Annotated in this window: 89 protein-coding genes and 1 riboswitch (1 of these 90 running past the window's edge); of the genes, 44 read left to right on the top strand and 45 right to left on the bottom strand. The window is 57.7% G+C overall.

Annotation, left to right across the window (positions count from 1 at the left end):
• Positions 1-378, top strand: the 3' portion of a protein-coding gene (gene lptE, locus MSL71_RS14585; RefSeq protein ID WP_180141610.1) for an LPS assembly lipoprotein LptE. The gene continues 141 nt to the left of window position 1, outside the view; 378 of the gene's 519 nt are visible here — the last part of the coding sequence; its start codon lies off the left edge, out of view; the stop codon is at positions 376-378.
• A gap of 225 nt (positions 379-603) precedes the next feature.
• Here the strand turns inward: lptE and rpsT are convergent, their stop codons facing one another.
• A complete protein-coding gene (gene rpsT / locus MSL71_RS14580) occupies positions 604-867 on the bottom strand; it encodes a 30S ribosomal protein S20 (protein ID WP_180141608.1) in 264 nt (87 codons plus the stop codon).
• Positions 868-1,360: 493 nt separating this feature from the next.
• On the opposite strand from rpsT, the gene murJ reads away from it, so the two are divergent.
• From murJ to MSL71_RS14555, 5 genes are read left to right on the top strand one after another with little or no spacing between them, the layout of a single operon-like run.
• Positions 1,361-2,938 (top strand): murein biosynthesis integral membrane protein MurJ, encoded by a 1,578-nt coding sequence (gene murJ / locus MSL71_RS14575; RefSeq protein ID WP_180141606.1) that lies wholly within the window; start codon positions 1,361-1,363, stop codon positions 2,936-2,938.
• Positions 2,938-3,234: an FtsB family cell division protein gene (locus tag MSL71_RS14570; protein WP_180141604.1), complete on the top strand. Its 297-nt coding sequence runs from the start codon at positions 2,938-2,940 to the stop codon at positions 3,232-3,234. Before murJ ends, MSL71_RS14570 begins: the two co-directional genes overlap by 1 nt.
• Positions 3,231-3,470 (top strand): tetratricopeptide repeat protein, encoded by a 240-nt coding sequence (locus MSL71_RS14565; RefSeq protein ID WP_180141602.1) that lies wholly within the window; start codon positions 3,231-3,233, stop codon positions 3,468-3,470. The genes MSL71_RS14570 and MSL71_RS14565 overlap by 4 nt, the downstream gene beginning before the upstream one ends.
• On the top strand, positions 3,467-3,952 hold the full coding sequence (locus MSL71_RS14560) for a rhodanese-like domain-containing protein (protein ID WP_180141600.1): 486 nt from the start codon (positions 3,467-3,469) through the stop codon (positions 3,950-3,952). Before MSL71_RS14565 ends, MSL71_RS14560 begins: the two co-directional genes overlap by 4 nt.
• Positions 3,949-4,425, top strand: a complete 477-nt coding sequence (locus tag MSL71_RS14555; protein ID WP_180141598.1) for a MauE/DoxX family redox-associated membrane protein — start codon at positions 3,949-3,951, stop codon at positions 4,423-4,425. The genes MSL71_RS14560 and MSL71_RS14555 overlap by 4 nt, the downstream gene beginning before the upstream one ends.
• Before the next feature lie 69 nt (positions 4,426-4,494).
• Here the strand turns inward: MSL71_RS14555 and MSL71_RS14550 are convergent, their stop codons facing one another.
• Both MSL71_RS14550 and yjgA read right to left on the bottom strand, forming a co-directional pair.
• Positions 4,495-4,695, bottom strand: coding sequence for a cold-shock protein (locus MSL71_RS14550; protein ID WP_180141596.1), 201 nt, complete (start codon positions 4,693-4,695; stop codon positions 4,495-4,497).
• Between the two features lie 317 nt (positions 4,696-5,012).
• Positions 5,013-5,522 (bottom strand): ribosome biogenesis factor YjgA, encoded by a 510-nt coding sequence (gene yjgA / locus MSL71_RS14545; protein WP_180141594.1) that lies wholly within the window; start codon positions 5,520-5,522, stop codon positions 5,013-5,015.
• Positions 5,523-5,777: 255 nt separating this feature from the next.
• Here yjgA and MSL71_RS14540 point away from each other — a divergent pair, with 255 nt between their 5' ends.
• From MSL71_RS14540 to MSL71_RS14515, 6 genes are all read left to right on the top strand, one after another.
• Positions 5,778-6,560, top strand: a complete 783-nt coding sequence (locus tag MSL71_RS14540) for a PP2C family protein-serine/threonine phosphatase (RefSeq protein ID WP_180141592.1) — start codon at positions 5,778-5,780, stop codon at positions 6,558-6,560.
• Positions 6,561-6,620: 60 nt separating this feature from the next.
• Positions 6,621-8,246: an SUMF1/EgtB/PvdO family nonheme iron enzyme gene (locus tag MSL71_RS14535; protein WP_180141590.1), complete on the top strand. Its 1,626-nt coding sequence runs from the start codon at positions 6,621-6,623 to the stop codon at positions 8,244-8,246.
• The gene (locus MSL71_RS14530; RefSeq protein ID WP_180141588.1) at positions 8,246-8,419 is read left to right on the top strand and encodes a hypothetical protein; all 174 of its coding nucleotides are present in this window, start codon (positions 8,246-8,248) and stop codon (positions 8,417-8,419) included. The genes MSL71_RS14535 and MSL71_RS14530 overlap by 1 nt, the downstream gene beginning before the upstream one ends.
• Before the next feature lie 73 nt (positions 8,420-8,492).
• On the top strand, positions 8,493-11,795 hold the full coding sequence (locus MSL71_RS14525; RefSeq protein ID WP_180141587.1) for a hybrid sensor histidine kinase/response regulator: 3,303 nt from the start codon (positions 8,493-8,495) through the stop codon (positions 11,793-11,795).
• Positions 11,788-12,873: an HD-GYP domain-containing protein gene (locus tag MSL71_RS14520; RefSeq protein ID WP_218951043.1), complete on the top strand. Its 1,086-nt coding sequence runs from the start codon at positions 11,788-11,790 to the stop codon at positions 12,871-12,873. The genes MSL71_RS14525 and MSL71_RS14520 overlap by 8 nt, the downstream gene beginning before the upstream one ends.
• Before the next feature lie 363 nt (positions 12,874-13,236).
• On the top strand, positions 13,237-14,655 hold the full coding sequence (locus MSL71_RS14515) for an exodeoxyribonuclease I (RefSeq protein ID WP_180141585.1): 1,419 nt from the start codon (positions 13,237-13,239) through the stop codon (positions 14,653-14,655).
• A gap of 232 nt (positions 14,656-14,887) precedes the next feature.
• On the opposite strand, the gene MSL71_RS14510 is transcribed toward MSL71_RS14515, so the two are convergent.
• The 9 genes from MSL71_RS14510 to MSL71_RS14470 form a co-directional block, all read right to left on the bottom strand.
• Entirely contained in the window at positions 14,888-18,130 is a 3,243-nt protein-coding gene (locus MSL71_RS14510; RefSeq protein WP_180141583.1) for an efflux RND transporter permease subunit, read from the bottom strand.
• Entirely contained in the window at positions 18,127-19,269 is a 1,143-nt protein-coding gene (locus MSL71_RS14505; RefSeq protein WP_180141580.1) for an efflux RND transporter periplasmic adaptor subunit, read from the bottom strand. The genes MSL71_RS14510 and MSL71_RS14505 overlap by 4 nt, the downstream gene beginning before the upstream one ends.
• Positions 19,270-19,444: 175 nt before the next feature.
• On the bottom strand, positions 19,445-20,803 hold the full coding sequence (locus tag MSL71_RS14500) for a TolC family protein (protein WP_180141578.1): 1,359 nt from the start codon (positions 20,801-20,803) through the stop codon (positions 19,445-19,447).
• 104 nt (positions 20,804-20,907) lie between these two features.
• Positions 20,908-23,184 (bottom strand): LVIVD repeat-containing protein, encoded by a 2,277-nt coding sequence (locus MSL71_RS14495; RefSeq protein WP_180141576.1) that lies wholly within the window; start codon positions 23,182-23,184, stop codon positions 20,908-20,910.
• Between the two features lie 261 nt (positions 23,185-23,445).
• On the bottom strand, positions 23,446-23,892 hold the full coding sequence (locus tag MSL71_RS14490) for a hypothetical protein (RefSeq protein WP_180141575.1): 447 nt from the start codon (positions 23,890-23,892) through the stop codon (positions 23,446-23,448).
• A gap of 25 nt (positions 23,893-23,917) precedes the next feature.
• Positions 23,918-24,017: riboswitch (cyclic di-GMP riboswitch) on the bottom strand.
• Between the two features lie 331 nt (positions 24,018-24,348).
• Positions 24,349-26,103 carry an OmpP1/FadL family transporter gene (locus tag MSL71_RS14485; RefSeq protein ID WP_180141573.1) on the bottom strand — a complete coding sequence of 585 codons (1,755 nt, stop codon included), beginning with the start codon at positions 26,101-26,103 and terminating at the stop codon, positions 24,349-24,351.
• A gap of 105 nt (positions 26,104-26,208) precedes the next feature.
• Positions 26,209-27,291, bottom strand: coding sequence for a transporter (locus tag MSL71_RS14480; protein ID WP_484482038.1), 1,083 nt, complete (start codon positions 27,289-27,291; stop codon positions 26,209-26,211).
• 94 nt (positions 27,292-27,385) lie between these two features.
• Positions 27,386-28,135 (bottom strand): C39 family peptidase, encoded by a 750-nt coding sequence (locus MSL71_RS14475; RefSeq protein ID WP_180141569.1) that lies wholly within the window; start codon positions 28,133-28,135, stop codon positions 27,386-27,388.
• A gap of 264 nt (positions 28,136-28,399) precedes the next feature.
• Complete coding sequence (locus MSL71_RS14470) at positions 28,400-29,293, bottom strand: hypothetical protein (protein WP_180141567.1); 894 nt, start codon at positions 29,291-29,293, stop codon at positions 28,400-28,402.
• 437 nt (positions 29,294-29,730) lie between these two features.
• Here MSL71_RS14470 and MSL71_RS14465 point away from each other — a divergent pair, with 437 nt between their 5' ends.
• Both MSL71_RS14465 and MSL71_RS14460 read left to right on the top strand, forming a co-directional pair.
• Positions 29,731-30,270, top strand: coding sequence for a DUF6160 family protein (locus tag MSL71_RS14465; RefSeq protein WP_180141565.1), 540 nt, complete (start codon positions 29,731-29,733; stop codon positions 30,268-30,270).
• A gap of 207 nt (positions 30,271-30,477) precedes the next feature.
• Positions 30,478-31,299, top strand: coding sequence for a DUF6160 family protein (locus MSL71_RS14460; RefSeq protein WP_180141563.1), 822 nt, complete (start codon positions 30,478-30,480; stop codon positions 31,297-31,299).
• A 302-nt stretch (positions 31,300-31,601) separates the two neighbouring features.
• Here the strand turns inward: MSL71_RS14460 and cuyB are convergent, their stop codons facing one another.
• Positions 31,602-32,321 (bottom strand): cysteate racemase, encoded by a 720-nt coding sequence (cuyB, locus tag MSL71_RS14455; protein ID WP_180141561.1) that lies wholly within the window; start codon positions 32,319-32,321, stop codon positions 31,602-31,604.
• A 546-nt stretch (positions 32,322-32,867) separates the two neighbouring features.
• Positions 32,868-33,305 carry a universal stress protein gene (locus tag MSL71_RS14450; RefSeq protein WP_180141559.1) on the bottom strand — a complete coding sequence of 146 codons (438 nt, stop codon included), beginning with the start codon at positions 33,303-33,305 and terminating at the stop codon, positions 32,868-32,870.
• Positions 33,306-33,875: 570 nt separating this feature from the next.
• Here MSL71_RS14450 and MSL71_RS14445 point away from each other — a divergent pair.
• Positions 33,876-34,076: a cold-shock protein gene (locus MSL71_RS14445; protein WP_180141557.1), complete on the top strand. Its 201-nt coding sequence runs from the start codon at positions 33,876-33,878 to the stop codon at positions 34,074-34,076.
• A gap of 211 nt (positions 34,077-34,287) precedes the next feature.
• Positions 34,288-34,518: a hypothetical protein gene (locus MSL71_RS14440; protein WP_180141554.1), complete on the top strand. Its 231-nt coding sequence runs from the start codon at positions 34,288-34,290 to the stop codon at positions 34,516-34,518.
• Positions 34,519-34,542: 24 nt separating this feature from the next.
• Here MSL71_RS14440 and MSL71_RS14435 read toward each other — a convergent pair whose 3' ends face one another.
• The 4 genes from MSL71_RS14435 to MSL71_RS14420 all read right to left on the bottom strand — a co-directional run bounded on the left by MSL71_RS14435 (position 34,543) and on the right by MSL71_RS14420 (position 37,581).
• Entirely contained in the window at positions 34,543-35,061 is a 519-nt protein-coding gene (locus MSL71_RS14435) for a hypothetical protein (protein WP_180141552.1), read from the bottom strand.
• Positions 35,062-35,171: 110 nt separating this feature from the next.
• Entirely contained in the window at positions 35,172-36,110 is a 939-nt protein-coding gene (locus MSL71_RS14430; RefSeq protein ID WP_180141550.1) for a DUF2156 domain-containing protein, read from the bottom strand.
• A gap of 115 nt (positions 36,111-36,225) precedes the next feature.
• Positions 36,226-36,651, bottom strand: a complete 426-nt coding sequence (locus MSL71_RS14425; protein ID WP_180141548.1) for a GNAT family N-acetyltransferase — start codon at positions 36,649-36,651, stop codon at positions 36,226-36,228.
• A 15-nt stretch (positions 36,652-36,666) separates the two neighbouring features.
• Positions 36,667-37,581, bottom strand: a complete 915-nt coding sequence (locus MSL71_RS14420; RefSeq protein ID WP_180141546.1) for a GGDEF domain-containing response regulator — start codon at positions 37,579-37,581, stop codon at positions 36,667-36,669.
• Positions 37,582-38,009: 428 nt separating this feature from the next.
• On the opposite strand from MSL71_RS14420, the gene lepA reads away from it, so the two are divergent.
• Entirely contained in the window at positions 38,010-39,803 is a 1,794-nt protein-coding gene (gene lepA / locus MSL71_RS14415; protein WP_180141539.1) for a translation elongation factor 4, read from the top strand.
• Between the two features lie 253 nt (positions 39,804-40,056).
• Here lepA and MSL71_RS14410 read toward each other — a convergent pair whose 3' ends face one another.
• Together MSL71_RS14410 and ndk are read right to left on the bottom strand one after the other, a co-directional pair.
• Positions 40,057-40,782, bottom strand: coding sequence for an RNA methyltransferase (locus MSL71_RS14410; protein ID WP_180141537.1), 726 nt, complete (start codon positions 40,780-40,782; stop codon positions 40,057-40,059).
• A gap of 122 nt (positions 40,783-40,904) precedes the next feature.
• The gene (gene ndk, locus MSL71_RS14405; protein WP_180141535.1) at positions 40,905-41,321 is read right to left on the bottom strand and encodes a nucleoside-diphosphate kinase; all 417 of its coding nucleotides are present in this window, start codon (positions 41,319-41,321) and stop codon (positions 40,905-40,907) included.
• Positions 41,322-41,763: 442 nt separating this feature from the next.
• Here ndk and MSL71_RS27030 point away from each other — a divergent pair, with 442 nt between their 5' ends.
• Positions 41,764-41,961: a hypothetical protein gene (locus tag MSL71_RS27030; RefSeq protein WP_180141533.1), complete on the top strand. Its 198-nt coding sequence runs from the start codon at positions 41,764-41,766 to the stop codon at positions 41,959-41,961.
• 335 nt (positions 41,962-42,296) lie between these two features.
• Here MSL71_RS27030 and MSL71_RS14395 read toward each other — a convergent pair whose 3' ends face one another.
• The 7 genes from MSL71_RS14395 to MSL71_RS14365 all read right to left on the bottom strand — a co-directional run bounded on the left by MSL71_RS14395 (position 42,297) and on the right by MSL71_RS14365 (position 52,436).
• The gene (locus MSL71_RS14395; RefSeq protein ID WP_180141531.1) at positions 42,297-43,070 is read right to left on the bottom strand and encodes an ATP-binding protein; all 774 of its coding nucleotides are present in this window, start codon (positions 43,068-43,070) and stop codon (positions 42,297-42,299) included.
• A 467-nt stretch (positions 43,071-43,537) separates the two neighbouring features.
• Complete coding sequence (locus MSL71_RS14390; protein ID WP_180141529.1) at positions 43,538-43,849, bottom strand: hypothetical protein; 312 nt, start codon at positions 43,847-43,849, stop codon at positions 43,538-43,540.
• A 165-nt stretch (positions 43,850-44,014) separates the two neighbouring features.
• On the bottom strand, positions 44,015-44,902 hold the full coding sequence (locus MSL71_RS14385; protein WP_180141527.1) for a dihydropteroate synthase: 888 nt from the start codon (positions 44,900-44,902) through the stop codon (positions 44,015-44,017).
• Positions 44,903-45,019: 117 nt separating this feature from the next.
• Positions 45,020-46,372, bottom strand: coding sequence for an acetyl-CoA decarbonylase/synthase complex subunit gamma (acsC, locus tag MSL71_RS14380; protein WP_180141525.1), 1,353 nt, complete (start codon positions 46,370-46,372; stop codon positions 45,020-45,022).
• Between the two features lie 99 nt (positions 46,373-46,471).
• Entirely contained in the window at positions 46,472-48,685 is a 2,214-nt protein-coding gene (acsB, locus tag MSL71_RS14375; protein ID WP_180141523.1) for an acetyl-CoA decarbonylase/synthase complex subunit alpha/beta, read from the bottom strand.
• Between the two features lie 81 nt (positions 48,686-48,766).
• On the bottom strand, positions 48,767-50,785 hold the full coding sequence (cooS, locus tag MSL71_RS14370) for an anaerobic carbon-monoxide dehydrogenase catalytic subunit (protein WP_180141521.1): 2,019 nt from the start codon (positions 50,783-50,785) through the stop codon (positions 48,767-48,769).
• 91 nt (positions 50,786-50,876) lie between these two features.
• Positions 50,877-52,436: an acetyl-CoA decarbonylase/synthase complex subunit delta gene (locus tag MSL71_RS14365; protein ID WP_180141519.1), complete on the bottom strand. Its 1,560-nt coding sequence runs from the start codon at positions 52,434-52,436 to the stop codon at positions 50,877-50,879.
• A 964-nt stretch (positions 52,437-53,400) separates the two neighbouring features.
• Between MSL71_RS14365 and MSL71_RS14360 the strand changes: the two genes are divergently transcribed.
• From MSL71_RS14360 to panB, 5 genes are all read left to right on the top strand, one after another.
• The gene (locus MSL71_RS14360) at positions 53,401-55,176 is read left to right on the top strand and encodes a formate--tetrahydrofolate ligase (protein ID WP_180141517.1); all 1,776 of its coding nucleotides are present in this window, start codon (positions 53,401-53,403) and stop codon (positions 55,174-55,176) included.
• 214 nt (positions 55,177-55,390) lie between these two features.
• On the top strand, positions 55,391-57,346 hold the full coding sequence (locus MSL71_RS14355; protein WP_180141515.1) for an ASKHA domain-containing protein: 1,956 nt from the start codon (positions 55,391-55,393) through the stop codon (positions 57,344-57,346).
• 110 nt (positions 57,347-57,456) lie between these two features.
• On the top strand, positions 57,457-58,221 hold the full coding sequence (locus MSL71_RS14350; RefSeq protein ID WP_180141513.1) for an ATP-binding protein: 765 nt from the start codon (positions 57,457-57,459) through the stop codon (positions 58,219-58,221).
• 211 nt (positions 58,222-58,432) lie between these two features.
• Positions 58,433-59,848 (top strand): FAD-dependent thymidylate synthase, encoded by a 1,416-nt coding sequence (gene thyX, locus MSL71_RS14345; protein ID WP_180141511.1) that lies wholly within the window; start codon positions 58,433-58,435, stop codon positions 59,846-59,848.
• A gap of 22 nt (positions 59,849-59,870) precedes the next feature.
• The gene (gene panB / locus MSL71_RS14340; RefSeq protein ID WP_180141509.1) at positions 59,871-60,662 is read left to right on the top strand and encodes a 3-methyl-2-oxobutanoate hydroxymethyltransferase; all 792 of its coding nucleotides are present in this window, start codon (positions 59,871-59,873) and stop codon (positions 60,660-60,662) included.
• Between the two features lie 501 nt (positions 60,663-61,163).
• On the opposite strand, the gene lpxB is transcribed toward panB, so the two are convergent.
• Genes lpxB through MSL71_RS14325 form a run of 3 tightly spaced genes read right to left on the bottom strand, consistent with a single transcriptional unit; the run spans position 61,164 to position 64,319 of the window.
• Positions 61,164-62,261, bottom strand: coding sequence for a lipid-A-disaccharide synthase (lpxB, locus tag MSL71_RS14335; protein WP_281374510.1), 1,098 nt, complete (start codon positions 62,259-62,261; stop codon positions 61,164-61,166).
• Between the two features lie 49 nt (positions 62,262-62,310).
• Positions 62,311-63,240, bottom strand: coding sequence for a Gfo/Idh/MocA family protein (locus MSL71_RS14330; RefSeq protein WP_180141505.1), 930 nt, complete (start codon positions 63,238-63,240; stop codon positions 62,311-62,313).
• Positions 63,237-64,319, bottom strand: a complete 1,083-nt coding sequence (locus MSL71_RS14325; RefSeq protein ID WP_180141503.1) for a DegT/DnrJ/EryC1/StrS family aminotransferase — start codon at positions 64,317-64,319, stop codon at positions 63,237-63,239. The genes MSL71_RS14330 and MSL71_RS14325 overlap by 4 nt, the downstream gene beginning before the upstream one ends.
• Positions 64,320-64,881: 562 nt before the next feature.
• On the opposite strand from MSL71_RS14325, the gene MSL71_RS14320 reads away from it, so the two are divergent.
• Both MSL71_RS14320 and MSL71_RS14315 read left to right on the top strand, forming a co-directional pair.
• A complete protein-coding gene (locus MSL71_RS14320; protein WP_180141501.1) occupies positions 64,882-65,547 on the top strand; it encodes a TetR/AcrR family transcriptional regulator in 666 nt (221 codons plus the stop codon).
• Positions 65,548-65,810: 263 nt separating this feature from the next.
• Complete coding sequence (locus tag MSL71_RS14315) at positions 65,811-66,893, top strand: 4Fe-4S dicluster-binding protein (RefSeq protein ID WP_180141499.1); 1,083 nt, start codon at positions 65,811-65,813, stop codon at positions 66,891-66,893.
• A gap of 156 nt (positions 66,894-67,049) precedes the next feature.
• Here MSL71_RS14315 and MSL71_RS14310 read toward each other — a convergent pair whose 3' ends face one another.
• Positions 67,050-67,478: a hypothetical protein gene (locus MSL71_RS14310; RefSeq protein WP_180141497.1), complete on the bottom strand. Its 429-nt coding sequence runs from the start codon at positions 67,476-67,478 to the stop codon at positions 67,050-67,052.
• A gap of 329 nt (positions 67,479-67,807) precedes the next feature.
• On the opposite strand from MSL71_RS14310, the gene MSL71_RS14305 reads away from it, so the two are divergent.
• The 6 genes from MSL71_RS14305 to MSL71_RS14280 all read left to right on the top strand — a co-directional run bounded on the left by MSL71_RS14305 (position 67,808) and on the right by MSL71_RS14280 (position 76,535).
• A complete protein-coding gene (locus MSL71_RS14305; RefSeq protein WP_180141495.1) occupies positions 67,808-69,571 on the top strand; it encodes a hypothetical protein in 1,764 nt (587 codons plus the stop codon).
• Between the two features lie 248 nt (positions 69,572-69,819).
• Positions 69,820-72,483: a valine--tRNA ligase gene (locus MSL71_RS14300; protein ID WP_180141492.1), complete on the top strand. Its 2,664-nt coding sequence runs from the start codon at positions 69,820-69,822 to the stop codon at positions 72,481-72,483.
• A gap of 137 nt (positions 72,484-72,620) precedes the next feature.
• Positions 72,621-73,445, top strand: coding sequence for a carboxylating nicotinate-nucleotide diphosphorylase (nadC, locus tag MSL71_RS14295; RefSeq protein WP_180141490.1), 825 nt, complete (start codon positions 72,621-72,623; stop codon positions 73,443-73,445).
• 537 nt (positions 73,446-73,982) lie between these two features.
• Positions 73,983-74,489 carry a hypothetical protein gene (locus tag MSL71_RS14290; RefSeq protein ID WP_180141488.1) on the top strand — a complete coding sequence of 169 codons (507 nt, stop codon included), beginning with the start codon at positions 73,983-73,985 and terminating at the stop codon, positions 74,487-74,489.
• Between the two features lie 146 nt (positions 74,490-74,635).
• Entirely contained in the window at positions 74,636-75,517 is an 882-nt protein-coding gene (locus MSL71_RS14285) for a pseudouridine synthase (RefSeq protein ID WP_180141486.1), read from the top strand.
• Entirely contained in the window at positions 75,465-76,535 is a 1,071-nt protein-coding gene (locus tag MSL71_RS14280) for a DUF933 domain-containing protein (protein WP_180141484.1), read from the top strand. Before MSL71_RS14285 ends, MSL71_RS14280 begins: the two co-directional genes overlap by 53 nt.
• Positions 76,536-76,735: 200 nt before the next feature.
• Here the strand turns inward: MSL71_RS14280 and MSL71_RS14275 are convergent, their stop codons facing one another.
• Complete coding sequence (locus MSL71_RS14275; RefSeq protein ID WP_180141482.1) at positions 76,736-77,209, bottom strand: hypothetical protein; 474 nt, start codon at positions 77,207-77,209, stop codon at positions 76,736-76,738.
• A gap of 556 nt (positions 77,210-77,765) precedes the next feature.
• The gene (locus MSL71_RS14270; protein WP_180141480.1) at positions 77,766-79,370 is read right to left on the bottom strand and encodes a B12-binding domain-containing radical SAM protein; all 1,605 of its coding nucleotides are present in this window, start codon (positions 79,368-79,370) and stop codon (positions 77,766-77,768) included.
• 326 nt (positions 79,371-79,696) lie between these two features.
• Here MSL71_RS14270 and MSL71_RS14265 point away from each other — a divergent pair, with 326 nt between their 5' ends.
• The 4 genes from MSL71_RS14265 (at position 79,697) to MSL71_RS14250 (ending at position 86,255) form a co-directional block, all read left to right on the top strand.
• A complete protein-coding gene (locus tag MSL71_RS14265; RefSeq protein ID WP_180141478.1) occupies positions 79,697-80,695 on the top strand; it encodes a fumarylacetoacetate hydrolase family protein in 999 nt (332 codons plus the stop codon).
• A gap of 244 nt (positions 80,696-80,939) precedes the next feature.
• Positions 80,940-81,665: a DUF2760 domain-containing protein gene (locus MSL71_RS14260; protein WP_180141476.1), complete on the top strand. Its 726-nt coding sequence runs from the start codon at positions 80,940-80,942 to the stop codon at positions 81,663-81,665.
• A gap of 8 nt (positions 81,666-81,673) precedes the next feature.
• Complete coding sequence (locus MSL71_RS14255; protein WP_343052691.1) at positions 81,674-83,497, top strand: Hsp70 family protein; 1,824 nt, start codon at positions 81,674-81,676, stop codon at positions 83,495-83,497.
• Entirely contained in the window at positions 83,481-86,255 is a 2,775-nt protein-coding gene (locus MSL71_RS14250; RefSeq protein WP_180141474.1) for an Hsp70 family protein, read from the top strand. The genes MSL71_RS14255 and MSL71_RS14250 overlap by 17 nt, the downstream gene beginning before the upstream one ends.
• 590 nt (positions 86,256-86,845) lie before the next feature.
• Here the strand turns inward: MSL71_RS14250 and MSL71_RS14245 are convergent.
• Positions 86,846-88,969, bottom strand: a complete 2,124-nt coding sequence (locus MSL71_RS14245) for an acetate--CoA ligase family protein (protein ID WP_180141472.1) — start codon at positions 88,967-88,969, stop codon at positions 86,846-86,848.
• A gap of 359 nt (positions 88,970-89,328) precedes the next feature.
• On the opposite strand from MSL71_RS14245, the gene MSL71_RS14240 reads away from it, so the two are divergent.
• A complete protein-coding gene (locus MSL71_RS14240; protein ID WP_281374509.1) occupies positions 89,329-89,733 on the top strand; it encodes a MerR family transcriptional regulator in 405 nt (134 codons plus the stop codon).
• 7 nt (positions 89,734-89,740) lie between these two features.
• Positions 89,741-90,856, top strand: coding sequence for a tRNA-queuosine alpha-mannosyltransferase domain-containing protein (locus tag MSL71_RS14235; RefSeq protein WP_180141470.1), 1,116 nt, complete (start codon positions 89,741-89,743; stop codon positions 90,854-90,856).
• 125 nt (positions 90,857-90,981) lie between these two features.
• Here the strand turns inward: MSL71_RS14235 and ybaK are convergent, their stop codons facing one another.
• The 4 genes from ybaK to typA form a co-directional block, all read right to left on the bottom strand.
• Complete coding sequence (gene ybaK / locus MSL71_RS14230; protein WP_180141468.1) at positions 90,982-91,455, bottom strand: Cys-tRNA(Pro) deacylase; 474 nt, start codon at positions 91,453-91,455, stop codon at positions 90,982-90,984.
• Between the two features lie 48 nt (positions 91,456-91,503).
• Positions 91,504-92,241: a zinc finger Ran-binding domain-containing protein gene (locus MSL71_RS14225; RefSeq protein WP_180141465.1), complete on the bottom strand. Its 738-nt coding sequence runs from the start codon at positions 92,239-92,241 to the stop codon at positions 91,504-91,506.
• Between the two features lie 1,022 nt (positions 92,242-93,263).
• Positions 93,264-94,547: an adenosylmethionine--8-amino-7-oxononanoate transaminase gene (bioA, locus tag MSL71_RS14220; RefSeq protein WP_180141463.1), complete on the bottom strand. Its 1,284-nt coding sequence runs from the start codon at positions 94,545-94,547 to the stop codon at positions 93,264-93,266.
• Between the two features lie 291 nt (positions 94,548-94,838).
• Positions 94,839-96,662, bottom strand: a complete 1,824-nt coding sequence (gene typA / locus MSL71_RS14215; protein ID WP_180141461.1) for a translational GTPase TypA — start codon at positions 96,660-96,662, stop codon at positions 94,839-94,841.
• A gap of 521 nt (positions 96,663-97,183) precedes the next feature.
• Between typA and MSL71_RS14210 the strand changes: the two genes are divergently transcribed.
• From MSL71_RS14210 to MSL71_RS14200, 3 genes are all read left to right on the top strand, one after another.
• Positions 97,184-97,438 carry a hypothetical protein gene (locus MSL71_RS14210; RefSeq protein ID WP_180141459.1) on the top strand — a complete coding sequence of 85 codons (255 nt, stop codon included), beginning with the start codon at positions 97,184-97,186 and terminating at the stop codon, positions 97,436-97,438.
• A 27-nt stretch (positions 97,439-97,465) separates the two neighbouring features.
• On the top strand, positions 97,466-97,945 hold the full coding sequence (locus MSL71_RS14205; RefSeq protein WP_246317798.1) for a YcgN family cysteine cluster protein: 480 nt from the start codon (positions 97,466-97,468) through the stop codon (positions 97,943-97,945).
• A 307-nt stretch (positions 97,946-98,252) separates the two neighbouring features.
• Positions 98,253-99,140, top strand: coding sequence for a M48 family metalloprotease (locus MSL71_RS14200; protein WP_180141456.1), 888 nt, complete (start codon positions 98,253-98,255; stop codon positions 99,138-99,140).
• A gap of 439 nt (positions 99,141-99,579) precedes the next feature.
• Here the strand turns inward: MSL71_RS14200 and MSL71_RS14195 are convergent, their stop codons facing one another.
• On the bottom strand, positions 99,580-101,448 hold the full coding sequence (locus MSL71_RS14195) for a B12-binding domain-containing radical SAM protein (RefSeq protein ID WP_180141454.1): 1,869 nt from the start codon (positions 101,446-101,448) through the stop codon (positions 99,580-99,582).
• A gap of 143 nt (positions 101,449-101,591) precedes the next feature.
• Here MSL71_RS14195 and MSL71_RS14190 point away from each other — a divergent pair, with 143 nt between their 5' ends.
• On the top strand, positions 101,592-102,347 hold the full coding sequence (locus MSL71_RS14190) for an RNA methyltransferase (RefSeq protein WP_180141452.1): 756 nt from the start codon (positions 101,592-101,594) through the stop codon (positions 102,345-102,347).
• Between the two features lie 658 nt (positions 102,348-103,005).
• Here MSL71_RS14190 and MSL71_RS14185 read toward each other — a convergent pair.
• The 5 genes from MSL71_RS14185 to MSL71_RS14165 form a co-directional block, all read right to left on the bottom strand.
• On the bottom strand, positions 103,006-103,929 hold the full coding sequence (locus tag MSL71_RS14185; RefSeq protein WP_180141450.1) for a bifunctional 5,10-methylenetetrahydrofolate dehydrogenase/5,10-methenyltetrahydrofolate cyclohydrolase: 924 nt from the start codon (positions 103,927-103,929) through the stop codon (positions 103,006-103,008).
• 222 nt (positions 103,930-104,151) lie between these two features.
• Complete coding sequence (locus MSL71_RS14180) at positions 104,152-104,784, bottom strand: cyclodeaminase/cyclohydrolase family protein (RefSeq protein ID WP_180141448.1); 633 nt, start codon at positions 104,782-104,784, stop codon at positions 104,152-104,154.
• A gap of 542 nt (positions 104,785-105,326) precedes the next feature.
• Positions 105,327-106,574, bottom strand: coding sequence for a M48 family metallopeptidase (locus tag MSL71_RS14175; protein ID WP_180141446.1), 1,248 nt, complete (start codon positions 106,572-106,574; stop codon positions 105,327-105,329).
• A 154-nt stretch (positions 106,575-106,728) separates the two neighbouring features.
• Positions 106,729-108,855 carry a carboxy terminal-processing peptidase gene (locus tag MSL71_RS14170; protein ID WP_180141444.1) on the bottom strand — a complete coding sequence of 709 codons (2,127 nt, stop codon included), beginning with the start codon at positions 108,853-108,855 and terminating at the stop codon, positions 106,729-106,731.
• A 72-nt stretch (positions 108,856-108,927) separates the two neighbouring features.
• The gene (locus MSL71_RS14165) at positions 108,928-109,197 is read right to left on the bottom strand and encodes a hypothetical protein (RefSeq protein ID WP_180141442.1); all 270 of its coding nucleotides are present in this window, start codon (positions 109,195-109,197) and stop codon (positions 108,928-108,930) included.
• Positions 109,198-109,788: 591 nt separating this feature from the next.
• Between MSL71_RS14165 and MSL71_RS14160 the strand changes: the two genes are divergently transcribed.
• Positions 109,789-110,712, top strand: a complete 924-nt coding sequence (locus MSL71_RS14160; protein ID WP_180141440.1) for a serine/threonine-protein kinase — start codon at positions 109,789-109,791, stop codon at positions 110,710-110,712.
• Positions 110,709-112,814, top strand: a complete 2,106-nt coding sequence (locus tag MSL71_RS14155) for a GGDEF domain-containing protein (protein ID WP_180141438.1) — start codon at positions 110,709-110,711, stop codon at positions 112,812-112,814. The genes MSL71_RS14160 and MSL71_RS14155 overlap by 4 nt, the downstream gene beginning before the upstream one ends.
• Positions 112,815-113,106: 292 nt before the next feature.
• On the opposite strand, the gene MSL71_RS14150 is transcribed toward MSL71_RS14155, so the two are convergent.
• Positions 113,107-113,433 (bottom strand): hypothetical protein, encoded by a 327-nt coding sequence (locus MSL71_RS14150; protein ID WP_180141436.1) that lies wholly within the window; start codon positions 113,431-113,433, stop codon positions 113,107-113,109.
• Positions 113,434-113,662: 229 nt separating this feature from the next.
• Between MSL71_RS14150 and MSL71_RS14145 the strand changes: the two genes are divergently transcribed.
• Positions 113,663-113,980, top strand: a complete 318-nt coding sequence (locus MSL71_RS14145; protein WP_180141434.1) for a hypothetical protein — start codon at positions 113,663-113,665, stop codon at positions 113,978-113,980.
• Positions 113,981-115,343: the final 1,363 nt, after the last annotated feature.

Raw genomic sequence — 115,343 nt, 5'->3', positions numbered from 1 at the left:
CGGTCTGCAGATGTTCGCCTTGGTCCCATGGTGGCCAGCGCCGTGGTCTCCGAGGCCATTTCCGCAGGGGCGGATGCTGCTGTGGGGTGTACCGGGCGGTCCGGCTCCCTCACCGGGGAGATTCGAACGGTCTCCACATCCACCATCACCCGAAACAGCGACGGGGACAGCACCGAAGAGCGTGTGACGATCACGGCGTCCTTCAGGCTGGCTGATGAGGACGGCGCGGTGATCTGGCAGCGTGCGTCGGTGACGGGGACGGAAACGTACAGCGTCACCCCCGGGTCGGACTCCACGTCCTCCCGCAACGCGGCCCTTGACGAGGCGGCGGAAGATCTTGCGGAGAATGTCTGGGCAGGATTGACCCAGAGGTTCTGATTCCGAATCAAGAAGCAATGCACACATGGTCTCCGGCAGCCTTGCCGGAGGCTTTTTTTATGGCTTGTTGTGGTGAGAAGGCTTTTTGGGGGGAGGGTGACCCGCGGTGGTTGGTCTTTGGAAAATAAAAAAAGGCCTTCCGGTATCTCGCGAGTGCTACCGGAGGGCCTTTTTATGTAAAGCGTGAAGACTTTGGTTCGCAACCGGAGCGGCTACGGGCCTGTCTTAAGCTTGAACGCCGTTGATGAGCTTGGTCAGGCGGGAGATCTTGCGTGCGGCAGTGTTGTTATGAATGACGCCTTTTTTGGCGGCGACATCAATCACTGATTTTGCCTTGTTCAGGACGTCCGTCATGTTCTCTGCCTTTTCGGCTTCTGCGGAACGAACGGCCTTGATGGCGTTCTTCATGCGGGTTTTGACCGCCATGTTGCGGATGCGCTTTTTTTCGTTCTGGATAGCTCGTTTTTTTGCCGATTTGTGATTAGCCAAGGACTTAACTCCTTTTATCGTCGAAAATTTTTTTACGGTGATGTTTCATTCCGTACCGGTTTGCCGCGTGCCTACCCTTTGTCCGGTGTGCCTGCAACGCATGTTGCCGGCCCGGCGGTAAGCGCACCGTGGATTGAAATGCCACCTGAAAAGATTGTGTGTTTTAACGGTACCGCGACAAATCAGGCGATTATTGGGAGAACGCCTCGCAAAAACGCCTCCGCAAACCTGTTCGTCACCATGTGCGCACGGGGTGGAAAGGGAGGAATGTCCTTTCCTGTCCATGGGTTACGGAACCGACAGTGATTTAACTTGGTAAAATTATAGTGTTTGATGGGGGGTGTCAAGGGAAAAAGTGGCTGATGGGCGGCTTACGGGCGCTTTATAGGGGTTGCCATGGCAAGGGGGTTTGGACTAAATGATAGGTCAGGGTCTCCGCGACCTGTCACAGGATGTTTCTCTCTTACGCTTATTTCAAACCGGATCGGAACGTATGTCGGAAAAAGGAAAGGTTACCCGGGCTGCGGGTATTGTCGGGAGCGCCACGCTGCTCAGCCGGGTTTTCGGGTATGTCAGGGATATGGTAACCGCTTATTATTTCGGAGCGGGCCCCCTGGCCGACGCTTTCATCGCCGCGTTTCGCATACCCAATATGCTGAGGCGCCTGTTTGCCGAGGGCTCGTTGAGCATCTCCTTTGTCCCGGTGTTTACCGAGACCCTGAGCCGGGACGGCCGCCAGGAGGCCTATCGCATGGCCGGGGCCGCCCTGCGCCTGCTCTCCCTGATTCTGGCGGTGGTGGCGGTGATCGGCGTGCTGGCGTCCCCATGGATCGTCTCGGCCATCGCCGCAGGCTTTAAAGGAGACCCCGCCAAGTTTGAGCTCACCGTGCTTCTCTCCCGGATCATGTTTCCCTATGTGGTGTTTATCTGTCTTGTGGCTCTGTGCATGGGGATTCTTAACGTGCTGGGCCATTTTGCGGCCCCGGCCCTGGCCCCGGTGGCCCTGAACCTTGCCATGATCGCCTCCCTTGTGGTGGGCGGGGTGGTGACGACGGACGGAGAGACGCGCGTGATCTTTTTGGCCTGGGGGGTGCTTCTGGGGGGGCTGCTCCAGCTGGGTATGCAGGTGCCGGTCCTGTGGCGACGGGGCTTTCATGTGTTTAAGCCGGGTCCTGTGTGGCATCCTGCCCTGGGTACGGTGGGGCGCCTGATGCTGCCCGCGGTCTTCGGGGCTGCGGTGTATCAGGTGAACATGTTCATCGGCACCATGCTGGCCTCCCTTCTGGATACCGGGAGCATCACCGGTCTGTATTACGCAGATCGCCTGGTGCAGTTTCCCCTGGGGGTGTTTGCCATCTCCATCGGAACGGCTGTGCTGCCGTCCCTCTCCCGCCAGATGGCCGACAAGGATCTTGCCGGGGTGGCCGAGACCTTCAGCTTCGGGTTGCGCTTTACCCTGTTTATTACCCTTCCCGCCACGGCGGGGCTGGTGGTGCTGAGGCATCCCCTCATCGCCCTTCTTTTCGGTCGGGGGGCCTTTGACGCCGCGGCTGTCGCCCTGACGGCCGATGCCCTGCTTTATTATGCGGTGGGGCTCTGGGCCATCTCCTGCGTGCGGGTGACGGTTCCCCTTTACTATGCGTTCAAAGACACCCGCACCCCGGTTCAGGTGGCTGTGGCAGCCATTGCCATGAACATCGCCCTGAGTTGCCTTCTCATGGGCCCCATGGCCCATCGCGGTCTGGCCCTTGCTGTGTCCCTTTCGTCCATGGCCAATTTTCTCCTCCTGGTCTTTCTGCTGGTCAAACGGGGAATGGTTCAATTAGACTATGGGTCCATCCTGGTGTCGGTGGCCCGGAGCGGCGCAGCCTCCCTGGCCATGGGCGTGGCGGTGTGGCAGGGGCTCGTGTGGCTGGCGCCCGACGGGGGATACACCTTTGTTTCGGCGGCTGTCTCAACGGCCTTCGGGGTTGTGGCCGGGGTTGTTCTCTATTTCGGGGCGGCCCGTTTGCTCAAGAGCCCTGAGCTGATAACGGTTCAACAGATCATCAACAGGAAAAGGGGGCGTTAGTGGGAGGCAGGGAAAAGATTGTCTGCGGTGGGCTTGCGCTGGTGCTGATCGCGCTGCTGGTTCCCCTGGTGTTTATGCAGTGGGGCTTTCTCGACCTCAACAAGAGGCAGAAGGAGCTTGCGGACCGGCGGACCGAGAACCGGAGCATCGCCGAAGAGAACCGTAATCTGGAAAAGGAGATCAGGCGCCTGAACCATGACCCGGCGTACCTGGAGTTCATCGCACGAAAAGAGCTGGGCATGGTGGCGGAAGATGAAATCGTCGTGAAATTTCACGGAAAGGATACTGCAGAGTGAGCGAACCAGTGATGACGCGGACCCTGGCCGATCTCTACCTGGCACAGGGGCATGTGGAGGAGGCGCGCGATGCCTATGCGCTTCTTCTCTGTCGGTTTCCCCATGACGAGGCGGTGGCGCGCGGACTGAAAACGTCCCAGGCCCGGGTGACCGAAGCAAAGAAGGCCCGACTCTTCACGTTGAAGGATGAGTGGAAGGCTCTGGCCCGGGCCGACCGGGGGAGTGAGGCGCCATGAGGTACCTGATTCGAATGGCTGTGCTGCTGGTTGTTTCGGCCTGTGTTGCCCTGGTGTGGAATGCCCTTGCCCCTGAAGGGATTCCCCTTGTGGGGCAGTGGAACGCCGAGGTGGGGGTGGTGACCCCGGCGCCGGAATCGGATGAGCAGGACCTCATCGTCCAGACCGTGGGCGAAGCCCGCGGGCTCTGGGAGGATGGGGTTGTCTTTGTGGATGCCCGAAACACCCAAAGCTATCTGGAGGGGCATATCAAGGGTGCGGTTACCCTTTCCGTGTATGAGTTCGATGCCCTGCTGTTTGATTTTATCGATGCGTATCCCTTTGAGACCCGGCTTGTCACCTATTGCTCGGGGCGGCTGTGTGATGAGAGCCACCGGCTGGCAACGATGTTGAGGGAGCTGGGTTACACGGATGTGCGCATATTTGCCGACGGGCTCCCGGCCTGGTCGGCGGCCGGTTTGCCGGTGGAGGAGGGGCGATGACAGGCATGGGTGAAACCTCGGGGCGGACAGCCGCCTTTCTGGAGATCGCAGAGCTTCTGTGCCGGTGGGTGCTTGGCGGGTTGTTTATCTACGCAGGGGCGCAGAAAATTGCGGACCCGTACGGATTTGCCAAGACCGTCTTTGGCTACGGGATCCTTCCGGGGGAGCTGGTCAACATCACGGCCATCGTGTTGCCCTGGATTGAGGTGCTGGCGGGGGGCACGCTTCTTGCCGGGGTGTGGCCCGTCTCATCGGCGGGGGTTATTTCAGGGTTGCTCCTGATGTTTCTGGTGGCCCTTGTGGCCAACATTGCGCGGGGGTATACCTTTGATTGCGGGTGTTTCGGCTCCGGCGGTGAGGAGACCACCGGCTGGGGGACGGTCTTTCGCGACGTGGCCATGCTGGTACCCGCGGCGGCCGTGGTTTTATTTAAGGGACGAAGGCGCTTCTGTCTGTTCGACGGGGGCGAGTGATAATCCGGTTCGGCGTCGGGGAAGGCCCGACGCCGGCCGGTCGGGTGATTTTTTCAGAAGGGGGGAGTGTCAGGCTTTGACCACATTGCGGGCACTCGGGCCCTTGTCGGTCTCTATGATTTCAAAATTGACGAGGTCGCCCTCGGTCAGTGTTTTGAAGCCTTCCATGGTGATCTCGGTGAAGTGAACAAAGACGTCTGAGCCGCCGTCTAATTCAATGAATCCAAATCCTTTCTTGTCGCTGAACCATTTTACTTTTCCAGTAACCAAAACCAAATCTCCTTATTAAAAATCTACATCATTCAAGGGTCACTCGTTGGGGTGAGTATGGTGGTTAGGTGTTGTGAAGAATGCCTATGTCTTGTGATGCATAGGTAATAAAATAATTACTCTTAAATAACCACGAAGAGAAGAGTTTTACAATAGATTTTTTAAGGTTGGCGTTGTTTTCGCTATGGGAGCAATTTGAAGAGAGGAATTGACATGTGAGCATATGGTTTAGGATATGCTCACATATTAAGTTATTAGGGGCGGCTTGAGAGAGGGTGTTCTCTTAAGGAAAACACGCGGTGTTTGACGGGGTGGGCTCAGGATGCCGTGAGGGTGTCACGGATACACGCCGCCAGGGCCTTGAACTCTTTTCCCCGGGGTGCGCTGCCCTGTTTTTTGATGGCATTTCTCCTCAGCATTCGGAGACGCTGGCGGTCGGCCGAGGGGAATTTTTCGAGGAACTCCTCGATGGCGCCGTCGCTTTCAAGGATGGCCTCCACCCAGGGCGTCTCTTTCGCGGGCTCGGCGGTGGTGTTTCCCGAGAGTGTGAGGCCCGCCTCCAGCTTGTCCAGTGCCTCCCGGACAGGCTCGGGGTCGCACTCACGCATGAGGGCTCCGATGAACTGGCGGTTGCGGTGGGCCGCTTTGCGTGCGGAGATGTGTCGCGCATCTTCAACGGCTTTCCTCAGCTCGTCGGGAATGTCGACGTGTTTCAGCTGGCCAGGAGTGAGTTTGATGAGGCGTTCTCCGAGTTTCTGAAGCTCCTCGGACTCCTTCTTTATCTGGGTCCGGCTTTTGTAGATATCGGCTGTGTTTTCTTCGTTCATAATAGTTCTTGCCACATTTCCCATGTTGATCTTATATATAAAGCCAACCTGCAATTCTCGGGGTGTCGCCTTGCTCGCAAACCCGTCGCGTGAGTCCTGGCTGGTTGCTGTCCGTTTGGCGCCATAGTGGCATATCTCCGTTTAAAATTCCATCAAAAACGGTGGGGGTTGAGTATCCCGGTATTTCAAGGCGGGAAGGGCAAAAACCAACCGATCCAGAGGGGCTTGGACCGGGCTGAAGAAAAGGACCTTTGGATGAGTCGGGAGAGCCGATTGAACAACCGGATGAAGGTGGAGGTCCGAACCGTGATGGACATCGGCCCCAGGGGCAACCAGGAAGACGCGGTGCTCGTGGGAACCCGTGTGTACCAGCAGCCCAGCCTGGACCTTGAGACCGAGGAGGAGGGCGCCTATGTGACCCTCTGTGTTTGCGACGGCATGGGAGGCCATGCGGCCGGAGATGTCTGCAGCCGGTTTGTCCTTGATGAATTCAACCGGTCTCTGAGCCACGACACCCTGTCGGCAGAAGGGCTCGATGTCCTGTTGAACATGATCCAGACCGCCGCCGAAGGGGAACTCCCCGTCAACAGCGGCACCACCATCGCAGGGGTGGTACTCACCCCGGATCAGGCCGTGGTGTTCAATGCAGGGGACAGCCGGGTTTACCTGATGCGGGACGGTGAACTTCAGCGATGCTCCCACGATCACTCTTACGTGCAGAGCCTTGTGGATAAAGGCGCCATCACGGAAGCCGAGGCTTTTTCGCATCCTTATCGCAATGTCGTCAGTTTTGGTGTAGGGTCGGCTTTCAGTGAACTCTGGGGCCATACCAGGGTGCATTACAAGGTGCTGGATGTCAGGGCGGACGACACCTATATCCTCTGCAGCGACGGGGTCACCGATTTGATTGAAGACCCGGCCATGGAGACGGTCCTGGGGCCCCGCCCCATCACCGGTGTCGCCAGGCTGAGCGTGGATCTCAAACGCAAGACGTTAAAGGACAACACCACCTTTATTATCGCCCGGGTGGTGGCATGATGTCGTTTCGGGGCGGAGTCAGGGAGACAGGACCATTGAGGATGAACCGGCGGGGGCGCCATGATCGATAACATGAAAGAGGTGATAGAAAAGTGCCTCCCCACCTATGAGATTGTCGGCGAATTGGGTCAGGGTATCCACGGTTCCGTTTACCATGCCAGGGACAGGTTCAAGGAACGGGCCGTCAAGGTGGTTCCCATCCACGTGGAGCGCTCCATCCTGTTTCGGAACGATACCGATCTCGATTCCAAGGTTTCCCGTGATTTTCACGCCGTTTGCAGCTACTACGAAAAAGTCAAAGGCCCGGACGTGGTGACCATCCATGACTTTCACCTTGTGGACAAGCGCATCGCAAGCGGTTATGCCCAGGCCTTTCTGGTGATTCTCATGACCTTGTGTCGGGAAAACCTCCAGGACCTTGTGCTTCGTGAGCACCCCCTGCCTGCGGAGGCCATCTCGGACCATGCCGCAGCCCTTGCCGCCATGATGGACCGGTTGAGCCGGGCCAGCGGAGAGACCTTTCTCCTCACCGATTTCAAACCCTCCAATATCCTTGTGGACGACACCGGGCGGTTGCTCATGGGTGACCTGGGGGGCCTCAAGCGCGTCAGTTCCGTCTCCTCTGCCCTGGGCGGTGCCCAGTTTACCCCCAACTGGTCGGCCCCCGAATTGATCCTGCGGGGGGAAAAACCGGATGTGCTTTCCGGGGTCTACTCCCTGGGGCTGGTGATCTATTACCTTTGCGAGGGGCACCTCCCCTTTGAAGAGGCGGATTTCATCGATCGGGTGGGCAAGGTGCAGGAGGAGGGCGTAACCTTTTCCAGGCGGGATCTTCCCCAGGTCCTGATGGATGCCGTCATGCGTTGCCTTGCCTTTGAGCGGGACGATCGGCCCGCATCCTTTGCCGATGTGGGGGACCTGCTGAAGGGCGCACCCCGGGAGCCCGCCACACAGGAACCCGTAAAGCCCGAACCCCGGAAACAGAGGCACACCCTCTCTTCGGTGGCATCGGTAACGCCCGTGGTCCCCGAGGTGTGGGTGGAGCAGGCCACGTCCCTGGCCATGAACTGGATCCCGAGCGGCACCCTGGCCCTCCGGGACACCAGGCACCACTGGTCCGAAGAGATCCCCGGTTTTTACCTGGGGATTCATCCGGTGACCCAGGCCCAGTGGCGCCGGGTCATGGGCACGGACCCTTCCCATTTTCCGCGGCGGCCCGATCAGCCCGTTGAGATGGTCTCCTGGAAGGACGTCGACGCATTCTGCAAACGCCTCACCGATGCTTACAGGGGGGAGCGCCATTTTTTCATCCCCACAGAAGGGGAGTGGCTTTATGCTGCCCGGGGGGGCGATGAACAGGCCCGGTACGCAGGGGGCGATTCCATGGACAGCCTGGGCTGGCACCTGGGAAACAGTGAGTTTACCACCCATCCTGTGGCGGAAAAAAGCCCCAATGCCAACGGACTTTACGACATGTGCGGCAATGTCCAGGAGTGGTGCCGCGACGCGGTGGGCTGTTTCAAGGACAGGGACATGGGGGCTCGCGGCAAGGTGATTCGTGGCGGCAGCTGGAACCAGGGGCCGGATAAATGCACCCTGGATTACCGGCGGATCGTTCAGGAGGGCCTTCGGTACAGCAACCTTGGGTTTCGGGTTGCCATGCGGCCGGGGGACGCCGTTTTCTGATGGCGGCGCGTCCGCAAGTGTTCGACATGGCGGAAAAAGAAAAGGTAGATATGGCATGTTTTGACTCAAGCGATATGCCTTTCCTGGGTAAGGGATATGTTCAGCTTTTGGGGTATTGTCGTTTTGACAACGGGGCGAAATTGGATAATGCCGAGTTTTTTTTGAAAATTTGACTATTTTTGTGTTAGTATGGGTAAACAATGTTAACGGGCCGTATCGGCCCAAATCCGGGGCCCGGCTGACGGCATGCATAGAAAACACAACGACCTCGACCCAACCGTGACCCAATGGGGGCGCAAAAGACCCGTTCCGGTGCTCCAGTATGTCATTCGTGCCTCCCTCCTTTTTTTCTGGGCCGTATACGGGGTTGTGGTCTCTCCCCCGGCCCTGATCTCTCCTGTCTTTGCCCTGATGGTGGCCCTGGGTTATGTGGCCGTCCAGGGCTTTTTGTTTGTTCTGCTGCGCCGTCGACGGGCCGACTGGTCGCTGATTCGCGCCACCATGGTTGCGGACCTGGGGCTGGCCTGGGTCGTCTGGCTCTACGATCCAACCCTGCCGCCGCCTTTGATGCTCTATGCGGTCATCGTCATCGTGGGCAACGCTATTCAGTACGGCATCCGGGCCTTCAAGCTCCTGGCGGCCTCCACCCTGGTCATGGCCCCGTTGACCATGGGGCTTCGATTTGCCCTGGGCAGGTTCCATCCCACCGAACCGTTTCTCCTGCTGTTCTGCATGGCCATTGTCTGGTACGTCTATAAATTCATTTTCCGCATCGAAATCTTCCGCCGTGAGACCATTCGCCGTACCGAGGCCCTGGCCCAGAGTGAGCATAAATACCGAAGCATTTTTGAAAACACCGGGGGAGGGGCCATCATTGTTGAGGACAATCTGGTGATCTCCCAGGCCAACGCACGGTTTGAAAAGATCACGGGGTTCAAGCGCCACGAGATCGAAGGGAAGGTGCGGTGGATCGAGTTCGTGGAAGCCGGTGACCTGGAGCGCATGCGCAGCGAGCACAAGCAACGGGTGCGAAACGGCCAGGAGCCTCCGCGGGAGTATGAGTTTCGCCTTGTCCGGAAAGACGGTGAGGTCATCGACGTCTTTTCCGAGGTGAACTACGATCCCCTGGCCGGCCGGAGTGTGGCTTCGGTCATTGACATCTCCCTTCGCAAACAGGCGGAAAGGGCTTTGAAAGACGCCCACGACCAGCTGGAACGCCGGGTGGGGGAGCGTACCGCCGAACTGATGGAGGCCAACAGACAGCTCAAGATCGCCAAGGAGGCCGCCGACGCATCGGGCCATGCCAAAAGCCAGTTCCTGGCCAACATGAGCCATGAGATCAGAACGCCCATGAACGCCATCATCGGCATGTGCGACCTTGTCCTGGGCACCGACCTTTCGTCTAAACAGAAGGAGTACATCAACATCGTCCGGTCCTCTTCCCGGTCCCTTCTGGAGCTGATCAACGACATCCTGGACTTTTCCAAGATCGATGCGGGAAAGCTCGACCTGGAGACCATCCCCATGTCCCTTCGGGACGTCGTTGAAGAGGTGGCGGACATGTTCCTTGAAAAGACCATGGACAAGGACCTGGAGCTGATCATCGACATTGCCGATGATGTGCCCAGAAAAGTGATCTCCGACCCCTTGCGCCTCCGGCAGGTCCTGGCCAACCTCACGGCCAACGCCTTTAAGTTCACCAACCGCGGAGAGATCTGCCTGGCCGTTCGAACCCAGTACCTCGACGCCAAGGCCACCAAGCTTCAGTTCTCGGTGCGGGATACGGGGATCGGCATTGATGCCGATAAAACCGGGACCCTGTTTGACGCCTTTGCCCAGGCAGACGGCTCCACCACACGCAAATACGGGGGCACCGGCCTGGGCCTTGCCATCTGCCGGAAAATCGTCAACATGCTGGGCGGCGACATCTGGGTGGAGAGCGAACCCGGAAAGGGGAGTACCTTTTGCTTCACCATGGAGGCCAGGCTTCTTCCCGATGCGGCCCGGAGCCCGGAGATGGCCCTTCCCCCGAACCTTCAGGGCAACAAGGTCCTGGTGGTGGACGACAATCCTTCCACCCTCATGATCCTCAAACGATACATGGCGACCTTCGGGTGCCGCACGGAGATCGCCGCATCCGCAGAGTCGGCCTTGACCCTCTACCGGCGCAGCCGTGACAAGGATCCTTTTGCCCTGATCATCATGGACATCCACCTGCCGGCCATGGACGGAATCGAGGCCGTGTCCCGCATCAAAGAGGAGTCGGCTGACAATGCACCGTCCGTGATCTGTATCAGCGCGTACGGAAGGGACCGGGAAGCGGACCGGGCCAGGGAGGCCGGGGCCGACGGTTTTTTGATGAAGCCCATCAAACAGTCCATTCTCTTTGATACCATCATGGAACTCTTCGGGTTCAAGGCCGTACGGCAAGCCCACGTGGGGCGTGGGCTCCTTACGGACAACGAGTTTTCCGAGCTGAGCGTGCTTCTGGTGGAGGACAACGCCATCAACCAGATGGTGGCCATGGAGATTTTGAAGTCCGCCGGTATTTCCGTCACCACGGCGGAAAACGGTCTGGAGGCCCTGAACCTCCTCCGGACGAACAGCAATTTCGACGCGGTGCTCATGGATGTGCAGATGCCGGAGATGGACGGCCTGGAGGCCTCCCGGCAGATACGCAAAAAGCTGCACAAAGAGGACCTGCCCATCATTGCCATGACCGCCCACGCCATGTACGGAGACCGCGAACGCTGCCTGGCCGCGGGGATGAACGATTACGTGCCCAAGCCCATCGACCGCAATGAACTGTTTGCGGCCATCAGACGAAATATCAACCGCCTCGGAGGGACCTTCCCCCTTGCCGACGGGCGCCATGACACCGTCTCCGAATCCGTGGGGACCCAGTACATGCTCTCGGGCATCAATGTCTCCCGGGGCCTGGAACAGACCGAGGGCCAGTGGGGACGCTACGGCGACATGCTGGCACGCTTCCTTGAAACCCACGGGGAGACAGGCGCTCTGTTGAAGGAGTACCTTGAGGCACAGGCCTTCGATGAGATGGCGGCCGGATTGCAGGGGCTCATGGAAGATGCCGGAAGGGTCAGCGCCATTCACGTGGCCACCTGGGCGGAGTCCATGAAAGAGGCGGCTGCAGATCGCGACACGGAGCGATGCGGAGAGCTTCTCTTTTTCCTTGAGGAGTCGCTTCGTGAGGCGGCCGAGTCCTCCCACGATCTCCTGACCGGGCTGGAGTCCGGGGAGGAGCCGTGGGATCCCATGCAGCAGGCCACTGGCCCGGAAAAAATGTTCACGTTGCTGCGTAAACTTGGTAAAAGCCTTGAAGAGCTGGACCCCGTAACGTCCGGCCGGTTGTTTGATGAAATTCGGGATCGATTCTCCCTCCATGGGGTGGGGCCTGAGAGCGAGCACCTGGCCCGGAACCTGGAGCAGGAAGTCCGGGAGTACAGCTTTGAAAAGGCGGGCGGGACCTTAAAGCAGCTCGGAAACCAGTTGAAAAGGGACATGGCGGCAGGTACCAACGATGGCTGAGTCTTTGAAACAGTGCAGGGTGCTTTTGGTGGACGACACCAGGGCCAACCTCGACATCCTCATCGACGCTCTGAAGGACTCCTTCAAGCTCGGCGTGGCCATGAGCGGTGTGCGGGCCCTTGAGTATGTCCGGCAGCACCCGGTGGATTTGATCCTCCTGGATGTCCTGATGCCCGAGCTCGACGGGTTTGAGGTGTGCAGGCGCCTCAAAGCGGCCCCGGAGACGGCGGGGATTCCTGTTATCTTCATCACCGCCCTGGACAGGCCGGAAGACAAGACCCGGGGGTTTGAATTCGGGGCGGTGGATTACATCACCAAGCCCTTTGACATGGCTGAGGTGACGGCCCGCGTGCGCACGCACCTCACCCTGGTGACAGCCCAGGAGGCCCTGAGGCAGCAGAACATCGCCCTGGAGGCCATGGTGCGGGAACGGACCCGGGAGCTGGAGGAGACCCAGCTTGAGATCATCAACCGCCTGGGGCTTGCCTGTGAGTACAGCGACGAGTGCACGGGCCGCCATGTGAATCGCATCTCCGAATATTGTCGCCTTTTAGGGCGCGCAGCAGGGCTCCCCCAGGACGAGGTGGAGCTCGTGGCCCTGGCCAGCACCATGCACGATGCCGGTAAGATCGGGATTTCCGATGCCATCCTCCTGAAACCCGGGGCCCTTACCGACGACGAATGGGTGGTGATGAAACGGCACGCTGAAATCGGCGGCGAGCTTCTCTCCGGGAGCCGGTCGCGACTGCTGTGCATGGCCGAGGAGATCGCCCTGACCCACCATGAGAGGTGGGACGGCACAGGCTACCCCAAGGGGTTGAAGGGGCCGGAGATCCCGTTGTACGGGCGCATTGTCTGTATCTGTGATGTGTTCGACGCCCTGGTCTTTGAGCGGCCCTACAAAAAGGCCTGGTCTGTTCCGGATTCCCTGGCCGAGATCTCCCAGTGGGCCGGGCGGCAGTTTGACCCCTGGCTGGCCGAACTGTTCCTGGGCCTTGAGCCGGAGCTGACCCGGATTGTCAACACGGCCCGTGAAACGGGGCAGGGGGAAGAAGACCTTGCCAAAGAGGCTGGTTAATGCGGGGCATTACATTCTGATTCAGCCCAAAGACGCCTCCGGCGGCCCTGCCGGGGGCCAAACGTTTGAAACGTTTGACAAACAGGTTTTGTTTTTTTAGGGCGCGCCGCAACCGTCCATAACCCCTCTTGTTTTTTTGTTCTACCGGAACGTTTTTGCGGAGCTTTTTTCAAAAAGCGACCCGCCGGAGGCAACTGAATTTATAAATGCGTTGGCCCGGTAAGGAGCGTCGATACCGGTTTACATCGGGGGCCTCCCGGTGTATGAAAAAACATCGCAGCCGATTCGAAAGGGGAGCAGGCACAACCGGCCTGGTCCCCTTTTGTTCATTACCGCATGACCACTCATCCCAAGGGGCGTTCCATGAAGAGCTATCTATTCTACGATCTTGAAACAAGCGGCCTGAACAAATCCTTTGACCAGATCCTTCAGTTTGCTGCCATTCGCACGGATATGCACCTCAAGGAACTGGAACGTTACAACATCGTGGTGTCCCTTCGCCCCGACGTGGTGCCTTCCCCCATGGCCACCATCACCCATCGTATCGGCATTGAGAAATGCATGGAGGGAATCTGCGAATACGAAGCGGTGAGGCATATTCACGCCCTGATGAACCGTGAAGGGACCATTTCCCTGGGCTACAACACCCTGGGCTTTGACGACGAATTCCTGCGTTTCGCCTTTCACCGCAACCTGCTTCCCCCGTACACCCATCAGTGGGCCAACGGGTGTTCCCGCATGGACCTTTTGCCCATCACCGTATTGTACCACCTCTATAAGCCCGAGGGGCTGACCTGGCCCCGCCTGGAAGACGGACGGTCCACCCTGAAGCTTGAAAAACTCAGCCAGGCCAATGCCCTGGCCGAGGGACAGGCCCATGACGCCCTGGTGGATGTGGAGGCGACCCTGGCCCTGGCCCGGCGCTTTATGGCTGAGGGGAAGATGTGGGAGTATGTGGCGGGCTCGTTTAACAAAAAGGAGGACGCCCTTCGCCTGGCCAAGCTGCCGGTAAGGCATGAGTCCTCGGCGGGCCAGCACGCCTGGGGGATCATGACCGGCAGCCGGTTCGGGGCCGAGGCGGCGTACCAGGCACCGGTGCTGGCAATCGGGGAGTCTCTGCCGTACAAAAACCAGACCCTCTGGCTCCGGCTGGACGACGAAGCCCTCATCAACGGGGAGGGGGCGGTGGAAGAGCGCGTCTGGGTTATCCGGAAACGAATGGGCGAGCCCAATGTGATCCTGCCGCCCCTGGATCGTTTTGTGTCACGGCTCACCCCCGAGCGCCTGGCACAGGTGGAAGAAAATCTCGCCTGGCTCAAAGCGCACCCCGATGAGTTTGCCCGGATCATCCGCCATCACCGGGAGTTTCGATACCCCGAAATCCCCAACCTGGATGCGGACACCTGCCTGTACCAGAACGGGTTCCTCTCCAAGGCCGAAGAGGCCTTGTGTGCCAAGTTTCACAGGGCCGGGCCCGATGCGATGGCCGAGGCCATGCAGGCCATGGCCCCCGGCCATGTGCGGGAGCTTGCCACCCGTATTTTGTTCCGAAATTACCCTGAGTTTTCCGATGAAGAGGTGTTCGAGGCCTTTGAAACCTTCATGGCGCGGGTCCATCCGCAAGGGGAGGAACCCCCCATGGTGGATTTCAGGGGCGATGCCCGCCTGACACCGGCCGCCGCCATGGAAGAGATTGCCCGGGTGCGGGCCGAGGTCTCCCTGGACGAGGAGCAGGGCCAGCTGCTGGATGAGCTGGAAGGGTATCTGTCCAGCAATTTTTAAAAAGCTGCCTCCGGCGGCGAGGTGAGCCACCTCGAAAGCTTATTGCCATTGCGCTTTGCCCTTCGTGCCTCAGGGCAAAGCGCAATGGCCTTCGGCTCGGGCTTCGCCCGACAAAAACGCGACCGGAACGTTTTTGCGGAGCTTTTTTCAAAAAGCGACCCGCCGGAGGTATGTTTTGAATGGTTCCGTTTTTTATGGGCCGCGGCGTGTTGCCGCGGCCTTTTTTTGTTTTTTAAACCGCCTGCTCGTCGTCCCGCCGTGTGGCCAGGAGGCTGTAGAGGGTGGGGACCACCACCAGGGTGAGGGCCGTTGCGATGACCAGGCCGAAGATGACCACAACGGACATGGACTTCCAGTACTGGGAGGTCTCGCTCAAGGTGGAGATGGTGCGCTCCCGAAAGTTGATGGAGATGCCCGTTACCATGGGGATCAGGCCCAGGACCGTGGTGACGGCGGTGAGCATGACGGGCCTTAAGCGTGTGGCGCCGGCGGCGATGATGGCCTCGGTGGTCTCCATGCCGCTTTCCCGGAGTTTGTTGGTGTAGTCGATGAGGACGATGGCGTTGTTGACCACCACCCCGGCCAGGGAGATGACGCCCACCCCGCTCATGATGATGCCGAAGGGGTAGCCCATGAAGGCTAAGCCCAGAAACACCCCTCCGAAGGAGAGGATCACCGAGGTGAGGATGATGACCGGCTGTGCCACGGAGTTGAAGAGGGTGACGAGGATCAGGAAGATCAGGAGGATGGCCAGCATAAAGGCCCGGGAGAGAAAGGCTTTTGCCTTTTGCTCTTCTTCGTTTTCCCCGGTGAAGGTGAGGGTGTAGCCTTCGGGCAGGGGAAAGGTGCGGAGAAGGGCTTCGGCTTCGCTGCGCAGGACGGTCCCCGGCTTGACCTGTTCATCGACGTTGGCTTTGACCGTCACCACCCGGTTGTGGTTGATGCGGGTGATATCCCCCAAGCTCCCGGTGTAGTGCATGTGGGAGAGGGCGGACAGGGGGATGAGGGTGCCGTCTTCGGCGGGGATCAGCAGGGTGTGCAGGGTCTCCGGGGCGTTTCGGAAGTGCTCGGGCATGCGCACGGTGATGTCGTACTCATCGCCGGCCTCCCGGTAGGTGGAGACCTTGGTGCCGTTGTAGGCGGTTTTCAGGGCGGCTCCCACGGCGCCGGTGGAGAGGCCGAAGAGGGCCGCCCGCTTTCGATCGATGCGGATGCGAATGGTGGGGATGTTGTAGCTGTAATCGTCCCGGACATCTTCGATGCCCGGGATGGTGGCGATGATGTTCTGGACCTCGGATGCGAGGCGGCCCAGGGTGGCAAAGTCATCCCCTGCGATTTCAATGTTCACCGGGGCGCCGGTGGGGGGGCCTCCTTCCTCTTTTTTGACGGTGACGCGGGCTCCGGCGATGTGCTTGACGCGTTCCCGGAACCGGGGGATGGCGTCCTTGGACGGCCGGGTGCGGTGCTCGTAGTCCACGAACTGGATGCCCAGGTGGTTGGGGGAGTTCTGGGCAAACAGGTTGCTGCCGAACCTGCGGACGCTGTTGGCGTAGATGTACTCGATGTTGTTGAAGTCGCTGGGGGCCGAGAAGGTGCGGCCCTTTCGGTCCGTGTGCTGCCGCAGGGACATGGCCTCCCGGTATGCGTCATCCGTGGGGCGCGCGCCGCATGCCGAGGCGATGCACATCTCCACTTCACGCACGATGCCGTCGCAGTAGTCCAGGGTGGCCCCTTCCGGGGGATCGATGTTGACAAAGACGTTCTGCGGGTCCACGGACGGGAAGAACTCCATGGGCTTTTCAATGCCCACGGCCAGGAGCCAGAGGTAAAAGAGGATGAACAGGGTGAGAAAAGCCCCGGTGATCACCTTGGCCCGGTGTTTTAAAGCCACATGGAGGGTGGCGGCATAGGTCACCAGGAGCCTTCCCCGGATTTCCACCGGTGTCTCCATCGGGGTCTGTCGGGGCGGTGAAAACCGGTCTTCACCGGTGGGGACTGGGGGCGTTTTGACACGCATGATAAAGGCGGCCAGGGCCGGGTTGATGACCAGGGCCACAAAGAGGCTGGCCGTGAGGGTGACGATGAGGGTCAGGGGCAGGTAGCGCATGAACTCGCCCATGATCCCTGGCCAGTAGAGCATGGGGAAAAAAGCGGCCAGGGTGGTGAGGGTGGAGCCGATGACCGGGTAGGCCACCTCAGAGGAGGCCATCATGGCGGCCTGGGTGCGCGAGGCTCCCTGTTCCATGAATCGGTAGATGTTCTCCACGATGACGATGGCGTTGTCCACCAGCATGCCCAGGGCCAGGGTCAGGGAGAAGAGCACCACCATGTTCAGGGTAATGCCCAGCACATGGAGAACGGTGAAGCTGATGAGCATGGAAAGGGGGATGGCCAGGCCCACGATGATGGCGTTGCGGAACCCCAGGACAAACAGGAGGACACCCACCACGAGAATGAGGCCGGAGAGGATGTTGTTCTCCAGGTCCGCCACCATCAGGCGAATGTTCTTCTCCTTGTTCATCAGCTTGGTGATGCGGGTGGTTTCGGACCACCCCGTGCGGTGGTGGGCCACGATGCGGTCCAGCTCCGCGCAGATGGCAAGGACGTTTTCTCCGCTGCGCTTTTTCACGGAGATGTTGACGGCCTCGTGGCCGTTGAGCCGGGCCCTGCTCTCCTCCTCCTTGAAGGTATCCAGGGCCCGGGCCAGCTCCTTCAGGTACACGGGCCTGCCGTCGTGATCCTTGACCACGATGCCCATGATCTCTTCCGGCGAGTCGAACTCCCCGGGAACCCTCAGCTGGTATCGTCCGTCACCCATGTTGACGGCGCCCCCCGAGGTGTTGGTGTTCTCCCGGGTGACGGCCAGGGAGAAATCAGAGATGGGGATGTGATACCAGGCGAGCTTTTCCGGGTCCACCTCGATGAGGATCTCCCGTTCCTGGCCGCCGGTGACCGTGACTTCCAGAACCCCTGCCACCGATTCCATGTCCTCCTGGAGGTCGTCTGCCAGCCGTTTGAGAGCCGTGCTGCCCTGGGGGCCGCTCAAAGAATAGACCACGATGGGCAATTCCGAGATATTGACTTCGAACACAGACGGGTCCTCTTCCATGTCCGAGGGCAGGTCCCGTTCGGCTTCGTCCACCTTGTCCTTGACCTTGCGGAGCACGTCGTCGATGTCGGTGCCGGGAATGAACTCGATGTTGATTTCGCTCAGGCCCTCGGAGCTGACCGAGCTGATTTTTTTCACCCCTTCAAGGCCTTTGAGTTTTTTTTCGATGGGGATGGTGACGGAGGTCTCGATGTCGGCCGATGCCACGCCTTTGTAGACGGTGGCGACGAAGACATAGGGTATGGTGATGTCCGGCTCGTCTTCCCGTGGAAGCACCGAGTAGGCGTAGCAGCCCACCAGCACGATGATCACGGACAGCACCAGCACACTGATGCGGTTCTTGACGGCGGTATCCGGGATGATCATGGCTGCAGCTCCCCGGCCTTATTGGCTCGGCGGACCACATTGACCTTTCGGCCCTCGCTCACCGACCGCTGCCCCACCACGATGACCTTGTCTCCCGACGCCAGGCCGGAGGTCACCTCCACCATCCATCCTTCCTGAATCCCTGTGGTCACCTCCCGGGCCGTGGCAATGCCCTCCTGTTCCAGAAAGACCACCTGGGCGTCTTTTCGGGTGATGAGGGCGTACAGGGGAACCACAAGGGCCTTTTCCCGAATTTTTTTCACCAGGTCCACCCGGGCGAACATGTCGGGGATCAAAAGCCCCTCGTCATTGGGAAACAACAGGTCCAGATCGTAGAGGCGGGCCATGTTTCCAGCAGACCTGGCAAGGCGCAGGACGCGTCCCCCAGAAATGGTGGTGCCCTTCAACGCATCGATGGAAACGGAAAAAGAGGCCATGGTGCGGATGTGGCGGACATCGGATTCAGGAATGCCCACGCGGATTTTCACGGGGTTGAGATCCACCAGTTTGCAGATGGGGCTCCCTGCGGTGACAAAGGCCCCTTTGTCGATGAGGTAGGCGTCGAGGTACCCGGAAAAAGGGGCCTTGATTTGGCACTTGTCCAGGTCCAGGCGGGTGGCGGTCAAAACGCTTCGCGCCTCCTCCAGGGCCGCTTCGGCCTGGTCCAGGTCTGACTGGGTGGCAAGGTTGGTGCGGTTGAGGTTGGTCAGGCGCCTGGCCGTTGCGCGGGCTGATTCAAAAGAGGCCGTGGCTGCCTGGTGGCGGGCTGCAAACCGGGAGGTGTCGAGCTGCGCCAGAATGTCCCCCGCCTTGACCGCCTCACCTTCTTCACGCGTCTTTTTTACAAGGACGGCCGAGACTTCCGAGGGCACCAGGAGTTCCTGATTGGCACGGACCTCGCCGGGGAGGGTGACGCGGTCCCTGATGACGGTGGGCGCAAGGGTCAGGGTCACCACATTAACGGGTGGCTGGCCCTCTTTTCGCTGGTCCCGGCGGGCCTTGGCCACGGCTTCCGCCTTGATGGCCGCCGTGATGTAGAGTCCCAGGAGAACCACAAACAAAAGGAACACGGGCCACCAGGCCGCACAGGCCGCCAGGGCTTTTTTTGCAAAGGGTGGGTGGGGTGGTTTGGGGGTCATTCCACGTCTCTTTCATTGCTGTGTCTGCATGGAAAATAAAAAAGCGAAAGGATCACTTTCCGCAGTGCCTTTAGATGGTCAAAGCCAGGCTAAAAAGCAGGCCTTCGTCGGAGCTTAAGACTTTTCAAAAGTTTGGCCCCCGGCAGGGCCGCCGGAGGCATCTTTGCCCTTGCCATCAGCCATTGGGGGCGCTTTGGGATGCCGGGACGGGGAGCATGGGCACCCCCGAGGTGTACCGGAGGCGGATGGCGGCCAGCTGCAGGGCAAACCGGGCATCGGCCAGCTGGTTTTCTGCCTCCACGAACCGTGTGTTGGCGTCGATGAGATCCAGGCTCTCGGCAAGGCCTTCGTCAAACCGCCGGGTGACGGAATCCAGGAACTGCCGGGCGTAGGTGAGGCTCTCTTCCAGGGCCCGGACCCTTAGTGATTCGGTGTTGTGATCGTACCAGGCCCGTTCCACGGCCAGGCGGATCTCTTTGGTTTTCCGGGCCAGCCTGTAGTCCACGGAACGCTTGTCCGAGAGGCTTTTTCGGACGTCGGCCCTGCGGAGCCCGCCGTCCACCAGGGGAAGGGAGAGGGTGAGGCTTGCCGTGTACCGGGTGGTGTCCAGGTCGAAGTCTGCCTTCAGGTCGTCGTAGCTGCCGTCCACACGGCTATCCGTGCGTCCGGCCGATCCTTCGAGGGTGAGTTTGGGCCAGTACGTGCTTTTGGCCACGGCCACCTCTTTGTCGGCTACGCTGGACGCGATGACCAGGGACTTGAGTTCGGGGCGGTTTTGGGTGGCCAGAGTCACGCACTCCTCAAGGCTGAGGTCCGACGGGGCCGGGATTTTTTCCGGCGGCTCAAGTTGAAAATCGTCCGGCAGGGGAACCAGGCGCTGGAGAGCCCGTCTGCTTACGATACGCTGGTTCAGGGCCTCCTTGAGTTCTGCCCGCCCTCCGGCGACTTCGGCGTCGGATCGAAATTGCTCGGTGCGGGTGAGGAGCCCGGCCTGGATGCGACGCACGACCGCGTCTCTGTTGGAGATGAGTCGGGTCAGGTTTGCATCGGCGATGGCCACGCCTTTTTCGCTGCGGATGACGCCCACAAAGGTGACGGCCACCTGGAGGATGTAGTCGTGGCGTGCGGCGGTGAGGTCCATGGCGGCCTTTTCAACGAGTTCGCCCGAGGCTTTGTAGACAATGAGTTCCCGTCCGTTGATGTAAAAGCTGTACTGGAACCCCAGCCCGGCAAAGGTACCGTACCGAGTCTCCTCGATCTGGTTGGGCGGGGCGTAGGCCCCTTGGATCTCCGTGTCGCTTCCGTCCAGTCGGCCGGTGAGCTCTACGGTGGGGATCAGCACGGACCGGGCGCGAAGGCGGTCCTGCTCCGCGGCATAAAGGGACTCTTCGGCCAGCCTGATGTCCTCGGCATAGGGCAGCGCTTTTTCAATGCACGCCCGCAGGGTGATGGGCACGGGTTCTGCCATGGGCGACGTGGGGCCGATCCATGCGCAAAGGAGAAGCAGGGGCACTGTCATAAGGGATCGGTTCATGGTCACCTGTCGTGCATGGTGTCGGTGATGCGATCACAAGGTGCCCACATCATGACCAGGTTCAGAAACATGCTCTTGTCTTGCGGAAGGGCCGGAATGTTTCGTCAGTTCAGGGTACGGATGAAGCAGCCGGAGGAATCGTCGTGCCAGACCTGCTCCTGGGAGTTGTCGTTTTCGGTGGTCTGGCGAATGGTGAGGCCACCCTGTCCGTCGGCGATGTAGGCTGCGCGAAGGGCCGGGCTGTCCGAACTGAGTCCCCCGGTGGTGGCCGCGACAACGGCCCTGGGGGTGCCCGGTGAGGTCTCCCGGGACAGCAGCCCCGGGGCTGCGGGGTCGGACAGGTCCAGGATGAGGAGGTTGTCCGTGGCCTGGTCTGTGACAGCATACAGGTTGTTGTTGTCCGTAAAGAAGAGGTCGATGACGTGGCCTGTGCCCATGGAGTAGCCACCCTCCCTTGCCGGGGTGATCAGAGCCGGGGTGTTTTGATTGGAAAACAGGTCCAGGGAGACAATCCCTGCGGCATCATCGGCCACACAGGCATAGCGGCTGCCGTCCGACGATACGCTGACGGTGTTGGCAAGGCCCTGGGTGTAAGATGCCTCAATGCCGTGGGACAGTTTTTCCGGATCATCCGGGTCGGAGAAGAGGTCCACAATCTGGAACCCCTGAGGGCCGCATGCCACAAGGAGGTAATCCGTTCCAAAGGGCTCCATGGCCGTCGGGGTGCCGGGAAGCCCCGTAAAAAGAATTTTATCTTCTATGGCGATTTTGTGGACCGTGGGGACACTTGGAAGAACGGGCAGGGGAAAGGAGAAGAGGTTGCCCGTGTCGGTGAGGACGTGGAGAAAGTCGATGTTTTCCTGATTGATGTTTTTGGTGGAGACGGCAACGGCCAGGGGCTCTCCGTCGAGATGATCCATGGCCAGGGATTCCAGCTCAAGGGGCGCTTTGGGCGACGGCGCTTCCGGGTTGTCCAGGTCGTCCGGTGAAGAGATATAAGCGCTGTTCATGGAGTAGCAGCAGACCCCCACGCTTTTGTCGGCGATGAAAAGACGGTAGAAGTCGTTATCCACGGCAAGGTCGCAGGCCTGGCCGTCCGTGGGGCCGAAAAAAAGACAGGTGGGCTGGGTGGCGTTGTTGATATCCATGACGCGGAATCCGGCTGAGGCGCTGTTCAGGTTGTCCACGAAAAGCAAGGTGTCATTCCTGATCAAGATCCTGTCCACGGCAAAGGGGGTGTCCACATGGTTGCCCTGGCTGGGGTTTGTCGGGTCGGAGAGGTCGATTTGGGACAGGCCGCTTCGGATGTCCATGAGAAACAGCGTGTCGGGGGAGCCCTGATGCAGGGCCCCGGCTCCTTCCTGGGCAAGGGTTCCCACCACGGATTTGTCGGAGAGCCTCATCACCTGAACACCGGGCGGGTTGCTGTTTTCGGCCGCAAGGGTGGTGATGCATCCATAGATCCCTCCTAAGGACAGGTCCATGGGGTAGCCCAGGGTCACTCCGTCCGAGCCGGAGGGAGGGTAGGTCTGAAACAGGTAAGGGGGGGTATCTTGTATGTGGAATGAGAGGTAATTTCCCATGGAGTTTTCGATGACATGGGCCGTGTCGCCTGAAACCCGCAGGGTGAGGGTGCTCATGTAGAGCAGTGCGTTGGAAGACAGGTTCGGGATGTCGAAGACCAGTTTCCCCAACCCTTTGATCTCCCACTGCTTGTGGAGGCCTTTCTCCATGTCGATAAGACCCATTTCTCTTCCTTGGGTCACGGTGAGGATGCAGTCGTGGCCGGTGCTTTTGTTCCACCGTGCCATGTCCACCAGCATGGTGTAGTCCGCAAGGGAGAGTTCCTGACGAGCCACCTCATCCAGGGTGAGATCGCCTTTAAACTGAAAGACACGGTAGCCGAAGTTGGCGTCCATGGTGGCAATGAGATAGGCACCGAAAGCCTGGAAACCTACGCCCCCCTTGATATTGAGGGCCGCCGGTCCGGTGGTGTTTTTTCGGGGAAAGTCCGATTCGGTGACCACGGAATTCTCGTTCAGGGAGAAGGCGCCGTCAAAGGCCACGACCTGCAATCCACCGGTTCCGCAGGCGGCGATGATGTATTTTTTTTCTCCTACCTCCAGGTAATCAATGGTGACGATGCCCTCAGGCGCGTTGAGGCGAATGGAGACGGGGTCTGTGGTGTCTTCAAAGTTTGTCTTCGGATACGCCGCCAGGGTATCCCCGTTGGCACCGAAGAGGTGGGTGTCATTGCCGACAAGTGTTTTTTTTACTCCTGCCGGCCACCGCGTGCCCATGGGGGAGAATTGGTCGGCCCGGGAGAGGGCCGGAAGCAGGAGAATCGCCAGGAACAGGATGAGTGTTTGTCGGTTTATCATGTGACCTCCCCGGAATTGGTCGTGTTTAATTGCTAACATTGTTTACGACAATGTAGTGCAGTTTCCGGTCGGTGTCAACATGGCGCGATTTGAAAGAATGGGCCAGGAAAGTGTTGTTTGAAGGGGGAATGGAGGTTTTGGAAGGCGGGCTGCAGAATCACTCGTGAGCACTCCCGGTGGGGTGAGGCCCCCCTTTGCCTCGGGGCGTGGGTGTAAGGCAGGGGGGGGCGTTTTGGCCGGGCTTGAGGTCAGGCCTTGCGGTCAGCGGACGGTGACCCGGACCGTCCCGTGGGTGGTGACCCGGATGTACTCCATGGAGATCGTGCCCAGACTGTTGCCGGTCCCTGTGGGGTTCCCGAGGAGAAGGCTGGTTCGGTAATTTTCAGCGGTGAATCCTGGATTTTCGATGTCAAAGGAGTAGGACGAGCCGTCGTCGGCAACCCGGATGGCGCTGACGTTGCCGGTGTGCTCCTCAATGGTTGCCTGAAGGAGACCGGCTGTGGCCGCGCTCGCTCCGAACTGGAGGCCGTTGGAGAAGAGGTCCCGCTGAAAGCCCGCATACTTTCCTATGGTTGCAAAGCCCGCCTGACCGGTGATTTCAGCCAGCTCCGAATCGCTCATGGCAACGATTCGGGCGTTGGCGGTTGACCCAAGGGCCAAAACAACAAGCAAGCAAAGCAGGGCAGGGATAAGGGTGATCTTTTTCATGGTGTTCTCCTTTGCCGCCTGTGCGGCTGGTAACCCGGCTGCCCGGGATACGGCAGGGTGTGTCCTGCCGTCCCGGGCCCGTGGTTTTCCGTCCCAGGATTGCTCCTGGTTTGGCGTGGGGGGCCGCACAGGGGGCGGCCGGTTGGTCTGTTGGGATGAAGTATCAAGAAACGTGCCAGGGAAGAGCATCCGTGTGGAAGCAACGGGCCCAAGCGGGCGATGGAAGGGACAGAGGGGTGTTCAGGCGGGCAGGGGGCTGCCGGGGACAGGGCGAAAGCGACGAAAAGGATACGGCAAAGGGGATGGGATTTTCAGGATTGTGGACGGATGAACCGGATTGCGTATGGACACACATGCTTATCCCTGCAATGGCGCCGGGATGTTTTGTGGTGGGAGGCCTTTGCAGAGCGACAGGGAGCCATCTGTGACCGGCCTGGGTGCTGGGGGGGCGGGGCGTTATTCGTCGTCAAAGGGATTCAGGAAATGGTACGCACTCTTCACCATTTCCGCCTGATGGTGCAGGTGTTCCTTCATGACATTGATGGGCATGCTGACATTGACAGAAACAATGTAGGCTTCCATCTCCTGCTTAAAGTCGAGGCCAGCGTAAGGGTTGTACACGGGCCTGTTGAAGTCGGTGGAGTTCATGTTGATGCTGCCGTCGTTGGGAATCTCCACGGTATCTCCCAGCAGGTAGGCAAAGGAGACATCAATGACCACGTCATCCTTGGTTTTGATGCCGAAGCCCGTGCCGAAGTTGTGAATGTCCGGAACCGCGTACATGGCGTCGTAGAGGTCTTCCTGCACCGAAGTGGGGCGCCATTCGTAGCCGAACCGCCAGGTAAACCAGTCCGTGGGAAAGAGCTCGATACCGGCGGCCCAGCTGATGGTGTCCTCGAAATCCCTGCGAATGATCAGGGCGTCCGGGCCGCCGGTGTAGCCCATGAGGGTGGCGAAACGCAGGAAATCGGCCTGCCGGTCAAACGTGAAGGTATCCTTGTTCATGACGGACCAGTCCACCCAGTTGACGTCAAAGAGGAACTGGAAATACCTTGTTGGCTTCAAAGCGATCCCTGCCTGGATGCGCTGTGGGATGGTCATGTTGCTGGTGACGTACCCGCTCTGGTTTTCGCCATCTGTGGGAAGGTTGAGCATGGCGGCGGTAACGGGGAGGATGTTGCCCTCACCGAGCCAGTCGATCATGGCCTTGAACTGCTGGGAGTACTGAACATTCCAGTTGCCTACCTGTTCCACCTTGATCTCGCTTTGATAGGTGATACCCAGGGAGAGCCAGCTCTTTGGTTCATAAAGGATCCCTATGTTGTAGTTTGGAGAAAAATCGTCCCGCAGGCTCATGTCGAGCTCGGCCACCTTATCGTACGGGGCCACCCCACCGCCGAACCAGGGAGGGGGCAGGGTCATCTGGCTGATGATGGGAATGTTGAGGTCTTTGGTGGCATCCCCCAGGACCCTGGTGAGGGCGGTCATCTCATTGGGCATGCGCATGTCCAGTTCGGCGTAGGTTGCGGTCTGGCCCAAGCCCACGGTAAACCCGACGGAGACTTTGTCGTTGACCTTGTAGCTCAGGGCCGGGGCGGCATAAATAAGGTGCTGTTGGCCCAGGGCCTTGGCCTGGTAGCGAATGGGGTTGTCGTCGTCATCAAAGGTGAGGCCTACGGCGTAAGGGGAGTAGTTTGCATAGGCGAAGGTCCACTTGGAGTCTTTTTTCCGTGAGGAGATCCCCAGGGACGGCCCTGCCAGAAAGGGGATTGTGTCGTTGTACAGGGGAACATACATGGAGGGGCCGCTGCTTCCTGTGGTGCCGGCAAGGGGGTCGACCTTGGATTCCTCCGATGCCCCGTTGGGGTGTCCTACGGGGTTGGGGCTGGACCCGTCCATGAACGGCTGCATGTCGGGGTCTGCGGTCAGGCTGATATCGATACAGATAAAGGGGAGGGTCAGGCCCTGGCTGAAGGCCTGGTCGGGCAGCTTTGTAAGGCCCGCGGGGTTGTAGTGAACACTCATGATGCCGGGAGGATCCGCCGTGCAGGCGTTTCCCAGGGCAATGGCCCGGGTGGAGACGGCCATCTGTTCCACAAACATGGCCCTGGCATGGGGGGGGACACAGATCAGCAGGCAGAGCACCGCAAGAGTTGAAACAGCCGATATGTGCCATCGCATGCGCAAGGTGTTCACAGCTCTTCTCATCATGGTTTCCTTAAAGGCTCTGGGGCCGGGTTCGTTTTAAGCTGATGGCTTCTTCATGAGACCCTGAAGAAGGAACCGGGACATTGTCTGCCGGCGCGTCTCTGGCGTTTACAGGTCGTAGTTAAAGGGCATGGAAAACGACAGCGTGAAATCGGAGGTTGCATCGGTGAGGCCGACGCCCACGGTGATGTTCATGGAGCTTTCCGGTGTGAGTTTCCAGCCGGTACCGATGTTCAGGGAGGCTGCCGTGGATGTGCCTGACTTGTTGCGTTCTCCGCCGTGCCACTCAAACTCGTAGCTTGTGGTGTGAGAGTACTGGCAGCTCAGGTGCAGGGTCACCTGGTAGGAGAGGGCATAGGCGATGCCCAGGGAGCCGCCGAAGGTATCGCCCGGAGAGACCTCTTTAAGGGCCGTGGCGCCGTTGGGGCCGTTGCGGGTCTGGTTGAGGTCAGTCACGTCATGGGCGTAGCGGTAGGAGAGGCTGCCGAAGGCCATGATGGGGTCGATGGGCTTGCTGATGGAGAGCTCCGCAAGGACGGAGTAATAGCCCGAGCCGGTGGACAGAGCGTTGTCCACATCGATTTCGTAAGGGCTGGTGCCGGAGGGCACGATGAGGGAGGTGTTGAGAATGTATGAAGCGCGACCCGTGGACGTGGGCAGGGGCTGCCACTGGAGCCCGAAGCTGATGTCCCCGATGTCGGTGGCGTTGCGTTCCGATGCCGTGGATTGCTGGTCCCATTTGTAGACAAAGGGAATGGCTCCGTTGACGGTGAGGTTGTTTTTGAGGCCGTACTGTACGCTCACGCTACTGTAGAGGGTGTGGTTGCTGGTGTGGTCCACCGTCATGTTGGTCTTGGCGTTTTCCAGAATATCCGTTGAGTTGAAGGCGTAGCTGGCTCCGTAGGTGACCCCCAGGGAACCCTCCCTGCGAAGGATATACTCCAGACCGATGGCCGTGAGGATCCGCTCGGTCTCTTCGGTCTTTTCCTCTGTGGTGGCTTCGAGTTGTTCGCGGACCTGAGCCGCCTGCTTCATGGCAGCCATCTCTTTTTTCAGCTGTTCAAGTTCGGTGACAATGGATTCGAGGGCTGCCTGATCCGTATCTGCTGCCTCCTCCGCCCAGGCCAACGCCGGGAGAACAAGGATTCCCATGGCCACGATCCATGTAAGCAGTATGCCGGCTCTTCTCATCAAAACCGCCTCCTTCATCAGGGGTGAACACGCTGGGGTCGTTGGGGGAAACAAACCTGCCTGCCGTGCTGGGTTAATATCACATTGGAATCGATTAATTTTTGAAGTAGAGCGTGTCTCCGCTGGACTGGTTGAGCTCCCGCTGGATATCGAGCTGTCGTTCCACCTTGTCCTGTTCAAACAGTGCAAAGCGGGTGATCTCTTCATCAATGAATCGCAGGTCATCCCGGATCAGGGCCAGGTTGCCCAAAGGCCGGGAGTCTTTGTCCGATACGATGAACATGACGTTTTTAAACCAGATGTTTTTGAACTGGGGGACGGTGTAGCTGCTGTGACCGCGCCAGGGGTCCGCAACAAAGACGTGGCCCCTGTGGATCCCCTTGACCACCACGAAGTGGCGGTACCCGAAGAATTTGATGGGCACGATGCAGGGCCAGTATTCGGCGGAAGCCAGATCTTCGATGGATGCCGTGTACCCGTTTGCCTCATAGCCCAGCACCGTGACAAATTTTTTCATGTCCAGAAGGGAAAAGGCCCGTCGCTCCTTGATGCGTTCGACATCTCCGTATTTCAACAGGCCCCAGATGACCTGCTGCTCGGTAAACTGCTCCCCGAAATGAAATTTCAGAAGGGTCGCAAGGGCTGCGGAGCCGCAACTGTAGTCGTATTGCTGCTTGACGATTCGTCGTTTTTCGATCTCCGTAATAGACTCCACGGGGTGGCTGATACCGAACTGGGGCCTTTCCAGGTCGAGAACCGTCACCTGGTTTTCCGGGGTCTTGGCCAGGGGATGGTAGATGGTGAAAAATCCGACACCGATAAGAAAAGCAGCAAGAATATGCATGCGTCCATCCTTAGGGAGTTAATAATGGCTTGAGCACGCGCCTGGTCAGAATCTTAGCGCCATCGAAACGGTTGCTGGTGTCCTGAGTGGTTGGGCCATTCTTCACCGTGTGTTTTTAAAAGGTACGGAGAATTAGCGCGCAAAACTGATGATTAATAAGGTAAACAATGTTCTTATCAAGTCGAAAAAAAAATGTAAAGCTCTTTGCCCTGCTAATTCATGTCAGGGCTCACTCATAGGTACACCGCTTTGCCCGAAGGGTCATCATACCCCGTCATCAAAGGTGGTAATGACAACAGTGCCTGGTTCAACGGTGGTACTCCCATTGCCTCCCATATAGAGGGTGCCCAGTGTACCCGATCGGTCGGTGGGGCGACTGCCGACATCTCCGGCATTGAGTCCATTTTCGTTGTTGGCTATTTTGATCGTATATTTGCATTTGTGGTGTGTGGTGATGCGGTTGATATCAATATGGACAAAGGATTTTCCCGGTTCGATGGTGGTGATTACATTCCAGGTGGTATTGTCTCCATGGCCTCGGGGAACCAGAATGTTGAGTGGCTTGGTTTCCGCACGTCCAACCAGTTGAGCCTGGCGGTTGGGTTTGGCCATGATTGATGGTGTGGAGTCCGAGATGTCCTCAGGCGTGTATGCGGTTCCCTGGTGACTCAGGATGAAATCATGGGTTCCGTTGCCATGATCGTAGCTGTCGATTACCTGTTGCGGAATGTGTGATGGTGACACCTGAACTTCGTGTTGTGTACGGCCGTCTTTGAATACGGACGGAACCTTAAAATAGCCTGTAAAAGTGCCTGAAAGGACGACGCTTGTCAGGGTGTCGTCATCCGTATATACAATGTTGCCCACTTCAACCTCTCCGTGGAAGTCTTCGGCCTCGATGCCCAGCTTTTCATTGCCTTCTATGCCTAAAAAATCGATAAGAACGGCATTGTATCGGTCATCGTCCAATGTGGAGGGGACCATGCTTTGATTTGGGAGTTCGATGTGTAAGGTATCGTTAGATGGGGTTACCTCTGTGGGGACGGAATAGACTGTTTCTCGCTTTTCATTGGATGGCTGGACCGTTGCCTGGCCGGTGATGGCGCTCATCGCATTGTTGGTGAGAGGTTCAATGGACGAGGCGGTGGTTGCGGTCATGAATATCATGGTACCCCATAGACAACAGATCCAGAGAACTCGAGATGCCATGCTGATTCCCCCCCCCATAGGTATTAGAATCCGGCTTAGGTATGGAAATGTGTAACAGTGTTCCAAACGATGTTCACGATGTAAGTGTTACGCTACCAAATGCCGACAGGGGGGTCAAGCAAAACCTGGGACACCATAACTGCAGGTAGGCATCCAAAAACATTAAAAAAAAGAGTTGACACTTCTTATTTTGTGATGGATAACAATTCTATCAAGCGAACATTGTTTATTTTGAAGTACATCGAATAGTTGCAGTTCCGTGGCTTGTACCCGGGCATCCCGTTCGGGCTCTTATGTGCAGGGAGAAAAGCCACATCATTTCCGTCACGGTCAGGCTGCCGGACGGATGATTCACTACTAACCTAATATTTGAGGAGGGTGTTTGAATGAAAAAGATTCTTTTGGTGGCCCTTTTGGTTCTGCTTCCCATGTCTGTGTATGCCCTTGAGCCCATGGCCGACTGCAATCTTGATGAGATTACGGCCCAGGAAGGGGTGAAGATTACGATTGCCGGTTCCGGGGATGCCTCGCAATTCGGTATGGGGACAGAAGCCTTGGAAATCCGACAGAAAGCTGTCTCCACTGCCTGGACGAACAAGGAAAATGGCGTGGAATCCGGTATCGTCAATAAGCTTACGCAAACGATTGCAGATACGATTTTTGTTACGGGAGACTTGACGATTGTTGCCTCTACCGATGGCGATGTGTCTTCCGTTGCTATTGGTTTACCTGAAGTTGGAATCTCAAAGGGCTCCAAGAAAACTGAAATCTATATTACAAGCAGAGATACCAACCTTGGTGATTCAAATTTCATTTCTCAAGTCACCGCTGATCCGGCTTCTGGTAAGCTGGGTACCCAGTATACTGACGCCGGTTTTACTCACATTCAGGCCGGTGGAAGTGTCACTATTTCCGCAATCCCATAGCCGCTTCGTAAGTATCACAGTATTTGCCGTGTGAACTTATAAACAAACCCTGCATCCGCAGGGTTTGTTTTTCTCTCCAGGGTAGATACTTATCCATTTGGTGTCCTGGGAGGGGACATAGGGAAAATGTTCTGTGCTGGCAAATAATCTGAGTCTGGTTGATTCATCAATTTTTATCGCGGATGGATTCCTTGTGGAGGGGATTAAATGAAAAAAGCTTTTTTGGTGGCTCTTGTGGTACTGCTTCCCATGTCGGGTTACGCAGAGCTCAAAGCAATGGATGACGCTGGGCTGAATAAGATCACAGCTCAGGAAGGGGTACGAATCACTATTGGTGGCGGTGGCATTACAACGGCTGCTTATGAAACATTATGGACAAATGCCAATGGCTATTATCTTAATGCGAGTGGGGAATTGCTTAATTCTTCCAACGGCGTCGCTCCTGACGAGTCTACGGCTGTATTGAGGGAGAACCCTGTTCCTGAAACAACGACCGGTGATGGCACTGTCAGTGTTAATGGGGAAGGTTACTATGTCAACTCTTTAGATGAATATCTTGATGCAAGTGGTGACATTGCTATAGGGGTAGATGACCGAGTTCTCCAGTACAACCCTGTGCCTGGGGACACAGCGAAGACTCCGCTTCTTCATGGTGCCTTGAAAATCAAGCAGAAAGCAGTCTCGACTGCATGGACGAATATGAACACCGCAGGTGATACAGAGACCGGTATTGTCAACAAAGTCACTCAAACCGATTCAGATGTTATTTTCATTGCGGGTGATTTAACAATCGAAGCCAAGACCGAGGGGGCTGTATCATCCGTCGACATCGGTCTGCCTGAAGTGGTTGTTGAAAAAGGTTCCAAGAAAACAGAATTATTTATTACGCATCGAACGTCGAATTTTGGTGATTCAAACTTTATTTCACAAGTTACCGCAGGTGACTCTGGCAAATTGGGTACGCATTATACCGATGCCGGGCTGATTCATATACAGGCCGGAGGCCGGGTCAGTATCACTTCGATGTAAAAGAGTCTGCGGGCCAATTCGTTATCGTGTGTGACAAATACTCATAAACCCTGCTCAGTTTTCTTGAGCAGGGTTCTTTTTTTGCAATGAGGTGAGATTGTGGGGCTGTTCCTGCTTTTTTGAATTCGGTAGTCTTCACGCTTGGTCTTTGTGGGCTCGGGCCTTTTACTTTGCAGGATGGGTCGGTGCCCACCTGTTTTCGGGATAATAGGCGATACCGTTGGCGGTGTGACCGACTCCTTATAAATTGACATGATACCGAATATACCTCCCCCCCGGGGCAATTGCCCACACCCTTGCCCCTATTTCATTTTATCCCCTGCAGAAATCGTGTGTTTTCCGGCAAAGCGGATGGCGGCTTCTGCGATGACGGTCAAAGGGTCCACGAAGGGGCCGGAGAATCCGTAGAGCTTTTGTGCCACGGAGAGTTCGGTGCAGCCCAGGACAAAGCAGGTGGCGCCTTGGGCTTTGAGGGCGGCAACAGCCTCCATGAAGCCGTCGATGGGAACGGTTTCCCCTGCCTTGATGCCGTAGATAAGATCGGTGACGTGCTGTTGCATGGCGGGGTCGGGCATCAGGGGAGTAAGGCCGTTGGTAGAAAGGGCTTTGGTGTAGACCCCGGCCTTGCAGGTGCCTTCGGTGGCAAGGACGCCGACGTGTCGGGTGTCGGGGTAGTGGGTGCCGATGTAGGCGGCGGTTTCGTTGACCATATGGAGAAAAGGAATGGAGAGCCCTTTGGTGATGTCCTCGTAGAAGTAGTGGGCTGTGTTGCAGGGCATGATGAGGAAGTCGGCGCCCATGGCTTCCAGGTGGGTCGCGGTGGCCGTTAATTCAGGGCGCGGGTCTTCGCCGCCTGCCACGATATGGGCGGTTCGGTCCGGGATCCCGGGGTTGCTGTCGATGAGGACACGGATGTGGTCCTGATCCTTGGATACGCGGGTGAGGGTGGCGACTTTTTCAAAGAGCATGGCGGTGGCCAGCGGGCCCATGCCGCCGACAATTCCTAAGGTTTTCGAAGACATCTGTTGCTGCAACTCCTGTAAGCGGTTTTTTATAAGCAAAAAAAGCCTTTGCCGACGAGGGTGGAAACACCTTTTCCTGCCTGGGGCTTAGCCCGAAGGGTGAGACAAGCGACCTGAAAACGATGAATGACATGTGCCTTTTTTCCAGACAAAATCGTGTCGTAATGGGTTATTCATCTGTTTTTTATCGTTTCTCATGAACTGTCCGGGTTAGGTCGGCAATCTTCTTTGGGAATCTTATACACCAGATGGGGTGAGGTTGCATGGAAAATTGTCATTCATGGGGAAGGCCCTTGGGGGGCGCGGGGGGGGCTTTTCCGAACGGGTTTGGGGGGATCGGCGGGCGCACGAGAATGGGCGGCGCAAAAGGCAATCGCGCCGTTGTTCACAATTATACCTCTGGGGGTGGACCCGGGACACCCGGCTTTGTCCGTGATGGCACACCCTGCCGCGCACCCCTCCCAGGCGAAGCCCGGGAGGAAGGTGTGGGCCTTCACGTCATGGCACACTGCTGATGACGGGTCCTAAATCGGTACGCCCCCTGTTTCAGGTGGAGATGACCTCCACGGGTACGGAAGCCATGCGCTTCACTTTTTCCAGTGTGGGCTCACCGATATCCGGGATATGGGGCTCGTGGCCTGCCATGACCACCATGTCCATGCCCTCTTTGTCGATGAGCTTCAGGATCTCGTCTGCGGGTTCCCCCACGGCGGTGTGTCGGGTGAACAGGGCGCATCCGTCCAGGTATTTGGAGCAGAGCTGGTTGAGCCGCTTGGCTGCGGACTCCTCCTCCCGTTTGGTGAGGCGCTTGACGTGCTGTTCATCGTACTCGCCGTACCAGGGCTCATGCCGGGCGATGTCCGGAATGACATAAAGGATATGGACATCGGCTTTTTTTTCACGGATCAGGTTGGCGATATAGGGGAGTGCTTTTTCCGCACGTCGTGAAAAATCTGTGGGCCAGAGAACTTTGGGGTTGTTCATATGTAACCTTCCTCGGGCGGATGTGACGGCACCGCCCTTGTCTGTGAAAGGAGATGGTTTTCGTGGGGTTGCACGGGGTGCGGATCGTGGCTGGGGGGTAAGGGCGTGGGGATGAATGAAGGGTGCAACCGAATCATCTGGATTATACCACAATGTGGTATAGATGTGCTGCTTTTTTTCCGCCCCGTGCAGGGAGAGGCGGTGGGGAGGCGAAGACCGGCCAGGGGCGCCGGTTTGCCTTGCCTGTATTGATTCCGGTGGCCGCTGGTACCCCCATGGGGGAGGAAATGCGCACCGCAAGTCGAATGATTTCTATGGTGCACAGACTTTCCGGTGATTGCGGGATGTTTTTAGATTGATTTGCAGGCAAGAGTATGAGAGAGTTTCAGTAAGATGTGTGTGTGTAGCACGGATCAAATCTTTTAAGGCTTTCCTTTTATGTGGGCAACGTGGCCCGTGCAAGGGGGGAGTTGTTGCGCTCTCAGGAAAAAGAAAAACGTGTCATCGTGACATCTACCTTAGGAATGAGAATGCATGAAAACACTAGAACAATGATGAGGAGATCGTCACATGGCAAACGGTATTGTAAAATGGTTCAATGAGCAGAAGGGTTATGGCTTTATCGAGCAGGAAAACGGACCCGATGTTTTCGTTCACCATTCAGGTATCAATGCAACCGGCTTCAAAACCCTCAACGAAGGCGACCGAGTGACCTTCGATGTTGAGCAGGGCCAGAAAGGTCCTGCGGCTGTGAACGTTACCGTTCAGTAGCACCTGCTTTCATACGGCTTTTACAGAGCGCGGCTTCCCGATCCCGGGAGGCCGCGCTTTTTTTTGGCTTTTTTCCTTCTGGCATGTTGCTTGCGGTGTTTGCTATATAGGTATCATGGGCACGGATGGGGAGCAATCAGGGGGTATCACCCTCTTTCGACCCCCCGGACGCTGTCTGCGGATTTGCCACATTGAAAACAAGGAGGACACCATGCTGATTTCCGAACCGACGTTTGTCCAGATTGCCGATGCCATCGAAAACGGGGTCCGTATCGAACTGGGAACCACGGCCCATGACAACTCCCTTGCACGGGCATTCCATGAGACCGAGCTCATTGCTGAGTGCAAGGGCTCCTACACAGATCTCAACGAGGTGCTGACCGAGCTGGATAACCAGCTTTACGATTGGAACGCAGCCATTCAGGCGGACAGGATCGAATAGGCTACACGCGCGGGAGCCTGGGCCTTACCATCGCTCAGCGTGTCTCTTATCCTGCTCAGTGGGTTGGGGGGGATGGGAGGTGGGGCGGATATCGGTCCAGGCGACCATCACGTACCCTTTTTCTGCCCGATAGAGCCTCTGGAAGAGCTGGTCCAGAAAGGTGGCCATGTCGCGGGGGGAGATCCTGGGGCCTGAAAGGGTAAAGTGGTCGTGCCGCTTCCAGTGGGTAAGGACGAACCCGTCCGGGAGGTGGATCCCGATGGTCTTCAGGCGTTCTGCCGGGGAGAAGGGCGGGCTGTAGCGAACCATGAGGTGGGTTGTGGTGTCGCCCGGGACAAGGCGAACAAAGGGGCCTTGGACATGCTCCAGGGAGAAGCAGGCCGCCAGATCAATATGGTGCCGGTAGCTCATGAGGATCCAGGTCACCAGAGAGACGGGATCCGGAAACTCCGGCGTTGAACTGACTCCAGAGAGGAGGTCCTCCCGGTGTTCACGGGCGAAGAGTCTTCTCAGCCAGCGCTTGATTGTGGGGACGATGGGCATGGTTCCAACTCTCCAAAAGGGCGGAGACGATGTGTTTGTCCGGCATCCGTTTTGGATGCCGGGGTCCTTTTCTTATGTATACCAAAGCCTTGCCCATCGGTCGCCCATTTTTATGGGTTGAGCTCCAACGTATAGGATTTGAATCGCAGGTGGGGGTGGTATGAACGCTTTGCATGGCGCAGGCCGGGGTCGTCCATATCGCATTCTTTGTTGATGAGGGAGGTGCCCGGGAAGAGCATGCGGGCGCACTGCCGGTCGAAGAACTGATACAGCCCCTTGATCCCCGGGTCTGCCTTTTCAAAGTTGAAGTCAGCCATGTCGCAGGTGAGGTCCGTTGCCATGCCGAAGGCTTTGACTTCCCCGTCCACCCGGAGGAGGATGCCCCGGAGCCCCTGGAGAGAGCCCATGAGATCCAGGCCATGGGTACATGCCACCTTTTCGCCCAGGCCATCCTCATCGGTGTGGGCTTCCGGGGGCTTAAGGCTCCACCAGTAGGCCAGGAAGGCCTTGCACTCGTCCCGGTTCTCCTCTGTTATGGCCTCCACCTTTACCCGTCCTTTTTCCACATATTCCCGTAAAAACTGGTTGATGAGGTTTCTTTTTTTGCTGAATTTGTTGCCCTTGAGTTCGGCGAGGTCCTCTTTTTTATAGACGTAATCCTCGTAGTCGGTCTGCTCCTTGACGGTGAAGAGCCGTTCCACGGCATCCCGGCCCCAGGTTTCCAGGTACGCTTCATGGACAAAGCTGATGCGGGGGATTCCATGGGTACGGCAAAGGGTCGCAAGCCGCTCCGGGCTCCGGTCGATGCCCTTTGGAACCGGCAGGATCAGGTAGTCCTGATCGGGCTTTGAGGGAAAGAGGCGGGCGACGATGACGTCGCTTTCATCCATGGCAAAGGCCGGGTAGTAGACGTGGGTCTTCCAGATGATGAGGGCGCCAAGGGAGTACCCGCACAAGGGGTTGGACTGACCGTTGAAGTAGGGAAAGAGGTCGGCGTGATGTTCGGGAAGAAGCGGCGCCATGCCGCACAGGTCGTGTCGTTTTGTCATGATTGAGTCTTGCCGTGTGATGAAGGTGGAGGGTTAAAGGGCTCTGGGCATGCTGAGACGGTGCGTCGTCCGGCGGCCAAAGGTCCGTGGAGCTTATTTTCATGAACTGTTCGGGTCAGGCGCAGGGTGTATCGAACCGGTACATGGGAACCGCCCCTTCAAGGGCGGCAAAGCCGAATTTCCGGTAGAGGGGCGGGGAGCCGTTTTCCCCGATGAGCCCGATCCATGTGATGCCGTCCTGTTCAAGGCGCGTGAGGATCATATGAACGATGCGCCGTGCGATCCCCCGGAGCCTGTGGCTCTCCACCACGGTGATGTCATGGAGGTAGGCGTCTCCCACGCCATCGCTCAAGGCCCTTCCGATGCCGATGATGTGTCCGTCGTCCCAGGCCGCTACATAGCAATGGCTTCCCCTGATGATCCGGTCGATCCGGTCAGGGTCGGTGACGGACTCCGGCCACCAGTTCTGGTGATGGTAGATGCCTAAAATTCGGTTTTTTTCCTCGGAAGTGGGGTGCGTGAGAAAGTCGACGGTAATCATCCTGATCCAGCGTGTCTATTCGGTGTTGTCTTTGTTTAAAAGAGAGATGAGATCTTTTCCCCGTGCCTTGGAAAGGTACATGGCCCGGTCTGTCCTGCGGACAAACTCTTTCAGGGGTTCCCCCGAGGCGTATTCGGTGAGGCCGATGCTGAGCGTTGTGATGACGGGTTCAGGGGCCGACACCGGAGAAAAAGAGCTGTCCCGCATGGCTTTCTGGATCCGTTCTGCGACCACCAGCCCTTCGTTGACGGTGGTTTCCGGCAAAATGATGGTGAACTCCTCCCCGCCGAAACGGTAGCCGGAGTCCATGGTTCGCAGGCATTCCCGGATCACCTTGCCCAGGTTGACCAGAATACGGTCACCCTCAAGGTGCCCATAGGTATCGTTGAAAATCTTGAAATTGTCAATATCGAGGAGCATCAGGGACAGGGGACGGTTGTACCGGTTGAAGCGATCGATCTCCTTTTCGAGCTGGTTGTAGAAGTAACGCAGGTTGAACAGCCGTGTAAGGGGGTCGGTGACGGCCATGCGCTTCAGCCGGTTGAGCATCTCGTTGCGCTCACAGGTCAGCCGCCGTTCGTGGAGCACCCGCTTGATGCGCAGGAGAAGCTCCTCAAAACGGACCGGCTTGAAGACAAAATCGCTGGCCCCCTTGTTGATGGCTTCCTCATAGGAGTAGCCGGTGCTGTACCCGGTGAGGATGATGACATCGGTGGTAAAATTCTTCTTGATGGTGTCGGTGAGCTCAAATCCATTGGTCCCCTTGAGGGGGATGTCGGTGATGACGATGTCCAGGGGGGATATTTCAAGGTGGGTCAGGGCTTCGCTTGCCGAGGCAAAGGCGATGACGTCAAAGCCCGCAAGGGTGAGGTAATCGGCAACGGAGTCCCGAACGCTTTTGTCCTCATCGACGATGGCTATAGAACTCATGGCAACCCTTATTGACGGGGTGAGTGGTTGGCATTTTCAGGTCCACAGGGGCCGTCGGGTCTGGCAAGCCGGGACACCATGGACGACTTGTGATGTGATAGATTATGCATATCCCCCGGTGCGTAGAAAATGATCCGGGGGAGGAGCCATGGAGAGGGCCGGTTTGCAGGGCTTTGGATGACGCGGCCTTGCGGGGGGATGACCCATGGCTTGACAGGGCAAAAGCCGATTTGATAGATAATGATGTTTTTATTTGGAAACTATAGCGGTTCGGTTTGCTTATGTCAACTGCATACACCGTCGCTTTTCTTTTATATATCTGGAATTTCACAGTATTCACGCGGCGGGCCCGATGGCTTTTCTCCAGGGGAGGAAGCCGGGTGAGGCCTGTCTGTGAAGAATCGCTCAGGAGCATCAGTCGAAACGGCATGAAACATATTCGTAACTTCAGCATCATCGCCCACATTGACCATGGAAAATCCACGTTGTCGGATCGCCTGATTCAGGAGACCGGTATCATTTCCGATCGCGACTTCAAAGATCAGATCCTGGATACCATGGATATCGAACGGGAGAGGGGAATTACCATCAAGAGCCAGACAGTGTCCCTTCCCTACACCGCCAAGGACGGCAAGGAGTACGTGCTGAACCTCATCGACACCCCCGGGCACGTGGATTTTACCTATGAGGTTTCTCGGGCCCTGGCCTCCTGCGAAGGTGCCCTGCTCATTGTGGACGCCAGCCAGGGCGTGGAAGCCCAGACCCTGGCCAACCTTTATCTCGCTCTGGAGCACGACCTGGAGATCATCCCCATCATCAACAAGATCGACCTGCCCAGTGCGGAGATCGAGTGGGTCAAGGGGCAGATCGAAGAGGATCTCGGCCTGGACTCCGAGACAGCTATCTTAACCTCGGCCAAGAACGGCATCGGCATTGCCGACGTGCTTGAAGGGGCCGTGGAGATGCTCCCGGCGCCGGAAGGGGACCCGGACGCCCCCTTGAAGGCCCTGATCTTTGACTCCCATTACGACCCCTACCGGGGCACCATTGTGCATTTCCGAGTCATCGACGGCAAAATCAAGGCCGGTGACAACATCAAGTTCATGAGCAATGATGCCAGTTACAAGGTGGAAGAGGTGGGTGTGTTCCAGATCGTTCGGGTGCCCAGAAAAGAGCTCTCCGCAGGGGAGGTGGGGTATCTCATCGCCGGGATCAAGACCGTGAGCGACACCCGCTGCGGTGACACCATCACCCACGTGAAGGGGGGATGCCCTGAGCCGGTGGCAGGCTTCAAGGATCCCACACCCGTGGTGTTCTCCTCCATCTATCCCGTGGCCTCCGACGACTACGAAGAGCTCACCGTGGCCATGGAGAAGCTCCAGCTCAACGACGCGTCCCTGATTTACGAGAAAGATTCGTCCGCGGCCCTTGGCTTCGGGTTCCGTTGCGGGTTTCTGGGGCTCTTGCACCTGGAGGTGGTCCAGGAGCGTCTGGAGCGCGAGTACGGCCTTTCCCTTATCCTGACGGCCCCTTCGGTTCAGTACGAAGTGGAGTTCAACACCGGAGAGGTGGAGATCATCGACAACCCGGCCCTCTACCCGGACCCCACCACCATCAGCCGTACCAGTGAGCCCTTTATCAAAGCGTCCATCATCGTGCCGGAGCGGTACATGGGGGCGGTGATGAAGCTGTGTCTGGATCGCCGCGGCATCAGTGTCAACTACCAGTACCTCACCAACGGCCGCATGGATATGATCTTCGAGTTGCCCCTGGCCGAGGTGGTCTACGACTTTTACGACAAGCTCAAGAGCATCACCCAGGGTTACGGGTCCTTTGACTACGAGATCATCGGATACAAGGAGACCGACCTGGTGAAACTTGATTTCCTCATCAACGGTGAGAGGGTGGATGCCCTTTCCCAACTGGTCCACAAGGACCGCGCTGTCTCCCGTGGCCGGGTGGCCTGTGAAAAGCTTAAGGAGGAGATCCCCCGCCAGATGTTCAAGGTGGCCATCCAGGCTGCCATCGGCGCCAAGATCGTCTCCCGGGAGACCATCTCCGCCTACCGCAAAGACGTCACCGCCAAGTGCTACGGCGGGGACATCAGCCGAAAGCGGAAGCTTCTGGAGAAGCAGAAAAAGGGCAAGAAGCGCATGAAGATGGTGGGCCAGGTGGAGATTCCCCAGTCCGCTTTCCTTGCCGTGCTCAAGTCCGACGATTAAAGGCTGAGCCTCCGGCGGCCAAGGGCTGCAGGTTCGCAAATGCTCCGGGGCTAAAGCCCCTGCGCATTTGCTGACGGGCTTCGCCCGTGGAAAAATTAAGAACGCATGACGACAAAGGGCCATGATTCCGTAAAGAATCATGGCCCTTTTTTTGATCAAGTATGCGCGCAAGCAGCTTGCTCTCCGGGCAAGGCCATGCAAGCCAGCCCTTAGCCCTTAGCCCTTAGCCCTTAGCCCTTAGCCCTTAGCCCTTTTAGCCCCTCAGTTTTTTGAGGGTTTTCCCGATGAAATCCAGAACCAGGGCGGTGTCGCCCGCCCTGAGCCCGGCCCTGGACAAGAGGTTGCGGAATCGGGCGGGCCAGTGATCCGGGTTTTCCGGGTTGTGGAGCTCGATGGCCATGAGGAGCTCTTCAATGGCCTCATGCACCTTGCCGACCTCCTGTTTGTTGGCCAGGCGCAGAGCGCTTTTTTCTCCTGTGGGCTGTCTTCTGGAGAGCTCGTAGCAGAGGATCATGACGGACTGGGCCAGGTTGATGGAGGAAAAGTCCATGGTGGGGATGGAGACGAGGGCGTCAGCCAGGCGAAGTTCGTCGTTGGTCAGGCCCTTGTCTTCGGAGCCGAAGAGGATGGCCACTTTGTCGTCCGGAGAGAGGGCGCCCACACGTTCCACAAGGCTCTGAGGGGTGATGAGGCCCTGGCGTTTTTTTCCCTTCCGCGTGGTGGTGGCGGCCACGAAGGTAAACGGTTTGAGGGCATCATCCAGGTTGTCGTGGACGGTGAGGGTGTCGATGATGCCCGCCGCGTGGTGGGTGGCGGTCTTCCTCATGCGCTCCTGGTCCGGCTCCAGGGGATTAACAAGGATCAGCTCGGAAAAGCCCATGTTCATCATGGCTCGGGCAGCAGATCCGATGTTTTCCGGGTAGCGGGGCCGCACCAGGACGATGGCGATATCTTGGGTTGGGATGGGGGCGTTGCTCATGGTCGTGTCTGACATCTCCTGGCTGGGTCGAAAAATAAGGGCTATTCCCTAAAAAAACGAGAGCACCGGAATCGTCGGTGCTCTCGAAGGTTTTTTTGTCGGCGGGGGAAAATATGCTTTAATCAGGCCATGATGTCAAGGGATGAGAAGAAGTAAGCGATTTCCGTTTTTGCCGTTTCCGGTGCGTCGGATCCGTGGACCACGTTGCTTTCAATGGATGATGCAAAATCTTTTCGGATGGTTCCCTCTTCGGCCTCTTCGTAATTGGTGGCCCCCATGATCTTTCGGTTCAGGGCAATGGCATCAGGCCCCTCAAGGACCATCACCACCACGGGGCCGGAGCTCATGAAGTCGGTGAGGCTGTCGAAGAAGGGGCGCTCTTTGTGGACGGCGTAAAATCCCTGGGCCTCCTGTTTTGTCATCTGCAGCATGCGCATGGCTATGACGGTAAGGCCGCGGGATTCAAAGCGCCGGATCACGTCTCCTATGATGTTTTTTCTGACACCGTCGGGTTTGATGATGGATAGCGTCTGTTCCATTGGGATGAATGCTCCTTGGGTTGTGTGGTTGAGGGGTGAGGGAATATGACAATGCCGGAGGCCTGTCTTGCCGCCGCCCGCTTTATCCTGTTGATATCTATGGCCTTGGGATGACAACCTGATGACGCCGGGCCGGGTCTTCGGGGCTGCCGTTGCCAAAGCGGTACAGCGGTGTGACGGTATTGATGAAACCGTATGGGGGATGGGTTTTCCATAGTTTTTCTTTATTGACAAGGGTAAATCGAATGTTTACATTGTGCCAAGCCCGATAGACGAAACGAAAGTTTCATTTTTCTTATATATTTACAGCTTCTATGGAGGTCCCATGTTAGAGGTGACTGCGGCTGCAACGCAACAGATTGCAGAATATTTCAAGGGCAGGGAAGTGATGCCCATTCGTGTTTTTCTCAACTCCGGTGGCTGAGGGGGCCCTTCCCTTGCCATGGCTCTGGATGAGTCTAAAGACACCGATGAAAAATTTGAAGTGGATGGTTATGTCTACATCGTAGACAAAGAGTTCCTGGCCCAGGCCCAGCCCATCAAGGTTGATTTCCTTGAAGTGGGCTTTAAAGTGACCTCAAGCCTTAAGCTTGAGTCCGCTTGCGGCAGCTGCAGCTCCACGGGCTCCTGCTGCTCCTAATCGCATTTACCCGTCATGGCGGGTGACCCGATTACGAAGACGTCCATAACGCCCCCTTTCTTTTTCGAGAGAAAGGGGGCGTTTTTTTGTGTGTAACTATTCAGCTTGCCTCCGGCGGGTCGCTTTTTTGAAAAAAAGCGCCGCAAAAAACTTTCCGGTTGCTCACTCTCTTCGTTTTCAGCCCCGCAGGGGCAGAAAACGAAGAGAGTGAGCAGAAAGGTCAGAATCGCTGGAATTCATAGCAAAGCTGTCAAAGCCTGTTTGTCAAACTTTTCAAAAGTTTGGCCCCCGGCAGGGCCGCCGGAGGCAAACATAAGCTGAATAGTTACCGTTTTTTATGCCAGGGCAATGAGCTTTCTGGCGATATCCATAAGGGCCTCGGGGGCGGTCTCAATGCGCTCGTAAGGACGCTCCCCGGATCGGTCGGAGTCCGCCACTTCATCGAGTTCCGGCACAAACCCCAGGATCTCGAAATCGCTTAAGCTCTCCTCGATCATCTTTCGATCATCTTCGGTGCGGATCCTGTTGCCGATGATCATGACCCGTTTGATGCCCAGCTCCTCGGCCAGTTTGCGGATCTGAAGGGCCGCCACCCGGCTTCTTTTACCGGGGTTCACCACGGTGACCAGGGCATTCACCGATGAGGTGGTGGCCCGACCCAGGTGCTCCACTCCGGCCTCCATGTCCATGACCACCACCTCGTCGCGCTGAAGCACCAGGTGCATCATCAGGGCTTTCAAGATGGTGCTCTCCGGACAGATGCAGCCGGACCCGCCCTTTTGTACCGTTCCCATCACAAGCAGTTTGACGCCGTCCCGTTCCAGGGAAAACCGGTCGGGGATGTCGTCCACCTTGGGGTTGAGGGTGAAAAAACCTCCCATGGTTCCGGGTTTTGCCCCGGTCCTCTCGGCAATGAGGTCGGAGAGCTGGGCGATGGGGGTGATCTCCATGTCCTCGGAGATACCCAGGGCCGATGCCAGGTTGGAGACGGGGTCTGCATCGATGGCGATGACCTTTTTCTCCTCCCGGGCGATAATGCGTGCGATAAGAGCGGTAAGGGTTGTCTTGCCGACTCCTCCTTTGCCTCCAAAAGCCAGTTTCAAACTCACAGATTCATCTCCCGTCGTGGGGCAGGCACTTTAAAAAAAGAGCGTCCCCGGATATGTCAAAAGCTCGTGGCAGGACTATTAGCCCGGATATTTCACGAGTCGAGTGCACCCATATTCAAGGCATCAGAGCTGCAGATGTAGTGGTTTACCTCAAAGCTCTGATAACGCAGAAGATGGGTGCACTCGGCTCGCCCGAAGGGTGAGAAAATCAAACAGCAAACGCTGATTAATATTTCGCTTTTTTAAAATAGCTAACAATTTTTATTGTAGCCATCCGAAATCATATTATTTTCCTTTTGGATGGTTGCTTTCTCATGAAATGTCCGGGTTAGGTCCCGCTGGTTCGTTTCTTGGTTTTACTATGGGCCATAAGCCCTTGTGGTGCAAGGGTTGAGGCGGCCTTTACACAGATCAAGCGGGGATTGTGACGAGGCCGCTCTTTTATTGTTTGCCAGGCGCGTCTTTTTTCAGGCATCGCCCGCGGCAGAAAAGGGACTGATCTTTTCAAGGATGGCCCCTGTTTTGTCCAGCATGAAGATGAGAAAACGCTGGTCGGCTGCATAGCGGTTCAGGTCGTCTTGGTGGATGGCCTGGGCCTCGAAGACGGCATGTCGTTCCATAAAGTGGGCAGAGCACATCAGGGCGCTCTCTTTGTCGTGAAAGGCCGGGATGAAGCGGATTCCCAACTCCTGGTCGTCGAACCCGGCAAAGGATTCGTCTTTTCCCGGGTTGTTGACGTAGATGTAGACCCAGCCCGTGTCATGTGTTGTCTTGTCCATGGTTTCTGCCTGCTTCTCCTCCGCGCTCCGGAAGATGAGAAAAGCCCCGCAGGGGCTGCGGGGCTTCGAGTTCATGGGGGGACGGTGCGTTGTTTCGGGGGCGTCTCCCCGGTTTTCAACCGGAATTAAAAGGGCCCGTTAATCCGGTCCGTCCCATGTCAATGGCTATACTTCCAGCCAGGAATCTGAAAAGAGGGTGTGGCCGAGGATGACGTTGCAGGTCTTCACATAGCCGCGGAGCTCTTCGCTCAGGGAATCCAGGGCCGGCGGGTTGCCGTCCATGGTATTCTGGATCACCTCATAAATGTCCGGGCGATTTCCTTTGCTCAGGCCCATGGTGGCATCGTCCTTGGCGTCGGCGATAAAAGATTCCATGCCCTTGATGTTCAGCATGGAGGTAAAGGTGATGTTGATGATGTGCCGCAGGTGATCGGGCACGCCGTTGGAGATGTTGGAGACCCCGCAGGTGCTCCGGGCGCCCGGGGCGATGTCCTGGAGCATGTCCATGAAGTTGAGGAGGCTCACGGCCTGGGGCTGCTGGATGTTGACGGGGGTGACGATGCCGTCGACCCAGATCTTTTCGTTGGGGATCCCTGCTTCATTGGCTGCGTAGAGGAGCTCCACGCACAGGGCGGCGCGTTCGTTTTCATCCCTGGGCAGGCCTTCCGGTCCCCACATCAGGGCGCAGAAGTGGGCGCCGCTTTCGGCGGCCAGGGGGATCATGCGCTCATAGCGTTCGGGCACGGCCATGATGGAGTTGATCATGGGCGGCAGTTTGCATTTGGGAAGGGCGGCTGCGATGGCGTCGATGTTGGAGGTGTCGAGGACCAGGGGAATGTCATCCACCACTTCCTGCACGGTTTCCACAACCCAGGGCATCAGCTCTACGCCGTCTTTCTTGGCGGGACCGAGGTTGATGTCGATCCAGTCCACGCCCTTGGATTTCTGGAAGAGGGCCTCTTCCTGAATCGGCTTGGGATCTCTCTCTCTGAATCCGCGTCCGATCTCTTTGCCGATAACGTTCAAGCTTTCTCCGATGACTTGAAAACCCATAAAATTCCCTCCGGATCTGAGTTGATGTTGCAAGAACAGAAAAACGTGCGTGAGTTGGAAAACAAGCCCGTCCCGACCCGGTAACCGGGCGGGACGGGCGACAAGGGCGCCGTTGGATCAGGCGGCACCGACCTTGGCCTTCAGGAAGGCGGGCAGGTGCGCTGCTTCTCGGGGACCGACGGTGATGTTCCAGTCGGGGAGCTCTTCCTCCACATCCCCTGCAATGGCTGCGGCGTAGCCGGGAATGATCAGCTCGTTGTGCTTGATCTTGTCGGAAATGCCGCTTTTCTTCACAAAGATCCCCACATCATCGCCGCTGAACTTGCCTGCGGCCCAGGCCGTGAGGACCGAGAGACCCTCCGCTTCTTTGATGAGGAGCCAGCAGGGTACCCTGCTGCCTTCGGCTTCGCCGGAGACGATGAAGTAGGTGAGGGCAAAGTTGGTGGTGACCATCACCGGTGAGTTCTCGTCGGGGTTGCCGATTTCGTAGATGCCTTCGGTGACCGTCATGGGGCGCTGCGGGTCGGTGAAGATGTTGAGGCGTTCCAGCAGAAGCGGGAAGAGGGTCTCGGTGTTGAACTCCGAGAGCACCACGATGCCGCCGTACTTGGCCACGAACATCCCGGCGATGAGGGCTTCCATATCGGCGTTTCCGGCCATTTCGCAGGGGAAGGTGATGGTGGGAAAACCCAGGGATCGGTTGCCGCCCTTGAGGGCTGCTCGGCGGATGGCGACCTGATCGGCAAAGGAGCCTTTGAGGTCCCGGCTGCCGGAGTCGATGACGATGTCCTTGATCCCCATGGCCGTGAGCTTGTCGGTCAGGGGGATAAGGGCTTCGACACCGTCGGCCTTGACAGCCACGGGCAGTTCCGCCGCCTTGGCGATCTCACCGAAGGCCTCCACGGTGGCCTCTGTGGCGCCGTAGATGAGGGGACGCTTGAAGGCCGTGGCCTCCACGCCGGCTTTCATCACCTCGGGGTCTTCGCTCATGAGGATGAGGTTGAATTCCGAGGTTTCGGCGATGGTTTTTGCGGTTTTGGCAAAGGCATCGGGGCCTGCGCCGTCGTCCTTGACCGCGATGAGCTCGGGCCGGAGGTTGAGGCCCACACGCTCGTACTGGAAGGCGTTCCAGGCCGTCAGACGGGCGGCAAGGTCGGCCTCAGCCATGGAAGCGGGAATGGTGGCGGCCAGGGTGGTGGGGTTGTAGAAGGTCTTTTCGTGACGGTACATCACGGTCTCGCCGCCTGCGGTGGCTTCACGGACCCCTTTGCCCAGCTTGACGGGGCGGATGGGAGGGGCCGAGGCTTCGGCGAGTTTTTCCCTGGCTTCGTCCGAGACGTAGGGGCAGTTGTCCAGCTCCGCCTTTCCGGATGCCAGGTTCATGGCAAAGGCGAGGCAGGTTGGCACCCCGCACTCTTTGCAGTTTGTTTTGGGCAGCAGTTTGAAGATCTGTATACCGGTAAGAGCCATGTGTATCTCCTTGTCTGGGTCCTTTCTGGATGACACTCGATAGCAATGTCGGACAGCATGGCCTCCGGGCGGCAGGGCGGCCGCCCGGAGGCCGTGGCATTATCCGATGAGCGGGTCCATGGACATGGCGGGGTGACCTTTTTCCTCGAGGAAGGGCAGAATTTCCTCTTCGGTGGTGCCCACCGTTTCATCGGCGATCATGTTGTAGAAATCGGGATAGCCGTTTTCTTCACCGTACTTATCAAGGCGATCCTTAATCTCTTCTTTCAGCATCTTGGGCATCCAGACCATGCGGAGCAGTCCGCCGTCGCCCTTGATGAACTTTCTCTGGGTGATGTTGTACTTGGAGTGGCCCACAAAGCCCGGGGAGGAAGCCCCGCCGCCCATGACGCCTGCAAGGGTGGTGAACTTCATGCCCGAGGGGGTGTCTCCGGCAAATTCCCGGTTGACGGTCATGACACCGTTGCAACTGGGGAGCATGGCCGCGATACACTCACAGCAACCGCAGGTGGTCATAGGGTCGATGACCATGGAGTAGAAGTTGTAGTGGGTGACGGCACCGCGGGAGGCTTTTTCAACAAACTCGTTGACACCTTTCCACTGACCGAGGACCGGGTCGAGGCACTCGCCCTTTTCGATGGGCTGGTTGGGGCCGGTGGGGTTGATCTCAAAGGCTGCCCGGCAGTCCATCCAGTTGTAAGCGCCGCACAGGCCGGTACGCTCGGGGCTCACCGTGCAGACGTGGTTGGGAGCAAAGGACTGGCAGAGGGAGCAGGAGTAAAAGATCTCCACGTCCTCGTCCGTCATTTTGTCCACACGCTCGTCACGGGTCTTGTACTCGGCACGGGCCGTTGCCGTGAGCTTGGCCACGTCTTCTTTGCCTGTGTAAAGGGTCACCTGGACCTTGTCGACGATCTTCTGGAACTCCTGATGGAACTTGGCGTGGAGGACCACACCGATGTCCTTCAGGGTAAAGCCCTTGTCCACGGCGGACTTGCTGACGCGGACCCAGGAGATGTCGCGCTGGCCGATGTGCATGATGCCCTGGATGTAGTTGACCAGGTGGTGGATCTGACGTTCCATGATGGGCTCAAAGTCTTCCTGGAACTCACGGCCGGCGATCTGGATAAAGATGCCCAGGTCCAGAGTGTCCCCTTCGGAAAGGTCGGGGATGTCCTTGCCCACCACGATGACCTTGCCGTCTTCGATCTCGTTCATCTCCGCGCGCTTCACCAGCTCGGTGCACTGGGTCTTGCCGCCGCCCATCTGGCTGTGCAGGTCGGCGCCCCGGACACGCTCGCCTTCGTAGGCGGGGCCGAAGGAGCAGGGGATATTGATGTCGGAAACGGTGACCTTGAGACCGCGCACTTCCACGGACCTCTGGCAGATCTCCTCGTGGGGGACGTTGGCCACCACGTGCTCGTAGGTACAGATACCCGTGGGCAGGATCTCGGGGATGTCGGTGTCGGCAAGGGTGGGGAAACCCCAGTTGACGCAGCCTGCCGCTGCCACGCCCCACTCGGTGCCCACATCGCCCAGGGCGTTGACAAAGGCGAAGATACGCTCTTTGTTGTACATGAGCATCTTGCGGTGATCCCCGGGCTGAACGCCGCCGAAGGCCATGGCCGCACGGTTGGCAAAACCAAGGGCGAAGACGGCGGACGAGATGTCCGGGCCGAAGGGTACGATACGGGTGTTCCAGCCCACCTGCACATCCTGCTCCACGAGCTGCTGGATGACGCTGGTGTTGTTGTGGTTGGCCGCGCAGAAGATGTAGAGGCTCTTCTTCTGGTAGTCTTCCACGATGTCCTTGGCGATTTCAGCGTTGGGTGCGGCGCCAACGATGGCGGCAAAGCCAGGGGCGCTGCCGTCCACGAACTCCACGCCGCGCTTTCGCAGGATGGTGTCGTCGGCGGGGCCGAGCCAGATGCTGCCTGCTTCCACGTCCGGGTCTTCCGTAAAGGAGTAGAAGTCGGGCTCGTTCAGGATGCGCAGGGCTTCCTTGATTTCATAGGCGAAGATGGCTGCCATGCCGGCGTCGAGCAGGGGCCCCAGGTAGGGCAGGTGGTTCTTGCCCTTGACGTGGGGGGGGAGAAGGCCGCGGGCAAAGTCCAGCGGTTTTTTCATATCTTCCAGGGTCTCTACCTTGATGCCCAGAAGGGAGTAGATGACCGGCAGGTAATAGGCGGTGTTGCCGAAGCTTACCTTGGTGCTCGCGTCAAATGTATCAAGGGCTTTCTTGTACTCACCTTCCACCTGGGAGACCACTTTATAACCACCCTGTATGGCGGCGAATGCGACTAATTTGGACATGCTCTTCCTCCTTCGTTGAGGATATTCTTAAAGGTTGATGATCAAGCATGTGGATGGCGGCCGGACCGGGCCGCCGACCCGCTATCCGTCGATGGCCTGACGGGCGGCCATATCCATGAGGACACGTTCTCTTGCCTTGTCGATACCCAGCTCCTGGCGCTTTTTGTCGATGTGGGCGATCATCTTCTGGGCGTGTTTGACAGGATCGGGCTCGCAGTCCCACATGCCGCCGTAGAGACCTTCCAGGTCGGTGTAGAGATGGTCCTTGAAGGCAGGGGCGCCGTCCACGGGCAGGGTAACGCCGAAGACCGTGTAGACACCGGAGGTTACGAAGTAGTGGCCGATGGAGATGGCTTTCTCGCTCATCCACTCCGGGGCGCTGCCGGCCACGGGAAGGTCCTTGATCTCTTTGCCGAGTCCGCCGGCCTTGACCACTTCAGTGGCGGCCAGGAGGATTCGGGAGTTGTCCACGCAGGATCCCAGGTGGAGGACAGGGGGAATCCCCACGGTTTCACAGACCTCGGCAAGGCCGGGGCCGCAATGGACGGCGGCGCACTCGGGGCTGAGAAGGCCGGCCATGCCCGCTGCGATGGCGCTGCAGCCGGTGGTGAGGACGATGACGTCGTTTTTGATAAGCTCTTTGATGACGGTGATGTGGTCGTTGTTGTGCTTGGTCCGCGCGTTGTTACAGCCCACGACCCCTGCGATGCCCCGGATGCGGCCGTTGATGATGTTGTCGTTCAGGGTGTAGTAAGAACCCCTGAAGGAGCCGCCCAGGTGGTACTCGATGGATTCCACGCCGAAACCGACCACCTGGGTCTCTTTCTGTACGGGAATCATCACTTCGGCCTTGCGGTTTTCGAAGTTGTCGATAGCCATCTTGACGATGCGCTTGGCGTCTTCCATGGCATGGTGCTCGTCGAACTCGATGTGGATGACGTTGTTCTGCTCCATGCGGGCGATGGGGTGGGTGGTGATGAGCTTGGTGTGGAAGCACTTGGCTACGTTGGCCAGGTTCTGGAAGATACACTGAACGTCCACGACCATGGCGTCGCAGGCGCCGGTGATGATGGCAAGCTCCTGTTGCAGGAAGGTCCCCACGATGGGCACGCCGTGGCGCTGGGCCAGTTCGTTGGCCGTACAGCAGATACCGCCGAGCTGGATGCCCTTGGCACCTTTTTCCGCTGCGTAATCCATCATCTCCTTGGACTGGCTCGCGGCCACGATCATTTCCGAGAGAATGGGCTCATGGCCGTGAACGACCAGGTTGACGTGGTCTGCCTTCATGATGCCCAGGTTGACCTCAGACTGCACGGGGCTGGGGGTGCCGAACATGACGTCCTGGAGGTCCGTGGCGATCATGGAGCCGACCCAGCCGTCGGCCAGGGCCGCACGGGTGGATTGCTTGATGAGGTTTTTGTAGTCCTGGTCCACGCCCATGTGGGTGCGGTGCATGATCTCGACGATCTCGCGGTCGACGTTTCGGGGAAGGACGCCGAGCTCTTTCCAGCGGTTGTAGGTGGCCTCGGGAGCACGCTTGATGTAAAGGCATTCGCTGTCGGGCTTGCCCCACTCGTTCATGGCCTTTTCAGCCACTTCCAGGGCGATCTCGTCCATGTCGCGGTCTTTGACTTCGCCGTCCACGGTGACGGTGGTGTCCACGTCAAAGTGAGGAGCGATGGCAAGAAGCTTGTGGTAATCCTTGATCTCGTAGTCTTCGGTCTCTTTTCTCGCAACGGAGAGGAATACTTCGGCCACGCCGCGTCCGTGGTCGGAGTGGGCGGAAGCGCCGCCGGCGACCATGCGGGCAAAGTTACGCGCCGCGATGGTGTTGGCAGTGGCCCCGCAGAGGCCTTTTCGTGTGTCTTCACCTTCGATGCCGCCCTTGGGAAGGGGGAGGCGGCAGGGACCCATGGCACAGTTTTTACAGCAGATACCCTGGATACCGATGTTGCAGGGCTTCATGTTTTCAGCCCGGTCAAACACGGTTTCCACGCCGAGTTCCTGGGCACGTCTGATCATTTGCTGAGTCGCTGGATCTATAGAGGCATTGAGCGGATCCGCCAGCTTCATTGCCTTTGCTTTTTTTTCGTCTGCCATCAGAGGTTCCTCCTCTTGTTGTAGGGTCATCCTTTGCCTTGCACTCAAAGCTCGCTTCGATGCGGCTTCGTGAATGAACGTACCTTAAGGCTTACGCGACGCGACGGTGGATCATGTTGAGACGATCGATGAGCTTGTCCAGCTGGCTCTTTTGTTCTGCTGCCGCGGTGAGTGTCTTCAGGGCTTCAGGCTGGGTTCCACGGGTCTTGGCCATTTCAGCTCGGGCCTGGGCCCGCTCTGCACGGATGGCTTCTTCGGCCTCTTCCCGCTTGGCCTTGGCATCGATTTCAGCCTGTTTTTTGGCCTCTGCTTCGGCTTTTGCTTTGGCTTCCGCATCTGCCTTTGCCTTGGCTTCGGCTTCTGCCTTGGCCTTTGCATCCGCCTCTGCTTTGGCCTTGGCTTCGGCTTCCGCCTTGGCTTTGGCCTCTGCTTCTGCCTTGGCCTGGGCTTCGGGGTCTACCTTAGGCTCTTCAGCCTTGGCGGGCTCGGGGGTGGTCGGGGCAGGGGCCGGCTTGGCTTCCGCCTTGGGAGCGGCAGGTGCGGCCGGAGCTGCTGCTGCGGCTTTGGGTGCCTCTTTTTTGGCGGGTTGGGGTGCTGCTTTTTTCTCTTCTGCGATGGCGGTGTCCGGTGCGGGGGCCAGGCTTGCGAAATCGACATTCACGTCGTCAAGCTGCTTGGTGATGGCTGCCACGTCGGTGGCCATGCCTCCCTCGATCATCAGGTCGATGAAGGAGCGGACGAGCCGGACGGATTCAGGGTGGCGCATGATGAGGATGTCGCCGCCGGCGACAAGGTAGGAAACGGCGCAGACAGCTTCCATGAGGATGCCGCGTTTTTCCGGGTCGCCGAGGATGGGGGCCTCTTCAACGCTCTGCTTTGCTTCCTTGCACTTCCAGATTTCGTTGCCGAGGTTGTTGATGATGGGGAACTGGAGCTTGTCGTCGCCCTGCTGCATGGCTGCCATGCGCAGGCGCTCCATGACGGAGTAGGAGTACTCCATGCCGTAGCCCAGGCCGCCGGTGGTGGGGTCGACAATGACCCTGTCCATGGGCATGCCCAGGTTTTCCAGAAGGATGTTGACCTGTTTGGCCAGGTTAACGTCGATGGGGGATGAGGAGATCAGGGCGTGGCCGTAGCCCATGGCCGAGGCACCGATGCCTTTGTGGTTGGCGTCTTCAACCGGGCCCAGGGTGAGCTGAAATTCCTGACACTCTTCCGAGACGGCTTTGAGGACCTCTTCGTCTTTGCCCGGGTTCGAACAGCCCCAGACAATCAGGGGGACGTCGATGGCCGAGGCTACCTTTTTTACTGTGGCGGCAGCTTCCTCGGGGCTGGCGTCCTTGTCGTTGGGATCAATGCTTTTGAGTTGCAGTACGATGAGTTCTGCGCCGAATGACTCCACGCAGAGTTTTGCCCAGGCCGCAGGATCGCCTACGACATCCTTGAACGGAGCCAGGCAGGCTTCGGGCCAGTCTTCAGGTGCCATGTCCCAGACTTCCATGGCGATTTTGGGTTTGTGCGGCATGTCCCCTTCGAACTGATAGAAAGGGTAGCATGAGGCACCGCCGACGGATATGGCGTTGTCGCCCGCTCCGATGGCAATTTCCTTGATGCTTCCTGCATAGGACTCTTTAATGATTTCGAAACCCAATGTTACCTCCTTGTCGTTGACTAATTATATGGATGAAGGCGTCCATTTGTTTATTCGTGTCGATCCCGCCCGGCGGATTGTGACGATCCTTTAGGGCGTTTCGAGGAGAAACCTGAAGTTTTTAAAGAGCGGAGGTGGAAGGTAACGCAAGAGAGCGTGTTAAGAGATCGTGCTGGGCACGGCGTTTACTCTTCTATAAATATAATTCTGAGTTGTGATTCTTTCTTCTATAAGGATAGCTAAACCATGAAATTTCTAACAACTGCCTTGGGTGCTGTCAATATTAAATATCATATGATTCGAATTATTTTTCCCGGGATGATCTTTGAGAAGTAATATATGATTTTTGACAGTGGACGGCAGTTAAATATTGAAGGTGTTCCACCCTGATTGTTCGGGGTCGAGTCCATGCCGCGAACCACATAAGTGCGGGCCTTTTAGGGATATTCGTTCAGTGGCGGTCAATGGATGACAACTGGCATTGATGAGTAACATTAAAAATACTAATTAAGCCCAAAAAGTGCTTGACTGGTATGGGGTATTGAGAGATAGTTCCGAATAATAAACAAAGGATAGAAGGCAATCCGTTTTGTTGGTATGGCGTTTGGAACGGTGTTTACGATCAATGCAGACGTTATACGACATGATGGTGGTTTCTTCCGGGGGAATGCAAAGAAGAGCTGCCAGGAAGTAGTGAAAACAAACACGAGGGACCTGCCTCGGCGTTGTTGTGTTCGCACCAGGGGCCGAACACGACGGCGCGATGCAATGTGGCCCGGAAAGATTTCGGGCCGGGCGTATGTGCGCCAAGCAATTCTGAACAACCGGATAATTCCTGCGGGTGGATGCTTTTCTTATGGTACACGTGCAGGCACTGATTATGTGGGACGTACAGACCAGGAATTTGTTTTCATCACCATGCTACCGGCTCTTTCTGTGGGCCAATTCTTGAAAGGAGTAATGAATGGCTTTAGATCCAAAGAAGCACGCTGATTGGGAAATTGCTCAGGATTCTGAGAAATCCATGAAAACCATTTATGAGATTGCGGAAGAGTTCGGGCTGACCAAGGAAGAACTGCTGCCCCAGGGCCACTACATCGGCAAGATTGACTATCGCAAGGTTCTTGAACGCCTGAAGGACAAGCCCAACGGCAAGTACGTCGATGTAACCGCCATCACTCCCACGCCCCTTGGCGAGGGCAAATCCACCTCCACCATGGGCCTTGTCCAGGGCCTCGGCAAACGCGGCAAGCGCGTGTCCGCAGCCATCCGCCAGCCTTCCGGCGGTCCCACCATGAACATCAAGGGCTCTGCCGCCGGCGGCGGTCTGGCCCAGTGCATTCCCCTGACTCCTTTTTCCCTGGGCTTCACCGGCGACATCAACGCCATCATGAACGCCCACAACCTGGCCATGGTGGCTCTGACTTCCCGCATGCAGCATGAGCGCAACTACACCGACGAGCAGCTCGATCGCCTCACCAAGATGCCTCGCCTCGACGTGGATCCCACCAACGTGGAGATGGGCTGGGTCATCGATTACTGCTGCCAGTCCCTGCGTAACATCGTCATCGGCATGGACGGGGTCAACGGCAAGCGCGACGGGTTCATGATGCGATCCAAGTTCGGCATTGCCGTCTCCTCCGAGGTCATGGCGATCCTGTCGGTTGCCACCAGCCTCAAGGACATGCGTGACCGCATGGGCAAGATCGTTGTGGCCTACGACAAGAAGGGCAAGCCCGTTACCACCGAGGACCTGGAAGTGGCCGGTGCCATGACAGCCTGGATGGTGGACGCCCTGAACCCCAACCTCATGCAGACCCTGGAAGGCCAGCCCGTTATTGTCCACGCCGGCCCCTTTGCCAACATCGCCATCGGCCAGAGCTCCATCATCGCCGACCAGGTTGGCCTCAAGCTTGCCGATTTCCACGTCACCGAGTCGGGCTTCGGCGCCGACATCGGCTTTGAAAAGTTCTGGAACCTGAAGTGCCGTTACAGCGGCCTGGTTCCCGACGCAGCCGTTGTCGTGGCCACCATCCGGGCCCTCAAGTGCCACGGCGGCGCCCCGGTTCCCGTCCCCGGCAAGGCCATGCCCAAGGAGTACAGCGAAGAGAGCGTGGAGTGGGTCGAGAAGGGATGTGCCAACCTTATCCATCACATCCGCAACGTCCGCAAAGCCGGTATCAGCCCCGTGGTCTGCCTCAACGCCTTTGTCACCGACACCAAGGCCGAGTGTGAGAAGGTCCGTGAGCTGGTGGAGGCCGAAGGGGCCAAGTTCGCCATCTCCGAGCACTGGGAGAAGGGCGGTGACGGCGCCCTGGAGCTGGCAGACGCCGTTATCGCTGCGTGTGACGAGCCCACGGATTTCAAATTCCTCTACGATCTGGACATGCCGGTCAAGGAGCGTATCGAGCTCATCGCCACCGAGGTCTACGGTGCCGACGGCGTGGACTTCTCCGCCGATGCAGCGGCTTCTTTGGCGCGCATCCAGGCCGACCCCGAGCTTGCCAAGCTGGGGCTCTGCATGGTCAAGACCCACCTTTCCCTCTCCGATAACCCGGCCCTCAAAGGGGTGCCCACGGGTTGGCGGCTCCAGATCCGTGAGGTATTGACCTACGGCGGCGCCGGGTTCATCGTGCCCGTGGCCGGTACCATCAGCCTGATGCCCGGCACCGGCTCCAACCCCTCCTTCCGTCGGGTGGATGTGGATGTGGAGACCGGTAAGGTCCAGGGTATTTTCTAGGATCCCTCGATCAGGTTTGACACGCTATAGATGATAAAAAAAGGCCGGCTTGCCGGCCTTTTTTTGTCTTTAAGGAGCAAAAGCTGGATTACTTAACGTGCGTGGGTTAAGATAGCTTTCGCGTCACCGTTTCATGTCCCGCCTCTATCGTATCGCAATTGTATCGCGCCGACCCGTTGGAACGGATCTGGTGATAACCCAATCGGGAGAGAGTATGGAAAAATTTACGGTGCAGTTCATTCCCCATGATGTCTCCATCGAAGTCGCGGCCGGAGAGTCTCTTCTGGCAGCCGCCATGGAAGCAGGCGTGCACATCAACGCCTCCTGCGGCGGGGGCGGTGTCTGCGGCAAATGCCGCGTGGTGGTGGAGGAGGGGGTGTCGGCTTGCGAACAAACCGACAAATTGACCCAGGACGATTACGACGGGGGCTGGCGACTCGCCTGTATGACCGAGGTCAGGGATCACCTGACCGTTCGTGTGCCCATGGAATCCTCGGCCCTTCTGGGCGGTGAGTTGCCCCAGGCAACGCCCCGGGCAACGGCCCATATCCGCAAGATGGATTTTGAAGCGCTGAAGGAAGAGGGGCTCTTTATTCCTCCCATGGAGAAGATCTTTGTGGAGCTCCCCGTTCCCGATGCATCGGATCACAGCGCCGATGTGACCCGCCTTTTTCAGTACCTGAAAACCGTCCGGGGGGAAGGGGGGCTGGACATTGATCTCTCGGTGATCCGAAAGATGCCCAAGGTGCTCCGGGACGGGGAGTTCAAGGCCACGGTGACCCTGGAACGGCCGGTGAAAAGCGGCAACAAGTCCCGTATCGTCAATATCCAGTCCGGTGACCGCACCGACTGGAACTATGCCATCGCCCTGGATATCGGCACCACCACCATCTACGGCCAGCTCTTCAACCTGAAGGATGCCGCGGTGCTGGAGCAGTGCGGCAAGGTCAACGGCCAGGTGAGCTATGGGGAGGACGTGATCTCCCGGATCATCTATGCGGAAAAGGAAGGGGGGCTGGAGCGGCTCCGCCAGGTGGTGGTGGAGACAATCAACGAGATCGTGGGGCGCCTTTTGTCCCGCAGCGGGGTGGATGTGGAAGAGGTGTCCACCGTGGCCATCGCAGGCAACACCACCATGACCCAGCTCCTTTTGGGCGTGGATCCCCGCAACATCCGACGGGCGCCGTACGTGCCTGCGGCCAACGTCTATCCCCCGCTTCTGGCCCAAAGCCTGGGCATCACCCTTGCCGAACACACCACGGCCCTTATTTACCCGCTCATCTCCAGTTATGTGGGGGGAGACATTGTGGCAGGCGTCATGGGCAGCGGCCTCTACCGGAGCGACAAGCTGACCCTTTTTATCGACATCGGCACCAACGCCGAGATCGTGGTGGGCAACAAGGAGTGGCTGGCCTGCACCGCCTGTTCCGCAGGCCCCGCCTTTGAGGGCGGAGGCATCAAGTTCGGCATGCGTGCAGCCCCGGGGGCCATCGAGGATTTTTCCCTCGACCCGGTGAGCTGGGAGCCCATGCTGCGGACCGTGGGGGGCGCCAGGCCCCGCGGGATCTGTGGGTCGGGTCTCATCACCACCGTTGCCGTTCTTTTTGAAAACCGCATCATCGACAGCCGCGGCAAGTTCAATACGGATCAGGCCAACCCGAGGCTGCGGGAAAGCGAAGGCATCACGGAGTATGTCCTGGTCTGGGCGGACCAGACGGACATCGGGCGGGACATCACCTTGACCGAGCCGGATATCGACAACCTCATCCGTGCCAAGGGGGCCGTCTACAGCGGGTGCGAGACCCTGCTCAACGAGGTGGGACTCTCCATTTCCGAGATCGAGGAGATTATCCTTGCCGGCGGGTTCGGCAGCTACATCGACCTGCAGCGCGCCTTTACCATCGGCTTCCTTCCCGAGATCGATCCTGCCAAGGTGACCTTCATCGGCAACGGGTCCCTCATGGGGGCGAAGATGAGTGCCCTGACCAACACCCTGCGCCAGGATGTGGTCCAGGTGGTGCGCATGATGACCAACTTCGAGCTCTCCGAGACCCCATCCTACATGGATCACTACATCGCGGCCCTTTTTTTGCCCCATACCGACCTGAACCTGTTTCCCCGCCTGAAGGCGAGGCTCTCTGAAAAGCAGGGGGCGGTGGATACGCCGTGAGGAGAATGTGTTATGATGCGGGGTGCTGCGGCGACCGCACCATGAACGCACCGCAGGCGGTATAGGATTGTTTATCACGTCATAATTTTTGACCCTGATTGAGGACGACCATGGGAAAAGTAATTGCAGTAGCAGGCAAGGGCGGTACCGGAAAGACCACCACGGCATCCCAGGTGGTACGGTACCTTGCGGCAAGCGGTGTCTCACCGGTACTGGCCGTGGACGCTGACCCGAACAGCAACCTCGGGGAGACCCTGGGGATCGAGGTGGAAAAGACCGTCGGGGATATCCGTGAAGGGTTCATGAAGGACCCGCAAGGGGTTCCCTCGGGCATGGACAAGGTCAATTATCTTGAGCTCCTCATGAACCAGGTCATCATCGAGCGCAGGGATTTTGACCTCCTCGTCATGGGACGCCAGGAGGGCCAGGGGTGCTACTGCATGGTGAACAATATCCTGAACCGGTTCACCGAAGAGCTGGCCAGAACCTACAAATACCTGGTGGTGGACAACGAAGCGGGCATGGAGCACCTGAGCCGGCGCACCAGCGGCCGGGTGGACTATCTGCTGCTTATCACGGATTACTCATTGCGTGGCCTGCGGGCGGTCAAGAGAATCCACGACATGCTCGACGACCTCAAACTCGACGTCAGGCACAAGGGCCTTGTGGTGACCCGGGCCCCGGAAAACCTCAACGGAACGTTTCTTGCCGAAGTCAAGGAGATCGGGGTTCAGATTGTGGGCACCGTCCCGGACGATCCGGAACTGGCGGTTTTGGACATGGAGAAGCGGTCCATGATGGAGCTTGGCGATGACTCTGCATCGGCAAAGGCCGTGGGAGGGGTCATGGAGAGGGTGCTGGCCGACCTTGCCTGAGGTCGGGCGCCTGCGTGCTCCCATGCCGGGAACTCCGGTTTTTTGGAAGTAAACCGGGAGCTCACGGGGAACGTCTAATTCATATCGATCAGTGAAAGCGGGGCGTTGACAGCGCCCCGCTTTTTTAGCTCTTGCCCTGCCTTCCCTCTTTATTATATGGGAAATAGACATCCTTCATTTATCATCAACCATTGAGGAGCAGATCATCCATATGGAAAAAGCAAGAGCAGTCATACTTGCCTTTACACCGGAACCTGAACGTATATGCGCTTCTGCGGCGCGTATTTCATCCACCAAAGGGGCGGCCACCGAGATCTATGAGAATACGGATCAGAGCAACATCGGCCAGCTGATCAAACGGGTCGTGGCCCTGGGTCATGTGACCATCACGGAGCACGCCGTTTTCAACATCGCCTTTGAAAACGTTTCCGCCTTTTTCGAGCAGTTTCTTATTGAGTTCCGTCTGGCCGCGTACACGATCAAATCCCGCCGTTACGTGGACTACTCCGAGATGGGGGGACTCTCCCCTGAGTTTCGTTTGAAAAAAGGGGGGCTGGCCGATGCGTCCTTTGGCGAACGCTTCGAGACACTGTCCAGGGAGCTGTTCGAGGACTACCACAAGCTTCTGGAGGCAGGTATTCCCAAGGAAGATGCCCGGTTCGTGCTGCCCTACTGCCTGAGGAGTCATATTTACTGCACGGTCAACGCCCGTGAGCTGCTTCATATCCTTCACTCCTGCCTCAACGGCCGCGGGGCCGCGTACCCCGAGATCCGCCAGATCGGTGAAAGCCTCCTGGACCAGGCCAAAGAGATTCTCCCCGATGTGTTTGATGACATTGACAAGGTGGAGAAAGGACGCGAGGACAAGGAGAACAGGCTCTGCGAGCTGGTTGCCGACAAGGGCGTCCAGCGGCGTGCCGACGGGGACAGCGCCCTGGTGGAGCTGTTGACCCACTCTGGAGAGCCCGACCTCATGGTGGCTGTCTCCGCCCTTGTTTCCCATTCCGGGTGCTCCTCGTCCGATGCCCTGGGCATGCTGCGTGACGACGAAGAACTCACCGCGGGAATCATCGACATCGTGACCTCGGATCGGCGCAGGCGAGAGCTTGAGCAGGTGAACGTCACTTTTCGCCTGAACGACATGAGCCTGTCCTGCCTGACCCACCTGGCACGCCATCGTATCCAGTCCCTGGTGGTGCCCTCCTTTACAGAGTTCGGCAAGAGCCGGACCTGTGTGATGCCCGAAACCATCACCGAAAATGAAGCCGCCAAAGAGATCTACATGGGCTGCTTCGAAAAGAGCATGGATCTGTACGAGGCCTTCCGCGATGCGGGTGTCATGGAAGAGGACCTTGTCTATCTGTACCTGAGCGGCAACGTGATGGACGTGGTGACCACCATGAACGGCCGGGAGCTCTACCATTTTCTCAAGCTGCGCTGCTGTGACCGGGCCCAGTGGGAGATCCGAAACTACGCCGTGGGCATGCTTTCTGCCGTACGGGGAATCTCTCCGGTGCTCTTCGGCAAGGTCGGCCCCGGGTGCTTCATGGACGGGGTGTGCCCGGAAGGCAAGATGAGTTGCGGTAAACAAGTTGAAATGAAGAAGCTTTTTTCTAATATGGAATAATATAAGGAAAGGTGTCATTGTCATGAAGAAGGTTACCGTCACAACGTTGTACAACAAGAAGAAGGAAGGGGAGAAGATCACGGCCATGACCGCCTATGATTTTCCCTTTGCCACCCTCATGGATGAGACCGGGGTGGACATGATTCTCGTGGGGGATTCCCTGGGCATGGTCATTCAAGGGGGCAACAGCACCCTTCACGTGACCATGGACGAGATGATTTACCACACTCGCATTGTCTCACGGGCCTGCAAGCGTACCATGGTGGTGGGGGATATGCCCTTTATGGCGTATCAGACCAGCGTGGAGGACGCGGTGCGAAATGCCGGTCGCTTTTTAAAGGAGACCGACTGCTCGGCCGTGAAGCTCGAAGGCGGGGCCTCGGTGTGCGAGGTGATAAAGGCCATTTCCAACGCCGGCATCCCCGTCCAGGCTCACATCGGCCTCACCCCCCAGTCCGTTCACCAGATGGGTGGATTCAAGGTACAGCGTGACGAAGACCGACTTATGGCAGACGCCCTGGCCGTTCAGGAGGCCGGAGCCTTCTCCGTGGTGCTGGAAGGCATTCCCAGCCACATCGCCAGGGCAATCACCGAGAAGCTCTCCATCCCCACCATCGGTATCGGCGCCGGTCCCGACTGTGACGGCCAGATCATCGTCATGCACGACACCCTGGGCATCAACTCCGGCCATATCCCTAAGTTTGTGAAGAAGTACGCGAACCTGGGGGATGAGGCCAGAAAAGGCATCAAAGGGTTCATCGATGAGGTGAAAAGCGGAGAGTTTCCCGCGCCCGAGCATTGCTACAGCAAATAGTAGCGCGTATAGCCGCCTTCTATGGTGGCCCATCGGGTTATGATGGCATGATCCCGGAGGATCAATAAAAAAAAGCCTGTGCAATTGCACAGGCTTTTTTTGTTGCTTTGTAACGATTCGGGTTGCCCCTGTTCGTTATTCTTAACGTGCTGCAAGAAAAAAATAAAAGCACAAAAAATAGCCTCCGGCGGCAAGGTGTGCCACCTTGAAAGCAAATTGCCGCCGGGCTTTGCCCCTCGTTCCTCGGGTCAAATCCCAGCGGTATTCTGGGGAACCATTGTGTGATTGTAACTATTCAGCTATGCCTCCGGCGGGTCGCTTTTTTAAAAAAAAGCTCCGCAAAAAACTCTTCTAAGGCAGAAAATGTCGAAATTGTTTCGGCGTAGCCTGGAAGGCTTACTTAAGACCTGTTTGTCAAACTTTTTAAAAGTTTGGCCCCCGGCAGGGCCGCCGGAGGCTTTTTTGAACTGAATAGTTACGTTGTGTTTTTTAAACCCCGAATCAGGGCCTTTCCGTCAGGGAGAATATTTCCCGTGCGGCGTAGTCCGCGTCAAAGGCTTTGACCAGGGTGCGGAACCGCCCCAGTTCGCTTCGGATGCGCCCCAGGCGGTCCGGATCGCTCAGGATGGCAACCACCTCGTCGGCGATGCCTTCGGGGGTGGCGGCGTCCTGGATCAGCTCGGGGAAGACATGGTGCCCGAGGATAAGGTTGGGGATGGAGATGGCGTCTACTTTCACCAGGCGCTTGGCCAGATGATAGGTGACGGGGTTCATGCGGTAGAGCACCACGGTGGGAACCCCGGACAGGGCCAGCTCAAAGGTGACGGTGCCGGAGCATGCGATGGCCAGGTCCACGTTCTGGAATTCGTCGTGGGGGTTGCCCTCGTACACCCGGATACCGGCTTCGTGGGCGCTGTCGAAGAGGGTCGCATCGAGGCTGGGGTGCTTAAGCACGGAGAAGCTGGCGTCCATGCGGGCGTCAATGCCTTTTTTGGCTTCGCACATGGTGGCCAGGTTGGACTTGACCTCTTTGCGTCGCGAGCCGGGAAGGAGCAGGATGCGCCGGGGCCCTGTATTCCCTGTTGTGTCCTTTTTCATGGCCGTGATGGTGTTGACCAGGGGGTTGCCCACAAAGGCGGCTTCCACGCCGTTGTCCCTGTAAAAGGTCTCCTCAAAGGGAAAGAGCACCAGCATTTTGTCGATGTATTGTTTCACCAGCTTGAGGCGGCCTTTGCGCCAGGCCCAGAGCTGGGGGCTGATGAAGTAGACGAGCTTACGGCCCGGTTTGGCCACCCGTTTGGCCATGCGGAAGTTGAAGTCCGGGTAGTCGGTGAAGATCACCACATCGGGGTCGATCTCTTCAATTTGATCGGCGATGCGGTTGAAGATCCGGATGAGGGTGGGCAGGTAACTGATCACCTCGAAGAAACCGGTGACCGCGTGGCTGGCCAGGTCCGCCACCTGGGTGGAGCAGGCGGCCAGGCCGGGTCCGCCTGCCGAATAGACATCGATGTCGGGTGATGCGTTTTTCAGGGCGTGAACCAGTTCGGTGGCATGCATGTCACCTGAGGGTTCTCCTGCAACGATAAAAAGTTTCACAACCTTGCCTTTGTATTCAGGGTATCGGGAGACCGGAGTCCCTTGGATTTTATTGTGGCGGGATCCGGAGCTGTGTCTGACGGTTGGCCAGATCTTCGTCGATTTTCAGGGCAAGGTCAAGGGCCATGGCCGCATTTTTTGCCAGTGTGTAGTCTCGCCGTTTCGCTGTGATACCGGCGTGAAAATGCAGGATCTCCCGTTTCAGGGGTTCTTCCTTTTCAATGGAGATGACCCTTTTTTCGATGCCGTTCTCTCCGTTTCTGAACGCCTTGATGGTGTGGCCTGCAAAGTCCAGGGAGATGTAATTGTGGTTGAAAAAGACCCGGGTCCTGCGCATCTGCTCTTCGGATATCCGTGAGGCCGTGATGTTGGCGATGCATCCGCCCTTGAAATGAATTCGGGCGTTTGCGATGTCCGCCTTGTCCGTCAGGGCCTTGATGCCCACCCCTTCCACCGAGGCCACCTCGTCGTCCACCAGGTCGAGGATGATGTCCAGGTCATGGATCATCAGGTCCAGCACCACGCTGATGTCTAAAGACCGGTTGGGGAAGGGGCCCAGCCGGTGGGATTCGATGAACATGGGGGCGGTGATCATTTTGCGGGCCTCGGCGTAGGCCTTGTTGAACCGCTCCACCATGCCCACCATGAGAAAGGCGTTTTTCCGTGACGCGGTGTTAAGGAGATCTTCGGCTTCATCCATGGTGACGGCGATGGGCTTTTCAATGAGGCAGTGGACCCCGTGGTCGAGGAAAAATTTCGCCACCTCGTGGTGGCTCACCGTTGGGGTGGCCACGGTGACCGCTTCAACGCCGAGGTTCAGGAGCTCTCGGCAATCCCGGGTCCAGACAGACCCGTGGAGGTGTTCCTGGCTCGGCTGGTGCGGGTCCGCCACCCCCACCAGCTCGAATGCGTCCAGTTCATCGTAGATCCGGGCATGGACCTTTCCCAGTTTTCCCATGCCGATGACACCTGCCTTCATACAGCCTCCAGAACAGCGGTTGTCACGCGTCGGATCTGCTCATCGCTGAGATACGGGTGCATGGGCAGGCTGAGGACATGGGCAGCCACCTCATCGCTGACGGGAAGGTGGGCGTCCGGCCGGAGAAAGACCGGCTGGTGGTGCAAGGAGACGGGATAGTAAACGGCAGTGGGGATGTCTTGCTGCTTGAGGGCCTCCTGCAGGGCGTCTCGGTCGTCAACGCGGATGGTAAGCTGGGCGTAGACCGAGGTGTTGTGGGGTCGGACCACCGGAGGGATGATGCGGTCATGGGCAAGGGCTTCGGTGTATTGCCTGCCGATGGTCCGGCGTTTTTCAATTTCGTGCGGAAACAGGGGCAGTTTGGCAAGGAGCACCGCTGCCTGGATGCTGTCCAGCCGTCCGTTGATGCCCAGTCGGGGATGGTGGTAGCGTCGGTCCTGTCCGTGCTCCCGGATTTCCCGCATGCGCGTTGCCAGGATCTCGTCTGAGGTGAAGCAGGCCCCGCCGTCTCCGTAACATCCCAGGGGCTTGGAAGGGAAAAAGGATGTGCAGCCGATGGTGGAGAGGCCGCAGGATGGGTTCCCTTTGTAGGTGGCCCCGAAGCTCTGGGCTGCGTCTTCGATGACTGGAAGGCCGTGGCGCCGGGCAACGGCGTTGATGGCATCAAAGTCGGCACATTGCCCGAAGAGGCTGACGGCCATGATGGCTTTGGTTTTATCCGTTATTGCGGCTTCGATGAGGCCGGGGTCGATGTTGCATGTGTCGGGCTCAATATCCACGAACACGGGCACGGCCCCCAGCAGGGCGATGGTTTCCGCTGTGGCGACAAAGCTGAAGGGGGAGGTGATCACCTCGTCTCCGGCTGAGATGCCCAGGGCCATCATGGCCATGAGCAGGGCCCCGGTTCCACTGGCGGCCCCGATGCAGTGTGCGGTGCCGACAAACTCTGCAAGTCGGTTTTCCAGCTCCCGGACCTCGGGTCCGTTGATGTATTGTCCGTGTTGGAGGACAGCATGGATTCGTTCGTTTACATCCCTTTCAATCTGGTCGTACTGGGCTTTGAGATCGATAAATTGCATGGCGTCTCCTTGGCTTTCTAAGGCGTTGGGGGGCGTCGTCAATTTGGGTGATGCATGTTCGGAATGTTGCCCCGTCGGTGGGAGGGGTGTCTCCTGACCGATTGTGTCGGTAGCTCAGGTGTTGGTTATGTTGGTTTTGTCGAAGTATCGCTGTTTACGGTGGTGTGGTATGTTTTGTGGATAGATAATGAGTAAAAAAAAAGCGGGAAAATGTCAAAGCTTCTTCTGGGCTCCGGGGCTTTAGAGTCTGGGAGACTCATGGTGCCGCCGTGCCCTCATGGTGCCGCATTGACGGCGCCTGAAGATGGCTTATTTATGTATTTCGAAGGGTTGTCGGGTGTGACGGCCCAAAAGGCACAGCCGTCGAAGCATCCATTGCAGCATGGGGGGTGTCTCCAGCCGGGTGGTTTTATTCTCAGGCTGCCCGGTCTCCGGGTGGTTTGTTGAACACCGACGGGGGAACGGTGTCAATGGGCCAGAGATATGGTGTCCGTATTGTCCCGGGATGTCGGGTGGTTCTTTGATGTTGACGCTGTCAACATCGCCGTGTATGCTACCCGACATGATGAAAAATACCATTGAAGAAACCGCAACCTATCATCACGGGAACCTCAGGCACCGGCTCATTGAAGTGGCCCTTGAGGCCATTGAAGAGGCGGGGGCTGCCGAGCTGACCCTTCGCGGTATTGCAAAGCGGGCCGGGGTGAGCCATTCGGCCCCCTATCGCCATTTTCCGGATAAAGAGGCCCTTCTTGTGGCCGTGGCCCGGGAGGGGGTTGCCCTCATGCTTTCCGAGATCAAGCTTCGGCTGGAACGGGCCAAGGGCGATCCCCTGGCGCGGTTTATGGTGTGCGGTCTGGCCTACATCGATTTTGCCATTGCCCACCCCGCCCATTTCCGGGTGATGTTTGTCTCGCCCCGGATGGGGGTGTCCGTGCCCGAGGACTTGAAGCCGGAGTCCACGCCTTTTTTTCACCTGTTCATCGATGAGATCACCGAGTGCTGGAAACTGGGGCTCCTTAAGGGGGAGAGCCCGCACGCCATCGCCCTTTCCGCGTGGTCCATCGTCCATGGGTTTTCCCTTCTCGTCATCGACGGGCATCTCCAGGGAGGCGTCCTGGACGAGGGCTCCCGGGAGTCCATGAAACGGGGGCTGCTGTACGCTTTTTATTCGGGGGCTCGCGGTGAGAACGGCCCTGAGGTGGTGCCGCCCGCCCCACGGGGCTGACGGGTCGTTTGTGACGGGCCCTGAGGCGCCTGCACGTGTCAATAAGGCTGCTTCGGCAACGCTATCCCGGATACTTCACGAGTCGAGTGAAGGGTGAAAAAATCAAACAGCACACGCTGATGTACATTTTGCATTTTAAAAATAGCGAACACTTTTATTGCAGCCATCCCAAATCATATTGTTTCCCCTTTGGGTGGTTGCTTTCCCATGAAATATCCGTGTTATAGATGATAACAGGCAACACAAGATTGAGGGAGGAGAGTATGGCTGAGACGATTTACAGGCGGTTGCAACAGGTGCTGGATACCCTGCCCAACGGGTTTCCGGCCGCGGACGACGGGGTGGAGATCAAGATTCTTAAGCGGATCTTCACCGAGGAGGAGGCGGAGATCTTCTGCGACCTGCGTCTGACCTACGAAACCGCCGAGCAGATCGCCGAACGATCGGGTCGTCCCCTGGAAGGGCTCGACGACAAACTCAAGACCATGTGGGGGAAAGGCCAGGTCTTCGGCATCGATTTCGGCGGTGTCCATGTCTTTCGCATGGCCCCCTGGATCTTCGGGATCTACGAGTTCCAGCTCAAGGGCCTCGACCGGGAGCTGGCGGAGATCTGCAAGGCATACGAGACCTGCTTTGCCGAGCAGTTTTTTACCCACGATCCCCCCATGATGCATGTGGTGCCCGTGGAAGAGGAGCTGGGCAGCGACAGCCAGGCCCTTCCCTTTGATCAGGTTTCGGCCATTATTGAAAAGGGAAAGTCCTTTGCCGTAACCGAGTGCATCTGTAAGACAGAACAAGGGCTCATGGACAACCCCTGCACCAAGCCCACGGAGGTGTGTCTCTCCATTGCACCGGTTCCCGGTTTTTTCGACAACCATCCCTTGAAGCTGCGCCCCATTTCAAAGGAGGAGGCCTACGGTGTTCTGAAAATGTCCGAAGAGGCCGGGTTGGTCCACATGACCAACAATTTCGAGAAGGGGCATTTTTACATCTGCAACTGCTGCGGTTGCTGCTGCGGGGTTTTGAGGGCCAAAAACGAGCTGGGGCTGACCAACGCCGTCCATTGCAATTACACGGCGGTGATCGACGAGGAGGCGTGTGTGGGCTGCGGCCTCTGCGCCGATGAACGCTGCCAGGTTTCCGCCATAGAAGAGGCGGATGGGGCTTATCGGGTCCTTGAGGACGTGTGCATCGGCTGCGGTCTGTGCATCTCCACCTGTCCGACCGAGGCTGTGTCCCTGGTACGAAAGCCTGAGTCGAGTCTTGTGGCGCCTCCGAAAAATGAGGCGGAGTGGTATGCCAGGCGAGGGGAAAACCGGGGGGTTGATTTCTCGTCTTTTGCCTGATGGGCTAATCTTTGGAAGGGGGGCACCAAACGGAGCGCCCACGGTGTTGCCGTGGGCGTTTTGCGATTGTGTTGACCCGGTGGGTTTCCCATGACGCATCAGGGTGCCCCAACCCGGATATTTCACGAGTCGAGTGCACCCATTTTTTTGTGGGGGTCAGCCCTCGCCGGGAAAGTTCAGGGTGAGTTGTTCCTGCTTTTTTTCTTTTTTGACTTTGATTTTCAACTCCATGCTGTTTCCGCGAAACCCAAGGGCCAGGGCGGTTTTTCCCTTGTCTTCTTCAATGTGGGTAATGGCCCGTACCATATCAAGGATGCGCGTGCCGGTCTCTTGTCCCGGGGTGGGCAGGGGGGTGGTCCTGTAAGTGGCTTTGACCTCCACCGTCCCTGAAGCCTGCTGCGTCAGGCTGATTTTTTCCGCGTTGCTGTTGACGCCGTGGAGAACGGCCAGGGCGATCCATTTCAGGGCGGTCTCTTCGGTTGCCGGTTCCCGGCTGAGGGTGGACATCTCTTTCAGGGGGTCGGTCTCCGCATAGCAATCGCAGAGCTCCTGAACCTTTAAGTGGGGGTTGGCGGACTCTTTCATGGTGTCTCCAGATTAGTGGGTTGGCGGGCGGGGCGGTGAGGATGGTCTGCGGGGAAGGGGCCCGATGCGGGGTGATGGCCTATGTTATGGTTAAAATTGATTTTATCATACTTGACTATGGGGTCAATAGGCCGAAGGGCTCCGGGGCTGTCCCGGCAGCATGGTGGCAGTGCAAGAGGAAATTCCTTGGAACGGATTTTGTGAGCGGATAAGGCGCTTGACACTGTTTTTTCGGTATGATACCGTGATTAAGATAAGCTATTTTTTAATAAAATCATGGTGTTGCATTAAACACGTCATTGCCTACTCACCTCCAGGAGATGCCGATTATGACCGATCCCACTAGTAAAGTCCCCATGGATAAAACACCTCCGGATGCATTGGACGACCATTGGTTGGAAGACGATGACGAGCCCATTGAACTGACGGAGCTGGCTGCCGTGAACGGGGACGTTCCGACGGAAGATGACCGTGGAATGAGTGGTGACGATGGATCTGTTGACGCCATGGGGCCGGACTCGGAGGACGAGGACGATATACTCGAACTCACCGAGGAGTTCAGGCTGGATGACAATGGCACACCCCAGGAGGACGCTTCCTCTGGCTCCGGCGAAGAGGTCCCTGACCTCGGCGATGAGACCATTGATCTGACGGAGATGGCAGGGCTTGTGGAAGAGCCTCTTGAAGGACAGCTCCCTGACCTTGGCGAAGAGACCATCGATCTGACGGAGATGGCGGGCCTGGTGGAGGAGCCCCTGGAAGGGCAGGCTCCTGATCTTGGCGAAGAGACCATCGATCTGACGGAGATGGCAGGCCTGGTGGAAGAGCCCCGGGACGGTCAGGTCCCTGACCTTGGCGATGAGACCATCGATTTAACGGAGATGGCGGCTCTTGTGGAAGAAACCCCGGAGGAGCAGCCCCCTGACCTTGGTGAAGAGACCCTTGATTTGACGGAAATGGCAGGCCTCACCGAAGACGTTCAGGTAAAGGCGTCACCTGAGTCCGAAGAAGACGTCATAGACTTAACGGATATGGCGAGCCTTGTGGATGGGGTTACGGAAGAGGTCGCCCCGGAGCGTGGTGACGAGGTCATCGATCTGACGGAAATTTCGTCCCTCCTTGAAGAGGACCCTGCTTCCCAGGGGGAAGAGGTCACCGAATTCGGAGGCGAGAGCCTGGATCTCTCCTTCAGCCTGGACGATCTGGATACGTCGCAGCGAAGTGACGTGCTGGAGGCCGATACCACCCTGGACGTGGCAAAGGGCGATGACGATGGCTTTGTGGATATCGACCTGCTTCTTGCCGACAGCGAGGATGGGGACGGTGGGATGGACTCCATGGCAGGGGAAGGGCTCTTGGGCGAGCTTTCCGAGGACACCGTTGTTCTGCCGGTGGATGATGACCCCTTTGTCGAAAAGACCGTGGTTTTACCCGTCGATGACGAGCCCCTTCTGGACCTGGGAATGCCCCTGGACGGGGAGGATGCGGTCGCCGACGGTGCTGCCTCGGAAGAGGGGTTGCTGGACGCACTTTCCGATGAGACCGTGGTGCTCAATGACGACGAGCCCCTTCTGGATCTCGGCATACCCCTGGATGAGGAGCCGTCGGCAGCTGAAGAGGCCCCGGCCGGGGACGGGTTGCTGGACGATCTCCCCGATGAAACCGTGATGCTGGCCGACGACGAGGACCCCCTTCTGGACCTCGGCATGCCCCTGGATGAGGAGCCTGCCGCTGCAACCGGTGACCGGGAGGGCGGCGGGGTGCTGGATCTTTCGGATCTGGTGGATGAACAGGGGCGTCGAGCCCAGGAGTCTGAAAAGCCCGAGAGGCGCCCTCCGGGTTTTCCTGAGGGGACCTTTGACCTGGCCGGGATCAACGACGACCCAACCGTGGATCGCGGAGATGAGCAGGCTTCGGTTTCCATGGCCGGATTGGCCGATATCCCCGAGGAGCAGCTTGAACGGGTGGTGGAGCGTGTGATCCGGACCATGTTCAAAGAGCGGATCGAAGAGCTGATTGTCGATGCCATCGGCAAAAACCTCTCTGAAGATATTGAGAAAATGAAAAAGATGATCCGGGAAAATTTTTCCTGATTTCCCTGGGTCGTTAATAAATGGTTGCAAGAAGACTGGAGATTATTTAATAATTTCCAGTTTTTCTTTTTGGGTGGTTTCGCAGGCGTGGCCCGGCTGCTGAAACCGTCGAAGGAAATAGTGCGTGGTTCCGACACCTTGGGGCAGGATGCCCCGGTGCCTGCACCCTTGAACATACAGGCAGGGTGCCCTTGCTCGTCTTGAGCAGACATGAAGGGTGCGCGCCCATCAACATATGAGGTTTGAATATGAGTGGAGAATTGCTGGCAAAGGGGTATGAGCCCCATGAAGTAGAGAAACGCTGCTATGCGTCCTGGATCGAGCAGGGGCTCTTTTCAGCGGAGGAGACAAGCGACAAAAAGCCTTATTCCATCGTGATCCCTCCCCCCAACGTCACCGGTGTGCTCCACATGGGCCATGCGTTGAACAACACCCTGCAGGATCTTCTCTGCCGCTATCGGCGCCTCAAAGGGGACAACGTCCTCTGGATGCCCGGTACCGACCACGCAGGCATCGCCACCCAGAACGTCGTGGAAAAGAAGCTGGCCGCCGAGGGCAAGACCCGTCAGGATGTGGGCCGGGAGGCGTTCATCGACGAAGTCTGGAAGTGGAAAGAAGAGTCCGGCAACGCCATCTTCAAGCAGCTCAAGCGCATGGGTGCATCCTGCGACTGGGACCGTCAGCGCTTTACCATGGACGATGGGCTCTCCGAGGCCGTCCGCAAGGTGTTTGTGGACCTTTACAAAAAAGGGCTCATCTACCGCGGCAACTACATTATCAACTGGTGCCCCCGCTGCAACACCGCCCTGGCGGACCTTGAGGTGGAGCACGAAGATAAGCCGGGTAAGCTCTATCATATCAAGTACCCCTTTGCCGACGGCTCCGGTCACTTTGTCGTTGCCACCACCCGTCCCGAGACGATGTTCGGCGACACCGCCGTGGCCGTGAACCCCGAGGACGATCGCTACAAGGGGATCACCGCCACCCACGTGAAGCTTCCCCTCACGGACCGCGAGATTCCCATCATCCGTGATGAGTACGTTGATCTGGAGTTCGGCACCGGTGCCCTTAAGGTCACCCCCGCCCACGACCCCAACGACTTTGAGCTGGGCAAAAAGCACGACCTTGAATTTCTCAAGGTGATGACCGACGAGGGCGTCATGAATGACGGCGCCGGTGCCTTTGAAGGCCTCACCCGTGAAGCGTGCCGGGAGGCTGCTGTCAAGGCTCTGGAGGAGCAGGGATACCTCGTCAAGATCGAGGATCATCCCCACAGCGTGGGACACTGCTACCGCTGCAAGACCGTCATCGAGCCCAACCTGTCCCAGCAGTGGTTTGTCAAGGTCAAGCCCCTGGCGGAGAAAGCCATTGCCGCCGTGGAAGACGGGCGAACCCGCATCATCCCGGAGCACTGGACCAAGACTTACTACGAGTGGATGTACAACATCCGCGACTGGTGCATCTCCCGCCAGATCTGGTGGGGTCATCGCATCCCGGTCTGGACCTGCGACGAGTGCGGCATGGACATCGTGGAAGAGACCGACCCCACGGTCTGCCCCGGTTGCGGAAGCAGCAAACTGACTCAGGATTCCGACGTCCTGGACACCTGGTTCAGCTCAGCCCTCTGGCCCTTCTCCACCATGGGGTGGCCGGAGAACACCGATCTTCTCAAGACCTTCTACCCCACGGCGACCCTGGTGACCGGTTTCGACATTCTCTTTTTCTGGGTGGCGCGCATGATGATGATGGGCCTCCATTTCATGGACGAGGTGCCCTTTAAGGATGTCTACATCCACGCCCTGGTCCGCGATGAAGAGGGCAAGAAGATGAGCAAGTCCAAGGGCAACGTCATCGATCCCCTCACCGTCAGCGATGAGTACGGCACCGATGCCTTCCGTTTTACCCTCACCGCCTTTGCGGCCCAGGGGCGCGACGTGAAGATGTCCCTGGCGCGGGTGGAAGGCTACCGCCACTTTATCAACAAGATCTGGAACGCGGCGCGCTTCTCCTTCATGCATCTGGAGCAGCCCCATACCGAGATCGACTACGCCAACATCAGCCTTGCCGATCGCTGGATCCTCGCACGACTCGCCGAGACCACGGCCAAGGTGGAAGAGGCCATCGATACCTACAAGTTCAACGAAGCGGCTGCCGCCCTCTACAGCTTTGTGTGGCACAGCTTCTGCGACTGGTACCTGGAGGCATCCAAGCCCGCCCTTTACGGGAAGATGGGGGATGCGGCCATGGAGTCCACCCGCTCCGTGCTCTATCGGGTTCTCCATGACACCCTGATTCTCCTGCACCCCATCATTCCCTTTGTCTCCGAGGAGATCTACAGCAAGCTTCCCGGAACCGAAGGGTCCATCATGAAGGCCTCCTGGCCCGTATGCGACGAATTTGCCGCCCACGGGGCCGATGCCGTGGCGGAAAAGGAGATGGAATCCGTCATCGCTGTGATCTCCGGTCTCCGAAACATCCGTTCCGAGATGAACATCGCTCCCTCTCTGGAGCTCACCGTGGAAGTCCAGGCCGAGACCGAAGAGATGGCGGCACTGGTGAATCGCGAGAAGAGCACCATCATGACCCTGTCCCGCCTGGCGGCCTGTGAAGTGAAGCTCACCGGCGAGCGTCCCAAGGGTGTGGGCACGGCCATTGTGGAAGGCGCGGCCGTCTATGTGTTCCTGGAAGGGGTCGTGGATTTCGACCGGGAGATCGAGCGTCTGGAAAAGAGCATCGCCAAAAGCGAGAAGGCCGTGGCCGGTCTCGAAGGCAAGCTGAACAACCAGGGCTTTATCTCCAAGGCTCCCGCAGATGTGGTTGCCAAGTTCCAGACCCAGCATGACGAAGCCAAGGACAAGCTGAGCAAGCTGGAGTTCACCCTTGCCAAGCTCAAGGAAGTTCAGAGCAACTAAGGCATACAAGACCTAACAGGGTCCGGGGCGCATGCCGTCCCGGGCCCGCTTTTTTCGATCCATCCGCCTTCCTTATATCTTGGGGTGTGCCTTTGATGCGCAGCCCGACGCAAAGCCATAATACCAGGGACAGCAACATGACCATGATGACAGAGCAATTGATTCGACTGGCCCTTGCCGAGGATATCGGCACCGGAGATATCACCACGGATTTTCTGATCCCGGAGCATGAGACGGGCCAGGGGGTCCTGGTGGCCAAAGAGCGGCTGCTGGTGGCCGGAACCGCCACGGCAGCGGCCTGTTTTACCGAGCTTGACCCCCGCTGCCGGGTTGAGGTGGTGGCCGGTGACGGAAGCTGGGTTGACAAGGGCGATGTGATCCTGAAGGTGGAGGGGACATTAAGGGCTCTTCTGAAAGGCGAGCGCACAGCACTCAATTTTCTGCAGCGCCTCTCCGGCATCGCCACCCATGTGAGCCGATACGCCGAGATGGTCGAGGGGCTTCCCGTCCGACTGGTGGATACCCGAAAGACCACCCCGGGCTGGCGGGTGCTTGAAAAGGAAGCGGTCCGCGTGGGCGGTGCCTTTAATCACCGCATGGCACTCTACGACGGGGTCATGATCAAGGACAACCATATCGCTGTGTCCGGGGGGATCCGGCCTGCCGTGGAAAAGGTGCGGCGGTCCATTTCCCACCTGGTCAAGGTGGAGGTGGAGGTGTCCAATTTTGACGAGCTGCAGGAGGCCCTGATGGCCGGAGCAGATGTGATCATGCTGGACAACATGGCCATGGAAGACGTGAAAAAAGCGGTGGCCCTTGTGGACGGACGGGCCATGACAGAAGTTTCCGGCAACATCACCGAAGAGAACCTTCGCGCCTACGCCGAATCCGGTGTGGATGTCGTCTCATCGGGCGCGCTGACCCACCAGGCCCGTTCCGTGGATATCAGCATGAGGATGTAGCCTTGTGTTTTTTCAGCGGTGTGAAGCAATGATTTATAAAACCTCTTCGGTGTCATCGGAAGGGGTTTTTTTGCGGCTGGTGTCAAGGGGCCGGTGAGTAGATGGCGTCGGGCGGGGCCGTTTTGTTCGCTTCAGCCGGCCTTCGGGTAACGATCTGCGATGAAATTCGCGAAACAGCTATTCAATATGAAGTAATTTTTAAGGATTTATCCTTTTTTCGGAATGAGATGACCTGCGTCTCGTGAAACCTGTGAGGTGATAAATCAACGGATTTTCACGTCTGTCTCGAAATGGTTTAATACTTTGCTGAACGCCTGGGAGAAAAAATGATGTGAAGCTTGTGGTATGGCGTTAGGTATTGTGACATGTGTTTCATCCTTTATAAATGAATGGGTTAAACATGCAGGTTGAAGGGTATTCAATGTTTATTGAGAAATGAATTAGGCAATAAAATACTTGACCATGTTAGGATTTCTAATTATCATCTTTGCCTGTGGGTTGTTAAACTATTAACGGGAAAGGTTTGGAGATTCGTCAATGGCAGCAGGATACGATCTTGAAAGCGCTTTTTCGCATGTGATTGAAACCATGCGCGGTGATTTTGTTCCGAGAGTTCATTACAATAAACTTCAAAGACAAGTAGACAGGCTTGAAGACCAGATGAGGATCCTGAGTCGCCAGCTTGCCCGGGTGGAAAGAAAACTGCCTGGAGGTGGGCGGCGAAAGGGGGCGTCGGCGGCCTCGAAAGAGAAAAACAAGCCGACCAAGCGGACGTACAGAGCAGATTATCTTAAAATGATGGAGCTGCTCCAGAGTAACCCGGACAAGGAGTTTACCCTGAAAGAACTCATTGACGGGACCGGTTTTAACGAGAAAAAAGTCCGCAACATGGTGTTTATCTACAGCCGGGATAAGTTCGGCTACGTTCAGGTCATCCGACGGGGCGTCTACAAAGCCGGAAAACCGGTGGTGGCATCCACGGATGAGAAGGCATTTCCAAAGGAGTTGTTAAAAGAAGAGCCGGCGGTTGAGGTGGAAGAGTAGAAGGGGGCCGTTTGGTTAACGGCCCTTCCACAGGTTTTTTTTGTCCGGTTGGAACATCGTGCGGCGTGCGGCTTTTTCTTTAAGCTGCGCGCCGTTTTTATTTATGGGGCGTTGACCCCGCAGGCGGGCTTGGGTATGACTCGTCCATGAACGATCAGACAGGTTTCTACATGGAAGCCGGGACAATGGCATTCTCCCGGTCGGGGCACTATGCGAAAGGGGCACCCGTGGATGACGATCCGTTGATGAGCGAGTCAGACATTGTGTACATGGACGATGCGGTGGTGGCGGTGAACAAGCCCTGCGGCATGCTGGTGCACCGAAGTAAGCTGGACAGGCGATCTCCCACGGTCATGCGGGAGCTCAGGCGCCTTACCGGGAAGATGGTGTGGCCCGTCCACCGTTTGGATCGTCCCACCTCGGGCCTGCTGCTCATGGCCTTCAGCCCGGAGCTGGCCGCCATTCTTAACGAGGGGTTCCGGTATCACCGCGTGCAAAAGGAGTACCTTGCCGTTGTGCGGGGCTATGCCGAGGAACAGGGTATCGTGGACCATCCGGTGAAAAACAGCCGGGGAAACCCGAAACCTGCGGTGAGCCGTTACCGGCGCCTGGCCACGGTGGAACTCCCCATTCCTGTGGGGCGCTACGAGACGGCCCGGTACAGCCTGGTAAAGGTGGCCCTTGAAACCGGGAGATACCACCAGATCCGGCAGCACTTTCACCACCTCTCTCACCCCATTGTCGGCGATACGGTTTACGGGGACGGGCGGCACAACCGCCTCTTTCGCGAAAACCTGGCCTGCCGGAGGCTCCTTCTTTTTTCTGTTTCCTTAACCTTTCCCCATCCTGTGGACGGTCGGCTTCTTTCGTTAAGCTGCGGGCTGGGGGATCAGGAGAGGGCTCTTTTTGAAGACTTCGGCTGGGCAGCTGAGGTTCCGGAGACGTGTTGCGGTGACGATCTGAAAGGAGGCAATGATGAAAATCGGTATAGTCGGCCTGCCCCAGAGCGGCAAGATGACCCTTTTTGAGACATTGACGGGCAACCAGAGGCGAGAGGGGGTACCGCTAAGCAAGGCCGTGCCCGGGTCCGCCGATATCCTGGATGCACGCTTCGATGCCCTGGTCTCCATGTACGACCCGGCTAAAGAGGCCAGGGCACGCATCGACCTGATGCTCCTGCCGAAGATGGAACGCGAGACCATCGCAAGGGGAGACATTTTTCGGGACATCGCCGATGTGGATGCCATCTGTCATGTGGTGAGGGCCTTTGACGACGAGTCCGTCTACCACGTGGACGGGTCCGTGGACCCTGTCAGGGACATGGATATGGTCAATGCCGAGCTTTTGCTCCACGACCAGATTTTTGTGGAAAAGCGGGTGGAACGCCTGGAAAAATCCCTGAAGAAGATCAAGGATGAGACCCAGCAGCGGGAGCTGGGCCTGATGCATCGCATGCTGACGCACCTGGAGGGGGAGCGCCCTTTGCGGATGATGGCCATGGACACCGATGACGAGGCCCTGACCCGCAGCTACCCGCTTATCACGCGCAAGGAGATGGTGCTGGCCCTGAACATCGGCGAAGACGATATCGGCAAGGCCCCCATGCCGGAGGAGGTCACGGCCCGGTGTAACGATGGGCAGATGAAGGCCATGCAGGTCTCGGCCAAGGTGGAGTCTGAGATCGCCATGCTGGATACCGAGGAGGAGAAACGGGAGTTCATGGACGACCTCGGCATCGGCGACATGGCCTTGGAGACCCTGACCCGGCTCTGCCTGGAGGCCCTTGGTCTGATCTCCTTTTTTACCGTGGGCAAAGACGAGGTGCGCCAGTGGCTGGTGCGGAAAAACTCCCCGGCCCCGGTGGCCGCCGGGGTGATCCATTCGGACCTTCAGCGCGGGTTTATCCGGGCAGAGGTGATGACGTACGACGAGCTGATGGCATACGGTGACGAAGCCGCCTTGAAAAAAGCGGGGAAGATGAACCTCAACGGAAAAGAGTACATCGTAGAGGACGGGGATATCCTGAATATCCGTTTTAAGGTGTGACGATATTGGGGTTGGAGGCCGGACAACAGTAAAACATACAAGAAAGATACCTCAGGCGGCATGGTGAGACACCTTCAAAGATGTTTGCCGCTGCGCCTAACCCCTCTTTCAGGTTAAAGCGCAACGGCATTTTTTTGTACATTTTTTGTGCCTGAGCCTTGTTGATGCGCTGATCTGGTATGCTCACTTTCTGATACGGCTTATCTTGATGCCTGCAAAATGTCTTCACGAGTTACGGAGTGGGCATCGACGTTTTGAGTGAGGGGGAGGACGATATATCCTGTAATGTGAGTCTGTCCGGAACCATAATTCGAGTAGACGGCCAGTTCCGTGTTCTCTTGGCCACCAGAAACTTTTAAAATGAGAAAGTTTTTGCTCTTGTCTACATCAACTCCGATATTCAGGCCAATCTTAGATTCATCTGACCCTTTGGGCAGGGCGGCATTGTAGAAAATTTCGGAGGGGCTGATTCTTATTCCATTGAAACTATTAAGGGGGGCTCCCCTGGATGTCATCGTTATGGTCCCGACTTCGCCGCCCCAGGCTCCCCCAGAGTATGGCTCATCGTTGCGGATCGTAAAGGTGGCGCCTTCTTGCAGGGAAACCGTATAGTTTTTTTGAGAGTCCGTCGGGCCAGTCATGGTGATTTGGATTCCAATATTCCTTGTTTCCATAATGCCTCCTTACTCGTTGTATGAGTGTGCTATACTTGTTTGGTACAGAGTAAAAGTTGTTTTGTTGCATTTATGTACTGAACCACCTCCATATTGATAATAAGTGATGGGGGATTTACGTCTGGGCTTGTTGAGCACAGACTGTCATTACCTTATGAAAGGTTATCGTGAAACTCTGTGTCGGTAGGTTGAGACATACGGTTTTGCGGTATTATAAAAAGCGTGGACTGGAAGGTGTGGGAGACGTCGAGCTGTGTTGCGAGGTGAGATGAATGGTGTTGAAATCATTATGAATACATTTCAGATATAACCGAATGATACTGTTGTGTCAAATATTTTATGATGATAATTCGTTGATGGACTGTTGGCCGGCAATGGCGTTTACAGGGTATGTGACGCAGCCCAGGGTGCCTTGGTAAACCCGAGGCTTGTAATTCCCCGTTCATGGGGTTCTGCAGTCCACTCGACTGCTGTTTTGGCACGGGCTGCACTTGTCAGAAAAGTGGCATGGACCCAGTTTTTTAAGTTGAAAATCTGAAGGCCCTTTTACAGACATTTACCCCGCCTTTTTCCGGTGGCCGATTTCAGGACACGGTGTTTCATTCGCCCAACCGAACTGCCCGGTGCCATGATCCGCATGGAACGTAACCCACCCCCTTTCAAGGAGATCCTTCAGGGTGAATTCCGCGAAGTCAGGGGTCTCACCGGTGAGGCCTGCAAGGGTTTCGGCGGCAGAGTGCAATGCCTTTTTAAGCCCCTCGGGAAGGGGGCTGAGCGTATCCAGAAGATCACGGCGAAGCAGTTTGAAAATAAGGTGCATGCGCCGGTTGCCCAGCACCATCATCTCATCGTCTTTGCTTGCGGTTCCGTTTTGGCACCGGGCTTTGGCTGCCTCCCAGGCCCTGTGGATGGGTTCTGCGTCTTCTTGGACAAAGGCGTCAAGCTCGGCGGAGGTGAGGTGGGAGGTGGAGACAATGGCCTGGTCTGCATCGTAGAGGTCCCAGTCATCGGTGTGGAGGGTGAGGTCGTAGTCGGCCATATGCTCCCGCACCGTGGTGCCCGGGAAGGGGGCCAGGTGGTGGAATCCGTACTCGATTTTGAGGCGGTCTTTCAAGGCCGCGCTCTCTTTAAGGGTCTCTCTGGTTTCGCCGGGTAGTCCGGCGATGAAAGAGGCGTGGGCCCGGATCCCCACCTTGCGGCAGAGGGCTGCGGCCTCTTCGGCCTGGGTGATGGTGATGCCTTTTCTTACCCGTTTGAGCATGTCGGTGTTGCCGGATTCGATGCCGAAGCTCACCGAGGTGCACCCCGTCTCCATCATGGTGCGGAGCAGCTCTTCGTCCACGGTGTTGACCCGTGCGAAAACGCTCCAGTTAAAGCGAAGCCCCCTTTTTTTTATCTCCCGGCAAAAGGCGAAAACCCGTTTTCTGCTGGCCGTGAACAGGTCGTCTGCGATGTTGATGGTGGTAAAGCCCATGGAAAGGAGCGACTCGATCTCATCGGCCACACGCTCAGGGGATCTCTGGCGCACGTGGAATCCCACCATTTTCCGACCCAGGCAGAAGATGCACCGGTTGGGACAGCCCCGCCCGGTGATGATGCTCACGGGAAATCCCAGGGCTTTGTAGCGGGCCAGGGGCAGGAGGTGGCGTGCGGGCAGGGGAAGGGCGTCCAGGTCTTGGAGGAACTCCCGCTTCGGGGTGCGAACGATTGTCGAACCATGGCGAAACGCCAGCCCGGCAATGGTTTTCCATGACTCCCTTTTGTGAAAGAGCTTCGCGAACTCATGGAGTGTCTCTTCGGCCTCGCCCACCACGATGCCGTCGATGGCAGGGTATGTGGCCAGGGTGTTGTCAATATCAAAGGACGCGTGGGGTCCTCCCATGAGGATCACGGCATCCGGGCAGGTGGCCCTGGCCTCCGTGAGGATGGCTGCCGCCCCTTTGAAATTCATGGTGACACACGAGGTGCCGATGATATCGGGCGAAATAGCTGTCAGTTCGTCTCTCAGCTTTTCCGGGGTGTATTCCCGAACGATGTAATCGAGCAGGTGTACGTCAGCCCCGGCGGACTCAAAGGCGGCGGCTGCGTAGCAGAGCCCCAGGGGGGGCGAGGGGCATTCATCAAGGGGGTAGGGCGGGGCGATGAGGGCGACACGTGTCATGGGATGCCTGTGGTTGGGGGTTGGCATTTACCGGGCAGCATTTCGAAGAACGAGGCTGCCGGGTGGTAAACGCTGAATGCATCACGTCGTCGCTCTTTTGCTGGGCGACGGTTTATGGTGCTGAACGAATGTCTCATTTTTTCTATCGGGGCAGTATCGGTTTGTCAAGGTCGCGACTGACAAGGGCCTTCGCCAGTGGGTGTTTCAGCCCCTGTCTTGGACCGGCTTTTTTGAGCTTTTGACCGGTGAGGAATTGGTGTATGTTCAATGGTTATGGATTGTTGATAGGAGACTGCAGATAAAACCCGTCTGACAAGGAGCCGAGCATGAAGCTGGTGACGTGGTTGAAAAACGGTGATGAAGCAGCCCTTGGGGCATTGACCGGAGACGATGACATCGTGGACCTGAAGGCCGCGGCAACCCTCTTCGGCATGTCTGAAGCCCCTTTTGAGAGCATGCTTTCCCTGATACGGAGCGGCGAGGGCGGTCTTGACGCAGCCCGTCAGGTGATGGTTCGAATCAGTGAAGAGGGGATAACGGATTTGTGTACCCCCCTGGGAGCCGCCAAACTCCTGGCTCCCCTGCCGGTGCCCGAGTCCGTGCGGGACGCCATGGCCTTTGAAGACCATATTATCAACTGCATCCGGGTCCAGGGCCTGAAAAAGCTGGCCGGGATCGACGAAGCCATCGAAAAAAAATGGGGCCGGCGCTACACCCTTGCCCGGTTCATCAACAGGGCCTGGTACGAGCGGCCCGTGTACTACAAAAGCAATCGGTTCTCCGTGGTGGGGCACGACGCAGAGGTGCCCATTCCGTCCTATTGCCGCAGGTTTGACTACGAGCTGGAACTCGGGATTGTCATCGGCAAGGCCGGTGCCAATATCCCGGCTGCCCGGGCAGGGGAGCACATTTTTGGCTACACCTTGTTCAATGATTTTTCCGCCCGGGACGAGCAGATGCAGGAGATGAAAGGGCGTCTGGGCCCTGCCAAGGGGAAGGATTTCAACGGCGGCAACGCCATGGGACCGGTGCTGGTGACCCGGGACGAAATACCCGATCCCTCGAATATCACCCTTGCTGCCCGCGTCAACGGCCGGGAGTGGTCCAGGGGGTCCACCGCGGACATGCACTGGAGCTTTGAAGAGATCATCCAGGCCGTCTCCCGGGATGAGACCCTGTATCCCGGTGAGTTTATCGGCTCCGGCACCTGCTCGGGACGTCAGGGCAGGGGGTGTGGCCTGGAGATGGGGCGGTTCCTCTCCTCCGGGGACACAGTGGAGCTTGTTGCCGAGGGGATCGGGACCTTGAGGAACCGGGTCATCTGATGGCCGAAGGGGCCCATGTGCCCTGAATCGAAGGAGCACAAGGGGGCTGGCTGCGGTTTCCCTCTTGACACCCATCCTTTTATAATGAATAAATCCAAGCGTCGTGCCTTGATTGACGCGGGATTCTGCACTATCTTGCGTTCGAGCTGCGGCTTTTAAACGACTGAAACAGGTGACCGGAGGGGCACCTTGGTGGTCATAATTTTCTCATGTGTATTGTGGATACTGATTAAAAGGAGAGACTATGGATTCCGCGAAAACCTTTTCCAAGCGGGCTTTTTTATGGATTTTTCTGGTGATGGCCCTTGTTGTCTTTGCCGTGGACGTGGCCATCTACTTTGGTGCCAGCGTGGCGGCCATGAAGGCCGTCCACACCGCCGCCGATCCTGAAGCGGCCAAGGCTTTCTCCTTTGTGTTCGAAAATTTTTCCCGGGTGGTGGTTCCCGTTTCCGTGGGGGCGGGCCTTGTGTTTGCACTCCTCCTCTGGATGATTATCCGTGGGCTTTACGTCAACGCCGGGGTTCCCGAAGTTGAAGCGGCCCCCAAGGATGAAGGGCCCGCCATCGACCCTGAGGTTGAGAAGCGAAATACCCGTCGAACCTTTCTCCACCTTGTTTCCGCCCTCCAGAAAGAGGGTCGCCTCATTGACTTTTTCAATGAAGACCTCTCCCTTTACAGCGACGACCAGATCGGAGCGGCCGTGCGGGGTATCCATGAAAACTGCGTGAAGACCCTGGACAAATACGTCTCCTGCGGCCCGGTGGTGGACACCCCCGAAGGGGAGAGCATCACTGTAGAGGCCGGGTTTAACCCCGAGGAGATCCGCCTCACGGGCAATGTTGCGGGCGAGCCTCCCTTCACCGGCACGGTTCGCCACAAAGGCTGGAAAGCCACCAAGACCGAAGTCCCCACCCTCTCTGAAGAGTCCAACCCCGATGTGCTGGCTCCTGCTGAGGTGGAGCTGGGCTGATGGAGAGCATGATGAGTTCATACATTGTCGGTATCGACCTGGGCACCACCAACAGCGTGGTGGCCTACACCGAACGACCCGAAGACGGGGCGGCCGAAGCGTCGGATATCCGTCTGTTCCGCATCCCACAGCTCGTGGATGCCGGTGTGGTGGAGAAGCGCGATATGCTTCCTTCCTTTATCTTTCTGCCCGAGGCCCACGACGTGGGACGCGGTGCCACGGCCCTGCCGTGGGATGCCGAGCCCGACGCCGTGGTGGGTGAGTTTGCACGGAAAAGGGGGGGCGAGCTGCCCCAGCGCCTTATCTCCTCGGCCAAGAGCTGGCTCTGCAACACCATGGTGGACCGCAAGGCCGACAACCTGCCGTGGAAAGGTCCCCAGGAGGTCTCCAAGATGTCTGCGGTGACGGCTTCCGCCGCCATCCTGCGCCACATGCGCGACGCCTGGAACCACGAGATGGCTGCCGATGATGCCTCACTTCGCCTGGAGAATCAGGAAATTTACCTGACGGTACCCGCCTCCTTTGACGCCGTGGCCCGGGAGCTCACGGTCCAGGCCGCTGCCCTTGCCGGCCTTGCCCATGTGACCCTGCTGGAAGAACCCCAGGCCGCCCTGTACGCCTGGATCGAGTCCATGGGGGACGACTGGCGAAGCAAGGTGAAAAAGGGCGAGACTCTTCTGGTTTGCGATATCGGCGGGGGCACCTCGGATTTCAGTCTCATCGGCATCTCCGAAGAAGACGGGGAGCTTGCCCTGGAGCGCATCGCCGTGGGCGATCATCTCCTTGTGGGCGGGGACAACATGGATCTTGCCCTGGCCTGGTACGTGAAATCCAAGATGGACGCCAAAGGCCAGAAGCTTGACGACTGGCAGATGCGTGGCCTGGGCCACTCCATCCGCAGCGTCAAGGAGAAGATTCTGGCCGGGGGCACCAACGGCCCCGAGCCCGTGACCATCCTGGGACGCGGTTCCGGCCTTATCGGCGGGACCCTCAAAAGCGAGATGGACGAAAAAGAGGTGGACCAGGTGATCCTGGAGGGCTTTTTGCCTCTGTGCTCCGTGGGCGATCGTCCGGTGCAGAGGCGCCGAAGCGGCCTGCGCGAGATGGGTCTTGTCTATGAGCAGGACCCCTCCATCTCCCGTCACATGGCATGGTTCCTGGCGCGCCAGGGCGGCGACGGCTGGCAGAATGCCCGCATTCCCGATGCCGTGCTCTTTAACGGCGGTATCATGAAATCCGCCTCGGTTCGGGAGCGCATCCTGAGCGTGGTGGACTATTTTCGTGAAGAGGTGGGAGACGACACCCCGGTGCGTGAAGTGGAAGCAGGGGATTACGATCTCTCCGTTGCCCGGGGCGCGGCCTACTACGGCCTGGCCCGTCTGGGCAGGGGCATCCGCATCCGCGGCGGCCTCTCCCGTTCGTACTACGTCTCCGTGGAAGCGGCCATGCCGGCCATTCCCGGGATGCCCGCCCCCATGAAGGCCCTTTGCGTGGCCCCCATGGGCATGGAAGAGGGCACGGAAGAGCGGGTGGACTCCGAAGAGTTTGTTCTTTATGTGGGCGAGCCCGTGGCCTTTGACATCATGGCTTCGTCGTCCAGAAGGGACGACGGCCCCGGCGATGTCGTGGAGTCCTGGTCCGACGGGGAGATGGAAGACCTTACCTCCATTGAGACCACCCTGGAAGGGGAGTGGGGCACCGCCATTCCCGTTCAGTTCGAGATCCGGGTAACGGAGATCGGCACCCTGGAGTTCTGGTGCGTCGCCACAGAGGGCGACAATCGATGGAAACTCGAATTCAACGTACGCGAGAGGGATGATGCGGGACACTGAAACACTGAGATACATCATCGGGATTGACTTAGGGACCACCAACTCTGCCATGTCCTACGTGGACCTGGAGCAGCCGGAGACGGCCAAGGGGCGCAAGAACATTCAACTGTTTCGCGTGCCCCAGCTCACCCGGGAAGGGGAGGTGTCGCCCATGTCGGTGCTGCCCTCCTTTCTTTATATCCCAGGAACCTACGACATTCCCGATGAGTCGGTGATTCAGCCGTGGAACCCCATGGAAAAACGGTTTGCCGGTCTTTTTGCCCGGGAGCACGGCAGCAAGGTCCCCTCGCGCCTGGTGGTCTCGGCCAAGAGCTGGCTCTGCCACGACAAGGCGGACCGCAAGGCCAGGATCCTGCCCTGGGGGGCGGGAAACGATGTGGGCAAGGTCTCCCCGGTGGAGGCCACGGCCTTCTACCTGGAGCACCTCCGCAAGGCGTGGAACAAACAGATGGGGGGCGACGACGAGGGCGCCTTCCTTGAAAACCAGTTTGTGGTGATCACGGTGCCCGCCTCCTTTGACGAGGTGGCCCGGGACCTCACCGTGGAAGCTGCGGCCCTTGCGGGCCTCAAGCACGTCACTTTGCTGGAAGAGCCCCTGGCCGCCTTTTACAGCTGGCTGATCCGCCACGAAAAAAGCTGGGAAGAGCACGTCAAGCCCGGGGAGCTGATCCTCGTCTGCGACGTAGGCGGCGGCACCACAGACTTTACCCTCATCACCCTGAAGGAGAGCAAGGGCACCCCTCGATTTGAGCGCCTCGCCGTGGGGGATCACCTGATCCTGGGCGGGGACAACATCGACCTGGCCCTGGCCCGAAAGGCCGAATCCCTGTTTGCGGGTAATGCCAAAAATCTGTCCTCGGATAAGTGGAAAACCCTTTGCCATCTTTCACGCAAAGCAAAGGAGAAGATCCTGGGGGAGGGCGAGGAGTCCGAGCGCATCATCATGACAGGCTCCGGCAGCAGCCTCATCGGCGGCACCCTGTCGGCCACCCTGACCCGGGAGATGGTGGAAGAGATCGTTTTGGACGGTTTTTTTCCGGATGTTACCAAGGAAGAGGCCAGGAAGATGGCCCGCCGAAAGGGGATCAGCGAGTTTGGTCTTCCTTACGAGCAGGAACCGGCCATTACCCGCCATATCGGGTGGTTTCTGGAAAATCACAAAGAGGCCGTGGCAGACCTCCTGGGCACGGACCACGCCCCGGACCATATCCTTTTCAACGGCGGCTCGCTAAAACCCACCGTGATCCGGCGCAAGATCAAGGGCGCTGTCCGCCACTGGTTCAACGAGCCCGATGCCTCCTTTCCCCGGGAGATGGACAACCCCGACCCGGACCTTGCCGTGGCCCTGGGCGCCTCCTATTACGGCCTGGCCAAGATCGGCAAAGGCGTGCGCGTGGGAAGCGGCAGCCCCCGGAGCTATTATCTCGGCGTGGGATCCACCAACGGGGATGAGCACAAGGCGGTCTGCATCGTGGAGCGCGGCCTCGACGAAGGCGAGACCATCGAGCTCTCCGATAAAAAATTTACGGTCATCGCCAACCGCCCGGCAGAATTTCCCGTCTACAGCTCCAGTTTCCGCTCCGGCGACCGGGCAGGGGACGTCATCACAATTGACGACACCCTCACCGAGCTGCCCCCCATGGCCTCGGTGATCAAGTACGGCAAAAAAGGCAACGCAGAGTCCATTCCCGTTCATTTAAAAGCCCAGTACACCGAGGTAGGGACCCTGGTCATCGGGTGTCGCTCCCAGATCAGCGATCACCACTGGCGCCTGAACTTCCAGCTTCGCCGGGAGGCCGATCCCATGGCCGTGGCCGAAGGGGAGGTCCTGGACGAGGGCCTGACCCAGGCTGCCCGCAGCGTGGTGAAAGAGGTTTTTCAAGGGGACAAAACAGGGCTTACCGGGGTGGTGAAGGCCATCTCCACTGCCGTGGATACCCAGAAGAACGCCTGGCCCCTCTCCTTTATCCGGGACCTCTCCGATACCCTTCTGGACGAGAAAAAGGTCCGGGAACGCGCCGCAGAGTTCGAAGCCCGGTGGCTGAACCTCACCGGCTACTGCTTGCGCCCCGGTACCGGACACGGCATGGATGAGCAGCGCATGAAGCGGGTGTGGAAGCTCTTTCGCAACGGACCTGTTTTTGATCGAAACAACCAGGTGCGCGGTGAGTGGTGGATCCTCTGGCGACGTCTTGCAGCGGGTCTTAACCCCGGACAGCAGCGCCAGTTTTTCCAGGAGGTCTCCCCCCTGGTCTTTCCCGCCCGGGGCAACGGCGTGAAGATGACCCCCCAGGAGCAGGTGGAACTCTGGATGGCCCTTGCCAACATGGAGCGCCTCATCACCAAGGACAAGGTGCGCCTGGGCAACCAGCTGGTAAAAGCCCTCTCACCCAAGAAATCTCCGTCCCAGATGGTCTGGGCCCTCTCCCGCATCGGCCAGCGCGAGCCCCTGTACGGCTCCGTGGACCGCGTGGTGGCGCCCAAAGACGCCTGGCCCTGGATCGAAAAGCTCCTCACCGGCTCATGGAAAGAGCCCAAAGCCGTGGTCAACGCCCTGGTCATCATGGGCCGCAAAACCGGCGACCGCATGCGCGACCTTGACGACGCTCAGCGCGAGCAGGTCATCGCCCGTGTCCAGGCCCTGGGCGGCGGCAAAAAGGTCCTAAAACCCCTCACCGAGGTGGTGACCCTCTCCTCCGGTGATGAAAAGGTGATCTACGGAGAAGCCCTGCCCACGGGCATCGTGCTTCATGAATAGGTAAAAAACGAAAAACCAAAAAACGCCTCCGGCGGCCAGGGGATGATCCCCTGGACCCCAAGTTTTAACGCCACAGACCTGAAATGATTAGATATCATTTCAGGTCTGTGGGGTTTTGGGGGCTGCGCGATTACACATTACCAACCTGCCACGGGAACTGTAGGGTGCGGCCCCCGCACCGCCTTGCTTAACGCGTCCCACCGGCCCTGTATTTTTCCCATGGAATAACGGGTTTGTAACGATTCGGCCGCCTCCGGCGGGTCGTTTTTTGACAAAAGCTCCGCAAAAACTTTCCGGTTGCCTGCTTGTTACGTCGAATGAAGTCAACAAACCAGAACCTTCGAATGGATCAAACGTAGCCTCAAGACCTGTTTGTCAAACCCAAACCATGAAATCGCGCAAGCGTTTGGCCCTTGGCAGGACCACCGGAGGCTTTTTGGGGAGCTGAATAGTTACCCGTGTCTCTGCAACAAGAAGCCGGTGACGGGTTTCGATACGCTGTGCGGTGCGCACGGCGCACCCTACAAAACCCCGATCGGCTTCGCGGCTCACCCTGCACGGCCCCGCACCATAAAATCGCTCCCTATCACCTATGTCCTATCCCCCTGTGACCTTTTTTCTATCCTGCACCTCGCATCCAGCGCAATCACCCCGGACCCGTCTTCCAAAACCCGCACGGGGTTGAGGTCCAGCTCCTGGATCTCCGGGAACTGGGCCATGAGATGGGTGACGCGGTGGATGAGGTCGATGTAGCCGCTTACATCCCCGGCGGCTTTGCCGCGGGTTCCGGCAAGGATTTTTGCCGATTTCAGGCGGCTGATTTTGGTCTCGATTTCATGGGGCGACGAGGGGCACAGCACGGTCTGGGCGTCCTGGAAGACTTCGATGTAGATGCCCCCGTAGCCGAAGAGGGTCACGGGCCCGAAGGAGTCGTCCACGCTGCCGCCCACGAACATGTCGTGGCCATTGCCTGCCATGGCCATGAGACGCACGCCGTCGAAGCGGGCGTTTTTCTTGTAGGCATCCAGGTTGGCCCGGATGGTGTCGAAACCGTTTCGCACGTCGTTTTCGTCTTTCAGGCCCACAAGGACACCGCCCGCCTCGGACTTGTGGACGGCATCGGGGCTGATGACCTTCATCACCACGGGGTAGCCGATGGCCTCGGCGGCAGCCACCGCGTCATCTGCGGTGGCCGAGGTCTGGTTTGTTGCCACAGGGATGCCGAAGGCGGTGAGCAGCTCCAGGGCCTCCTCGCCGTGGGTCCCGGGGTGGGAGCGCACCCAGGAGGCTGCGGCGTCCATGTCGATATCCGGGGGCAGGGATGTGGTGAAGGCGGGCTCGGTACGTTTTGCGTGGTAGCGCTGCTGGAGCTTCATGATGCGGATCATGGACTCCGGGGTGTTGAAGATGGGCACGTTGACGTTTTGCTTGACCCGGTTGATGGTCTTTGAGGGGCCGTAGAGGCAGGAGGCCATGGGTTTTCCCGAGGAGCGGATGGCGCCGGTGACCTCTTTGGAGATGTCGGTCTTGAACATCTTGTTGAAGACGTCGTCGTTTTTCGGCATCTGGGGATTCTGGGTGAGGTAGACGGCGCCGTCCACCTTGTCGTTGTGCAAGACGAGATTGATGACGCTGGCCGTGGAGGCGGGGTCGTAGATGTCGCCGAGGTCCAGGGGATTGGACAGGGAGATGACCCCTGCGTTGGTGAACTCGGCGATCTCTTCGTAGAAGGCCTCTCCGGGATCGGCAAACTCGAAGCCCGCTTTTTCGCAGAGGTCTGCCATGAGCACGGTGAACCCCCCGGCAGGACTCATGACCATGATGCGGTTGCCGCGCATGGGGGGCAGTTCGAAGATTTTGGCGGCGCCGATAAAGTCATCGAACTCTTCGATGCGGAGGATTCCGGCGCGTTCAAAGGCGGCGTCGATGATCTCTTCGTTGTTGCTGATGGCCGCGGTGTGGCTCATGGCCGCCTTGCTGCCCGCAGAGGTGGTGTTGGCTTTGTAGACGATCACCGGTTTTCCGGCCTCGGAGGCGGCCTCCATGAGTTTCCGTCCGTCGGTGATGCTCTCCAGGTACAGGCAGATCACCTTGGTGTCCGGGTCTTTTCCGAAGTAGCGGATGCAGTCCACTTCCGTCACGTTGAGCTTGTTGCCGATGCTGGCGAACTTGGCCAGGCCGATGTTTTCGTCGGCCATGAGGTGCCAGAGGAAGAGGCCCATGCCCCCGCTCTGGGTGACGAGGCTCATCCCGCCCCTGGGGGTTTTGAAGGTGGGGGTAAAGGGGAGACAGAGGCCGTTGGCTGTGTTGGCCACGGTGAGGCCGTTGGGACCCACGAATCGGATATCATAGGCTTCGGCCACGGCCGTGAGCTCTTCGGCCAGTTTTTCCCCTTCGGGGCCGGATTCGTTGAACCCCCCGGAGAGGATGGCCGCGCGGCGGACCCCGAACTCACCGGCCTCGCGCAGGGCACCGGGGATAAGACGTGCGGGGAGAAGAAAAACTGCCAGATCAGGCTGTTGTGGGAGATCCTTAATGTGACGGTACATCTTGACCCCGTCCACGTGTTTCTCGTCGCCTTTGGGGTGAATGCCGAACAGGCGGCCTTCATAGCCCCAGCGGATCAGGTTTTCGAGCATGAGCCTGGGGATGTTGTTTTCTCGATTGGACAGTCCCCAGATGGCAATGGATTCGGGATAGAAAATTTTTTCCATGGTCCTCCGCAGTCTGTGTTATGTGGGCGATGCATGTTACGGTTTGGGTACAATGTTCATGTTTTGGGTAGGAGAGTCATATCTTTACGTTAACGTAAACTTTATAGGCTGAAAGTTCAAGGGCTGTCAAGGGCAAGGAGCAGCTGCCCGGAAAAATTCGGTTTATCGAAGGGCGTCGGGCCCCCTGGGCGTGAGAGGCAGTCCTTGACAAGAGGCTTTGCAAGGCATATGTAACGACGGAGTTCTCGCAAGGTTGACGCTGGTTTGCCGCGAGATCGTGACAGAAGAGAGCCGACAAAGAGGCCTTGCCGCTCACCCCTGGGCAGGCACGGCGATGAATCATCCAGGAGATCCTTGCATTGAAGCGCCAGGGCAAAGAAATATACTACACCATCTCGGATTTGGCCCGCGAGTTTGACATCAGCACCCGCTCCATCCGGTTTTACGAAGAAAAGAACCTCATTTCACCCCGTCGTACCGAAGGAAACCAACGCATCTACAGCCGCAGGGACCATGTCCGCCTCAAGCTTATCCTGCGCGGGAAGCGGTTCGGGTACTCCCTTGAGGAGATCTCTGAGATCATCGGCCTCACGGATTTTGACATCGATGAAGTGGAGCAGATCCGGAAGACCCTGACCATGGGTCAGAAGAAGATCACCGATGTGCGGGAGCGCATCAACGACCTGAAGCTTCTGGAAGAGGAGCTGGTCTCCTTCCAGGGGAAAATGGAAGATCGCCTCCGTGAGCTGACCTCCGACGAGTGAGTTTTTCATGCCCCTTCGTTTTTCCTTCTTGGAACCCCATTTCAGCGGATCCCACAAAGCCGTAGCCGAAGGGCTCAAGGCCCACAGCCGACACGACATCGACCTGTTGACCCTCCCCGGTGGAAACTGGAAGTGGCGCATGAGGGCATCGGCCCTCCATTACGCCGGTGTGTTGCGTGATGCAAAGGATGCGGACGGTCTCATCGTCTGCAACATGGTGGACCTTGCCCGGCTGAAAGGGCTGGTGGGTACCTGCCCGCCGACGCTGGTCTACATGCACGAGAGCCAGCTCACCTACCCCCCGCCCAAGGGGAGTACGGTCCAGGCAGACCTGGTGATGCAGGAGATCTACACCGTCCTTGCGGCAGACCGGGTGGCGTTCAATTCAGCCCACCATCGGGAGCTCTTCATCAACAGCCTTTCTCCCTTTCTATCCCGTTTCCCGGATGCCGTGCCCCGGGGCCTGGAAGAGATCGTGGCCGAAAAATCCGTGGTGATCTATCCGGGCTGCAGTCTTCCGGCTGAGGCGCCGGACATGGAAGAGAAGCGCACGGATCCGCCCCTCATCATCTGGAACCACCGGTGGAGTTACGACAAGAATTTTCCCGCCATGCGGCAGGTGCTGGAGACGATGGCGGGGAAGGGGATCCCCTTTGAGGTGGCTCTGCTGGGGGAATCCGCAGGCGGCAAGGCCGAGGAACCGTTCCATGAAGCCCTGAAAACTTTAGGGGATCGGGTGGTTCACTTCGGGTACTGCAAAACGGCCGAAGAGTATCGGGCCTGGCTGAAGCGCGGATCCATCGTTGTGAGCTCTGCGGTTCAGGAAAATTTCGGCATCTCCGTGGTGGAGGCCATGGCTTATGGGTGCCTGCCCCTTTTGCCAAAGCGCCTGGCCTATCCTGAGGTCCTTCCCAGAGAGTTCCACAGCGCCCATCTTTACACCAGCCGCAAGGACTGCACGGCAAAGCTGTGCGAGCTTCTGGATCGCTGCACGCACAACGATCAGCGGTCCGCAGCCCGGGACCTTGCCCGTCACATGGCGTCCCATGACTGGGGGCAGCAGGTCACGTCCTACGATTCCGTTCTGGAATCCATGGCTTTTCCACGTTTACATCAAGCCTGACAAATTTTTGCGGCTTTGTGCCCGGTGGTTTGCCGGGGGACAACTGACAGTATCTACGCACAAAGGCTCGTGATCCCCCGTCGTAAGCAGGGTATCACGAGCCTTTGTGTATCGGCGTGTGTCGGTTACTTGTGGATGCTTGCCACCTTGGCACCGGTGACTGCAATGAGGTCTTGGGGGGAGAGTTCGATTTCAAGGCCCCGTTTGCCCCCGCTGACCATGATGGTGGGGTGATCCATGGCCTGGGCATCCAGGAGCAGGGGAATGCGTTTTTTGTGGCCCACAGGGCTGATTCCGCCGGTGATGTAGCCCGTGGCCCGTTCCGCCTCTTTGGGGTCGGCCATGGCCGCTTTTTTGGCCCCTGCCGCCTTGGCCACGTGCTTCAGGTCCGTGAGCCCGGTAACCGGGACAATGGCGCCGCAGAGGTTTTTCCCCACCCCGTCCAGGGCCACAATGATGGTCTTGAAGACCCGCTCGGCCGGAAATCCCAGTTTTTCCACGACCTCATCGCCGTAAGCCCCGGCATTGGGGTCGTGTTTGAAGCTGTGGACGGTATGTTTTATTTTCTTCTTTTTTAAAAGGTTGATTCCGGGTGTCAAAGCAGTACTCCAGGTATGTTTTGTAATGTTTTGATATGTTGGTTGTTTTTATTCAATGTGTTTTTTGTATATGCTGTGGCTGCCCCAGGCAATGGCTGCAACCATCAGCAGGATCCCCAGTGTTTTAAAACTACCTGCGATGAGGTGGTCTTTGTCCAGTAGCCCTGTTTCGGTGAGGATAAACTGCCAGTCATGGAACCCGTACGGCGAAGAGTGGCCCACGTTTCCCCCCAAAAGCGGAAGGGTAAGGCGACGGGCATCGTCCACATAAGGGGCAATGTCCAGGCAGTTCTCCCCGATCCACCAGAGGCAGACCGACGCGCCGAAGGGGTCCCTCTGCTTGACCAGCAGCACGAGCAGGCAAACCAGGGGCATGAGGAGCTGGCCCAGGGTGCCGCCCAGGGAGTGGATCACCGGCCCGAAAGGCCTGAAGAGCAGGTGCCCCGCCTCGTGGAACGGGAGGTTCACGTTGTGAAGAAACGAATTTCCGGCCCCGCCGTCCACCAGGGGGATTGTCGCCAGTTTAAGTCCCCATACCGCGAGCAGGAGCAGCAATACGCCTTTGACCACCGCATAGACCTTCCCTTCAAACGCCCCTTCCGGCTCGTAAAACGTCACACGGGTATCTTCCCCATAGGCCTGGTGTCCCCCGTTGGTTTTGACGGGCTTTTGGGACGTATTCGAAGCCGAGGCGATTTTAGCAAAGATTACCCCGCACCGCAGGCATTCCTGGGCGCTCGCCGGGTTCTCAAATTCGCATTTCGGACAGGTTTTTCTGGTTATCATGGGGCAGGCAGCTCCTGATTGTTTTGGGGCACGTTTTGTCGGGTGCGGCTCCCGCACCGTGGTCGGTTTCACCGTACTGTGGTGGTTTTCGAACAGTCGGTGCGCACGGCGCACCCTACGGGCCTCGGTGCTTCGGGCTGTGTCGGTTTATGCATCATGCCACTGTTTGGAACGTAACGCATGCTTTCTTAATGGCGCTGGCTAAGCGTTTCGCTTCAGCTGTTTTTGAGGGGCACATTATACTGTGGTGCTTCTGGTGGCGTCGGCATACCGGGGCTCGTTTTGTAGGGTGCGGCCCCCGCACCGTGGTCGGTTCCACCGTACTGTGGTGGTTTTCGAAAAATTGGTGCGCACGGCGCAACCTACGGGCCTCGGTGCTTCGGGGTGTGTCGGTTTATGCATCATGCCACTGTTTGGAACGTAACGCATGTATTCTTAATGGCGCTGGCTAAGCGTTTCGCTTCGGCTGTTTTTGAGAGGCACATTATACCGTGGTGCTTCTGGTGGCGTCGGCATACCGGGGCACGTTTTGTAGGGTGCGGCTCCCGCACCGTGGTCGGTTCCACCGTACTGTGGTGGTTTTCGAACAGTCGGTGCGCACGGCGCACCCTACGGGCCTCGGTGCTTCGGGCTGTGTCGGTTTATGCATCATGCCACTGTTTGGAACGTAACGCATGCTTTCTTAATGGCGCTGGCTAAGCGTTTCGCTTCGGCTGTTTTTGAGTGGCACATTATACCGTGGTGCTTCTGGTGGCGTCGGTATACCGGGGCTCGTTTTGTAGGGTGCGGCCCCCGCACCGTGGTCGATTCCACCGTATTGTGGTGGTTCCCGAAAAAATTTGGTGCGCACGGCGCACCCTACAGGCCTCGGTGCTTCGGGCTGTGTCGATTTATGCATCATGCCACTGTTTGGAACGTAACACAGGCCTTCTTGGTGCCCCGTGCGTATCCTTATCCCGGTTTTTTCTACTCACTATTCACCACTCACTATTCATCACTTACTATTCACCACTCACCATTCACTATTTCCCCTTGCCCTCCATCCCCACAACCTCCGTCATCGCCGTGGTGAGGGTCTGCAAATCGTCCGGCTCCATGACAAAGGGCGGCATCACGTAGACCAGCTTGCCGAAGGGGCGGACCCAGACGCCGCGTTCCACGAAGCGGGCCTGGATGACGGCCATGTCCACGGGGTCGGTGAGTTCCACCACGCCGATGGCGCCCAGGACGCGCACGTCGGCCACCTGGGGCAGGTCGGCAAGGGGCAGGAGCCCGGCTTTGAGGCCTGCTTCGATGCGGTTGACCCGTGTTTGCCAGGGGGAGTCGAGGAGCATGCGCGTGCTGGCAAGGGCCACGGCGCAGGCCAGGGGGTTGCCCATGAAGGTGGGGCCGTGCATGAAGTTGGGCGGATTGCCGCTGCTGATGGTTTCCGCCACCTCGGCCGTGGCCAGGGTGGCGGCCAGGGTCATGTAACCGCCGGTGAGGGCTTTGCCGAGACAGAGAATGTCCGGGGTGACTTCCGGGTGCTCCAGGGCGAAGAGCTTGCCGGTGCGGCCGAAGTTGGTGGCGATCTCATCGAAGATGAGGAGGAAGCCGTAGCGGTCGCAGAGCTCCCGGAGTTTTTTCAGGAAGAGGGGAGAGTAGATACGCATGCCGCCTGCGCCCTGGACCACCGGTTCGATGATCACGGCGGCAATCTCGTCTTTATGGCTCTCCATGAGGGCCTCTAACGCCCGGATCTCTTCGTCTGAGGGTGCTTCGTCAAAGCGGGCGGCCGGTGCCGGTGCAAAGAGGTGCTTGGGCAGGACCCCTGCAAAGATATCGTGCATGCCGTTCACCGGGTCGCAGACACTCATGGCCCCGAAGGTGTCGCCATGGTAGCCGTTCATGAAGCTCAGGATGCGGTTTTTGCCCTTTTTGCCCCGGGCCATCCAGTACTGGAAGGCCATTTTCAGGGCCACCTCCACGGAGACGGAACCGGAGTCGCAGAAAAAGATACGCTCCAGAGGATCCGGGGTGATGGAGAGGAGAAGCCGGGCCAGCTCCACGGCGGGCTGGTGGGTGATGCCGCCGAACATCACATGGGACATCTTCTGGGACTGAGCGGCGAGAACCTGATTGAGGACCGGGTGGTTGTATCCGTGGATCACGGCCCACCAGGAGGACATGCCGTCGATGAGCTCCCGGCCGTCTGCAAGGGTCAGCCGGACGCCGTCGGCCGAGGCCACCTCATAGGCGGGAAGAGGGTTTTTCATGGAGGTGTAGGGATGCCAGATATGCCTGCGGTCAAATTCAATAGAATCCATAAGTACCATTCACAATCAAAGATAGGTTTTATTTGTGTTTCCTTGTTAGAGGGATACGGGGCATACCCCGGAATCGTGTAGTATGGCACATCGTGTTCGGACGGAAAAGGTGAAATAGCAAGGCAGCCGGGGCCGCCGGAGGCAACATCTCAATGTGCTTGCCCCGGCAAGGCTAAAAACACAGGCACCATCCACAACGACACCTTCGGCGACAAGCTGGGCATCCAAACGCAAACCGCCCTTCACGCTGAACGTGAAGGGCGGTTTTTAACGTGTCGCTATAAAACGTCTTTATGCGTCTTTTTTAGGTCTCATCTGGTAGCGCTTCTGCTGGGAGAGGATGGCCTTTCTCAGGCGGATGGAGACGGGGGTAACCTCCACCATCTCGTCATCACGGATGAAGTTGATGGCCTGCTCCAGGGTCAGGGGCTTCACCGGGGTGCAGACGACGTTGTCGTCTTTGCCGGAGGCGCGCATGTTGGTGAGTTTTTTCTCTTTGCAGGCGTTGACGTTGATGTCGCCCTCTTTGTTGTGCTCTCCGATGATCATGCCTTCGTAGACGGGAACTCCCGGGGGGATGATCATGCGGCCGCGGGGCTCCAGGTTGAACAGGGCGTAGGGCACGGACTGGCCTTTTCGGTCGCAGACGATGGAGCCGGTGTAACGGGTGGGGAAGGTTCCCCTGAAGGGCTCGTATCCCTGGAAGATGGAGTTCATGATACCGGTGCCCTTGGTGTCGGTGAGGAACTCGTCCCGGTAGCCGATGAGGGAGCGGGAGGGGATGGAGAACTCCATGTTCACACGGCCTCGGCCGTTGTTGGTGAGGTTGATGAGCTTGCCCTTTCTGAGGGAGAGCTTTTCGGTGATCACGCCCATGAAGTTTTCATCGCAGTCCACGTAGACGTTCTCGATGGGCTCGGTGCGGACCCCGTCTTCTTCCTTGAAGATGACCTCGGGACGGCCCACGCAGAGCTCAAAACCTTCCCGGCGCATGGTCTCGATGAGGATGGCCATCTGGAATTCGCCGCGGCCCTTGACCATGAAACACTCGCGGTCGTCGGTGAGCTCCACCTTCATGGAGACGTTTTTCATGGACTCTTTTTCGAGGCGGTCCAGGATCTTGCTGGACTGAACGATCTTGCCTTCCTGGCCGGCCAGGGGCGAGGTGTTGATGGTAAAGCGCATGGCAACGGTGGGCTCGTCCACGGTGACACGGGGGAGGGCCACGGCGTTGTCCATCTCACAGACCGTGTCCCCGATCTGGATCTCTTCGATGCCGGAGATGACGGCAATGTCCCCTGCGGCAACGGTCTCGGTCTCGCTGATGCTGAGCCCGTCGTAAATCTGGACCTTGGTGACCTTGATGCGGACGGCCTTGCCCTCTTCGTTGATGTAAACCAGGGGCGTTTTGGTGGACAGGGGCCTGTTGTAGACCCTGCCGATGGCCAGTCTGCCCAGGTAATCAGAGTACCCGAGGTCGGAGATGAGGATCTGCAGGGGTTTCTCCGAGTTGATCACAGGTGCGGGCAGGTCGTTGACGATCCTTGTGAACAGGGGCGTGAGGTCGGTGCCCTTTTCTTCCAGGGTATCCTGGGCGATGCCGTCCCTGCCGATGGCGTAGAGGACGGGGAAGTCGAGCTGCTCGTCGGTGGCGTCCAGGTCAATGAAGAGGTCGTAGATCTCGTCGAGTACTTCGTCGGGGCGGGCATCGGCACGGTCGATCTTGTTGATGGCCACAATGACTTTAAGGCCTGCTTCCAGGGTCTTTTTCAGGACAAAGCGGGTCTGGGGAAGGGGGCCTTCGGAGGCGTCCACCAGCAGAATGGCACCGTCCACCATGGAGAGGGCACGCTCCACCTCGCCGCTGAAGTCGGCGTGGCCGGGGGTATCGAGGATGTTGATACGGGTCCCGTTCCAGTTGACGGAGCAGTTTTTGGCGGAGATGGTGATGCCGCGTTCCTTTTCAAGGTCCATGCTGTCCATGAGCCGGTCTTCCACTTCCTGGTCTTCGCGGAACAGGCCGCTCTGACGGAACATGGCGTCCACGAGGGTGGTTTTGCCGTGGTCAACGTGGGCAATGATGGCGATGTTTCTGATGGTGTTACAGACTGTCATGTGTGGGTCTTCCTCTTGGTTGATGGTTCTTCACAATGCCAACACTACGATGCTTCGCCGCCGGAAGAAATCTGCCGGAGACCTCTGTGGGGGGTGTTACGGAACCATCATATGTCAAGCCGAAACCGGCTGTTGGGCATGGGTGCTCCCTGGTATCGGGGGGGAGCCTGTGGGGGCAACGCCGAGATCCGGGGTTTTTTTAGAATACACAGATATTCAAACAATTGCGGCTCATCACATACTCATATTTTGCCACAGAAACAACCGAAAAAGCGATGGCGACTCATTTTTTCGGGGGACTCTGCCTGTGAAAATGCCGGGGTTCCGCATACCAGGCAGAGGAGGGGCAAAGGCACAAAGGTGCTGAACGTGTGCTTTTTCCGGTCCGGGGACACTGTCTGAACGGTTGAAAATCGCGGGGTGATGCTCTATATTCTTTTTTTCCCGGTTTGAATCCCCGGAAACGCCCCAGGCGGTTTTTCGGGGCTTGTATTGAACTGTAAGATACGGAGTGGTGAAACATGGAATATGCACGTACCGCCGATGAACTGGATGCCCTGGTGGAGGCCAACCCGGACCGATTTCCCACGGAATTCATTGAGGAAGGCTCCCTTGCCGACGTTTTAATGAAAAAACACACATACAAAGAGCTGGCTACCCTGGTTCAGATGCCTGCAGATCCCGGTCAGATGAAAGAGTGGGACCTGACGGAAGACCAGTGGACCGAACAGGTGACCCTTGCATGGCTTGCGTTCAAACACGAGCATTCCCTTTAAACCTGGCACCGAAGGATTCGCCGGATCGTGAAAAAGACCGAAAAAAAAAGAGAGCATCAGGCCGATGTGCCGTTCTGGGAGAACACCCCCCTGTCCCGAATGACTCGGAAACAGTGGGAATCCCTCTGCGACGGGTGCGGCCTCTGCTGCATGGAGAAGCTTGAGGACGCCGATACCGGTGTCATTTATGTGACCTCCGTGGCCTGCCGATACCTGGACCTTGAAAGCTGCCGGTGTCGGATTTACGAGAACCGCACGTACATCAACGATGTGTGTGTGGAGCTGATGCCCGGCTCTGTGGAACATTACCACTGGCTGCCGGAAACCTGTGCTTACCGAAGGATCCTGGCCGGCAAGCCTCTTCCTTCCTGGCACCCCCTTATTTGCGGGAGTGCAAAGCAGATGAAGAAAGCCGGTGCCACGGCCAGTGACCGGGCCATCTCCGGTGAATCCATCCATCCCGATGACCTTTACCGGTTTATCGACTACGAAGTGCCGTCGAAGTGATCCCAACGCCCCTGTCAAAAGGGGCTTGGTCCTTCGGATTTTCCCGCCTGTTTTTATCCGCCTTTTTTATGTCCGTTCCCCTCTCTTTTCCTTGCATCTCGATAATTTGTGACTAATTTATGACATGGGAAATCTTCAGGGTTTCCCCATGTAACGCAATGGCAGTGGCGGTGCGGCTGTCACAGAAGGGTTTTGTGGCGGTGCCGTTTCCGCCCCTGCTTGACAGGGCAGGTGGGCTATGATGGAGCGTGTGATAGAACGGCAAAACAACATCAGTTTTGTAAAATCAACTGCAGCAGCATGGGCCTTGGCGTCTCTGCTGCTTTTTTTGGCCCATATTCTGGGGGGGCCTCTTTTTTCCATTCCGGCTGCGGTGGGGGGGCTGCTGGCCTACCACCTGACGCCGAGGATCTCTCCGGCCGTGGTGCTTCGATTTTACAGAGGGGTTCCGGTGACGGAGTTCCAGATGCCGGGTTTGCATCGCCTGGTGAAGGACCTGGCCACGGATGCACGGCTCACCAATGCCCCGGAAATCTGGATTTTACCCAGTGCACGGTCCATTGCCTTTGTGACGGGAGACCGGCAAAGTTCCGCCATTGCCTTGTCCAGGGGGATCCTTGACGCCCTGACCAGGGATGAACTGGCAGGGGTTGTGGCCCATGAGCTGAGCCATGTGGCCCATAACGACAGCCGCATCATGTGGTTTTCCGAAATCACGGTGAAAATGGTAAATGTGCTCTCCATCATCGGGCAACTGATGGTGCTCATCAATCTTCCGGCCATCTTTGCAGGGGAACGGGAGGTCTCCCTTCTCCTTCTGGCCGTTGTGGTGACGGCCCCTGTGGCGGCGCTGCTGCTTCAGCTGCACCTGCTGCGGACCCGGGAGTTCGCAGCCGACACAGGCTCTGCCAAGCTGCTGGGGTCACCAAGGCCCCTGATCCAGGCGTTGCGGAAACTTGAAGGCGGTCGCTCTCCGTTGCTCATGCGCTGGGTGGCCGGCCGCAGGGAGCAGCGCGGGCATACGCTGTTGCGCACCCATCCACCGGTTCGGGAGCGGATCTGCCGGCTCAAGCGGTTGGAATCGGACCCTCGGTGGCAGAGGACCTACACCCCGGTGACGGAGCAGGAGCTTGTGGAGATGCTCCTTCCGGGCCACGGGGCAAAGGTGGTGGTGTTGAGGGATCGTGAGCCGTGAGGGGTGAATAGGGGGAAGTGAATGGTGAATGGTGAATGGTGAATAGGGAATGGTGAATAGGGAATGGTGAATAGGGAATGGGGAATGGGGAATAGGGAATGGGGAATGGGGAATAGGGAATGGGGGATAGGGAATAGGGAATGGGGGATAGGGGATAGGGGATAGGGGATAGGGAGAGCGCGCGTTGTCTGTGGGTCGAAGATTTTGGGGCGTTTTTGTTTGGCAGGGCCTAAGCCATCTGTCATGGGCACTACTCACTACTCACCCTTAAACATTGGCTTTGAGGGCACGTGATGCACGAACATATGCGCACGTGCCCTCAAGCTTGTTGCCGGTCATTAATCTTCGTTGTTGACAGGGCGCCAGCCATTTCCCATGCCTCACCACTCACCACTCACCACTCACCACTCACCACTCACCACTCACCACTCACCACTCACTAAAACACCCAATCCCCGGATCCGGTTAAGGCACGCCACCTGGCCATGGCCGTGTGGTCCGAAAAGGCCACGGGAAACATCTCATCCGCAAAGGGGGCCATGGCTTCCTGCCAGGCTTTGAGCGACGGGCTGTCCGGTGCGTCGATGACGGCACCATCGGCGTCGCTGAGGCTTTCCAGCGCTTCCTGACTGGGGAGGGCGTCTGGTGTAAATCGTTTCAAGGTGCGTCCCATGGGGACGGAAAGTGGGCGCGGCTCTTCGCTGACTAGTGTGCAGAGAATGGCACGGTTGCCGGGGCGCTGGTCCAGCAGAGCCAGGTCGTTGTCCAGAAAATGGGGCCGGGAAAGGGGGAGGTCGGTTACGATCTGTAACGCGTCCGGAAGGTTTTCAGGCTCGACCCAGATGATTTCAAGCGGGGTGTGCGGGTTGTGGGCGACACAGGCTTCAAGGATGCCAAAAATCGCTGCCTCGTCCGTCACCTCGGGGGTGATGACCACCTGATATGGGGCGGAGAGCCGGGCAGAGGCAAGGCGTGCCTCGTCAGTGGTTGTCTCCTTTGTCACCACAAAGGTGGCGATGAGTTCCCTGCCGTCCGGGGTGATATGCCGGTGGGCAGGCAGGTTGCCGGATTTCCAGGAGAGGTCCACTTCGGGGGGCGTGATCAGGTCCATGTCCAGCAGGGATTCGGCCCAGTCCAGGGCCAGGGTGATGTCGTCGGGCTTGAAACCAGGGGTTTCGATGATGGTGTACGGGGGCTTGTCCTGATACCGGAGCCCCAGGGTTTGGCTCTCCTTTCGGAAGGCGGTGCCGGGTAGCAGGGCAAGGGGGAAGACCTGCATGTCGTCGTCCAGGCCGTTTTCCTTTACAAAGCCCAGGGAGCGCGAGAAGCTGGCGAGGTCATCGCCGGGGAGGCCGATGATGAGGTCCACCGTGGAAAGGATTCCGTGGTCCTTGAGATGGTTCACCCCGTCGATGAACCGTGTGAGGTCTGTCTTACGGCCCATGAGTTTCTGGGCCTGGGGGCAGGTGGACTGAAGGCCGATTTCAAACACGGTGAACCCTGCTTCGGCAAACAGCTCCGCGGCCTCGGCGTCGATCCATTCGGCGCGTATTTCGCTGCGCAGGGAGAGGCGTTTGTCCGGGTTGAGCTTTGCGATCTCTTTGAGCAGCTCTTTGAGTCCGGGGCGGGCGTTGAGCGACGGGTCCAGGAGATAAAGCTCCTTGACCCCTTTTTGTACGGCCCAGCCGATCCCTTCGAGCACCTTGGCATCGGAGAGAAAGGTGAGGCCTTTGCGGGCTTTGTTGTAGTAGCAGAACTTGCACCCGTAAGGGCAGCCTCGCTGGGTCTCCAGGAGCATGATCTCTTCCGGGCCGGGGTCGAGGAGCTTTTCCATGTACGGGTTTTTGGCGTCCATGAAAAACTCCGGGGCGCAGCCGAAGGCCTCTTTCTGGTCCCAGAATTCCGGTTCATTCAAAAGCCTGACAAAGATCTCCTCCCCTTCGCCGTACACACGGAAATCAATGGCCGGGTGGCGGGTGAGTTCGTTATCGGCCGTTACTTCAGGACCTCCGGCCACGATACGCGTCCCGCACCTTTTTTTGACCTCTTCCGCAAGGCGCAGGGAGCGCTCCACGTTCCAGCAGGTGAGGGTCAGCCCGAGGATATCGGGGCGCTTCCGGCAGATCTCTTCCAGAATAACGGTATCCCCTCCATGGGTGGCCAGGGGCTCGGGGAAGATTTCCACGCGGGCGTCGGTATGGGCCTCGGCTGCAAGTTTCAGGCAGGCGGCCCCCAAGGGGATGTTGCCGCTTTTGGCGCCGACCTGGTGCCTGGGAACGGGGAGTTGGACAAGAAGGGTATGGGGCATGAAAAAGCCTTGGGATCCTGAGGTTAAAAAAAGAGAACATATGCGTTTTTTTGCCGGTCTGGTATGACAGTGGGGTTTCTATCAGAATCCGGGGATGCTATAAAGAGCGTTTTTTATCCTAAGATCGCGTAATCAGGAGTTGTATGAAGACAGAGCAGATATCCATTGTGCTGGTGGAGCCCCAGGGGCCCTTGAATATCGGGTCGGTGTCCAGGGCCATGATGAATTTTGGTTTTTCACGTCTGGTGCTCGTGAACCCCCAGTGCAACCATTTGTCCATGGATGCCCTGCGAATGGCGGTAAAGACAAAGCGGATCCTTGAGGAAGCCGTGGTGGTGGATACCCTTGCCGAAGCTCTGGAAGGGGTTCACTACGCCTTTGGCACCACCCGGCGTTTTGGTAAGTACCGTAATGTTTTCTACACCCCGGAAGAGCTGGCGGAAAAGCTCCACCCCAAAGGCGACGAGGTCAAAGCCGCCCTGGTCTTCGGACGGGAAGACAAAGGCCTGAAGACCGAAGAACTGGACCTGTGCCAGTATTTCATTACCCTCCCCACGGACGAGGCCTATCCCTCCATGAACCTTGCCCAGGCCGTCACCGTCTGCCTGTACGAGGTCCGTAAACGCTTTGCCGGGCCCACCCCCGAAGGCATCGATACCCGGGTCCCCGCCACCAACGAATCCCTGGAGCGCATGCTCCGCCACATGCAGCAGACCCTTCTTGATATTGAATACCTGGATCCCTTAAGCCCCGATCACCTCCTCCGTACCTACCGCCGCCTCTTCGGCCAGAGTGACATCACCGAACGTGAGGTCAATATCCTTCAGGGCCTCTGGAGCCGGATTGATTGGACGGAGAGCGAGCGGTTGAAGTGGAAGAAGATGGTGGAAGAAAAATAGGGAATAGTGAATTCGGTGTTTTTTTTGTTGGTTCCACGGGGTGTTGTAGGGTGCGCCGTGCGCACCGCAGGCGATTCAAGACCCGGAATTATCCGATTTCATAAGGACATGTGGTTGACCCAAAGCCGGTGGTTTGCGTTACGTAAATCGGTGCGGGAGCCGCACCCTACGTGGTGTCGATCGGTGTTTTTTTTTGTTGGTGCCGCGGGGTGTTGTAGGGTGCGCCGTGCGCACCGCAGGCGATTCATACCCCGGAATTAGCCGATTTTATGAGAACATGCCGATTGGCAGGTGGTTAACCCAAAGCCGGTGGTCTGCGTTACGTAAATCGGTGCGGGAGCCGCACCCTACGTGGTGTCGATCGGTGTTTTTTGTTGGTGCCGCGGGGTGTTGTAGGGTGCGCCGTGCGCACCGCAGGCGATTCATACCCCGGAATTAGCCGATTTCATGAGGACATGCCGATTGGCAGGTGGTTAACCCAAAGCCGGTGGTCTGCGTTACGTAAATCGGTGCGGGGGCCGCACCCTACGGGATGTTGCCCGGTCGGGGTGCTTCGAAAGCATAAAAAAAGCCGCTGGAGATTCTCCAGCGGCTTTTGGTTTTCTGTCAGAGGCCCGTGACCAAAATTACCTATGCCTATTGCCCCATAACCTTTTTCTTACGCTTTTTCACACGCTGCCACCGTGTGCTTGCAGAGCACCGATGTGGTTACTGAACCGACCCCTGCGGGGACCGGAGAGATGCGGGCCACGATGGGCTCCACGTTGGCGTAGTCCACATCGCCGCAGTATTTGCCGGGGTTTTCCGGGTCGGCGTTGATGCCGACGTCGATGAAGGTCTGGCCGGCTGCTGCTGCGTCGGCTTTGACAAGGCGGGGGACGCCGGCGGCGGCCACGATGATGTCCGCCTCTTTGCAGATGTCGGCGGTGGTGACGCCTTCAAGGCGTTTGGCAAGGCCCATGGTGCCCTCTTTCAGGGCAAGCTCGTCCACGCACAGGGTGCCTGTTTCGTCGATGTAGCAGGTGGTGACGGCGGCACCGGCTTTGAGGAGAAGGTAGGAGACGGGTTTGCCCACCACGGCTCCCTGGCCGATGACCACGCATTTTTTGCCTTCAAGGGGCACGTTGTAGTGGGCCAGCATGTCCATGCAGGCTGTGGGGGTGCAGGGGGGGAAGCCGGAGCCGTTGCCTGCAAAGAGCTTATCGGCGCTGATGGGGCTCAGGCAGTCCACATCCTTTTCCACGGGAATCAGGCTCTTGATTTTGTTCTCGTCCAGGTGGGAGGGGAGGGGGGCGAACATGAGGATGCCGTGGATGTCGGAGCGGGCACCCACATCGGAGACGGCCTTTTCAAGGTCGGCCTCGGTGATGGCTTCATCGTGCTCAAACACCTCGTACTCCATGCCCACGGCCGTGCAGGTTTTTTTGGCGCCCCCTTCATAGAACAGGTCGTCGGGGCGGGCACCCACGCGGATGATTCCGAGCTTCGGTGTGGTTCCTTTGGTTTTGAGAGCGGTCACTTTGTCCGTCAGGGAGGCCTTGATGGCATCGGCCACGGGTTTGCCTGTTAAACGTTCTGCCATGTCTGTCGTCCTTTCCGGTCTCCAGAAATAAAGGAGCCCATGTGAAATTGATTCCTGTAAAACAAGAGAAGAATCCTTGCCTGACGCAGCGGCTCCCTTGTGTGACGGCCTACGGGCTGGTGCGGTGCCCGAGCAGGGAGTCGTTTTGTATGGTCTGCATCGGGCCCCGCTGTAGACGGCGGGGCGCTTTCGCATAGCCGTGCTCTGCAAAGGCCCGTTGCGTTATTTCGTCAGCTTTTCCATCACGATTTCAAGGGTGTCGTCCGCATCCACTGTCCCCTGCTCCATGAGGATGTCCATTTCATTGCGGGTGGCCGCAAGGTAGTCTTCATCCTTAATGGAGTTCAGGTTGATGATGACGTTGAGCTGGGCGGAGATGAGGGCCGCTTTGAGAAAGGCCACGCCGCAGCCCACATCGGAGACGGCCATGACCGTGCCGATTTCACCCATGCGTTTGTGAATGGCGATGCCTTCGCAGGCCTTTCGCATGATCTGCATGGGGACGCTGCACGCAGTTTTGCAGCAGGACTCGATGGTCTCGGCTTTGATTGCCGCCTCTTCCGGGGTGGCTTTGGGCAGGCTGTAGGCTTTGGCAAGGGGTTTGAACACCTCGGCGTCCGCGTCGATGAGGGCCAGGAGCTCCCGAATGACGACGTCGCCTTTTTTCAGGAGTTCCAGGACTTCACCTTCCACATCCTGATACTTCTTCTTGCCTGTGGTCAGGTTGCCCACCATGTTGGAGAGGGCCATGCCGACGGCACCGCCCAGGGCTGCAGCTCCGCCGCCTCCGGGAATGGGGGCTTTGGACGCAAGTTGTGAGAGAAATTCTTTGGATGAGAGTTCGGCCATGGACATAACGGCAGGTTACCTCCCTGAAGTGTGAAGGGGTATGCGTTTCGGGTGCGTTTTACGCATATGGCGACGGCAGATTCTCTTTGTCGTCGCAATATCCGGTCTTGCAGCGGCAGCACCACCTCGCGGTATGCGCAATGGTATTGCTTCAGGCCCGAAATCAAACCCTTATGGAAGAAATTAGAGTAAGTATATGGCAGTCATGTAATCGAGTGATCCCAAATCCGCCCTGATGAAGACAAATCGTTGCAGATAGGGGCGTATTGCTTTGACTATTACTTGTTGAGCAATGCGATACTATCCACGAAACAGGACAGGATAAATTTAACTTGATATACCTTCTGTGTCGAAATTTGTCAAAAAGAATATATCTAAATAAGGAAAAAACGGTTTGACGCAAGGCTGAGTAATCTTGATCATTTTCCTATAGATGTATCTTTGGGAAAGTACCACCCCAGGCCGTAATAATGGCTTGCGGCCGAGTCATCCGAAGGCGGTTGACACGGCGCCGTGTGGCCGACCTGGGGTTGTCTTTTCGGACAGGTTCAGGAAGGAGGCTTTTGGCCTTCCCGTTGGATTTGCCGGATGCGCTGGAGCAATGGGGGGTGGGAGTGGTTCAGGGCCACGTGAAGCGGATGGGGGTTGAGGTTGGACAGGCTGGTCTTGTGAAGGGCCTTGAGGGAGGAGACAAGGGCGCCTGAAAGACCGGAGGTTCGCACCGCGTAGGCATCGGCCTGATATTCGTTGGCACGGGACCATGCCTGGAGCGGAAAGCCCAGGAGAAATTCCACCGGCGTGTACAGAAGGGAAAAGAAGATCAGGCCGGTGTACACCTCGATGGTGGGCATGAAAAAAGCGTCATGCAGGGGGCGAAAACTCAGGGCCAGGGAGAGGAGATAAAAGAGCACGCCGGTGTGGGCAATGGCGATGAGCAGGCCGTTACGGATGTGCCGAAGCTTGAAATGCCCCATCTCATGGGCCAGGACCGCAAGGACTTCGTCGGCGGACTGGTTGTTGACCAGGGTGTCGTAGAGGACGATGCGCCGGAACTTGCCGAACCCGGAGAAAAAGGCGTTGGCTTTGGTGGATCGCCGGGAGCCGTCCATGACGAAGATCTTCTGCAGGGGGAACCCGATGGTGTCAGCATAGGCCACGATTCGTGATTTGAGGTCCCCCTCTTCAAGGGGCGTAAAGGTGTTGAACAGGGGCATGATCCAGGTGGGGACGATGATGTTGACCCCCAGCATGAACAGGGTGACCACGGCCCAGCAGATCAGCCAGGCCGTATCGCCCGCATGCTGAAAAAAGGCAAGGATCCCCGCAAGCAGGGGGGCACCGATGGCAAGGCCAACAAGCAGCCCCTTGATCCGGTCCAGGACAAAGGTTTTGAGGGTGGTTCGGTTGAATCCGAAGCGCTCTTCGATGACAAAGGTGCCGTAGAGGTCAAAGGGGAGACCAAAAAGGGACTTCAGGGCTCCGAGGAGGGCAAAGGCCGCCAGGCCGGTGAGGACCGGGCCGACGTTGAGCGCCCTGACCAGGCGATCCAGAAAGGGGAACCCCTGGAAAAACCAGAAGAGAAGAAAAAGGCTCAGGGAGAGAAGGCTCTGGAACCATCCCATCTGCGTGCGCGCCTTGAGGTAGGCTTTGGCTTTTTGTCCTTCTTCTGGGGAGTAGAGGTCATCGAGTTCAGGGGGGATGACTTCGGCGCCGCGGAGGTTCAGGGCATCGGCAACCATATGGGTCAGGGTTTGGGTCAGCAGGGCGAGCAGTATAATCCAGGCGATCAAGTTCAAGGCGGCGTCCGTGTGAGTTGATGGGTGGCAAGCAAAGTGAATCGTGAGCCGTAAACGGCCCCCGGTGCCGTGCCGGGGTGGTTGTCACGTGCGCCCGGTACCGGGGAGTCGGGGGACCCGATTCCCGGTACCGGACATGGCGATCACATATCGGTTAGTTGGTTTTTTCCTGTTTCAGCATCATGGCAAAGTCGGAGACCACATAGGCACACTCTTCAAGGAGGGTGTCGTCGTCTTCTTCTTTTTCATCCGAGTCGTCTGTCTCCTCGTTTTCCGCCTTGCGTGATGCGGTCAGGGCTTCGTAGTCTTTAAAGGGTTTTTCCCCCTGGGCTTTCCTCAGTTCGTTTTCAAGGTCGAGGAAAAAGGCTTCGCTGCTCTCTTTTTCCGCCTTGCGGGTCTTTTCGTTGAGGGCAATGGTCTCTTTTTGCCGGAGGGTCTCCACGTACGTGTTGTAGCCCTTGAGGTATTTAAACTCAGCCGAAGCCTCGGTCCGTTTGTCGTGGCGCTCTTTGACACGGAGAACGATGGGCGTCAGGCTGGCCTGGTGGTACGGCTTGTAACGGATGGGACGGATGGTGTCCCAGGGAAGGGCTTCGGGGAGGGAACTTTCCCCGGTCTCTTCCAGGTTGTACTCGGAAGGAAACGAGATATCCGGGTGGACACCCCGGTGCTGGGTACTTGCCCCGGAGACCCGGTAGAACTTGGCGATGGTAAGCTTCAGCTGGCCGCTGTCCCGGTTGAGGTTGAGCAGGGACTGAACCGTTCCCTTGCCGAAGGTCTGGGTGCCCACGATGAGCCCGCGTCGGTAGTCCTTGATGGCGCCTGCAAAGATCTCCGAGGCCGAGGCGCTCATGCGGTTGACCAGAACGGCCAGGGGTCCGTCGTAGGTGATGCCGGGCTCGGGATCCGGGTAGGACTCCACGCGGTTGCGGCGACCGCGTACAAGGACCGTGGGGCCTTTGTCGATGAACAGGCCGGTGAGGGCCGCGGCTTCGGTGAGGGCGCCGCCGCCGTTGTCCCGCAGGTCGATGACCAGGCCGTCGATGTTCTCTTCTTTCAGCTTCTCAAGGAGACGGCGCACGTCCCGCGTGGTGCTCTTGTAGTCCGGGGCTCCTGCCTGGTGGGCATTGAAGTCCGCGTAAAAAGCAGGGATGGTGATGACCCCGATACGCCGGGTCCCTCCCTCTTCAAGGGGGATGTCCAGGACCTTGCTGCTGGCTGCCTGATCCTCCAGTTTCACGGTGTTTCGGGTGATGGGGATTACCTTACTCATGGCAGAGTCCGCGCTGTCCGCGGGGATGATCCGCAGGCGGACCACCGTCCCCTTGGGGCCGCGGATAAGCTGGACCACGTCGTCGAGGCGCCAGCCCACCACGTCGACGATCTCTTCGTTTTCCTGTCCCACGCCGATGATGCGGTCACCGGGTTTCAGGAGGTTTGATTTCTCAGCAGGTCCTGCTTTTACCAGGCTCACCACCTTGGTGTATTCGTTGTCCATCTGGAGCAGGGCACCGATGCCTTCAAGGGAGAGGCTCATGTGGATGTTGAAATCTTCCGACGCCCTGGGGGGAAGGTACTGGGTATGGGGGTCGTAGAGCTCGGTGAAGGTGTTGATGAAGATGCGGTGCACATCACTGCTCTTCATCTGGCGCGACCGGTTCAGGCTGTTGGTGTATTTTTTAAGGAGGTTTTCTTCCGTCTTCTCAGATCCGGTATCCGACAGGCGCCTTGTGATGAGTTCGTTTTTCAGCCTGCGGCGCCACAGGTCGTCCAGGGCTTTTTTGTCTTCCGGCCAGGGGCTCTCTTCCCGGTCCCTCAGGAGGGTCTCATCCTTGGTGAAGTCCAGGGTGTCTACCTTTGACTCCAGAAAATTGGCCATGAAGGCAAATCGCTCCACGGTTCGGTGCTGGTAGAGGTTGAAGATGTCGAAGGCGGGCTGGAGGTTGCCCTGGGCAAGGGCGTTGTCCAGGACGTATCGGTACCGCTGCATTTCGGCAATGTCGGCAGCGGTGAAATAGGCTCTGCCTTTGTCCAGAGAGTCGATATAGTTGTCGAAGATGCGGCTCGACAGGTCGTTGTTGAGAGTCAGTTCCTGGTAATGATGTCGTTTAAGGTTTGCGATGATGCTCACGCAGGTTTTTTGGAATTCCGGAAGGGGCGCAAGGGTTATGTAATAGTCCTCCGGGGATATGGGCGCCTTGGTCTGTTGGGAGAAAACCGGCGTCGCAAACAGAAAGGACAGGGCAATGCAGGGGATCACCGCAAGGAAACGTTTTTTCATGGTTGCAGGGTATCCTTCGTCTGGGGGTCTGACAGGTAAGGGTGCGCCACCCAAGGGGGTGGCGCATGGGGCTTAGGTTGATGGCTGCGATGGAAAAATGTCTTCTACCGCCAGTCCCTGAATTTTGGACAGGCAATCTTCAAGGGCCTCGTCCGGTGTATCGCCGACTCCTTGATACTCGGACGATGCGTGGATCATCACGAGGTTGGGGACAGCCAGAAAGCGCCCGACAAGGGTGCCTTCGATCAGTTCATGGACGTCAATGAAAAGCGATTTTCCGTTTCTCATCAGGTTGTAACGGGTGACGCGGGTTAACACATCTCCGGTTTGTAATGAATGCATAGTGCCTCCTTGGGAACCATAATTAACACAAAAAGGGGCGTCGGAGCGAGCCTTTTTGACTGACGCGGGCCTGGGGGGCAGGGTATGCGGACCCAAGGTTGCAAGGAGGTTGAGGTCTCTCGATGAGAGGTTGAGATGGTGTGTTGTCATCCTACCATATTAATATATGTCTCAGTATACATGTTAGATCGCCTGATGGGAATGATTCATCACGCTTCGATGATCATAAGCCGTTGACGTCCTGTCGCTTTGTTAATTGATGCTCCGTTGATTTCGTTGTGGTATACTGAACACCTACACACCCAAACCCGGATATATTACGCGTCGCGTGAACCCATCTTCAGACGTCAGAGCTTCAAGAGAGCAACGTTCTGATAACGAAGAAGACAGGCTCATTAGGCTCGTTCGAAGGGTAAGAACCTCAAGCCGAAAACGGCGAATGACATTCTCCTTTTTGACATCTCCGAATTTTCCTTGAGCAACCAGCTGTAATGACATCTTATTGATCTTGTCGGGGCGTGTTCCCCTGAAATATCCCGGGTAAAAATCCAAAGGGGGCAGATCATCATCTGAAGGGGGCAGGCAAGACACGTGGCGGCAATAGATACCATTAAGACAGACCATCTCATCGGCCTGGAAGTTGGGTCGTCCACCATCGTCCGGGAGCATGCGCGGGGCGGGATGGCGGTGATCTTCGTTGCGTATCAGCGGACGCTCAAGCGGCGCATTGCCTTGAAAGTCCTTCCCAAGAGCCTGATCACACCCACCGCTGCGGAGTTGTTCCATCGGGAAGCCGAATCCGCGGCAGTTCTTTATCATCCGAATATCATCCCCGTCTATGAAGTGGGGGAGACCGACGAGTTTCTCTACTTCTCCATGCAGCTCGTGGAGGGGGACTCCCTGCTGCAGGTCATGAAGACCGCCCGGAAGAACATCCTTCCCTCCAGGCGGACCCTCCCCGTCAGAACCGCCCTTGAAACGGGTATTCAGGTTCTCGACGCGCTGGATTACGCCCACTCGGAAGGGATCGTTCACCGGGATATCAAGCCGGGCAACATTCTTATGGAGAAGCGAAGCGGTCGACCCATCGTTCTTGATTTCGGGGTGGCCAAGGTGTTGAAAGAGGACACCAAGTCCAGGCGTGTGATTCAGGGAACGCCGGTTTACATGGCACCGGAGCAGATCATGGCCCGTAACGTCGATGGACGGTCGGACATGTATGCCTTTGGGGTTACCTTAAGTCAGTTGGTTGTTCCATCGCTGCCCTTTCCAAAGGTCGGCAGCGCCGTGGAGTTGATGAGGGAAAAGGTCAAACGCAAAGAGGGGATTTTTACGCGGCCCCTTTCGGAGTTGAACCCTCAGCTCGATGAACGGTTCGATGCCATGATTCAAAAAACCATGGCCTATGACCCGGAGGATCGGTACGCGTCCTGCGGGGAACTCAAAGAAGAGATGGCTGCCTGCCTTTCACAGCTAAAGGACAGGCAGGGGATCAACAGGCGGGGTGACGAATGAAACGGAAAAATCAACAGAAAAAACAGATCGCCGATAAGATTGGCCGCAGCTTTTCCCTTCTTTTCAATCGCGCCCTCATGTACAAGACCAATCATCCCACCACGGTTCATTCTGCCGAGGAGTTCCATCGCGTCCTCCGGGCGGAGCTGGATAAGGTCTCAGCCATTGCCCTCGTCTTTCACCGGGGAGCCCTCTACGTGGATGAGGAAGCCCTGGACCCGAAGATCAATATTTCCAAAATTGCCGCAAGTTTCAAAGAGACCGGTGTGGAATCCATCTCCTTTGCCGCCGGTGTGTCCCTGGAGGATGTCAATCTCCTGCTGGATATCCTGACGGACACCCAGCGTTTTGCCACCGCGGGCGCCATGAAAAATGCCCTGAAAAATCAGGATGTCGATCTGGTGTCGGTCAATCACATTGTCTACCGGAAGGTGACCGAAGGAGAGACGGTTGTATCCAAGGCCGATGCCGAAGGCGGGCAGGGCGGGGTCTCACCGATTCAGACGTTTTTGATCGACAGGTTGATTGCCTCGGACACGGCCGGTGCCGGTACAGGGCTCTTTCGCGAGGTCTTCGGGGCCACCGAGGCCTGGGCCACGGAAGCCTTTGAAGGCGGGCTGGAGAGGTTGGAGGGTGAACTGGGTCAGCAGCTGGGCGGCCTGGACCATCAGGCTGTGGAAAAGCTGCTGAAGGGGCTGAATTATTTAAAGCGGGAGCTTCGCGAACGCGTGATGTCCCGAAGGACGGGAGGTGTTGAAGGAGCCCTTGAACACGGCCTCCTGGACAAAGCCGATTCCGTGACCGACAAGGTGATGCTGGACCTGATTCGCCGGGAGTACGGCAAGGGCGCCATCAGCATTGAGAGGCTTGCCCAGATCATTCAGAGGATCCTGCCTGATCCCGATGAGCTGGTCCGGCTTCTGCCCCGTATTGAGAAGGTGCTGCTGGATGAGGGCATGCCCCTGACCGATTTTATACGGCTCTCGGAGATGCTTCACGGGTATGAAGCGGGCAGGGACGTGATGGATGCCATCGCCGAAGGGGCGGAGACCATCGGGCTCCAGAGGCAGGAACTCCTTAACGAGATCACCGACGACCCCCGGGGGGCTGCCGAGCTTATCTATCTTGCCTCGGAGATACGCAAGGCCCGTGGTGACGACGGCACCTTGACCGATGTTCTGGTGGAGTACATCGAACGGATCGGCGGTAAGATGGCCCTGGATGCCGTGGGAGAAGGGGGCAAAGAAGGGGAGGAGCATCTCCAGGGGGTGATCGCCCGCCTGGAGCAGGATATCGTTCAGAACCTCAGGGGGCGGGGGATCTCATCCGAGGTGATGGATTCTGTTGTGAACCGGCTGAACGGACGCCTTGAAGGGTGCCTGAAAAAACTGGAGTCCGACTGGGAGTTTCGGACCCTTCCTTCCGTAGGGGGCGGGTTCAAGGGAGACGCCACCAATGTGCTCTCCTATTTTGAAGAGACCATCGACAGCATGGAGGACCTTCAGTTTGTCCTTCAAAAAGCCAGGGAGTCGGTGCAGGAACTCCGGGCCAAAGATGATAAGGTCCAGCAAAACGCGACACCTGAAGAGAAAGAGCCCGCATCGGATCCTCAGCCCGCCTTGCCCAAAGGCGTGTTGGGAAAGAAAAATACCTTGTATTTTATTGAAAAAGAGCTTCAGCGCGCCTATCGCTACAAAACTCCCTTCAGCGTCGCCCTGTTCGAAATGATCGGGGCCAAGGTTTCCGTGCCCGTGTCAAAGGGAACTGTCAAGGCCATGGACATCACCACCGTTGTGCTGGAATCGTTCCGTAAAATCGTGCGGGACACCGATTCTCTGGGGCTTCTCGGCAACAAGCGGTTTGCTGTCCTGATGCCCATGACCGATGACGAGGATGCCCGCATCGCCCTGAGGCGTCATCTCAAGGAGCTTCAGGCCATGGCGCTTAAGGTGGGCAATGTTGCCATTGACGCCACCTTTGCAGGGGCCGTGGCCGAGTATGACGTGGAAGAGGCTCCGAACCTGCGCAAGTTTGTACAGACTGCTGAAAACGCTCTGGAAGAGATGATCTTCAGGCTGCGGAACATTCAATCGCTTCTATAGCGAAAGGCGAATGGCAGATGGTGAGTGGTGAAAACGTGTGGCCCTTGTTGCATCCATCCCCCATGCTTTGGAGCGCCGCACTCCCGTGCGGCACGAATGCCGACGCCCCTGCAAAAAGCCAAACCCATTCGCAGCATCTCGGTTCGGTTTATTTCATGCCGTTCCCAAACACTCCCCAAGGCTCGGCCCCCAGACATTCACTATATTAATGATGGAGCCACAGCCAACGCCATCCCCCCATCCCTTTTTTCCGCTTCCTCCCCCGTAGCACGTATTTTTCATTACAATGCGTCTATGGCCTATGACCTCCTTCACCTATCATCTGCTTTACCTGTTTCCCCTCCTTCATCCTGCGCTGTTCATCCTTGTAGATTTCAGCGATCCTGTCGATTTTCCGATACTGCCTTTCCAGCAGGTCTTCTGTAATGGTTCTGATCCCCCATTTTTTAAAATCGAGTTGAAGCCCATTGCCATTGGAGTCCTCGGCCCCTTCAAATTCGGCCAGGAACTCCCCGACGGATTTGAGAAGCCTGTGGATATCTTTGATGGCGTCACACAGGGCCGGGATTTCAGTCCCTGAGAATATATCGGTGGTATGCTGGGATTCCGTGGTGTTCATGGTTGGTCTCCTCTTCGGGCATCGTGTGCATCCGGCAGCCAATGTGCTGGCGAGGCCCGTTTGGCAGGAAGTTCGATTGTTGGCCGGTAAGCAGGCATGCCGCGCAGGGTAGGGGAGAGGGACACGAAGAAAAACGCAGGAAGAAGTAGAGGGTGTTTGTCAGGAAAATTGAAGCCGCTTCGTGTCCCTCGTGGTACATAGCCCGGATCGCCCGGAGAGTGAGAAAACCATGATTGAACGTTTTCTCGTGAAATCTCCGGGGGAGCCATACCAGCCTGTGATTTACGCGCAGATGTCCATCGACGGTATGTCCGATCCATTCAGCAGGCCAGTCAGGGAGCGCAAGACGCGTAAACGGGTTTTGTTTTCCTTGTTAACCTTGCTGATGGCGGATTCCGGACAAACGTGCCTTGGTGAGCCTGGCAGGATATTCCTTCGTGAAAGTGAAACCGAAGGAAAACACCAGGTCATCAGCACCGAAAGGTACGCCTTTCCGTTATCCGGCGATCAGGAAATAAACGGTAACGGCCATTTGAAGCGGCAGTAAAGCCGGTTGCGTGATAGCGGGATTCCGCGGGGTGAGGAAAATACGACTTGAAAAGGGGGTGGGTGTGGTGTAAAAAATCGCTTAGCCATGACGACCTCCGAGTAAGGTTGTTTTGGTCAGGCCTGGCAGGATGTTCGAGCATCCTGTCGGGTCGCTACGTATATCGAATAATAACTAGTTATTAGTGCTCACGATAAAACCATCTCTCCGGTATGTCAATAGTTTTTTTTCTGATAAATCCACCTGTTATTCCCTTCTGCTGTAATTTGGCGTGTTCCATGCCTCGATCCCCTTACGGAAAGGCTTGGTGTCGGGATACTTCACGGTTGTGCTGTCCATTTTGCTTTTTTTGAAATTCAGCTGCAAGGGCGCTTTGTTGATTGGCCCTGGTTGCTGTCTCATCACATGTTCCGTTTATGCCACATTCACCACGCCCACATCACCCCTTCCTTACATCACGAACACTATCCCGCGTGTTATGACTGCAGCGTTATAGGAGGCATTATAGATGCAAAGGGCTCCTGATGGGGCCGCTTGTCTTTGCTATGGTGTATCAACCACCTCTTGTGCATATCCCTTCTATTAATAAGACCTTCAGTCGGTGCTATTACCTGTCGGTGCTTTTCGTGATGAAACATATTCACGGATAATTTATTTTTGTATTGACAGAGAAGAATAAAAACGAGACAACAATATTTCAAATTGGTTTGGTGGATCAGTTATGGCGCAAACCTCGCGTCGCTTTGTCAGTTCAATCATAAGATTGATTTTCAGCGAAATTGAGAAAAGTGAATTTCGCAACTGCCCGACTGAATTGCAATCGGGTGAATCTAAACAGTAATACGGTGTTCTCTCTTTTCCAGGAGAACAATGTTTTTTGCCATGCGTATGCACGGCAGAACCGTTGTGTCTTCTTCCCCCCTCAATGAAAAGAGACCCAAGGGCTCCTGACAGGCCCGACAGAAGTTCCCATTAATATTGTTGTACATGTTACAGGCAATACCCGTCGTACCCCTTGTTGTACCAGAGACAAGCAGTGCCCGTTGTACCCATTGTCGTGCCCGAATCATGTTGTGTGGTGGTCCATGGTCATACCATGACCCCAATGGATACGGTGCCCCCTATGCGTATGCCGAGCTGGATCTCATCGCCCTTACGGCGATTCGTGATTTCCCATTTCTGCGCGATTTTTTTAACAGGTGGATGTAACCTGAGGGGCGGAGCTATGCGAAGTGGGTCTAAAGGCCAGCCCTTTCAAGGTGGTAAATATAACTATACCTAAAGGCCCAAAATGACGTGATAAAATCTAGACAAACCACTCTTTAAAGGTTATGGTAAAGTTAAACAATAACCTATTATGGAG

The organism is Desulfoluna butyratoxydans, assembly GCF_900699765.1.
GTDB classification, from domain to species: domain Bacteria; phylum Desulfobacterota; class Desulfobacteria; order Desulfobacterales; family Desulfolunaceae; genus Desulfoluna; species Desulfoluna butyratoxydans.
The sequence above is the reverse complement of the archived record's forward strand: the minus strand, read 5'-3'. Positions and strand labels throughout refer to the sequence as shown.

Excerpts from the sequence above, each read along its gene's own strand:
- murJ (WP_180141606.1), top strand. The coding sequence starts at position 1,361 with ATGTCGGAAAAAGGAAAGGTTACCCGGGCTGCGGGTATTGTCGGGAGC.
- MSL71_RS14560 (WP_180141600.1), top strand. The coding sequence starts at position 3,467 with ATGAGGTACCTGATTCGAATGGCTGTGCTGCTGGTTGTTTCGGCCTGT.
- MSL71_RS14555 (WP_180141598.1), top strand. The coding sequence starts at position 3,949 with ATGACAGGCATGGGTGAAACCTCGGGGCGGACAGCCGCCTTTCTGGAG.
- yjgA (WP_180141594.1), bottom strand. The coding sequence starts at position 5,522 with ATGAACGAAGAAAACACAGCCGATATCTACAAAAGCCGGACCCAGATA.
- MSL71_RS14540 (WP_180141592.1), top strand. The coding sequence starts at position 5,778 with ATGAGTCGGGAGAGCCGATTGAACAACCGGATGAAGGTGGAGGTCCGA.
- MSL71_RS14535 (WP_180141590.1), top strand. The coding sequence starts at position 6,621 with ATGATCGATAACATGAAAGAGGTGATAGAAAAGTGCCTCCCCACCTAT.
- MSL71_RS14530 (WP_180141588.1), top strand. The coding sequence starts at position 8,246 with ATGGCGGCGCGTCCGCAAGTGTTCGACATGGCGGAAAAAGAAAAGGTA.
- MSL71_RS14525 (WP_180141587.1), top strand. The coding sequence starts at position 8,493 with ATGCATAGAAAACACAACGACCTCGACCCAACCGTGACCCAATGGGGG.
- MSL71_RS14520 (WP_218951043.1), top strand. The coding sequence starts at position 11,788 with ATGGCTGAGTCTTTGAAACAGTGCAGGGTGCTTTTGGTGGACGACACC.
- MSL71_RS14515 (WP_180141585.1), top strand. The coding sequence starts at position 13,237 with ATGAAGAGCTATCTATTCTACGATCTTGAAACAAGCGGCCTGAACAAA.
- MSL71_RS14510 (WP_180141583.1), bottom strand. The coding sequence starts at position 18,130 with ATGATCATCCCGGATACCGCCGTCAAGAACCGCATCAGTGTGCTGGTG.
- MSL71_RS14505 (WP_180141580.1), bottom strand. The coding sequence starts at position 19,269 with ATGACCCCCAAACCACCCCACCCACCCTTTGCAAAAAAAGCCCTGGCG.
- MSL71_RS14500 (WP_180141578.1), bottom strand. The coding sequence starts at position 20,803 with ATGAACCGATCCCTTATGACAGTGCCCCTGCTTCTCCTTTGCGCATGG.
- MSL71_RS14495 (WP_180141576.1), bottom strand. The coding sequence starts at position 23,184 with ATGATAAACCGACAAACACTCATCCTGTTCCTGGCGATTCTCCTGCTT.
- MSL71_RS14490 (WP_180141575.1), bottom strand. The coding sequence starts at position 23,892 with ATGAAAAAGATCACCCTTATCCCTGCCCTGCTTTGCTTGCTTGTTGTT.
- MSL71_RS14485 (WP_180141573.1), bottom strand. The coding sequence starts at position 26,103 with ATGATGAGAAGAGCTGTGAACACCTTGCGCATGCGATGGCACATATCG.
- MSL71_RS14480 (WP_484482038.1), bottom strand. The coding sequence starts at position 27,291 with ATGAGAAGAGCCGGCATACTGCTTACATGGATCGTGGCCATGGGAATC.
- MSL71_RS14475 (WP_180141569.1), bottom strand. The coding sequence starts at position 28,135 with ATGCATATTCTTGCTGCTTTTCTTATCGGTGTCGGATTTTTCACCATC.
- MSL71_RS14470 (WP_180141567.1), bottom strand. The coding sequence starts at position 29,293 with ATGACCGCAACCACCGCCTCGTCCATTGAACCTCTCACCAACAATGCG.
- MSL71_RS14465 (WP_180141565.1), top strand. The coding sequence starts at position 29,731 with ATGAAAAAGATTCTTTTGGTGGCCCTTTTGGTTCTGCTTCCCATGTCT.
- MSL71_RS14460 (WP_180141563.1), top strand. The coding sequence starts at position 30,478 with ATGAAAAAAGCTTTTTTGGTGGCTCTTGTGGTACTGCTTCCCATGTCG.
- cuyB (WP_180141561.1), bottom strand. The coding sequence starts at position 32,321 with ATGTCTTCGAAAACCTTAGGAATTGTCGGCGGCATGGGCCCGCTGGCC.
- MSL71_RS14450 (WP_180141559.1), bottom strand. The coding sequence starts at position 33,305 with ATGAACAACCCCAAAGTTCTCTGGCCCACAGATTTTTCACGACGTGCG.
- MSL71_RS14445 (WP_180141557.1), top strand. The coding sequence starts at position 33,876 with ATGGCAAACGGTATTGTAAAATGGTTCAATGAGCAGAAGGGTTATGGC.
- MSL71_RS14440 (WP_180141554.1), top strand. The coding sequence starts at position 34,288 with ATGCTGATTTCCGAACCGACGTTTGTCCAGATTGCCGATGCCATCGAA.
- MSL71_RS14435 (WP_180141552.1), bottom strand. The coding sequence starts at position 35,061 with ATGCCCATCGTCCCCACAATCAAGCGCTGGCTGAGAAGACTCTTCGCC.
- MSL71_RS14430 (WP_180141550.1), bottom strand. The coding sequence starts at position 36,110 with ATGACAAAACGACACGACCTGTGCGGCATGGCGCCGCTTCTTCCCGAA.
- MSL71_RS14425 (WP_180141548.1), bottom strand. The coding sequence starts at position 36,651 with ATGATTACCGTCGACTTTCTCACGCACCCCACTTCCGAGGAAAAAAAC.
- MSL71_RS14420 (WP_180141546.1), bottom strand. The coding sequence starts at position 37,581 with ATGAGTTCTATAGCCATCGTCGATGAGGACAAAAGCGTTCGGGACTCC.
- lepA (WP_180141539.1), top strand. The coding sequence starts at position 38,010 with ATGAAACATATTCGTAACTTCAGCATCATCGCCCACATTGACCATGGA.
- MSL71_RS14410 (WP_180141537.1), bottom strand. The coding sequence starts at position 40,782 with ATGAGCAACGCCCCCATCCCAACCCAAGATATCGCCATCGTCCTGGTG.
- ndk (WP_180141535.1), bottom strand. The coding sequence starts at position 41,321 with ATGGAACAGACGCTATCCATCATCAAACCCGACGGTGTCAGAAAAAAC.
- MSL71_RS27030 (WP_180141533.1), top strand. The coding sequence starts at position 41,764 with ATGGCTCTGGATGAGTCTAAAGACACCGATGAAAAATTTGAAGTGGAT.
- MSL71_RS14390 (WP_180141529.1), bottom strand. The coding sequence starts at position 43,849 with ATGGACAAGACAACACATGACACGGGCTGGGTCTACATCTACGTCAAC.
- MSL71_RS14385 (WP_180141527.1), bottom strand. The coding sequence starts at position 44,902 with ATGGGTTTTCAAGTCATCGGAGAAAGCTTGAACGTTATCGGCAAAGAG.
- acsC (WP_180141525.1), bottom strand. The coding sequence starts at position 46,372 with ATGGCTCTTACCGGTATACAGATCTTCAAACTGCTGCCCAAAACAAAC.
- acsB (WP_180141523.1), bottom strand. The coding sequence starts at position 48,685 with ATGTCCAAATTAGTCGCATTCGCCGCCATACAGGGTGGTTATAAAGTG.
- cooS (WP_180141521.1), bottom strand. The coding sequence starts at position 50,785 with ATGGCAGACGAAAAAAAAGCAAAGGCAATGAAGCTGGCGGATCCGCTC.
- MSL71_RS14360 (WP_180141517.1), top strand. The coding sequence starts at position 53,401 with ATGGCTTTAGATCCAAAGAAGCACGCTGATTGGGAAATTGCTCAGGAT.
- MSL71_RS14355 (WP_180141515.1), top strand. The coding sequence starts at position 55,391 with ATGGAAAAATTTACGGTGCAGTTCATTCCCCATGATGTCTCCATCGAA.
- MSL71_RS14350 (WP_180141513.1), top strand. The coding sequence starts at position 57,457 with ATGGGAAAAGTAATTGCAGTAGCAGGCAAGGGCGGTACCGGAAAGACC.
- thyX (WP_180141511.1), top strand. The coding sequence starts at position 58,433 with ATGGAAAAAGCAAGAGCAGTCATACTTGCCTTTACACCGGAACCTGAA.
- panB (WP_180141509.1), top strand. The coding sequence starts at position 59,871 with ATGAAGAAGGTTACCGTCACAACGTTGTACAACAAGAAGAAGGAAGGG.
- MSL71_RS14330 (WP_180141505.1), bottom strand. The coding sequence starts at position 63,240 with ATGAAGGCAGGTGTCATCGGCATGGGAAAACTGGGAAAGGTCCATGCC.
- MSL71_RS14325 (WP_180141503.1), bottom strand. The coding sequence starts at position 64,319 with ATGCAATTTATCGATCTCAAAGCCCAGTACGACCAGATTGAAAGGGAT.
- MSL71_RS14320 (WP_180141501.1), top strand. The coding sequence starts at position 64,882 with ATGATGAAAAATACCATTGAAGAAACCGCAACCTATCATCACGGGAAC.
- MSL71_RS14315 (WP_180141499.1), top strand. The coding sequence starts at position 65,811 with ATGGCTGAGACGATTTACAGGCGGTTGCAACAGGTGCTGGATACCCTG.
- MSL71_RS14310 (WP_180141497.1), bottom strand. The coding sequence starts at position 67,478 with ATGAAAGAGTCCGCCAACCCCCACTTAAAGGTTCAGGAGCTCTGCGAT.
- MSL71_RS14305 (WP_180141495.1), top strand. The coding sequence starts at position 67,808 with ATGACCGATCCCACTAGTAAAGTCCCCATGGATAAAACACCTCCGGAT.
- MSL71_RS14300 (WP_180141492.1), top strand. The coding sequence starts at position 69,820 with ATGAGTGGAGAATTGCTGGCAAAGGGGTATGAGCCCCATGAAGTAGAG.
- nadC (WP_180141490.1), top strand. The coding sequence starts at position 72,621 with ATGACCATGATGACAGAGCAATTGATTCGACTGGCCCTTGCCGAGGAT.
- MSL71_RS14290 (WP_180141488.1), top strand. The coding sequence starts at position 73,983 with ATGGCAGCAGGATACGATCTTGAAAGCGCTTTTTCGCATGTGATTGAA.
- MSL71_RS14285 (WP_180141486.1), top strand. The coding sequence starts at position 74,636 with ATGAACGATCAGACAGGTTTCTACATGGAAGCCGGGACAATGGCATTC.
- MSL71_RS14280 (WP_180141484.1), top strand. The coding sequence starts at position 75,465 with ATGAAAATCGGTATAGTCGGCCTGCCCCAGAGCGGCAAGATGACCCTT.
- MSL71_RS14275 (WP_180141482.1), bottom strand. The coding sequence starts at position 77,209 with ATGGAAACAAGGAATATTGGAATCCAAATCACCATGACTGGCCCGACG.
- MSL71_RS14270 (WP_180141480.1), bottom strand. The coding sequence starts at position 79,370 with ATGACACGTGTCGCCCTCATCGCCCCGCCCTACCCCCTTGATGAATGC.
- MSL71_RS14265 (WP_180141478.1), top strand. The coding sequence starts at position 79,697 with ATGAAGCTGGTGACGTGGTTGAAAAACGGTGATGAAGCAGCCCTTGGG.
- MSL71_RS14260 (WP_180141476.1), top strand. The coding sequence starts at position 80,940 with ATGGATTCCGCGAAAACCTTTTCCAAGCGGGCTTTTTTATGGATTTTT.
- MSL71_RS14255 (WP_343052691.1), top strand. The coding sequence starts at position 81,674 with ATGATGAGTTCATACATTGTCGGTATCGACCTGGGCACCACCAACAGC.
- MSL71_RS14250 (WP_180141474.1), top strand. The coding sequence starts at position 83,481 with ATGATGCGGGACACTGAAACACTGAGATACATCATCGGGATTGACTTA.
- MSL71_RS14245 (WP_180141472.1), bottom strand. The coding sequence starts at position 88,969 with ATGGAAAAAATTTTCTATCCCGAATCCATTGCCATCTGGGGACTGTCC.
- MSL71_RS14235 (WP_180141470.1), top strand. The coding sequence starts at position 89,741 with ATGCCCCTTCGTTTTTCCTTCTTGGAACCCCATTTCAGCGGATCCCAC.
- MSL71_RS14225 (WP_180141465.1), bottom strand. The coding sequence starts at position 92,241 with ATGATAACCAGAAAAACCTGTCCGAAATGCGAATTTGAGAACCCGGCG.
- bioA (WP_180141463.1), bottom strand. The coding sequence starts at position 94,547 with ATGGATTCTATTGAATTTGACCGCAGGCATATCTGGCATCCCTACACC.
- typA (WP_180141461.1), bottom strand. The coding sequence starts at position 96,662 with ATGACAGTCTGTAACACCATCAGAAACATCGCCATCATTGCCCACGTT.
- MSL71_RS14210 (WP_180141459.1), top strand. The coding sequence starts at position 97,184 with ATGGAATATGCACGTACCGCCGATGAACTGGATGCCCTGGTGGAGGCC.
- MSL71_RS14195 (WP_180141454.1), bottom strand. The coding sequence starts at position 101,448 with ATGCCCCATACCCTTCTTGTCCAACTCCCCGTTCCCAGGCACCAGGTC.
- MSL71_RS14190 (WP_180141452.1), top strand. The coding sequence starts at position 101,592 with ATGAAGACAGAGCAGATATCCATTGTGCTGGTGGAGCCCCAGGGGCCC.
- MSL71_RS14185 (WP_180141450.1), bottom strand. The coding sequence starts at position 103,929 with ATGGCAGAACGTTTAACAGGCAAACCCGTGGCCGATGCCATCAAGGCC.
- MSL71_RS14180 (WP_180141448.1), bottom strand. The coding sequence starts at position 104,784 with ATGTCCATGGCCGAACTCTCATCCAAAGAATTTCTCTCACAACTTGCG.
- MSL71_RS14170 (WP_180141444.1), bottom strand. The coding sequence starts at position 108,855 with ATGAAAAAACGTTTCCTTGCGGTGATCCCCTGCATTGCCCTGTCCTTT.
- MSL71_RS14165 (WP_180141442.1), bottom strand. The coding sequence starts at position 109,197 with ATGCATTCATTACAAACCGGAGATGTGTTAACCCGCGTCACCCGTTAC.
- MSL71_RS14155 (WP_180141438.1), top strand. The coding sequence starts at position 110,709 with ATGAAACGGAAAAATCAACAGAAAAAACAGATCGCCGATAAGATTGGC.
- MSL71_RS14150 (WP_180141436.1), bottom strand. The coding sequence starts at position 113,433 with ATGAACACCACGGAATCCCAGCATACCACCGATATATTCTCAGGGACT.
- MSL71_RS14145 (WP_180141434.1), top strand. The coding sequence starts at position 113,663 with ATGATTGAACGTTTTCTCGTGAAATCTCCGGGGGAGCCATACCAGCCT.